General features: G+C 44.5%; 99 protein-coding genes (2 of these 99 only partly in view). 52 read left to right on the top strand and 47 right to left on the bottom strand.

Annotated elements, in window-relative coordinates:
* Positions 1-2,312, bottom strand: the 5' portion of a protein-coding gene (locus tag MUK70_RS26615) for a ribonucleoside-diphosphate reductase subunit alpha (protein ID WP_234606049.1). 133 nt of this gene lie to the left of the window's left edge; the window shows 2,312 of its 2,445 coding nt (coding positions 1-2,312); it begins with the start codon at positions 2,310-2,312; its stop codon lies beyond the left edge, outside the window.
* A gap of 449 nt (positions 2,313-2,761) precedes the next feature.
* Here MUK70_RS26615 and MUK70_RS26610 point away from each other — a divergent pair, with 449 nt between their 5' ends.
* The 8 genes from MUK70_RS26610 (at position 2,762) to MUK70_RS26575 (ending at position 9,674) form a co-directional block, all read left to right on the top strand.
* Complete coding sequence (locus MUK70_RS26610) at positions 2,762-3,673, top strand: TIM barrel protein (RefSeq protein ID WP_234657128.1); 912 nt, start codon at positions 2,762-2,764, stop codon at positions 3,671-3,673.
* Between the two features lie 130 nt (positions 3,674-3,803).
* The gene (locus tag MUK70_RS26605; protein ID WP_234605158.1) at positions 3,804-4,058 is read left to right on the top strand and encodes a type B 50S ribosomal protein L31; all 255 of its coding nucleotides are present in this window, start codon (positions 3,804-3,806) and stop codon (positions 4,056-4,058) included.
* A 148-nt stretch (positions 4,059-4,206) separates the two neighbouring features.
* Positions 4,207-5,403 (top strand): putative sugar nucleotidyl transferase, encoded by a 1,197-nt coding sequence (locus tag MUK70_RS26600; protein ID WP_234657129.1) that lies wholly within the window; start codon positions 4,207-4,209, stop codon positions 5,401-5,403.
* 33 nt (positions 5,404-5,436) lie between these two features.
* The gene (locus tag MUK70_RS26595; protein ID WP_234657130.1) at positions 5,437-6,555 is read left to right on the top strand and encodes a DNA polymerase III subunit; all 1,119 of its coding nucleotides are present in this window, start codon (positions 5,437-5,439) and stop codon (positions 6,553-6,555) included.
* Positions 6,552-7,022 (top strand): ATP-dependent zinc protease family protein, encoded by a 471-nt coding sequence (locus tag MUK70_RS26590; RefSeq protein WP_234605162.1) that lies wholly within the window; start codon positions 6,552-6,554, stop codon positions 7,020-7,022. The genes MUK70_RS26595 and MUK70_RS26590 overlap by 4 nt, the downstream gene beginning before the upstream one ends.
* Before the next feature lie 28 nt (positions 7,023-7,050).
* Positions 7,051-7,953: a 30S ribosomal protein S6--L-glutamate ligase gene (rimK, locus tag MUK70_RS26585; protein ID WP_234605165.1), complete on the top strand. Its 903-nt coding sequence runs from the start codon at positions 7,051-7,053 to the stop codon at positions 7,951-7,953.
* Between the two features lie 211 nt (positions 7,954-8,164).
* The gene (gene hemC, locus MUK70_RS26580; protein WP_234657131.1) at positions 8,165-9,097 is read left to right on the top strand and encodes a hydroxymethylbilane synthase; all 933 of its coding nucleotides are present in this window, start codon (positions 8,165-8,167) and stop codon (positions 9,095-9,097) included.
* Positions 9,098-9,179: 82 nt separating this feature from the next.
* Positions 9,180-9,674 (top strand): hypothetical protein, encoded by a 495-nt coding sequence (locus tag MUK70_RS26575; RefSeq protein WP_234657132.1) that lies wholly within the window; start codon positions 9,180-9,182, stop codon positions 9,672-9,674.
* A gap of 107 nt (positions 9,675-9,781) precedes the next feature.
* On the opposite strand, the gene MUK70_RS26570 is transcribed toward MUK70_RS26575, so the two are convergent.
* Positions 9,782-12,697: a TonB-dependent receptor gene (locus MUK70_RS26570; protein WP_234657133.1), complete on the bottom strand. Its 2,916-nt coding sequence runs from the start codon at positions 12,695-12,697 to the stop codon at positions 9,782-9,784.
* Between the two features lie 309 nt (positions 12,698-13,006).
* On the opposite strand from MUK70_RS26570, the gene MUK70_RS26565 reads away from it, so the two are divergent.
* On the top strand, positions 13,007-14,077 hold the full coding sequence (locus tag MUK70_RS26565) for a sensor histidine kinase (RefSeq protein WP_234657464.1): 1,071 nt from the start codon (positions 13,007-13,009) through the stop codon (positions 14,075-14,077).
* Positions 14,074-14,808, top strand: coding sequence for a LytR/AlgR family response regulator transcription factor (locus MUK70_RS26560; protein ID WP_234657134.1), 735 nt, complete (start codon positions 14,074-14,076; stop codon positions 14,806-14,808). Before MUK70_RS26565 ends, MUK70_RS26560 begins: the two co-directional genes overlap by 4 nt.
* 9 nt (positions 14,809-14,817) lie before the next feature.
* Here the strand turns inward: MUK70_RS26560 and uvrA are convergent, their stop codons facing one another.
* Complete coding sequence (uvrA, locus tag MUK70_RS26555) at positions 14,818-17,670, bottom strand: excinuclease ABC subunit UvrA (RefSeq protein WP_234657135.1); 2,853 nt, start codon at positions 17,668-17,670, stop codon at positions 14,818-14,820.
* Positions 17,671-17,882: 212 nt separating this feature from the next.
* Here uvrA and MUK70_RS26550 point away from each other — a divergent pair, with 212 nt between their 5' ends.
* Positions 17,883-18,047: a hypothetical protein gene (locus MUK70_RS26550; protein WP_234605176.1), complete on the top strand. Its 165-nt coding sequence runs from the start codon at positions 17,883-17,885 to the stop codon at positions 18,045-18,047.
* On the opposite strand, the gene MUK70_RS26545 is transcribed toward MUK70_RS26550, so the two are convergent.
* From MUK70_RS26545 to MUK70_RS26530, 4 genes are read right to left on the bottom strand one after another with little or no spacing between them, the layout of a single operon-like run.
* Positions 18,019-18,633, bottom strand: coding sequence for an IMPACT family protein (locus MUK70_RS26545; RefSeq protein WP_234657137.1), 615 nt, complete (start codon positions 18,631-18,633; stop codon positions 18,019-18,021). The two genes, MUK70_RS26550 and MUK70_RS26545, sit on opposite strands and share 29 nt — an antisense overlap.
* Positions 18,623-19,810 carry an MFS transporter gene (locus MUK70_RS26540; RefSeq protein ID WP_234657139.1) on the bottom strand — a complete coding sequence of 396 codons (1,188 nt, stop codon included), beginning with the start codon at positions 19,808-19,810 and terminating at the stop codon, positions 18,623-18,625. Before MUK70_RS26540 ends, MUK70_RS26545 begins: the two co-directional genes overlap by 11 nt.
* 51 nt (positions 19,811-19,861) lie before the next feature.
* Positions 19,862-20,032, bottom strand: a complete 171-nt coding sequence (locus MUK70_RS26535) for a hypothetical protein (protein WP_234657141.1) — start codon at positions 20,030-20,032, stop codon at positions 19,862-19,864.
* Between the two features lie 4 nt (positions 20,033-20,036).
* Positions 20,037-20,477 (bottom strand): DUF6934 family protein, encoded by a 441-nt coding sequence (locus MUK70_RS26530; protein ID WP_234657142.1) that lies wholly within the window; start codon positions 20,475-20,477, stop codon positions 20,037-20,039.
* 103 nt (positions 20,478-20,580) lie between these two features.
* On the opposite strand from MUK70_RS26530, the gene corA reads away from it, so the two are divergent.
* On the top strand, positions 20,581-21,525 hold the full coding sequence (corA, locus tag MUK70_RS26525; protein ID WP_234657143.1) for a magnesium/cobalt transporter CorA: 945 nt from the start codon (positions 20,581-20,583) through the stop codon (positions 21,523-21,525).
* Between the two features lie 3 nt (positions 21,526-21,528).
* On the opposite strand, the gene MUK70_RS26520 is transcribed toward corA, so the two are convergent.
* Together MUK70_RS26520 and MUK70_RS26515 are read right to left on the bottom strand one after the other, a co-directional pair.
* On the bottom strand, positions 21,529-22,356 hold the full coding sequence (locus tag MUK70_RS26520; protein ID WP_234657144.1) for an FkbM family methyltransferase: 828 nt from the start codon (positions 22,354-22,356) through the stop codon (positions 21,529-21,531).
* Positions 22,357-22,449: 93 nt separating this feature from the next.
* A complete protein-coding gene (locus MUK70_RS26515; RefSeq protein ID WP_234657145.1) occupies positions 22,450-23,334 on the bottom strand; it encodes a glycosyltransferase family protein in 885 nt (294 codons plus the stop codon).
* A 207-nt stretch (positions 23,335-23,541) separates the two neighbouring features.
* On the opposite strand from MUK70_RS26515, the gene MUK70_RS26510 reads away from it, so the two are divergent.
* The gene (locus MUK70_RS26510; protein ID WP_234605191.1) at positions 23,542-24,537 is read left to right on the top strand and encodes a ribonucleoside-diphosphate reductase small subunit; all 996 of its coding nucleotides are present in this window, start codon (positions 23,542-23,544) and stop codon (positions 24,535-24,537) included.
* A gap of 41 nt (positions 24,538-24,578) precedes the next feature.
* Here the strand turns inward: MUK70_RS26510 and MUK70_RS26505 are convergent, their stop codons facing one another.
* Positions 24,579-25,034, bottom strand: coding sequence for a regulatory protein RecX (locus MUK70_RS26505; protein WP_234657146.1), 456 nt, complete (start codon positions 25,032-25,034; stop codon positions 24,579-24,581).
* A gap of 120 nt (positions 25,035-25,154) precedes the next feature.
* On the opposite strand from MUK70_RS26505, the gene MUK70_RS26500 reads away from it, so the two are divergent.
* On the top strand, positions 25,155-25,970 hold the full coding sequence (locus tag MUK70_RS26500; RefSeq protein WP_234657147.1) for a metallophosphoesterase family protein: 816 nt from the start codon (positions 25,155-25,157) through the stop codon (positions 25,968-25,970).
* 1 nt (position 25,971) lies between these two features.
* Here MUK70_RS26500 and MUK70_RS26495 read toward each other — a convergent pair whose 3' ends face one another.
* The 5 genes from MUK70_RS26495 to tyrS form a co-directional block, all read right to left on the bottom strand.
* Positions 25,972-26,421, bottom strand: a complete 450-nt coding sequence (locus MUK70_RS26495; protein ID WP_234657148.1) for a type II toxin-antitoxin system VapC family toxin — start codon at positions 26,419-26,421, stop codon at positions 25,972-25,974.
* Positions 26,381-26,614 (bottom strand): hypothetical protein, encoded by a 234-nt coding sequence (locus tag MUK70_RS26490; RefSeq protein ID WP_234657149.1) that lies wholly within the window; start codon positions 26,612-26,614, stop codon positions 26,381-26,383. The genes MUK70_RS26495 and MUK70_RS26490 overlap by 41 nt, the downstream gene beginning before the upstream one ends.
* 344 nt (positions 26,615-26,958) lie before the next feature.
* Complete coding sequence (locus MUK70_RS26485) at positions 26,959-27,228, bottom strand: hypothetical protein (RefSeq protein ID WP_234657150.1); 270 nt, start codon at positions 27,226-27,228, stop codon at positions 26,959-26,961.
* Positions 27,229-27,292: 64 nt separating this feature from the next.
* Complete coding sequence (locus MUK70_RS26480) at positions 27,293-27,502, bottom strand: hypothetical protein (protein WP_234657152.1); 210 nt, start codon at positions 27,500-27,502, stop codon at positions 27,293-27,295.
* 165 nt (positions 27,503-27,667) lie between these two features.
* Positions 27,668-28,966, bottom strand: coding sequence for a tyrosine--tRNA ligase (gene tyrS / locus MUK70_RS26475; RefSeq protein WP_234657465.1), 1,299 nt, complete (start codon positions 28,964-28,966; stop codon positions 27,668-27,670).
* 11 nt (positions 28,967-28,977) lie between these two features.
* Here tyrS and MUK70_RS26470 point away from each other — a divergent pair, with 11 nt between their 5' ends.
* Positions 28,978-30,864: a discoidin domain-containing protein gene (locus MUK70_RS26470; protein ID WP_374759729.1), complete on the top strand. Its 1,887-nt coding sequence runs from the start codon at positions 28,978-28,980 to the stop codon at positions 30,862-30,864.
* Here MUK70_RS26470 and MUK70_RS26465 read toward each other — a convergent pair whose 3' ends face one another.
* Genes MUK70_RS26465 through MUK70_RS26455 form a run of 3 tightly spaced genes read right to left on the bottom strand, consistent with a single transcriptional unit; the run spans position 30,865 to position 33,300 of the window.
* Positions 30,865-31,458 (bottom strand): Uma2 family endonuclease, encoded by a 594-nt coding sequence (locus tag MUK70_RS26465; RefSeq protein WP_234657153.1) that lies wholly within the window; start codon positions 31,456-31,458, stop codon positions 30,865-30,867.
* Positions 31,459-31,513: 55 nt separating this feature from the next.
* Complete coding sequence (locus MUK70_RS26460; RefSeq protein ID WP_234657154.1) at positions 31,514-32,779, bottom strand: S-adenosylmethionine:tRNA ribosyltransferase-isomerase; 1,266 nt, start codon at positions 32,777-32,779, stop codon at positions 31,514-31,516.
* An 8-nt stretch (positions 32,780-32,787) separates the two neighbouring features.
* Positions 32,788-33,300 (bottom strand): hypothetical protein, encoded by a 513-nt coding sequence (locus tag MUK70_RS26455; RefSeq protein ID WP_234657155.1) that lies wholly within the window; start codon positions 33,298-33,300, stop codon positions 32,788-32,790.
* A gap of 418 nt (positions 33,301-33,718) precedes the next feature.
* Here MUK70_RS26455 and MUK70_RS26450 point away from each other — a divergent pair, with 418 nt between their 5' ends.
* From MUK70_RS26450 to MUK70_RS26430, 5 genes are all read left to right on the top strand, one after another.
* A complete protein-coding gene (locus MUK70_RS26450) occupies positions 33,719-33,883 on the top strand; it encodes a hypothetical protein (protein WP_234657156.1) in 165 nt (54 codons plus the stop codon).
* Between the two features lie 93 nt (positions 33,884-33,976).
* A complete protein-coding gene (locus tag MUK70_RS26445; protein ID WP_234657157.1) occupies positions 33,977-34,219 on the top strand; it encodes a DUF8507 family protein in 243 nt (80 codons plus the stop codon).
* On the top strand, positions 34,212-34,643 hold the full coding sequence (locus tag MUK70_RS26440; protein ID WP_234657158.1) for a putative toxin-antitoxin system toxin component, PIN family: 432 nt from the start codon (positions 34,212-34,214) through the stop codon (positions 34,641-34,643). Before MUK70_RS26445 ends, MUK70_RS26440 begins: the two co-directional genes overlap by 8 nt.
* Before the next feature lie 9 nt (positions 34,644-34,652).
* A complete protein-coding gene (locus MUK70_RS26435; RefSeq protein WP_234657159.1) occupies positions 34,653-35,213 on the top strand; it encodes a cob(I)yrinic acid a,c-diamide adenosyltransferase in 561 nt (186 codons plus the stop codon).
* Positions 35,214-35,325: 112 nt separating this feature from the next.
* On the top strand, positions 35,326-36,393 hold the full coding sequence (locus MUK70_RS26430; RefSeq protein WP_234657160.1) for a branched-chain amino acid aminotransferase: 1,068 nt from the start codon (positions 35,326-35,328) through the stop codon (positions 36,391-36,393).
* Between the two features lie 91 nt (positions 36,394-36,484).
* Here MUK70_RS26430 and MUK70_RS26425 read toward each other — a convergent pair whose 3' ends face one another.
* Complete coding sequence (locus MUK70_RS26425; RefSeq protein WP_234657161.1) at positions 36,485-37,369, bottom strand: AraC family transcriptional regulator; 885 nt, start codon at positions 37,367-37,369, stop codon at positions 36,485-36,487.
* Positions 37,370-37,613: 244 nt separating this feature from the next.
* Here MUK70_RS26425 and MUK70_RS26420 point away from each other — a divergent pair, with 244 nt between their 5' ends.
* The 5 genes from MUK70_RS26420 to MUK70_RS26400 all read left to right on the top strand — a co-directional run bounded on the left by MUK70_RS26420 (position 37,614) and on the right by MUK70_RS26400 (position 46,092).
* Positions 37,614-39,443, top strand: a complete 1,830-nt coding sequence (locus MUK70_RS26420) for a sodium:solute symporter family protein (protein ID WP_234657163.1) — start codon at positions 37,614-37,616, stop codon at positions 39,441-39,443.
* Between the two features lie 283 nt (positions 39,444-39,726).
* Positions 39,727-42,912 carry a SusC/RagA family TonB-linked outer membrane protein gene (locus tag MUK70_RS26415; protein WP_234657164.1) on the top strand — a complete coding sequence of 1,062 codons (3,186 nt, stop codon included), beginning with the start codon at positions 39,727-39,729 and terminating at the stop codon, positions 42,910-42,912.
* Between the two features lie 10 nt (positions 42,913-42,922).
* On the top strand, positions 42,923-44,497 hold the full coding sequence (locus MUK70_RS26410; protein ID WP_234657165.1) for a SusD/RagB family nutrient-binding outer membrane lipoprotein: 1,575 nt from the start codon (positions 42,923-42,925) through the stop codon (positions 44,495-44,497).
* Between the two features lie 109 nt (positions 44,498-44,606).
* Entirely contained in the window at positions 44,607-45,122 is a 516-nt protein-coding gene (locus MUK70_RS26405; RefSeq protein ID WP_234657166.1) for a cupin domain-containing protein, read from the top strand.
* 82 nt (positions 45,123-45,204) lie between these two features.
* Entirely contained in the window at positions 45,205-46,092 is an 888-nt protein-coding gene (locus MUK70_RS26400; RefSeq protein WP_234657167.1) for a DUF72 domain-containing protein, read from the top strand.
* Between the two features lie 45 nt (positions 46,093-46,137).
* Here MUK70_RS26400 and MUK70_RS26395 read toward each other — a convergent pair whose 3' ends face one another.
* Entirely contained in the window at positions 46,138-47,088 is a 951-nt protein-coding gene (locus tag MUK70_RS26395) for an MBL fold metallo-hydrolase (RefSeq protein ID WP_234657168.1), read from the bottom strand.
* Positions 47,089-47,136: 48 nt separating this feature from the next.
* Here MUK70_RS26395 and MUK70_RS26390 point away from each other — a divergent pair, with 48 nt between their 5' ends.
* Together MUK70_RS26390 and MUK70_RS26385 are read left to right on the top strand one after the other, a co-directional pair.
* Positions 47,137-48,621, top strand: a complete 1,485-nt coding sequence (locus tag MUK70_RS26390; protein ID WP_234657169.1) for a cryptochrome/photolyase family protein — start codon at positions 47,137-47,139, stop codon at positions 48,619-48,621.
* A gap of 57 nt (positions 48,622-48,678) precedes the next feature.
* Positions 48,679-49,122: a GNAT family N-acetyltransferase gene (locus MUK70_RS26385; RefSeq protein WP_234657170.1), complete on the top strand. Its 444-nt coding sequence runs from the start codon at positions 48,679-48,681 to the stop codon at positions 49,120-49,122.
* A gap of 11 nt (positions 49,123-49,133) precedes the next feature.
* Here MUK70_RS26385 and MUK70_RS26380 read toward each other — a convergent pair whose 3' ends face one another.
* Positions 49,134-49,505: a helix-turn-helix domain-containing protein gene (locus MUK70_RS26380; RefSeq protein ID WP_234657171.1), complete on the bottom strand. Its 372-nt coding sequence runs from the start codon at positions 49,503-49,505 to the stop codon at positions 49,134-49,136.
* A 6-nt stretch (positions 49,506-49,511) separates the two neighbouring features.
* Positions 49,512-49,814 carry a type II toxin-antitoxin system HigB family toxin gene (locus MUK70_RS26375; RefSeq protein WP_234657172.1) on the bottom strand — a complete coding sequence of 101 codons (303 nt, stop codon included), beginning with the start codon at positions 49,812-49,814 and terminating at the stop codon, positions 49,512-49,514.
* Between the two features lie 153 nt (positions 49,815-49,967).
* Here MUK70_RS26375 and MUK70_RS26370 point away from each other — a divergent pair, with 153 nt between their 5' ends.
* Positions 49,968-51,020 carry an AI-2E family transporter gene (locus MUK70_RS26370; RefSeq protein ID WP_234657467.1) on the top strand — a complete coding sequence of 351 codons (1,053 nt, stop codon included), beginning with the start codon at positions 49,968-49,970 and terminating at the stop codon, positions 51,018-51,020.
* Positions 51,021-51,057: 37 nt separating this feature from the next.
* Here the strand turns inward: MUK70_RS26370 and MUK70_RS26365 are convergent, their stop codons facing one another.
* The 4 genes from MUK70_RS26365 to pdxR form a co-directional block, all read right to left on the bottom strand.
* The gene (locus MUK70_RS26365; protein ID WP_234657173.1) at positions 51,058-52,359 is read right to left on the bottom strand and encodes an ABC1 kinase family protein; all 1,302 of its coding nucleotides are present in this window, start codon (positions 52,357-52,359) and stop codon (positions 51,058-51,060) included.
* A 2-nt stretch (positions 52,360-52,361) separates the two neighbouring features.
* Positions 52,362-53,048, bottom strand: coding sequence for a TetR family transcriptional regulator C-terminal domain-containing protein (locus MUK70_RS26360; protein WP_234657175.1), 687 nt, complete (start codon positions 53,046-53,048; stop codon positions 52,362-52,364).
* A gap of 132 nt (positions 53,049-53,180) precedes the next feature.
* On the bottom strand, positions 53,181-54,527 hold the full coding sequence (locus MUK70_RS26355; protein ID WP_445438796.1) for a D-arabinono-1,4-lactone oxidase: 1,347 nt from the start codon (positions 54,525-54,527) through the stop codon (positions 53,181-53,183).
* A 48-nt stretch (positions 54,528-54,575) separates the two neighbouring features.
* Positions 54,576-56,057, bottom strand: a complete 1,482-nt coding sequence (gene pdxR, locus MUK70_RS26350; RefSeq protein WP_234657179.1) for a MocR-like pyridoxine biosynthesis transcription factor PdxR — start codon at positions 56,055-56,057, stop codon at positions 54,576-54,578.
* Positions 56,058-56,146: 89 nt separating this feature from the next.
* Here pdxR and MUK70_RS26345 point away from each other — a divergent pair, with 89 nt between their 5' ends.
* Both MUK70_RS26345 and MUK70_RS26340 read left to right on the top strand, forming a co-directional pair.
* Positions 56,147-58,162, top strand: coding sequence for a TonB-dependent receptor plug domain-containing protein (locus tag MUK70_RS26345; protein ID WP_234657181.1), 2,016 nt, complete (start codon positions 56,147-56,149; stop codon positions 58,160-58,162).
* A 53-nt stretch (positions 58,163-58,215) separates the two neighbouring features.
* Positions 58,216-59,091, top strand: coding sequence for an alpha/beta fold hydrolase (locus MUK70_RS26340; RefSeq protein WP_234657182.1), 876 nt, complete (start codon positions 58,216-58,218; stop codon positions 59,089-59,091).
* On the opposite strand, the gene MUK70_RS26335 is transcribed toward MUK70_RS26340, so the two are convergent.
* From MUK70_RS26335 to MUK70_RS26315, 5 genes are all read right to left on the bottom strand, one after another.
* A complete protein-coding gene (locus MUK70_RS26335; protein WP_234657183.1) occupies positions 59,072-60,061 on the bottom strand; it encodes an NAD(P)H-quinone oxidoreductase in 990 nt (329 codons plus the stop codon). The genes MUK70_RS26340 and MUK70_RS26335 overlap by 20 nt on opposite strands.
* A 26-nt stretch (positions 60,062-60,087) precedes the next feature.
* Positions 60,088-60,456, bottom strand: a complete 369-nt coding sequence (locus MUK70_RS26330; RefSeq protein ID WP_234614966.1) for a YccF domain-containing protein — start codon at positions 60,454-60,456, stop codon at positions 60,088-60,090.
* Positions 60,457-60,472: 16 nt separating this feature from the next.
* Positions 60,473-61,081 carry a pseudouridine synthase gene (locus MUK70_RS26325; protein WP_234657184.1) on the bottom strand — a complete coding sequence of 203 codons (609 nt, stop codon included), beginning with the start codon at positions 61,079-61,081 and terminating at the stop codon, positions 60,473-60,475.
* An 11-nt stretch (positions 61,082-61,092) separates the two neighbouring features.
* A complete protein-coding gene (locus MUK70_RS26320) occupies positions 61,093-61,449 on the bottom strand; it encodes an endonuclease domain-containing protein (RefSeq protein WP_234657185.1) in 357 nt (118 codons plus the stop codon).
* A gap of 811 nt (positions 61,450-62,260) precedes the next feature.
* On the bottom strand, positions 62,261-63,337 hold the full coding sequence (locus tag MUK70_RS26315) for a DUF3500 domain-containing protein (RefSeq protein ID WP_234657186.1): 1,077 nt from the start codon (positions 63,335-63,337) through the stop codon (positions 62,261-62,263).
* Between the two features lie 160 nt (positions 63,338-63,497).
* Here MUK70_RS26315 and MUK70_RS26310 point away from each other — a divergent pair, with 160 nt between their 5' ends.
* The 5 genes from MUK70_RS26310 to MUK70_RS26290 all read left to right on the top strand — a co-directional run bounded on the left by MUK70_RS26310 (position 63,498) and on the right by MUK70_RS26290 (position 69,900).
* A complete protein-coding gene (locus tag MUK70_RS26310; protein ID WP_234657187.1) occupies positions 63,498-64,841 on the top strand; it encodes a deoxyguanosinetriphosphate triphosphohydrolase in 1,344 nt (447 codons plus the stop codon).
* Positions 64,842-64,946: 105 nt separating this feature from the next.
* A complete protein-coding gene (locus tag MUK70_RS26305) occupies positions 64,947-66,071 on the top strand; it encodes an FIST signal transduction protein (RefSeq protein WP_234657188.1) in 1,125 nt (374 codons plus the stop codon).
* 8 nt (positions 66,072-66,079) lie between these two features.
* On the top strand, positions 66,080-67,408 hold the full coding sequence (locus tag MUK70_RS26300; protein WP_234605264.1) for a sensor histidine kinase: 1,329 nt from the start codon (positions 66,080-66,082) through the stop codon (positions 67,406-67,408).
* 33 nt (positions 67,409-67,441) lie between these two features.
* Positions 67,442-67,873, top strand: a complete 432-nt coding sequence (locus tag MUK70_RS26295; protein ID WP_234605266.1) for a response regulator — start codon at positions 67,442-67,444, stop codon at positions 67,871-67,873.
* Positions 67,874-67,899: 26 nt separating this feature from the next.
* The gene (locus MUK70_RS26290) at positions 67,900-69,900 is read left to right on the top strand and encodes a hybrid sensor histidine kinase/response regulator (protein ID WP_234657190.1); all 2,001 of its coding nucleotides are present in this window, start codon (positions 67,900-67,902) and stop codon (positions 69,898-69,900) included.
* Here MUK70_RS26290 and MUK70_RS26285 read toward each other — a convergent pair.
* Together MUK70_RS26285 and MUK70_RS26280 are read right to left on the bottom strand one after the other, a co-directional pair.
* A complete protein-coding gene (locus MUK70_RS26285; RefSeq protein ID WP_234657192.1) occupies positions 69,893-72,118 on the bottom strand; it encodes a xanthine dehydrogenase family protein molybdopterin-binding subunit in 2,226 nt (741 codons plus the stop codon). The two genes, MUK70_RS26290 and MUK70_RS26285, sit on opposite strands and share 8 nt — an antisense overlap.
* A gap of 1 nt (position 72,119) precedes the next feature.
* Positions 72,120-72,590, bottom strand: coding sequence for a (2Fe-2S)-binding protein (locus MUK70_RS26280; protein WP_234657193.1), 471 nt, complete (start codon positions 72,588-72,590; stop codon positions 72,120-72,122).
* Between the two features lie 118 nt (positions 72,591-72,708).
* Between MUK70_RS26280 and MUK70_RS26275 the strand changes: the two genes are divergently transcribed.
* A complete protein-coding gene (locus MUK70_RS26275; RefSeq protein WP_234657194.1) occupies positions 72,709-73,626 on the top strand; it encodes an alpha/beta hydrolase in 918 nt (305 codons plus the stop codon).
* A 58-nt stretch (positions 73,627-73,684) separates the two neighbouring features.
* Here MUK70_RS26275 and MUK70_RS26270 read toward each other — a convergent pair whose 3' ends face one another.
* Positions 73,685-74,269, bottom strand: a complete 585-nt coding sequence (locus MUK70_RS26270) for a GNAT family N-acetyltransferase (protein WP_234657195.1) — start codon at positions 74,267-74,269, stop codon at positions 73,685-73,687.
* On the bottom strand, positions 74,269-74,427 hold the full coding sequence (locus MUK70_RS26265) for a hypothetical protein (RefSeq protein WP_234657196.1): 159 nt from the start codon (positions 74,425-74,427) through the stop codon (positions 74,269-74,271). The genes MUK70_RS26270 and MUK70_RS26265 overlap by 1 nt, the downstream gene beginning before the upstream one ends.
* Before the next feature lie 273 nt (positions 74,428-74,700).
* On the opposite strand from MUK70_RS26265, the gene MUK70_RS26260 reads away from it, so the two are divergent.
* Together MUK70_RS26260 and MUK70_RS26255 are read left to right on the top strand one after the other, a co-directional pair.
* The gene (locus MUK70_RS26260) at positions 74,701-74,910 is read left to right on the top strand and encodes a hypothetical protein (RefSeq protein WP_234605277.1); all 210 of its coding nucleotides are present in this window, start codon (positions 74,701-74,703) and stop codon (positions 74,908-74,910) included.
* A gap of 134 nt (positions 74,911-75,044) precedes the next feature.
* A complete protein-coding gene (locus MUK70_RS26255) occupies positions 75,045-75,335 on the top strand; it encodes a hypothetical protein (protein ID WP_234657197.1) in 291 nt (96 codons plus the stop codon).
* 274 nt (positions 75,336-75,609) lie between these two features.
* On the opposite strand, the gene pdeM is transcribed toward MUK70_RS26255, so the two are convergent.
* Positions 75,610-76,251: a ligase-associated DNA damage response endonuclease PdeM gene (gene pdeM / locus MUK70_RS26250; protein WP_234657198.1), complete on the bottom strand. Its 642-nt coding sequence runs from the start codon at positions 76,249-76,251 to the stop codon at positions 75,610-75,612.
* Positions 76,241-78,703: a ligase-associated DNA damage response DEXH box helicase gene (locus MUK70_RS26245; protein ID WP_234657199.1), complete on the bottom strand. Its 2,463-nt coding sequence runs from the start codon at positions 78,701-78,703 to the stop codon at positions 76,241-76,243. Before MUK70_RS26245 ends, pdeM begins: the two co-directional genes overlap by 11 nt.
* Positions 78,704-78,836: 133 nt before the next feature.
* Here MUK70_RS26245 and MUK70_RS26240 point away from each other — a divergent pair, with 133 nt between their 5' ends.
* Together MUK70_RS26240 and MUK70_RS26235 are read left to right on the top strand one after the other, a co-directional pair.
* The gene (locus MUK70_RS26240) at positions 78,837-79,052 is read left to right on the top strand and encodes a DUF2281 domain-containing protein (protein ID WP_234657200.1); all 216 of its coding nucleotides are present in this window, start codon (positions 78,837-78,839) and stop codon (positions 79,050-79,052) included.
* The gene (locus tag MUK70_RS26235) at positions 79,052-79,447 is read left to right on the top strand and encodes a type II toxin-antitoxin system VapC family toxin (protein ID WP_234657201.1); all 396 of its coding nucleotides are present in this window, start codon (positions 79,052-79,054) and stop codon (positions 79,445-79,447) included. Before MUK70_RS26240 ends, MUK70_RS26235 begins: the two co-directional genes overlap by 1 nt.
* 2 nt (positions 79,448-79,449) lie before the next feature.
* Here MUK70_RS26235 and MUK70_RS26230 read toward each other — a convergent pair whose 3' ends face one another.
* Together MUK70_RS26230 and MUK70_RS26225 are read right to left on the bottom strand one after the other, a co-directional pair.
* Entirely contained in the window at positions 79,450-81,048 is a 1,599-nt protein-coding gene (locus MUK70_RS26230; RefSeq protein WP_234657202.1) for an ATP-dependent DNA ligase, read from the bottom strand.
* On the bottom strand, positions 81,045-82,175 hold the full coding sequence (locus tag MUK70_RS26225) for a ligase-associated DNA damage response exonuclease (protein WP_234657203.1): 1,131 nt from the start codon (positions 82,173-82,175) through the stop codon (positions 81,045-81,047). Before MUK70_RS26225 ends, MUK70_RS26230 begins: the two co-directional genes overlap by 4 nt.
* A gap of 133 nt (positions 82,176-82,308) precedes the next feature.
* Here MUK70_RS26225 and MUK70_RS26220 point away from each other — a divergent pair, with 133 nt between their 5' ends.
* From MUK70_RS26220 to MUK70_RS26185, 8 genes are all read left to right on the top strand, one after another.
* On the top strand, positions 82,309-82,704 hold the full coding sequence (locus MUK70_RS26220; RefSeq protein WP_234657204.1) for a DUF5618 family protein: 396 nt from the start codon (positions 82,309-82,311) through the stop codon (positions 82,702-82,704).
* 25 nt (positions 82,705-82,729) lie between these two features.
* A complete protein-coding gene (locus tag MUK70_RS26215; RefSeq protein ID WP_234657205.1) occupies positions 82,730-83,920 on the top strand; it encodes an ABC transporter substrate-binding protein in 1,191 nt (396 codons plus the stop codon).
* On the top strand, positions 83,920-85,002 hold the full coding sequence (locus MUK70_RS26210; RefSeq protein ID WP_234657206.1) for a FecCD family ABC transporter permease: 1,083 nt from the start codon (positions 83,920-83,922) through the stop codon (positions 85,000-85,002). Before MUK70_RS26215 ends, MUK70_RS26210 begins: the two co-directional genes overlap by 1 nt.
* Positions 84,999-86,021 carry an ABC transporter ATP-binding protein gene (locus MUK70_RS26205; RefSeq protein ID WP_234657207.1) on the top strand — a complete coding sequence of 341 codons (1,023 nt, stop codon included), beginning with the start codon at positions 84,999-85,001 and terminating at the stop codon, positions 86,019-86,021. The genes MUK70_RS26210 and MUK70_RS26205 overlap by 4 nt, the downstream gene beginning before the upstream one ends.
* A gap of 94 nt (positions 86,022-86,115) precedes the next feature.
* Positions 86,116-88,098 (top strand): ArnT family glycosyltransferase, encoded by a 1,983-nt coding sequence (locus MUK70_RS26200; RefSeq protein WP_234657208.1) that lies wholly within the window; start codon positions 86,116-86,118, stop codon positions 88,096-88,098.
* Positions 88,099-88,142: 44 nt separating this feature from the next.
* Positions 88,143-88,556 carry a nuclear transport factor 2 family protein gene (locus MUK70_RS26195; protein WP_234657209.1) on the top strand — a complete coding sequence of 138 codons (414 nt, stop codon included), beginning with the start codon at positions 88,143-88,145 and terminating at the stop codon, positions 88,554-88,556.
* Entirely contained in the window at positions 88,549-89,151 is a 603-nt protein-coding gene (locus MUK70_RS26190) for a GNAT family N-acetyltransferase (protein WP_234657210.1), read from the top strand. Before MUK70_RS26195 ends, MUK70_RS26190 begins: the two co-directional genes overlap by 8 nt.
* Entirely contained in the window at positions 89,152-90,057 is a 906-nt protein-coding gene (locus tag MUK70_RS26185) for a carbon-nitrogen hydrolase family protein (protein WP_234657212.1), read from the top strand. It begins immediately after the preceding gene.
* A gap of 89 nt (positions 90,058-90,146) precedes the next feature.
* On the opposite strand, the gene MUK70_RS26180 is transcribed toward MUK70_RS26185, so the two are convergent.
* The 4 genes from MUK70_RS26180 to MUK70_RS26165 form a co-directional block, all read right to left on the bottom strand.
* Positions 90,147-91,913, bottom strand: coding sequence for a PQQ-dependent sugar dehydrogenase (locus MUK70_RS26180; protein ID WP_310590020.1), 1,767 nt, complete (start codon positions 91,911-91,913; stop codon positions 90,147-90,149).
* A gap of 2 nt (positions 91,914-91,915) precedes the next feature.
* Positions 91,916-93,172, bottom strand: coding sequence for an amidohydrolase/deacetylase family metallohydrolase (locus tag MUK70_RS26175; RefSeq protein ID WP_234657213.1), 1,257 nt, complete (start codon positions 93,170-93,172; stop codon positions 91,916-91,918).
* Between the two features lie 9 nt (positions 93,173-93,181).
* Positions 93,182-94,471 carry an amidohydrolase/deacetylase family metallohydrolase gene (locus MUK70_RS26170; RefSeq protein WP_234657214.1) on the bottom strand — a complete coding sequence of 430 codons (1,290 nt, stop codon included), beginning with the start codon at positions 94,469-94,471 and terminating at the stop codon, positions 93,182-93,184.
* Between the two features lie 160 nt (positions 94,472-94,631).
* Positions 94,632-95,384, bottom strand: coding sequence for a DKNYY domain-containing protein (locus MUK70_RS26165; RefSeq protein ID WP_234657215.1), 753 nt, complete (start codon positions 95,382-95,384; stop codon positions 94,632-94,634).
* Positions 95,385-95,597: 213 nt separating this feature from the next.
* On the opposite strand from MUK70_RS26165, the gene MUK70_RS26160 reads away from it, so the two are divergent.
* The 3 genes from MUK70_RS26160 to MUK70_RS26150 all read left to right on the top strand — a co-directional run bounded on the left by MUK70_RS26160 (position 95,598) and on the right by MUK70_RS26150 (position 102,089).
* The gene (locus MUK70_RS26160; protein WP_234657216.1) at positions 95,598-98,690 is read left to right on the top strand and encodes a sensor histidine kinase; all 3,093 of its coding nucleotides are present in this window, start codon (positions 95,598-95,600) and stop codon (positions 98,688-98,690) included.
* Positions 98,691-98,698: 8 nt separating this feature from the next.
* The gene (locus MUK70_RS26155; RefSeq protein WP_234657217.1) at positions 98,699-99,451 is read left to right on the top strand and encodes a LytR/AlgR family response regulator transcription factor; all 753 of its coding nucleotides are present in this window, start codon (positions 98,699-98,701) and stop codon (positions 99,449-99,451) included.
* A 121-nt stretch (positions 99,452-99,572) separates the two neighbouring features.
* A complete protein-coding gene (locus MUK70_RS26150) occupies positions 99,573-102,089 on the top strand; it encodes a phosphocholine-specific phospholipase C (protein ID WP_234657218.1) in 2,517 nt (838 codons plus the stop codon).
* Positions 102,090-102,092: 3 nt separating this feature from the next.
* Here MUK70_RS26150 and MUK70_RS26145 read toward each other — a convergent pair whose 3' ends face one another.
* Together MUK70_RS26145 and MUK70_RS26140 are read right to left on the bottom strand one after the other, a co-directional pair.
* The gene (locus MUK70_RS26145; protein ID WP_234657219.1) at positions 102,093-103,982 is read right to left on the bottom strand and encodes an ATP-binding protein; all 1,890 of its coding nucleotides are present in this window, start codon (positions 103,980-103,982) and stop codon (positions 102,093-102,095) included.
* Positions 103,983-104,174: 192 nt separating this feature from the next.
* Positions 104,175-104,513 carry a cupin domain-containing protein gene (locus MUK70_RS26140; RefSeq protein WP_234657220.1) on the bottom strand — a complete coding sequence of 113 codons (339 nt, stop codon included), beginning with the start codon at positions 104,511-104,513 and terminating at the stop codon, positions 104,175-104,177.
* Positions 104,514-104,724: 211 nt separating this feature from the next.
* Here MUK70_RS26140 and MUK70_RS26135 point away from each other — a divergent pair, with 211 nt between their 5' ends.
* Positions 104,725-105,150 (top strand): response regulator, encoded by a 426-nt coding sequence (locus MUK70_RS26135; RefSeq protein WP_234657222.1) that lies wholly within the window; start codon positions 104,725-104,727, stop codon positions 105,148-105,150.
* A gap of 75 nt (positions 105,151-105,225) precedes the next feature.
* Here MUK70_RS26135 and MUK70_RS26130 read toward each other — a convergent pair whose 3' ends face one another.
* Both MUK70_RS26130 and MUK70_RS26125 read right to left on the bottom strand, forming a co-directional pair.
* Positions 105,226-105,816, bottom strand: a complete 591-nt coding sequence (locus MUK70_RS26130) for a TetR/AcrR family transcriptional regulator (protein WP_234657223.1) — start codon at positions 105,814-105,816, stop codon at positions 105,226-105,228.
* An 89-nt stretch (positions 105,817-105,905) separates the two neighbouring features.
* Positions 105,906-105,956, bottom strand: partial view of a c-type cytochrome gene (locus MUK70_RS26125; RefSeq protein ID WP_234657225.1) — the final stretch only. Its footprint extends 975 nt past the window's final position; the window shows 51 of its 1,026 coding nt (coding positions 976-1,026); its start codon lies off the right edge, out of view — the gene reads right to left on this strand; the stop codon is at positions 105,906-105,908.

The raw sequence follows: 105,956 nt of genomic DNA, 5'->3' as shown, positions 1-105,956 counted from the left end.
ACAACTGTCGCAGGCTCGATCTGCGGCTCTGCTTGCTTGCTTAATGTGAATTGAACCGGATCAGAAGCTGCACGGGTGCGGAGATAGTACATTCCCGTTTTCAATCCTTTCTTCCATGCGTAGAAGTGCATTGAAGTCAACTTACCAAAATTCGCTTCTTCCATAAAGATGTTGAGCGATTGCGACTGGCAAATGAATGCACCGCGGTCAGCCGACATATCGAGCAGACTGCGCTGCTTAATTTCCCAAGCCGTTTTATACAGATCTTTAACGTTCTGCGGAATGTTTGGAATAGCCTGAACAGATCCGCTTGCTCGAACTAGGTTGTTTTTCATTTCCTCGTTCCAAAGTCCTAGCCTTACCAAGTCTTTGAGCAAATATTTATTTACCACAACAAACTCTCCCGAAAGAACCCTTCTTACATATATATTAGATGTGAATGGCTCGAAACATTCATTGTTACCCAAAATCTGGCTGGTAGAAGCCGTAGGCATCGGCGCTAGCAGCAACGAGTTGCGAACACCATGTTGAATAACTCCCTTTCTCAGTTTCTCCCAATCCCAGCGATTGCTTTCCGGTGTAACATTCCACATATCGAATTGAAAAATTCCTTGTGAAATAGGACTTCCGGCCCAAGTCTCATACGGACCAAGCTTTTCCGCCAGCTCCATAGAAGACTCCATTGCACCGAAATAAATGGTTTCGAAAATGTCCTTATTCAACTGACGTGCTTCATCCGAATCGAAAGGCATGCGCATCAGGCAGAATGCATCCGCTAATCCCTGCACACCGATTCCAATCGGGCGGTGCCTTTTGTTGCTTTTTTCTGCCTCAGGAACTGGATAGTAATTCAGGTCAATGATCTTATTCAGGTTGCGGGTGATCACTTTTGTGATCTCGTACAACTTCTGATGATCAAAACGCATGAAACCGTCTGGTCCTTGCTCGATGAATTTTGGCAATGCGATGGAAGCAAGATTACAAACCGCAACTTCATCCGGAGCAGTATATTCAATGATCTCGGTGCAAAGGTTTGAAGACTTAATCGTTCCCAGGTTTTTCTGGTTGGATTTGCTGTTTGCATGATCCTTATACAACATATAAGGAGTACCCGTCTCGATTTGCGATTCCATGATCGCGAACCAAAGATCTTGCGCCTTTATAGTTTTGCGCGCTTTGCCTTCCAGTTCATATCTCTCGTAAAGCTTCACGAAATCCTCGCTGTGCGTATCTGAAAGTCCAGGACATTCGTGCGGACAGAATAACGACCAGGTGTCATTCGCCTCCACACGTTTCATGAAAAGATCCGGAATCCACAATGCATAGAACAAATCCCTTGCGCGTTGCTCTTCTTTTCCGTGGTTTTTCTTCAAGTCAAGGAAATCAAATATGTCGGAATGCCAGGGCTCCATATATATAGCAAAAGAACCTTTACGCTTTCCACCTCCCTGATCCACATATCTTGCTGTATCATTAAATACGCGAAGCATGGGGACAATGCCATTCGATTGACCATTCGTTCCTTTAATATAAGTGCCCGTTGCGCGCACATCGTGAATGCTCAAACCAATCCCACCGGCAGATTGCGAAATCAATGCGCAATTCTTTAATGTATCGTAAATTCCATTAATGCTGTCTTCCTTCATCGTCAACAGGAAGCAAGATGACATTTGCGGTTTCGGCGTTCCTGCATTGAACAATGTTGGCGTTGCGTGTGTAAACCATTTTTCAGAAAGCAAATGATACGTTTCAATCGCAGCCTGAACATCTTCCTGGTGAATCCCGATCGCAACCCGCATCAGCATGTGTTGGGGTCTTTCTACGATTTTACCGTCAACCTTTAATAGGTAAGATTTTTCAAGGGTTTTGTAACCAAAATAATCATAGGCATAATCGCGGTCATATATAATGGTCGAATCTAAAAGAGACGCATTTTGACGGATAATTTCGTAAACTTCCTTGGCGATCAAGGAAGCATTTTCACCTGTTTTGCCATCAACATATGTGTAAAGTCGTTTCATGGTTGCTGAAAACGACTTCAATGTATTTTTATGAAGGTTCGAGATTGCAACACGGGCTGCTAGAATCGCATAGTCCGGGTGCTTGGTGGTCATGGATGCGGCTGTCTCAGCAGCAAGGTTATCCAGTTCCGCAGTGGTTACGCCGTCATAAATGCCGGAAACAACCTTTTTGGCGACCTCTATGGGTTGGATATAATTTGTATCAAGCCCATAGCTTAATTTCTCGATGCGCGCGGTGACCTTGTCGAACTTGACCGATTCTCGGCGACCGTCGCGTTTTATTACATACATTGACATGTTAATGTGTTGTTTTGAAGGAAGTTAGTGATGAATTTTACCCTGGACTTTCAATAGAAGTGAGACTTAAAATCTCCTGAAATAACACGAAAAATATTACAATCGCAATCAGTAATGTTGGCCGGTTTTTGGGTTTATAGGGATAATCCAAATTATTAAATTGTTAAGATTCTAGAAGCTAGGCAATTAAGAATTATTTGCATTAAAATGGAACCGCGAAATTTTTTACAAAAAATTAATATAAAAAATTTGTAAACTTTTTTTTAAAAATAATTTGGACAACTAAAATTTTTATCAATCAAAAATTTGAAAATCAGCTTGTTATAACGAATAATTTATTTATATATATTCTAAATAAGTGAACTTTAAGTTTAGGAAAGCGGCAAATCACATTATCAGTATCTACACAAGCTTCTCATAACACTGATCAAAACAAGGACATTATGACTAAGATTAACACTTCCCCATCGCGCAGAGATTTCATCAAAACCTCCACAGGAATTGTGACGGGGCTTGCAGCCGGACTTACCGTGCCTGAAATCGTGTTTGCTAAAAATACCGGGCCTGGATATGCCTTGCAACTTGGCGTTTTTGCAGCTTATGATAAGGCTGATTATTTGCGGGAGTCAGGGTGTACATATATAGAGGAGTCGGTTGGGAATTTTTTGATCCCGAAAGATGGCGATCCACAATACGCTAAAAACCTGCAACAGCTTCGGGATGAGAAGTTCCCGATCAAATCCTACGTCATCTTGCTGCCGGGAAGCTTGAAAACGCTCGGGCCGGATGCCAATCATGAAGCGATTTTGGAAAGAACGGACCTTGTTTTAAAGCGTGCGAAAGAATGTAAATCACAATATGTGGTTTTTGGAAGTGGAGCTTCCCGGATCATCCCGGAGGGCTTTGACCGGGAAAAAGCAAAAACACAACACATTGAGTTAACCAAGAAAATGGCGCCGCTGGCTGAAAAATATGGCGTAACAATTGCCGTAGAGCCATTGAATCGAGGAGAAACTAATTTTATAAATAGCTTAGCAGAGGGCGTTGAAATTGTGGATGCCGTAAAAAGCCCCAGAGTGAAGCTCTTGTGCGACATTTTCCACATGTTAAAGGAAGATGAGTCACCGGATGAAATTGTGAAATTTGGTAAGCACATTGTGCATTGCCACATTGCCGAGAAAGAAAACCGCACACCGCCAGGAGTAAAAGGCGACGATTTCAGGGCTTATCTAAGTGCATTGAAAAAGATCGGTTACAAAGGCGGATTATCCATTGAATGCTTCACTTATACGGATTTCGACAAAGAAGCGCGGAGAGGCGTGGAAGTGCTGAAACAGCAATTGAGTGAAGTTTAATCACTTACAGTTTCACAGATCAAAGTTTTATCAAAAAGATAGCCTTTCATTTCTTGGTTTAATAAATAAGAATTTTTACTTTTGCAATCCTTTTTGAGAATTGTATCGAAACACATAATACCATATATCAATGAAAAAAGACATTCATCCCAATTATAGAGACGTAGTTTTCTGGGATCTATCTAGCGATTTTAAATTCATTACGCGCTCTACTATAGAAACCAGCGAAAACATCACTTGGGAAGATGGCAAATCTTACCCGGTTTATAAAGTGGAGGTTTCTTCTCAGTCGCACCCTTTCTACACAGGTAAAAATGTACTTGTAGATACTGCCGGCCGTGTAGACAAGTTCAGAAAACGTTACGGAACGCAGAAAGAAGCTTAATTAGCACATTATTGATCGCAAGGTCATTAATCTCTTTTTATACCGAAATTAAAGAAGCAGTCTCTTGTAAAATGTACAAGAGACTGCTTCTTTTTTTGCCTAACAAAAAAAATGGGCGAACTTTGACCCCACATACTAGCATCAAAATATGCCTACCATTATTCTTTTTGACGATCCCGCAGTCCGACTTCAACTTTTACCATTTACATACACCCGACCGGTTTCGGCAATTCGTTGCGGAATCAGTAAAATTTCTGAAAAGTGGAGCCTGTGGCTTGATACCGCTGTATCGTACCAAACCTCTGACTATTTAGCAGCGGCATTTCCAGTGTTAACAGCTTCTGATAGCATTTATATCAATGGCGGCCTTTGCCCGGATGCTGGTCTTGTTGACGCAATCGAAAAACTGCCGGCACAATCAGCACTGATTTCTGGTGATGACGTACTTGCAATCAGAAGCAACGAGCTCTGGAAGCCTGATATGAGCATTTCGGCTTATGAGCGTCAACATTATTCCGGCTCGTTTACATTGATCCGAAACGTTTGGGACATATTTGCATTCAATGGTGAGCAGATCGAAATCGATTTTGCAAGAATAACAGCGAACAAAAATTCAGAGCCGCTTACCGATCCTTTTACACAGTGCTATAACCCTGAAAATATCTTCATTGAAAGTGGCGCCATAATAAAAGCCTCAATTCTGAATGCTGAAAAGGGGCCCATTTACATTGGAAAAAATGCATTGATCCAGGAAGGCTCAATGATTCAGGGGCCGTTTTCAATTGGAGAAGGCAGCGTGCTTGCGCAGGGAACAAAAATTCGCCCTAACACAACCGTTGGGCCGTTTAGCAAGCTGGGCGGCGAGGTAAGTAACTGTGTTATATTTGGTTATAGCAACAAGGGGCATGACGGTTATCTGGGAAATTCGGTGCTGGGCGAATGGTGTAATCTGGGCGCGAACACGAATAATTCGAATTTGAAGAATGACCATAGCAATGTGAAATTGCATAGTTACGTGACTAATGATCTGGCTGACACAGGTTTAAAGTTTTGCGGCTTGATGATGGGCGATTATTCCAAAGCCGGAATTTCAACCATGTTCAACACAGGCTCCGTCGTTGGCGTAAGTGTAAATGTATTCGGCGCAGGATTTCAGGCGAAGCATACGCCTTCATTTTCCTGGGGCGGTAATGCAGAAGGATTTTCAGAATATAGATTCGAAAAGGCGCTTCACGTGGCAAAAGACACTGTGAGCCGTCGCAATCTCACATTCGGAGAGCATGATGAACAGATTTTAAGATCTGTTTTTGAACAAACCCAACAGCAACGTGATCTGAAAATTTAGAACATTAATTCATTTTAGATAAAATCACCCACCGTGCTTTTCAGAGAAATACCGGGACTTGAACATATAAAATCAACGTTAAGGCGCTCGGTGAAGAACAGCCACTTGGCTCATGCACAGCTGTTTGATTCACCTGCTGGCGGTGGCGGCCTTGCATTGGCGCTTGCTTTCGCAACTTATATTAATTGTGAAAATAAAGGCGAAGAGGATGCTTGCGGCGTTTGTGCTTCCTGCGCAAAAATGGCCAAACTGATCCATCCCGATTTTCACTTCATTTTCCCCATTGCGACTTCCAAAAAGATCGACGGCAAAACCAGCGAAGCTTTTCTGGGTTTATGGCGTTCATTTTTGTTAGAAAATCCATACCGGGTTTTGCCAGAATGGCTTGATCACATTAGTGCTGAAAACAAGCAGGGCAACATTTCCGTGGAGGAAGCACGCGGCATTTTGAGAAAATTATCGGTGAAGGCTTATGAGGGAGAATACAAAATCCTCTTAATCTGGAAACCGGACATTATGAATGCGGCTTCCTCGAATGCGATATTGAAAATATTGGAAGAGCCGCCCGAAAAGACGCTTTTTTTACTCGTAAGTGACCAATCAGATAAGCTGTTAACAACCATCATTTCCCGGACGCAACGCATTACGGTTCCTGCGTTTTCAGATGAGGAAGTGCGCTATTTTTTGAAATTGCAACAGGTTAGTGACACCGCAGCCAAATCGATTGCTTATTTGTGTGATGGAAATTTGTCGGAAGCGTTGAAATTAGTCCAGGATGCAGAGGACGACCGTTCTGGCTGGTTTGCAGGCTGGATGCGTTCTTGCTATAAATATGACATTTCACATTTGGTAAAGCTGGCCGATAATTTCGATGTCATGAACAAGGAAAAGCAAAAAGGCCTGCTCGAATATGCATTAAGGCTTTTCCGCGACATGCTTATTTGGAGCCATGGCGCCGGAGAATTGCTGCGTGTTCCGGATGAAGAGCTTACATTTGTGCAAAACTTCTCGAAAGCAGTTAACTTTGATTCGCTTGAAAAAATGATCGAAGAGGTAAATCTGGCTTATTATCATATGGAACGGAATGTGCGCGCAAAAATGGTTTTTCTGGATCTGTCCTTGACAGTTGCTCATTTTTTCCAACGGCGATGAAGCAATCATTGGACATTATCGGTGCCACGGACATTGTTGATCTGCCCGATCTGGGCTGGTTTGATGTTCCGGTCCGCATTGATTCCGGGGCGACCACTTCGTCCATACATTGTTCTCGCGTCCGGCTGATTAAAGGAGGAGACCAGCCGCAATTGTGTTTTTATCTGGATGCAAAAAGAGGCGCACCACAACAATCCTTCACCGTCACCGACTTCAAAGAAACTATTGTACGAAATTCGTCGGGAAAAGAGGAGAAACGTTATGTGATCAAGACAAAGATTACAATCTTTGGCAAAAAAATACGAACAGAATTTTCACTCGCCAACCGGCGTAAAATGAGGTATCCAATCCTTTTAGGGCGCAAATTGCTGAAAAAGCGCTTTTTGGTGGATGTCTCGCAAAAAGACTTATCCGCTACAAAGCGTTCAAAGGCATCTCACCGTTCTCACGTCCGACACCAATCCTGAATTTCCCTACCTTCAATTTTAGTTATTTATGAAAATCGCCGTATTATCCACCAATCCCGACCTTTATTCAACTAAGCGTCTGGTGGAGGCAATTAAACAAAAAGGTCATCAAGCAGTGGTTATAGACCATGTGAAATGCTTTGTGATGATCGAAGGAGGCAAACCCACCATCATTTATAAAGGACAACCCATCACTGAAATCGACGCAGTCATTCCAAGGATTGGCACATCTGTGAATGCATTTGGCTGTGCTGTTGTGAGGCAGTTGGAATTAATGAAGGTGTTTACGACTGTTAAGTCGCAGGCAATTCTTCGTTCCCGTGACAAGCTACGAAGCATGCAAGTGCTGGCGAAATCGGGTGTGGACATTCCGAAAACGGTTTTTGCCAAAAACCCTGCACAGGTTAATGAGCTGATCCACATGGTAGGCGGCCCACCGGTGATCATTAAATTACTGGAAGGAACGCAAGGCGTCGGGGTGGTTTTGGCAGAAACAATCAAAGCCGCAAAATCCACTATTGAGGCTTTTTACGGATTAAAGGCCAATTTCTTGATACAGGAATACATTGCAGAATCGAAAGGAGCTGATATCCGTGCTTTTGTAATCGGCAACAAAGTCATCGCCGCCATGAAACGGCAAGGTCACGAAAGCGATTTCCGCTCTAACCTGCATCGAGGCGGCGAAGGACATTTGATCGAGCTTACCGCAGAGGAAGAACACACGGCCATTGCGGCAGCCAAAGCATTAGGCGTCAGAATCGCGGGAGTGGATCTTTTACAATCAGAAAGAGGCCCGCTGGTCATGGAAGTGAACTCTTCCCCCGGTCTGCGCGGAATTGAAAAAGTAAGTGGAATCGATATCGCTTCTTTGATTATAGCTTATATAGAAGATAAGATTGTTATGGACGAAGGGGATACGGTTGGGGTTTGAATCTTGCGTATTTTTGGCAAGCCTATGACAAAATTGATGCAAAGATGATAAGCTATGATCGCAAGTCGGAGATTCTGTCAGGAAGCGGAAATTGAGTTTAGCAATGATTAGAAAACTGAATGAAATCTTGCATATTCCAGCTGATATATTAATACAAGCTTACTAATTGATGAATATTTTGTCTCGAAGAGACATTCCAAGAAGGTAAACCATGCATATAAAAATAGGGACGCGCGGCAGCAAATTGGCTCTTTGGCAGGCGCATTATGTTGAGGAGCTGCTGAATGAGGGCGGCGTTGAGACGGAAGTTGTTATTATTGAAACAAAGGGTGATAAAATCCTGAACCGCGCTTTGTCCAAAATTGGCAGTAAGGGTGTTTTTACGCAGGAATTGGAAGATCAGTTACTGGATGGCAGCATTGACATTGCGGTTCACAGCGCGAAGGATCTGCAATCGCAGCTTGATGATGCTTTTGAACTTATTGCTTATACAGAACGCGAGAAAGCAAATGACGTTTTGGTAAGCCATAACAACGAGCTATCGCTTAAAAGTGGCGAAACTTTTATAGTGGGAACGTCCTCAACGCGCAGGATTGCTGTTTTAAGACATTTTTATCCGCACATTCAAACTGTTGACATGCGTGGAAATCTGCAAACGCGCCTGGGAAAGCTGAATGAAGGCCATTGCGATGCCTTGCTTCTTGCATACGCAGGCGTACACAGGATGAAGTATGACGACAAAATTGCTGAACATTTGTTGCTGGACGAATTTACGCCAGCAGTTGGGCAAGGAAGCGTTGCCATTGAATGTGCCGTAAACTTATGCGGCGAAAAGAAAGCAATGGTCAAAAGCTTAACTAACCACCCAGAAACAGAAACGTGCCTACTCGCAGAAAGAGCATTCCTGAAACGACTCCAAGGCGGATGCAGCATTCCGGTTTTTGGAATGGCCACATTAAAAGATGATCAAATTAACATTACGGGCGGCATTATCAGCCTGGATGGCAAAGAACTGATCAGAAGGACGGAAACAGGCTCAATCTCATTTCCAGAAGAGTTGGGAACGGCATTGGCAAACGAATTGCTCGAAGCTGGGGCTGATCGGATTTTAAGGGAGATTCGGGAACAAATTCCCGTTAAATAATCCAAGTCCAACGCTTATTCACTAGAATAGGAATGTGAAATGGAAGATTGATATCATCGCAACTAATTTAAAATAATTAGCGATGAAAACATTTCACTTACTTGGTTTGCTTTTAATGTTCGGCTTAATCTTTTCCTGCTCAAAAGAAAAATCTGATGGGCCGATTCCTAAGCCTAACTTGGAGAAAATTGTTGGCAAGTATCAATTACCTACGGAGGAATCAGTAAGACGAAACGAGAAACGTCTATGGACGATAAGCAAGGCCGATGATAGCCATGTTAAAATAGTAGAAGATCTAACGATCGATGCTGATGGTAAGAATCCCAAAATCACTAGTCGTATTTTTGATAACGTAACTGTGAAAGAATATGAATCTGGCATAACCTTTCTTAGGTTCGATGGCTTAGTGTTAAAAGATTCCGACTTTACAGTTAATGGACATAAAAATTATATAATATATGGAAATGGTAGTGTCCAACCAAATGTAATACACGCCACATTGCACGCTAAAGATTTGAATTCAGAAGATGTAATTCCATTTAGCAACGGATTATTGGAACTAATAAAACTTGATTAATGATTGAATCAAGCACCCACCAAAGAATATAGTGTACAACTCCAATTGAAAAAGGTGAAGCCCGAACAAACGTCCGGGCTTCGCCTTTTTCAATATCATCCAAAAACTTATTCTTTCTTAGTCGAATCCGCTGGAACCGTTGGCTTAACAGGAATTGCGGTCGAATCAGCTGGTAATGCCGGTTTTGCAGTTGAGTCGGCGGGAACAGCTGGTCTGGCTGTCGAGTCTGCTGGCATAGCCGGTCTTGCAGTCGGATCGCCTGGCATTGCTGGTCTCACGGTTGAATCTCTTATCATTGAATCTGGTCTCATACCTGACTGTACCGGCATTCCTTGTCTTGCTGGACTTGCTGTGCTATCTGCATTGACTGGTCGTGCTCCTTGTGGGCGACCACCTGCTGGTGCGGCACCTGGGGCGCCTGTTCTTGGAGATGGAACTGTGATGGCTGGTGCTGCACCTTGTACTGCTCCGCCTGACACGCCCGCATCCATTCCGCCGCCACCATCGCTTTTCTGATCGTCATTGTTAACCGATTTTCTTCTGCGTGTTTTTTGCTCGGTGAATGTCATTTTACCCAAACGGTAAGAGAAATTGACCCGAAAGCCTCTGTTGAACAGATAGTTTGTATTATTCTGTGTAAATGATGGTGTTTCAAGCTGCGTCTTCATTTTGAATGATGGAGCCAGGAAATTTTCCATTCCAAATCCAATGCTTCCGCGCTTGTTGGTAAAATCCTTCTTGATTCCCAGGTCATACATTCTGAATCCGGCTTGTGTTCCTTGAAGCTGAACATCGCGTCCTCTCATGAAACCACCCGCTTGCAATCCCCAGCCATTTTTAATGTTAAGGCTCGTTCTGAAACGTCCGCTTAATACAAAACCTGTGTTGGAAGCGGCCAATAAAGGATTGGGATTATTATTCGTAAGATCTGCGTAGTAAGCGTCAAAACCTCCTCCTACTTGCCATCTTTTAAAGAATGTCATGTTTCCAAACACATTCACCCCATAATTTTTCTTTGAACCAATGTTACCGTAAGTTGTCGTAATGATACCTTGGTCATTGGTTGTACGAATGCTTTCAATTGAACTATTGGTAAAACGTGCAAATGTCGAGACGTTTACGTAAAGTGAATTTTTGAAAAAGCTTGTTCCCAACTCAACCTGATCCGTCAATTCGGGACGGAGTTGCGGGTTACCCACAGTGATGTTCTGTGGGTTCGCCGCATTTACATTAGGGTTTAGGAATTGAATGCCTGGACGTTGAAGGCGACGGTTGTAACCCAACTTAATGGTTTGACCCTTGCCAAATGTTTGGGACAAATTAAGACTTGGCACCAGGTTGCTGTAAGCCGGAATGCTCAGGTCGCCCTGCTCACCCTGCGTTGCGTCAATGCTCGTATACTCGTAACGCGAGCCCGCCTTCACTGTAAATTTGCTTTTCGTTGTATATGTGTAGGAGAAATACCCCGCCGCAACATTCTGATCATAGTTCAGGCTGCTTGCTGCCTGTGGCGTGTCAATTGTATTGTAATAATCAAAATTACTTACCACCTGACGGAAAATGCCCTTCCCACCAAACTCAATCAACTGATTATCCTTCACCGGAGTCTGGTAATCCACCTGAATTGTGCTTTCCTGGTTGTGACTGGCGTTATTGTTTCCCTGCTGCCCCAGCAATTCCTGACGGATTGCATCATTGCTCAAAGAATAAATGTCCGCGTCAAAATCGTTAGTCCTGTTGTTACGGCTGAATTGCGTAGAAATGCTCAACTCCTGCTGAGGCTTGCTCAATGTTTTGATATAATCCACATTTACATCCCACGTTCCTGACAAGTCTTTTGTATTTACATCCCGGAAGCTATTGCGCGTTGTGCCGTCGCTTTGTGTGTTGAATGTTGACAAATCCTGCGAATTCCGCATGTTTCGCATCCCGTAACGAACACCTGCTGAAAGTGAGGTTTTGGAATCGATCTCGTAATCCCATCCAAAATTGTAAGAACCGAAAGCCATTTTGTTATCCGACTCAGTCATTTGGCGGATAGAGAATTTCTCAATTTTACCCACTTGCAGGTTTTCAGATTTACCAGGCATATTATAGTTAAACCGGCCAAAACCTCCCAAGCTGAAACCCATTTTACCAATTCTGTAATTTCCTCTTAGTCCCAGGTTTGAACCCCTGTTTCCTATGCCCGTATCCAGATTCAATGTTCCACCCTGGATCGTGCTCTTTTTTGTGACAATGTTAATGATCCCGGCTGAGCCTTCCGCGTCATATTTAGCTGATGGAGAAGTGATTACTTCAACAGATTTAATCATATCAGCAGGAATCTGCTTCAATGCGTCTGCTACGCTGGTTGCGATAATGGTCGAAGGTTTATTATTAATCAAAACCCGAACATTGGAACTCCCTCGTAGTGAAACATTTCCGTCCAAATCGACCGTTAACATCGGCACTTTCTTCATCACGTCCGAAGCGTCACCGCCCTTGCTGGTAATGTCTTTTTCATTATTATAAACAAGCCTGTCCACTTTCTCCTCGATCAATTGCGCCATTCCGACAACCTCAACCTCATTCAACTGAACCACATCTGCCGCAATGTTGACATTGCCCAGGTCAAGTTCTGTTTTACGGTCAATTTTAATGTCATTAAGGGTTTTGGTTTTATATCCGATGAAGGAAATCAAGATCTTGAAATTTCCCGACGCCACTTTAGTAAGCTCAAATGCGCCTTTTTCGTCAGTCGTCGTTCCGTCGATTGGATTATTGGTTTTCACATCAACAAGTGCAAGTGATGCAAATTCAACTGGTTTCTTGCTTGCCGAATCCACAAGGAATCCTTTGATTCGACCATTTCCTTTTGGCATATCTTCCGCAGTTCCCGGAATTACCGTCTGGCGCTGTGGGCGATCATTGCCGCCACCGCGATTTCCGCCGAATCCGCCACCTCCGGGGAATTGTGCTGAGGCAGCGAGGCTCAGCAGCGTTAGTAAAATAATAGGAGTAACTTTTTTTATCATGTCCATGGTTGTATTGCAAAAAATTTGTTCGATTTCAATTTCAAAGTAAATACCTTAATTCCACAATAATCCGGGCAATAGATGGAGAGGACACTTCCACCGATCAAAACCTGCTTTTAGCCGATAAGTCCCCTACGATCATTCTTGGAATAGTACACAATGGCCAAATGCGACGCCCAGGTTGCTTTATAGATAATTGGCGCTCATCAGTCGGTATTTGCTGGGTGTTAATCGATTGGAGTAGGCACTTTGAAATATTCCCCTTATGATTGTAATTGCAAGCTACGTTTGCTGCACTCACCTAATGAATACATGATGGACGCTAGTACCGCACGAAAATATCCTCCATTCTTTCTGCATCTTCTGGGATGGACCTTCCTGGCTCTGTTCCTAATGTGGCAGCCGCTTAGCTGGCAGATTCAGTTTCCGGTTACGTTTTGGGTTAAACAAGCCGTCCTTTTTACTTTGCTAATCGGCATTTTCTACCTTAATTACTACTTTTGGTTTCCAAAATTCCTTGCGAAGAATCGTTACAGCCGCTTTATATTGCTCAATCTGGTATCTGTCATTATGCTGGCTGTGGTCATTGAGCAGGTCAAAATTGCCATTAATCATGGTGAACAAATGGATCGCGCATTCAAAACTGCCCGTGAAGCAAACGGAGACAAAAAGCCGCAGGACAGACTGGATTATTTCTCACTCATGACTGCATTGCTGATAATCGGGATCAGCACCAGTGTGGCTGCGGTGAAAGATGTGCAGCGGGATAAGCAATACAGGGAGAATCTGGAAAAGGAAAAGATCAATTCCGAGTTGTCGTTTTTAAAAGCGCAGATCAATCCGCACTTCTTTTTTAATACATTAAATAACATATATGCACTGACAGTCATTGATGTAGAGGCGGCCAGAGAGGCGTTGCACAAGCTTTCTCGCATGATGCGTTACGTACTTTATGAAACGCAACACGGCACGGTTCTGCTAAGTCAGGAAATTGCTTTTGCTCAGGATTATATTCAATTAATGCAATTACGGCTTACCGATAAAGTAACCGTTCACCTCGATCCGCCAAGCCCGTTGCACGACGTGTCCATTGCGCCGATGCTGTTTTTGCCTTTTATAGAAAATGCGTTTAAACACGGTGTCAGCGCAGTGCAACCCAGCCGGATTGACATTCAGATCAGACAAGACAAGAATAAAATTTTTGTTGAGGTAAAAAACACATTGTTTACTGATAAAAGGGCGATTTTGGATGAAAGCAATGGCATAGGACTGGTAAACACGCAGCGTCGGCTCGACCTTTTATATCCAGGAAAATATCAGCTGGAAGTGAACGAGAACAAAGAAGAGAAAGAATTTGAAGTTCATTTGGAATTAGAAACTGCATGAGCGTATTAGAATGCATCGCAGTAGACGATGAACCATTGGCATTGGGACTTGTTTGCACATTTATTGAAAAAACACCGTTTCTGTCCCTTGCAGGCCGATATTCAAGCGCGGTGGAAGCATTACAAGCCCTCCACACGAAACAGATCGATGTCATTTTTTTAGATATTCAAATGCCCGATCTAACTGGCATTGAACTCGCCCGTGTGATTGACAAGTCGGACATGCGTGCACCGAGGATTATTTTTACAACAGCATTTAACCAATATGCGCTGGATGGGTTCCGCGTGGACGCACTTGACTATCTCCTAAAACCCTTTAATTACGAAGAATTCCTCCGAGCCGCTTCCAAAGCACAGGCTTATAATGAACTGGTTATCAAAGCATCAGCAGCCAATGTGCCTGAACAAAAGGAAGGTTATTTATTTTTAAAAGTTGAATATCAGCTCGTAAGAATTGCGTACGATGATATTCTTTACATGGAAGGACTGAAAGATTATGTGAAAGTGCATTTAAAAACGGATGCTAAACCCATTCTTTCACTAACGAGTTTAAAGGCTTTGGAAGAAAAACTTCCGGTTTCAAAATTCATGCGCGTTCACCGCTCGTTTATCGTGAATCTGGATAAAATCAGCGCTGTAACAAAAAATACCATCCAAATCGGCAGCATGACGATTCCCGTCAGCGACCAGCATAAGGATGGTTTTAATCAGTTTTTGAGCAAATGGATGTAGAAGGAAAGGCTATTTCAACTCTTCCTTCAAAAAATGTCCCGTGTAACTTCCCTTAACCTTCGAGACTTTCTCAGGCGTTCCCTCGGCAATGATCCGACCACCTTGCGCGCCGCCTTCAGGGCCCACGTCAATGACGTAATCTGCAACTTTAATTACGTCCAGATTATGCTCGATAATGAGGACTGTATTGCCTTTTTCAACCAATTTGTTCAAGACATTCAGTAAATGCTTGATATCCTGGAAATGCAAACCCGTTGTCGGCTCATCCAGAATGTATAACGTCTTGCCGGTGTCGCGTTTCGAAAGTTCCTCGGAAAGCTTAACGCGCTGCGCCTCGCCTCCTGAAAGTGTCGTGGCATGTTGACCTAATGTAATGTAACCCAAGCCCACATCATTCAATGTCTGCACTTTGCGCAAAATCCTGGGTTGGTTTTCAAAGAATTCCAATGCAGATTCCACTGTCATGTCCAGAATATCCGCAACCGATTTCCCTTTAAAACGCACTTCCAATGTTTCCCGGTTAAAGCGCTTGCCTTTGCAGGTTTCACAATTGATGTGCACATCCGGCAGGAAATCCATCTCAATCTTCTTCATTCCCGCGCCTTCGCAATCCTCGCAACGACCGCCTTTTACATTAAATGAGAAACGGCCAGGCTTGTAACCTCGAATCTTCGCTTCGGGTAATTCTGCAAAAAGTGCCCTAATGTCTGTAAATAAGTTCGTGTACGTCGCTGGATTTGAGCGCGGTGTCCGCCCAATAGGTGATTGGTCCACTTCAATAACCTTATCAATATTTTCTAAACCCTCGACTGATTTGTACGGCAGCGGTTCTCTTCTCGACTTATAAAAGAATTGATTCAATAACGGAAAGAGCGTTTCGTGGATCAGCGACGACTTCCCGCTCCCACTAACACCGGTAACGCAAACCATCGTCCCCAGCGGAAACGTCATGTTTACATTTTTGAGATTGTGACCTGTGCAGCCTTTGATTGAAATGGTTTTGCCCGTTCCCTTTCTGCGCTTCTTAGGCACATCAATGGCGGTTCTGCCACTCAAATATTCCGCAGTTAATGAGCCATTTTGGAGAAAAACTTCCGGCGTTCCGGCTCCTACAACATTGCCACCATGACGTCCGGCTCCCGGACCAATGTCTAAAATATAGTCCGAAGCAAGCATCATATCCTTATCATGCTCCACAACCAAAACTGTATTCCCAAGATCGCGCAAACTCTTCAAAGAATTGATAAGCCGCACATTATCACGCTGATGCAAACCAATGCTAGGCTCATCCATAATGTAAAGCACACCGGTAAGCTGCGTTCCGATCTGCGTTGCGAGCCTGATGCGCTGCGCTTCTCCACCTGAAAGCGTCCTTAATGCGCGATTCAATGTTAGATAATCGAGACCCACATCAAGTAAGAACCCAACTCTTTTTCGTATTTCTTTTAAAACTTCGTGACCAATGACACGCTGTTTTTCCTCCAATCTATCTTCCAGATTCACAAGCCAATCGGCCAGCACGCGAATGTCGCTGTTGGACAGATCCGCAATGTCTTTTTTATCAATCCTGAAATGCAGGGATTCCTTCCGCAGTCGCTTGCCGTCACATTCCGGACAGGTTTGAATGGTCATAAAATCCTTCAACCAATCCTGAATTTTATCGTTTCCGCTCTCTTGCTGACGTTTCAGAAAGTTAATAATTCCGTCAAATTTGGTTTCCCACTCCGTTCCAGGATATTTTTTGGAAGGAACAGGAACGGCGTCTTCACTTCCGTAAAGCACAAGTTTCATCGCTTCATCAGGGAATTTATCCAAGGGCGTGGCGAGGGTAACTTTAAAAGGTTTTAACAAAGCCTCCAATTGCTTGAAAATCCACGCTTCCCGATATTCGCCCATCGGCGCAATGCCGCCTTTGGTAATGCTTAATGATTTGTCCGGCATAATGGACTCTTCCGTGATTTCTTCAATCATTCCCAAACCCTGACAAGTCGGACACCAGCCGTAAGGTGAGTTGAAAGAGAATGCATTAGGCGCAGGGTCATCGTAACTTATGCCCGATTCCGGATCCATCAGGTTTTGAGAAAAATAGTAAGTTTCTCCTTTTTCATCCAAAACCATTAATGCGCCTTTCCCTTGCTTTATTGCCGTCGCAACGGACTGGCTCAACCGATATCGCGACTGCGGATCTTCCGATTCCTTTTTTGGAACAACACGATCGATAACGATCTCAATGTCATGGACTTTATAACGATCCAGCTGCATTTTCGCTACAATCTCCTGAACTTCGCCATCGACACGAACCTTATTATAACCAAGTCGTGCGATTTGAACAAAAAGCTCTCTGTAATGTCCCTTCCGGCCTTTCACAGCAGGCGCGAGTAAAATAATTTTCTGTCCTAAAAACTGTGTAAATAATTGATTAATGATCTGATCCTGCGATTGCTTGACCATTTTCCGGCCCGTGACATAGGAAAATGCCTCACCAGCGCGGGCGTAAAGCAACCTCAGAAAGTCATAAATTTCGGTAACTGTCCCAACCGTCGAGCGCGGATTCCGGGAGGTGGTTTTTTGTTCAATGCTGATAACGGGCGACAAACCGCTGATCTTGTCCACGTCCGGCCGCTCCATTTCACCAATAAAACCACGTGCATAGGAAGAAAAACTCTCCATATAACGGCGCTGACCTTCTGCGTAAATCGTGTCGAAAGCCAATGAAGATTTCCCGCTCCCGCTGATGCCTGTGACCACGACAAGCTTGTTGCGCGGAATGTTAACATCAATGTTTTTAAGGTTATGCTCGCGCGCACCTTCCACTTCAATCAAATCCTGGCCTTCAAGCTCAGTAGCATTCAAATGTTCCAAAATGATATTTTCGTTTGCGATAAGTTCAGTAAAACTGGTTATTGGATAACCCGAAAAACTCGCCCAGAGTTGCAAAGTTTCCCTACAACATTGCGGCTTGCGCGGACGGGCTGCTAAAATAGATAATAAGTAATGTTGCCTGCGTGTTCTTTGTTATTTTAGCAAAAATTTGCTGCCATCCGGCGTCAAATCCACATTAAAAAAACCAGATCATGAAAATCAACAACGAAAGTGAATACGAAAAAGCCTCGGAACGGGCGGACGAAATCTTTGGCGCAAAAAAAGGAACGCCGGAAGAAAAGGAGTTGCAGGAATTGCTGAAAGCAATAAAGGAGTATGACGATGACTTTATCCGGATGTTAAAAGCGAATGAGTAAGTCCCTCAATCTGCTCGCAACGCGCGATAAACCTCTCCGTGCTCGCCACACGAACTTCCGCAACCAATCGACATTCCATTTCAAAAACCTGCTCTCTAACAGGCAGTTCCATCTCCTTCACAATCCGCATGACATCATTCATTTGCGGATACGAAAAGTTGAGTTGATATAAATTGTAAAAATGCCGGATAACAATTTCCGAATGGCTTAAAGCATCCTCTGTCGCCAACTTATAAGCATTGATCAAGCCCGGAACACCAAGTAATGTTCCACCGAAATAACGCACCACAACGACCAGCAGATTTGTCACGTTTCGGGAATACAATGTGTTAAGGATCGGCCTGCCAGCGGTTCCCGACGGCTCGCCGTCATCGCTCATGCGGTAACTCATGCGATCCGCGCCCAGTCTGTAAGCATAGCAATGATGCACGGCTTTCGGATGCAGCTCTCGCAATGCTGCTAAATGGGCTTTTGCATCTGTTTCGCCCTCAATTGGGAAACTGTATGCCAGAAATTTGCTGCCTTTGTCTTTGAAAAAACCTTCTGCTGGCCCGGTGACGGTCTGGTAACTATCGTCAAATAACACGGGCGCGGCGTTTTTTAAATTGATAAATCAAGACTGTATAAATTAATGCGGCCAATGCAAAGCCGGCCATGACGAAGAAAACCAGCGGCAAATTCCCACGCTGATTTGCAAAAAGCTCAGCCGACAAAAAGGCTCCTAATCCAATGCCCGCTTCCAAAGAAATGAACATCGTAGCAATGGAACGCCCCCGGTTGTCATCCCGGCTCAAATCCACCGTCCAAGCTGAAAGCACCGGCGAAAGAATTCCCATCGACATGCCAAAAAATGCAGCGCCGACAAAAAACATCGGGACAGAATCCGCATAACCTGTTATGATCATCGCAATAATGAGCACAATGCAGCCTGCAATAGTCACGGGAATCCGGCCGTGCCTGTCCGAAATCTTTCCGGCAAAAAGCCTGATCAAAATCGAGAAAATAGTGAAAAACATGAAGTAGAAACCGCGGTTTTGTAATCCCAGATAGCCGCTAAAATCCGGCGTAACCGTCGCCACAGCACCGTATCCAAAATAGCAAAGAAATGTTACAAGCGCCGGACTAAAAACAGCAGGCTCAAAAATATCTCTTCTGGTAATTTGAAATGCTTTCAGCGAAAGACGCTCTTTCTTAACAAGCGTTTCCTTCATATTCAACAAGATCGCAATGGACAGAAACGCAAACAGCGAAGAAGTGTAAAACAATGCATTCAGGGAAAACGCCTCGCTAATCATGCTCCCCACCGCTGGCCCGAATGCAGAACCGACGCCCATACACATCCCATGCACGCCCATCGCCTCTCCGCGCCTGTTGGCAGGAACAATGTCGGCGACGTAAGCTGAGGTCCCGGTTGGTTTGAAGCCCGTAGAAAAGCCATGAACCAATCTCAGCAGCAAAAACGGCATCACCGTCGTAAATATTGGATACAAAAATCCGCAGGCAAAGCAGACGATCGAGCCGAATGCCATAACGGGAACACGACCAATTCGGTCGGTTAAGCGGCCACTGAATGGACGGGAAAGTCCGGCTGTTAATGTAAATAAACCGATGATTGCGCCTTTATATTCGGCACCGCCCATCTTGGTAAGATATCCCGGCAATTCGGGAATGAGCATGTTGAAGCTGGAAGAAAATAGAAACGAACTGAGGCCAAGTAACCAGAATTGCGTTGTGAAGATACTTGGAGAACTTGTACTTTGCATCCTACAAAAGTACAGATTTGATCTAAAAAGCGAGGAACGTTTGGTAAGTACTTATAATTTGTCGGGAATGCCAAGGATGCTTAGGTCCACGCCGGCGAGGGTCTTTCTGGCTTGCTCCATCTTTCTTTTAATGAAAGGTGAATCGTTGTGCATGCCACTTTTCAGATTAGGATCAATTGTTGCCTTCGGGCCGTCAAACAAAGGTTTCTTTTTTGTTTCCATGATATCAATTAGGTTTTTGTTTTACAATAAACGCATCAAAACTAAAATCTGTTTCATAAGGCATTATCTCATCATTAAATATACCATAAACAATCAACCTGTTTTCCCAATTGGGCTTTTCTCTTCTTAAAATGATTTGATACATCCTTGTTCGAGAAGTGGTGCTTCCCTGAAAGTAAACAGCTTTATTCTTATGGGTTTCAAGAAACTCAAGCAGAATCTGAATAATCGTTGCTAAAACCATATTCATATCCTTGTTGTCAGTTACCGCACGATCATCAATCGCATTTTCATCAGCCAAATCGCCAAAAGCAAAGTTGTATATGTCGTCAGATATCGGTAAGAATTCAGCCTTTTTACAAATGATACGCTTTTCCGATATACTTTTAAAGGTAAAAGAAAGATAATCCTCCGAGGCCAGGTAGGGATAATAGTGATGTCTCAAAATAGTGTGTGATTAATTATTAAATCTGCGTGCAATTTAACTTAAATCCTCATTTTTAGAAATCCGTTTTTGGTGGTTCCTGGTTTTTTCCCAATTTTAAAAAATGGTACGCATATTTTATAAAGAAGGTCGGTTGATCAAGCGCGAGAATGATATTCGTGAACTTGGCAAAGTTAAAAATTTGGTTTGGGTTGATTTGCAGTCGCCGAGTGCGGAGGAAGAGGAATGGGTGGAAAACAAATGCAATATCAGCTTTCAGACGCCCCAGGAAATCGTTGAAATTGAGAGCAGTTCGCGGTTTTTTGAACAAAATGACACGATTAACGCCAACTCCAACTTTCTGCGCATTGATCAGAATGGATATGAAATGTATCCCGTTTCTTTTATTTTATATCAAAATGTGCTCTTCACTTACCGCCGTGGCGACTCTAAAACCTTTGCCGATACGGTCAAGAAAATGAAGGTGAGCACGGAAAGCATTCAGAGCGGCGTGGATTTTATGTTGCTGTTGCTTGAAACGCGGATTGAGGCAGATGCAGATTCATTGGAAGGCATTTCGCGTGACATTTCTGCCATTAGCAAAGACCTTACACACGAACAAAAAGCCCGGCAAGAAGTCCTCATCCGCATTAGTGGTTTACAGGAAATTACAATGATGCTACGCGAAACGAGCATTGACAAACAGCGCGTTCTATCAGGAATTTTAAGAAGTCAGTATTTCCCCGAAGACAGGAAGGAACATTTGCGGATTATACTGAAAGACGTGAGTTCGCTATTGGAATACACCACTTTCAACTTCGAGCGCCTTGAATATCTGCAAAATACATTCATGGGTTTGATCAACATTGAACAAAGCCAGGTGATTAAGATCTTCACCGTCGTGACGATCATTTTCATGCCGCCGACGCTTATAGCGGGGATTTTCGGAATGAATTACGATCACATTCCAACCACTTCTGAACCCTGGGGCTTTTGGGGTTCACTCTTTTTGATGGTGTTTTCTTCGGCAGTTGTACTCTGGTTTTTCCGGCGAAAACGCTGGATATAATCCTCATTCAGTAGGGGTGGCGTAGAAGTTGAAGGTTTTCCACTTGTTCATATCACGTGGGCCTTCAATTTTGATGATTTTCGCGTGCTCGTTGAAATCGGAAAAGTAATGTAGCGTGTATCCAAATTCCGAAACAATGTGATACAGTTCTGCCCGCTCTTCGGTGGTCGCTTTTGGAAAACACTCAGCCACAAGCACAGGCTTAAACTGGCGAATCAGATCACCGATCGATCTAATCACTTCCATATCAGCGCCTTCCACATCTACTTTAATGAAAGAAAGCTTGGATAGCAGTGAAGCGTAATTGCTTTTCAGGAATTTTTCGAGGTTAATCCCTTTAATTTTTTCAGGAAGCTGAAACGCGCCCTGGTCTTCAACGATCTCATTAGAAATGCCTCCATTTCCAAACGACGCCTCTGACGAGCTGTAAAAAAATTCACCGTCTTCCTTCGTGATCGCGTAAGGCAGGGGGACGATGTTGGTTTTATCAATATTTAACGAAACATTCTTCTCTAAAATCTTGAAAACGTGGGGATTAGGATCAAAACCAATGGTTGTGCCGGTTTTGCCAGTTGCTAATGCCATTGGGACCGTGGTGTCACCAATATTGGTTCCAATGTCAATGCACAGACTTCCCTTTGGAATAAATTTTTTGAAAAAATTGACTTCTTCTTGCGTTATCACCTTTCGGTTTACCAACGGGTTTTTCCAGTTAGCAAATGAAATTTCACCTTCCTCAGCCAGCACAAATGTGTCTGTTTTATGAGGATATTCCTGAAATTGGCGACGCGCTTTCTTTCTGGCGAGAGAATTTTTAAAATACTCAAACATGTAACGAGGAATTTCGTGAGTCTCTGAAACTACAATATTAAGTATTTAAACGCGAAATTATGTTATCGTTTTAGAGTCATTTATGCCCCCATTTCATAATAATCGATAGTTTCTGAACTCAAAGAGCCGTTTGCCAGTCCGTTTTTCATACCAGTATAGCAATGCATCTTTGAGCTTAAACCGCTTTTTGGAAGTGTCCAGTTCGACCTTCCAGCTTTGCCGCGCAATACGTTCCTTCATCACAGCCGGATGCGTCTCTTCAAAGCGTTTTAATGAATCGAATTCTTCATAATTGAAAAAATCCTCAGATTCCAAAATCTTCTCCCAAGCCTCTCCTTCATTCCAAAAACGGCTTACATTCTTCATTTTGGTTTTCATCTGCGCCGGACTTTTTACCCAACCATAATGATAGACCGCAGCGCCGGAATGCATCACATTCAATTTCTGACTTCCGCGCCTGAAACCCTGCGCATCGCGATAGGCTGAAATCGGCTGGCCTTTCGGATTCTTCTCATTCCTTATAATGCGGATTTCACGCCTGTACCACTTTCGGCTGTCGCCGATATAGTCATAAGTGCCGTAAAAATGAACATAATCAAAGAGTAAAGCCTCGACCCGCTCATCATTTAAGTAAAGTTTGCAAGAATCAATAATTGCCTGGTGATACTTTTCATGCACTGCCTCGTCGCCTTGAATATAAAATGCCCAGTCTGAATCGGGCGAGATTTGTTTTAAAGCCTTGTCCGTCTCCACGGCCAGCACTTTTCCGCCCGCCCGCAGCGACATATCCCACTCCGATTCCACGATCCTTATTTTGTCTGAGGGGATGGCCCTAATCAATTCCAATGTGTCATCATCGCTATACCCGACGCTCACCAGCATTTCGTCCACCACAGGCAAAATAGACGTGATTGCCTCTACAATCGGGTAATCGTTTATGATCGCATTTCTGATAATAGTGAATCCGGAAATCTTCAATGTAAGCGCAATTTAAAGTGATGTGAGCCTGACAAAGTTAGCTTATTCGTCCTAAGAATATCCCTTAGATAAGAATTCAATTTGATCATTTTCTCCTTGAATTTCCGAATCAAAGCGTGTAGATTTGTTTTCTCCAGTCCGGCAAATCTGGCCCGGATCCATCAACAAATTATATATCTGTTCCTCGTAAAAAAATTTTAAATAATTATGTCACAAGAACTTACCAGGCAGGAGCCCCTGTTAGTAGAAGATCCTTTGCGGTTTGTGTTATTTCCGATCAAACATTCCGATATCTGGGAAATGTACAAACGCCACGAAGCGTCTTTCTGGACAGCCGAAGAGATCGATCTTTCGCAGGATATGAAAGACTGGGAGAACCTGAACGACGGAGAGAGACATTTCATTTCCCACGTGCTTGCATTCTTCGCGGCTTCTGACGGGATTGTGAATGAAAACCTGGCAGTCAATTTTCTTAGCGAAGTACAATATGCCGAAGCGAAATGCTTCTACGGTTTTCAGATCGCGATGGAAAACATTCACTCTGAGACGTATTCATTGCTGATCGACACATACATTAAAGATCCGTCAGAAAAAGATTATTTGTTAAGAGCCATCGACACCATTCCATGCGTGCAGAAAAAAGCAGAATGGGCGTTGAAATGGATCAACAGTCCGGTGTTCGCAGAAAGGATCATTGCATTTGCAGCCGTGGAAGGAATTTTCTTTTCAGGATCATTCTGCTCCATTTTCTGGCTCAAAAAACGCGGCTTAATGCCAGGACTTTCATTCTCAAATGAATTGATTTCCCGCGACGAAGGCTTGCACTGTGAATTTGCTTGCTTGCTTTATACAAGACACATTGTCAACCAGTTACCGCAAGAGCGCGTGATTGAGATTATGATGGATGCGGTTAAAATCGAAAAGGAATTTGTAAGCGAAGCATTACCCGTTTCCCTGATCGGCATGAATGCGGACCTGATGAACCAATACATTGAATACATCGCCGATTTCTGGCTGGAAAGATTAGGTTGCGAAAAACAATTCGGCTCCGCTAACCCATTCGATTTCATGGAGTTAATCTCACTTCCAGGAAAAACTAATTTCTTCGAAAAACGCGTTGGTGAATATCAAAAAGCCGGTGTGATGAGTGGTGTGAAGGATAAAGATTCTGGGCATAAGATTTCGTTTGACTCGGATTTTTAATTTACGGCGAAGACTTCCCAAGTCTTAAAGACTTGGGAAGTCTATTCCAACTCTTCAACAGTCTTCCAAATCAACTCACTCTCGTAACCCTTCCCTAGCGCAAACCTCACCAATTTCTGTTTCAGTTTAAAAGGATCATTTTCCGTTTTCACAAGCAGATTTCTCTTCTTCTCTAGAAGCGCCTTCAACCCTTCCACATACGCCTTATCCTCAATCTCCCCCATCCCTTTTTCAATGCTATACTGACTGAGTCCGCGGCGATTCAGCTCCTGCCTGATCTTCATCCGGCCCCAGTTTTTGATGCGAAATTTTCCTCCTGCATAGGTTTTCGCAAAGCGTTCTTCACTCAAATAATTCATCGAAATCAGCTCCGCAATGAGCTCGTCGGCTTCATCACCCCACACATTCCACTTTTTCAGGCGCTGTCTCACCTCATCTTGCGTCCTTTCCTGATAAGCACAATAAGACGCTGCTTTTTGCAGGATTAAGCGATCCATGAATTGAATTTTATATTAAATATTCTTAACAAGGTGCAAGAATAAAGAAAATATCATTCGCTAATAACTATTTTTGGAATAATATAACCACCCCAAAACGACCCAAACCTGAACGATCCAATGACATTCAAACGCCGCTCTTTCCTCAAACTTTTACCCGCGTTGCCAGCCCTTTCATTTATATCCAAACCGGAAGAAAGCAATGTGCCTCCCAGGATCTCGATGCGGTTTATCGTCGCTTCCGACGGACATTATGGACAGCCTGACACCGATTTCAAAACATTCCATACGGACTTGATCAGTTGGGTAAATCGCGAGAAAATGCAAAAAGGCGTCGATTTTCTATTCTTCAACGGCGACCTCATTCACGACGATCCGACATTGTTATATGATTTCAAAAATACGATCAGCAACGTCAGTGTGCCGTTTTATGTAAGTCGCGGAAATCACGATAAGGTTGGTTTGGACGTGTGGCAAAGCACTTGGGGCTATCCCACAAACCATAGTTTTGCAAAAGGTGAATATGCATTCGTCATCGGCGACACGTCCAACGAAAAAGGCGAATACGTGTGCCCGGATGCCAAGTGGCTCAAAAGCGAAATCGCCAAATACAGTGATAAAAAAGGAATTTTCGTGTTCCTGCACATCACGCCCGCCAAATGGACCGTCAACGGAATTGATTGCAAGGAAGTGATTGAGCTTTTTGAAAACACCCCCAACATCAAAGCCATCTTCAACGGCCACGACCACGACCAGGACAGTACAAAAATCTACGGAAAGAAGCCCTATTTCTTTGACGGGCACTTCGGTGGCAATTGGGGAACGACTTATAAAGGTTACCGGATTGTGGAAATTTATGAAGATCACACCTGGCAATCATATCAGTATAATCCTACCGCTGCGCCGGTTTTGAATAGTTTTACGGGGAAGTCGTGATCTATTGATCGATCCAATTTTGAAGCTGAATACCCGGCATATTCACAAAGTGTCGGGTGTTTCGCGTTACGAGGATTAAATTATGAACGACAGCCGTACATCCAATTAACAAATCAAAATCGTCAATTGGCTTTCCCATTCTTCGAAGATTCGTTTTCTGCCGAGCATATTCGTGCAAAACATCGCTAATCTGTAAAATTCTGCCTTTAAATATTCCTTGAAAGCTTTCAAATTGCTGCCGGTTCAACTGACGGCGATGTTCGGCGCTGTTTTCAACACCAAACAATAACTCTGCAATATTTACCTCGGACAGAAAACACGAGTCAATTCCAACTTCACCTATCTTTTGTTTAATACCGAAGTCGCTTTTAAGCGCATGAATACAAATATTGGTGTCCAGCAAAAAGTGATTAGAGTTCAACATCCCGTAAACTGGATCGTCTTGCACCATAAATCATTGCATTGAGCTCGTCGCCAGTTTCATCGCCTTCCCAAGATAGTTGGTTGAGCAATTGCAACTGTTCCTCTTTGCTAAGTAGCTTTTGATGCGACTCTCTGAATGGAACACCTAAGTTTTTTGCCAAATCCTTGATTTGCCCAAATTCGGTCTCGTCTTTTGTTTCTATCGTGATTGTGTGTAGCATAGATTTCTATTAAGTTGACAACAACATTTAAACAGCTGATTGGCTTTATAAATTCGGCCAAGTGATATGCTAATTGTTTTCCAATATAGCATTTCGCCAGATCAAATTCATGCAGAGTGAATGATCGGCATTACTCGTCTTTTTTTCGGTAAGGAATAAATCAGGAGGCTCCTGCTGGAGCCACGCTCGTTATATAACGTTATTGCTAGAAACAGGTTGTTCCTCCGGAACTTTGTTAATCGAAATCCCAGAGGGATTCCCTGTTTATAGACACAATTTGGATTAGCAATTTTGGCTCCGGCGGAGCCTCCTTGAAAGTTCAGACATGTAGAAACACATTCATTTTAGCATTTAACCATCATCTCACCCAATTCGGTTATCAATGTTACTACGCGCAGCTGATTTGCAATGTGCACGCGCATTTCCGGAGTTACATTGTCTAAGTCTTCGGCAAATAAAAAGGTTTCTACCAAGGTGTTTAGCGAGTTGACTATTTCTACACTGCTATCTCTTCGGAAAAACTCCTTAACAGTTTCGTGCTGCTGCATTAGCATTTGGGCCTCTGCTTCTGAAAGAGTATTTTGAGCATTTGCAGATTTTGCGTTGATAAACATTTGACATAGTGGATATAGTTGATAATTTATTTATGTTTTTCATACAAAATTTGGGCAAAAAATTTTACTTTTTATAAGTCACAGAAATATTGACCTCAAATCCGAATCGCTTCAAGATAGAAATCATCCTCTTCTGGGATATACCCTGTTTGTGAGTGAAATTGCGCCAAGCCATCACCAACTCACCCTTCTTTTCCTCAGGTGGCAAGTTTTTATAAATGTTTTCCAAAAACCAGGCAAATGCCTCTTCAATCGAATCAAATGACTTTGGCATTCAAAGATATTAATTGTGTATGAAAATCAGTCAAACCGAACATTAAATTTGTTTTAGGACTGGAAATCTAAACCTAATGCGGTTACTAAGACTTCCCAAGTCTTGAAGACTTGGGAAGTCTTTCTTACTTCAAAACCTCACCTTACCAACAGCTATTTCCCTATTCTAATCTTTTATCCTAACCAAATGATTCTTCTTCCCTTTCGAAACCAACAAAAACCGATCTTGCAGCAAACTAAAATCACTCAAAGCCTGCTCAGCAGAAGTTACTTTTATCTTATTAACACTTACCGCATTCTGCTGAATCGCTCTCCGGGCCTCACCTTTCGATGCGTAAATTTCAGATTTCGTAACAGTCGAGATTAAATCCGTAATGTTAGCAGCTTCACTCCATTCTTGCCTTGAAATCTCAGTTTGCGGCACGCCAGCGAAGATTGTGTCGAATTCATCGGCTTCGATGCTTTGCAAAGTTTCGAGCGTTGCTTTGCCGAAAAGCACTTCTGATGCTTTTAAAACGGTTTGATATGCGCGTTCCGAGTGAATGCGGATTGTAAGCTCGGATGCCAACGCTTTTTGCATGATCCGCAAATGCGGCTCGGCGGCGTGGCTTGTCTCTAATTCTTCGATTTCCTCTTTATTTTTGAAAGAAAAAACCCGCAAATAACGCGGCAAATCCTCATCGGACTGGTTGAGCCAGAATTGGTAAAATTCGTATGGAGACGTCTTTTCAGCGTCCAGCCAAATGTTTCCGCCTTCGCTTTTGCCGAATTTAGAACCATCTGATTTCGTCAAAAGCGGCGTTGTTAATGCATAGGCCTTGAAATAGCCTTCTTCGTCGCCTTCCTTGCGGCGGATGATCTCGGTTCCGGTTGTAATGTTGCCCCACTGATCGGAGCCGCCCATTTGCAAGCGGATATTTTTGTTTTTATATAAATGATAAAAATCGTAGCCTTGCAGCAATTGGTAAGAAAATTCAGTGAATGAAATGCCCGTTTCCAAACGCTTTTTAACCGAATCTTTGGACATCATGTAATTGACACTCAAAAACTTGCCTGCATCGCGTAGGAATTGCAGAAAGCCAATATCCTTGAACCAATCATAATTATTAACCATTTCGGCTGAATTCTCGCCGCAGTCAAAATCAAGGAATTGTTCCAATTGCTTGCGAATGCCTTCCTGATTGATCCGCAATGTGTCTTCATCCAAAAATGATCGTTCCGATGCTTTAAATGACGGATCACCGATCATCCCGGTTGCGCCGCCAATCAGTGCAAAAGGCTTATGGCCAGCGCGTTGGAAGTGAACCAAAAGCATGATTGTGGCCAGGTTACCAATGTGTAACGATGACGCTGTCGGATCAAAACCAATGTAGCCGGCCGTCATTTCTTTTTTCAGTTGCTCATGCGTTCCGGGCATCATATCATGAAGCATTCCGCGCCAGCGCAGTTCTTCAACAAAATCAATCGTCATTATGAATGGTGTTTCTTATTTCAAAATCGAAGCGCAAAGGTAAAGGTTATCAGTTTACCGGGAAAGCGCCTATTTTAGCATCATTAAAAGATTTTCCTGCATTCAAACCGCACATACTGATGATTAAATACATTTTACGAGCCATCTGCTGCACATTCTTTGTCGTCATTTCACACTTCTCAATTGCCCAAACGACCTTTTGTAATCCAATGGACATTGATTACAAATACAATTTTGAGCAATTGAATGAAAAAATAAGTTACCGGTCCGGCGCTGATCCGGTGATCATTAACCACAAAGTTTCGGGAAAAGGAAGTGATTATTACATGTTTGTGACGATTCAGGGCGGTTATTGGCATTCCAAAGACATGATCAACTGGAAATATCTGACCGCAAACCGCTGGCCTTTTGAAGATATGTGCGCCCCTGCCGCTGTCTCCGTGCGGGACACGCTTTTTTTGTTCCAATCCACTTTTGAATCGCGGCCGATCCTTTATTCTGTTGCGCCGGAAAAGGGAATTTGGGAATTTTATAACCGCTGGACGCCACGCTTGCCAAAAGATATTGGCCCCTGGGATCCAGCCATTTATCACGACCCTGACACGGACAGATGGTTCATGTATTGGGGCTCGTCCAATGTTTATCCGATTTTCGGCGCCGAGCTCGACCATAGCAAAAAACTGGCTTTCAAAGATCAATACAAAGCCATGTTTTGGTTAAATCAATACGAACACGGCTGGGAACGCTTCGGCCCAAACCATTCAGATCCCTTCAAACCATTCACGGAAGGTGCGTGGATGACCAAGCATAATGGGAAATATTACTTGCAATATGGCGCTCCCGGCACGGAATATAATGTTTATGCCAATGGCACTTACGTAGGCGATGATCCGCTTGGCCCATTCACTTACGCGCCTTACAACCCGGTTTCCTACAAGCCTGGCGGCTTCGCGACCGGGGCAGGGCATGGGAATACATTTCAGGATAATTACGGCAACTATTGGAACACCGGAACGTCCTGGATCGGCTACAATTGGGGAATGGAAAGAAGGATCGTCAGATATGCCGCTGGTTTTGACAAAGACGGACAAATGTTCGCTAACACTCGATTTGGTGATTTTCCACATAAAATGACTACCAAAAAATGGGAAGGAAAAGGCGATGAATTGTTTACAGGCTGGATGCTGCTTTCTTACAAAAAACCAGTTGTCGCATCCTCGGTTTTGGATACAATGTCCGCTATGAAGATCACCGACGAAAATCCAAGAACTTTTTGGGCAGCCAAACAAAATAAACCCGGCGAAACGCTGACCATTGATTTACAAAAAGAGCAGGAAATCAAAGCGATTCAGGTCGACTATTCCGATTATAAATCAGACATTTTCGATAACAAACCAGAGATCGTTTACACGCAATTCAAAATCCTGACTTCCGATGATGGTAAAAAGTGGGACGTTGTGAGCGACCTCACGCAGGAGCCGAAACGCGACCGCCCATGCGCCTACATTGAGCTAGCAAAGCCCGTAAAAGCACGTTACGTGCGTTATGAGCACATTTACGTCGCTTCACCAAATCTGGCAATTAGCGAATTCCGCGTTTTCGGAAACGGTTTTGGAAGGGCACCCCAGACGCCTGCAAACTTCTCGGCGGTTCGACAAAATGACACCAGGAATGCAGATCTGAAATGGGAAAAAGTGCCGGGAGTAATCGGCTACAATGTGCTATGGGGCATTGCACCGGATAAACTATATCAGACTTACCAGTTTTGGAACGATGAACCTAACGTATTCGAGTTAAGAGCTTTGAATGTTGGCGTCCCTTATTACTTTGCTATTGAGGCTTTTAATGAGAATGGGGTTTCGGCAATGAGTGAAGTTGTGGGGGTGAAGTAATTAGAGAGCCTCTTCGTCAGAAACGAAAACAATGTTTTCATAAATCGCCGAGAGTGTGATTTCGAAATTTAGGGAGTCGAACTTTATGATGTCACTTGGCTGATCGAATGATTGATTCATCCAGATGTTTTTTTGTTCTGTCCGAGTGTAGAGCTCTACGTAAAATTCGTTTTGCGAAACCAGCAAGTAATGTTCGAGGGACGGAATTGCTTTATACATTCTCAGTTTAAAGCCTTGATCATAAGTTGCCGAACTTTTTGATAAGACTTCAACTAATATACTCGGATACCTGACAATATACGTTCCATTTATATCCTCTTTGGCGCAGGCTACAATAACATCAGGATATGGATAAAAGAAATTTTGAACGGCTTCAACTTTTATATTTTCCGCAAAAACCCGGCATCCTCGTGGAACAAAAACTTTTTTCAGAAGTGAGCGAACATTATCCACAATGTCATTATGGTTCATAGTAGTTCCCGCCATAGCGAAAATCTCTCCATCGTAAAATTCGTGACGGATTTCGCTTTTTTCCTCCATTTCCAGGTATTCTCCGACAGTGTATTTTTGCTCTGAAATTTGTGCGTGTCCCATATTGGTTGATTTTCAAAACAAATTACATCAAAAATCGAGCATTTTCAAACTGAGCTCAATCCCTCCTCCACAGCAACGACGAATCTCCATAACTCAAAAACCGGTAATTATTCTCGAAGGCCTCGGCGTAAATGCGCTTCCAATCTTGCCCGGTAAGGGCGGCGACCAGGAGAATGAGCGTGGAGCCTGGTTGGTGGAAATTGGTTACCAATCCCTGGCAAAGGCGAAACTTGTAACCGGGAAAAATGAAGATTTCTGTTTCGCCGATGATATGATCGAGGTTATGGTCTTCCATGAAGGCTAATATTGAATGCAATGCTTCACTCGAAGATGGAAGATCCTCTTCTTTAAATGGATAAGGATATAATTTCTCAATAAAAAACTCAGTCGTTTCCCGACGGAAAAGCTTTACACCAAACCAATACAAACTTTCCAAAGACCGCAATGATGTTGTGCCGACGGGAACGATCGTCTCGAGATTTTCCAGCAGATCATTGATCAACTGCTTGGAAAAAACAACTTGCTCAGAATGCATCCGATGCTCGGTTACCGAGCTCACTTTGATGGGCTGAAATGTGCCTGCACCCACATGGAGCGTCAGAAAAGACTTTTTCACACCCTTTGATTCAAGCTTTTTGAAAACATCCTGCGTAAAATGCAAACCGGCGGTTGGCGCCGCAACCGCGCCGTCATGATGCGCGTAGACGGTTTGGTAAGTTTCAGAATCACGTGCTTCTGTTTCACGGTTCAGGTAAGGCGGCAATGGGATTTCGCCAAGTGCCTTTACAATGTCCAAAAACACGAAGTCGCCATCCCAAGTTAACCGAACCAGATTTTGGTCGTAATCTTCGTAATGAACGCTTAAACAAACTTGCTGACCATTAATTTCAATATTTGTGGTTAGCATGTCTGCTAGTTTCCAGCGTTTTTTATTCCCAATCATGCACTCCCAAACACACGAATGTCTGACCAGCATTGCATCATTAATCACACGCGTTGGAAGCTCAGGATGCAGCAGGAGAATTTCGATAACAGCCCCCGTCTCCTTTTTAAAATAAGCCCTGGCCGGAATTACTTTGGTATCATTAAATACAAGAAGCGCTTTGGAAGGCAGATTTTCCGGCAGATCCGTGAAGCGCCAATGCGCGATTTCACCGGATTTGTAGATCAGAAGCTTCGATTGATCCCGGTTTTCAAGCGGGTATTTCGCTATCCTTTCGTCGGGCAGATCATATGTATAGTCTTCCAAACGAATTAATTCTGCCGCCTTGAGCCACCCATCTTCAAAGTTTTTGCTGCCTTCGGATTCTCCTTCTTTCATTCCTTTATCTACAATTTATCCTCCGGAGCCGGTGTCCATAGAAGTCTGAGCGGCAAAAGGAAAACAATGATCATAAGTCCTAAACCAGTATAATACAGCCATGAAAAATCGAAGACATCGAGCTTATATTGCTGACTATTAATGGTCGCAAGGGCAAAAAGGCTCATTCCGATAATCGTATTAATGACCGCCACGAGGCAGTAAAGCCAGTTGATCAAATGCTCGCTCAATGCTTCACGGTGCTGCGCCCAAACTTTTTTATTCAGAATAGGCAAATGCAATGGATCCACTTTCGGAATATGGCGGGCAAGTCCGGTTATCAGCACATTATTGAGCAGAAACAGCGCCATCACAATGTAAAAAATGTGTTCTTTTTCAAGATATTTTTCTGCCAGACCATTGTCTGAGAAATCAACGGCAACCGTCTGCGGAAAAACCGAATAAGTCCATATCAGCGCTCCAATGACCAAAACCAACGACAGCCAGCGCCATACTTTTATAACAAATGTTGTAACTTTCATGAATCAGTAACCTTCAAGAGGTTTTATCGCCATAGTAAATTTGGCTGCAAAATTAGCTTCGGGAGTTTCTAAAACCTAATTGAAGAGGTTAATCGTTATAATGTTAACTTTGAAAAGTTAACCTTTCACTACACACTATATTTAACTTTATGAATCAATTTGAGTGGGATAGCCATAACATTAGGCATATCTTGGAAGACTATCCCGAAAGAGAAAATACGATCAGTGAAGTAGAGAGCATATTTGCTGATCGCTATCTAAATGGTGAAAGAAATTCCAAATCCTCGCGAGAAGCGATTTGCTGCCGTTGGTTTAAGCAACTTGGGAAGACTCAAAGTTGTTGTTTACACAGTAATTGGAGAAACAATACGCCCAATAACTTGTTGGCCGGCTAATAAACAAACTAAAAGAACTTACTATGAAAGAGCTAAAAACTAAAAAAGTCTCTGTAAGCAAAAGTGAACTTACAAAAGTAGAAATTAGGGAAATCGAAAAGTTGTTCTTAGACCCCAATACTAAAACTTATACACTGCAAGAAACAATCGAGCTTAGCCGCAATGAAAATATACACCAAAACCGGTGACAATTCAGGACCGGCTTTTTACGATTGGCTCGCACTTAGCTTCTGAATCGGATCAGGTGAAATCTTGATATATTTGAAATAAAATGAATTGCCATGAAAACAACTCATCACACAACAGGGCTTAATGCAATTCAGATCGGCCTGCTCAGAATGTTTGATCGTCAGATTCCGGATGAAGATGTTCTTGAAATCAAAAAGATCATCGTAAAACATCTTGGCAAAAAGCTGCTTGAAGAAGTGGATAACGTCGTTCAGAAAAAAGGCATTTCCGCTTCGGATTATGAAAGTCTGGATTCAGAAGATGTGAGATCCACTTCCGGTCCCGAGCATGAGTAAATTGAGCGTGGTGATTGATACAAATGTCTTGATAAAGACCATTAACCGAACAAATTTCGAATTCTTCATTTATCAGGCTTTTGAATCCGAGCTGTTTGAATGGGTAGTCAGCACAAGTATTCTGGATGAATATGAAGAGAAATTGATAGAATTTTACTCTCTGAAAACTGCCCAACTTGTCCTTGAAATTCTCTGCACTGCTAGCAATGTAGTCTTCTCAGAACCTCATTTTCGGTGGAACCTCATTGAAGATGATCCGGATGATAATAAGTTTTCCGACCTGGCTATCTCTTCCAATTCCACTTGTCTCGTTACTTTCGACAAACACTTTGATGTATTTAAGAACATTGAATTTCCCAGATTATCGGTTTTAAATCCCAAACAATTCCACGCATTCCTTGTGGAAAACGAAACACAACATTAACTTCTATAAATGAAAATATACACCAAAACCGGTGACAAAGGAACCACGTCCCTTATCGGAGGCACACGGTTGAGCAAGGCGCATGTGCGGATTGATGCTTATGGGACTGTGGATGAGCTGAATAGTTACATTGGTATGCTGCGCGACCAGCTTGTGAATGCGCATCGGCGGGACTTTTTGAAGGAAATTCAGGACCGGCTTTTTACGATTGGCTCGCATTTGGCTTCTGAATCGGATCAGGTGAAGCGGATTTTGCCGGATTTACTGGACGAGGATGTAATGTTGCTTGAAAAGGAAATGGATGTGATTGATTCGCAGATTCCGCCTTTACGGGCATTTGTCTTGCCGGGCGGGCATCAGTCGGTTTCTTTCGGGCATATCGCACGCACAGTTTGCCGTCGCGCGGAGCGTGCGGTAATCCATTTGCAGCAGGGAGAAGAGGTGGAGGAAATTGTCATTCGTTATCTGAATCGCCTGTCGGATTACTTGTTTATGCTTTGCCGCGCCATGACTTACGAGCTGGAAATTGAGGAAGTTACGTGGAAACCAAGGGTTGCTCCGAAAATTTAATTGTTATACTAAATATCTGTTGATTATTGATTTATTTTTTTAAATTGCGGGACTTAAGAAAGACGCAGAGCTTCCTTAAAAAACGATATCCGCAATTTAAATTTTAGGCATTATGACAGCCGACACGTTGCAAATAGAGGTTCAGCAAACAACAAATTCACGTTTGCAAGAGGTTGATTTTGACAATCTCGTTTTTGGCCGGAACATTTCCGACCACATGTTTATCGCCGAATATCGCGAAGGCCAGTGGCAAGACCTGCGCATCGTCCCTTATGGTGACCTTTCGCTAAGCCCTGCAACCGCTGCCCTGCATTACGGTCAGGCTATTTTTGAGGGCATGAAAGCCTACAAAAGCGCAGAAGGTGAAGTGCTTCTTTTCCGCGCCATTGACAACTGGAAACGACTGAATAAATCTGCGGAACGCCTTTGCATGCCAACGATTCCGGAAGAAATTTTCATGAGCGGGCTTACAGAATTGCTTCGCCAGGATGCTGACTGGGTGCCTTCACAAGAAGGATGCTCACTATATATTCGCCCTTATATGTTTGCTACGGACCCATATATCGGTGTAAAACCTTCTGATTCTTACTATTTTATCATATTCACAAGCCCGGTTGGCACTTATTATGCAAAACCGCCCCGTGTGAAAGTAGAAACGCATTTCATCCGTGCTGCCGAAGGTGGTGTAGGTGCAACTAAATGTGCCGGAAACTACGCTGGCTCATTGTATCCTGCAAAATTAGCCCAGCAAGAAGGTTACGATCAGCTGATCTGGACGGATGCACGGGAACATGCCTACATTGAAGAATCCGGAACAATGAACATTATGTTCATACTGGATGGTAAATTAGTGACACCTTACGTTTCTGAAACCACATTGGACGGCATTACCCGCAAAAGCATCGTTGCCATTGCGCAACATTGGGGCATTCCGGTGGAGGAACGCAGGGTAAGTGTGAAGGAAATTGTCGATGGCTTGAAAGACGGAAGTCTGGAAGCTGCATTTGGCGCTGGAACAGCTGTCGTGATATCTCCATTTGCATCTATCGCGTATGAAGGAGTTGACTACCCACTTCCTGAGATCAAAGAAGATTCATTTGTAAATAAAGTAAAACATTACTTAACTGACTTACGCACAGGCAAAGAGGAAGATACATTTGGCTGGATGCTGAAAGTATAGTTTTTTGAAGTTTGGCCAAAGCGTTCAAAGTAAAAAGTTCAGGGTATAAAGTCTAAACACTTTAAACTCTGAACTTTCTACTTTCAAACCGTCAGATAAAAGTCCTCGTTCCCGAATAATTGTCCCGGAATTCCTTAGGCGTGCAGCCATTTTTACTTTTGAAAATGCGGTTGAAATACGATAAATTATTGAACCCGCATTTATAAGCAATTTCCGAAATCGTGTTGGTCGTGTTAATCAGCGATCTTGACGCATGACCCAGCCGGATCTCATTCAAGCTTTCAATGAATGTTTTCCCCGTGCGTTTTTTAATAAACCGGCTGAAAGAAACCTCAGACATTCCGGCCAGCTTTGAAATACTTCCCAGATTGATCTCTTTGTCATAATTGTCGCGCATATGCGCAAACACTTTTTCAATCCTTCTGCTGTTGAAATTGACGTTTTCATCTGTAAATGTGCTGTTGGAAAGCGTCCGCATGTTTCTTGAAACGGACAAATCGTGCAGGATGGACATTAACTCAAGAATAGAATCAAACCCGCTTTTCTGAACGAGCGCAGTAAGTCGCGGCGTGATGCGATCGATCGTTTCTTTGGAAAAAGCAATCCCCTTGGCCGATTTCTCCAGCAATGAACGGACAAAAAACAGTTGGTTGCGTTTCAAAAACTTATCATCGAAAAGGTCCCGGTGAAACTGGACGGTAATTTCATGGACCTCGGGCACACCCTCATGCCATTTGTAGGCGTTGGTCAACCAGCCATGCGGTAGATTATTGCCGACCAACACCAGCTCAGCATCATCAATAACCTCCGTATGATCTCCAACAATCCTCTTCACGCCCTTCGCAGATAGCACCAGGTTCAATTCAAATTCGTCGTGGCTGTGTAAGGGGAAATCAAAAACGGTCTTTTTTCGGGCAAAGATTGTAAAGCAGTCATACTGGGTCAACGGGGTAATTTCGCGGTAAATTTCACTCATATATTAGTGCAGGTTTACATGTTAAGTTAAATATAACCATTTAATGTTAAAAATGTATTATATCAAAATAATAGAATCTCAAACAAATATGCACCTTCCAGTGCCAGTATATTTTGAACTATCTATTCGGTGCGGCTAGTAAATATGTTTTGAAAAGGGTTAAGCAGCGCAATGAAGATGGTAATCTGTCATTTGTATTTTAAATTCACCAAACCAAGCATACCATGGACGCCTGACCTTTTTCATGAAAATAAAACCGATTGATTTCCTTGTCATCATTGCTTACCTCGTGTTGGTAACTGTTATTGGGATCATCCTCAAAAAACAGGCTCAAAAAAGCAAAAACGACTACATGCTTGGTGGGAGATCAATGCCTTTCTGGATGCTCGGTATTTCCAATGCATCGGGAATGTTCGATATTTCCGGGACCGTCTGGATGGTTTCTATCATGTTTGTGTATGGCGTGAAAAGCATTTGGCTGCCCTGGCTGTGGCCCGTTTTCAACCAGATTTTCATGATGGTGTATTTGTCCGTCTGGCTGCGGCGGTCCAATGTTTCAACGGGTGCGGAATGGATGCTTACGCGGTTTGGGAACAAAAAAGATGCATTGCCATCGCACAAGGCCATCATCGCATTTGCCCTCCTGAGCTGTCTGGGTTTTATGGCATACGGGTTTATCGGGTTAGGGAAGTTTATCGAAATTTTCATTCCCTGGCATTTTGTACAGCCCTATTTATCTTTTAGAATCCCGTCGGACTATGCCGCTCATTTTTACGGTGTCATTTTCACATTGTTTACCGTATTTTATTCTCTGCTGGGAGGCATGAAAAGTATTGTCTGGGCCGATATGATCCATTATGCAATCATGGTTTTTGTGTCCGTAATCATTGCGGTCATAGCCATGATGGCACTGCATAATGCACAAGCGTTGCCCGTTCCCGTTGGCTGGAATAATATATTTTTCGGGAAAGAACTCAATCTCGACTGGAGCACACGCATTCCCGAAGTGAATGAAAAAATCAGGGCGAACGGATTTTCTCCTTTCGGCTATTTCTTCGCGCTGATGACGGCAAAAGGCATTTTGGCGAGCTTAGCAGGACCCATTCCCAGTTATGATATGCAAAAAATCCTCTCAGCAAAAACACCCCGCGAGGCTGCGCTTATGAGCATGATCGTAAATGTGGTGCTGCTGCCAACGCGTTATTTGCTCATCATCGGTGTCACGATTCTCGGATTGCTATTTTACAAGGACCTCAATATTTCCATTGCCGACAAAAAAGATTTTGAAAGAATCCTGCCGGCAGTGCTTAACACATATATTCCCCCGGGCTTGCTGGGCTTGGTGTTGGTTGGGCTAATGGGCGCGTTCATGGGAACCTTTGCAGGCACATTCAATGCGGCGCAGGCATATCTGGTGAATGATATTTACTTAAAATCATTTAATCCAAAGGCCAGCAACAAACAGATCTCGAGGATGAATTACTTGCTGGGGCTTGTCGTTGTGACAATTAGTATATTGCTTGGTTTCCTGGCAAAAGACGTCAACACCATTCTGCAATGGATCGTTTCTGCTTTGTTTGGCGGTTATATCGCTTCCAATGTTTTGAAATGGCATTGGTGGCGGTTTAATAGCAGTGGTTTTTTCTGGGGAATGTTGTCCGGGATCATTTGTGCATTAGCGGCTCCTTACATTTTCCAAGGCACCGTCCCGCTTTTTTATTTTCCGATAATTCTGGCCATTTCAACGGTTGGGGCAGTCGCAGGATCATTGCTTACACCTCCGACAGATTTTGAAACATTAAAAAACTTTTACAAAACAGTCAGACCATGGGGATTCTGGGGGCCGGTCTTAGCTGCTGTAAAAGCCGAAGATCCATTGTTCAGTCCCAACCAAAATTTCAAATGGGACATGTTCAATGTGCTGATTGGCATTGCGGCTCAAACTTCTATCACAGCTTTACCCGTTTTTCTGGTTTTACTAATGCCGACTCAAACAGTCATAGCAGCGATAATTCTGGCTGTTTCGACATTGATTCTATGGAAAACCTGGTATCAAAAATTACCTGACAACTGACTTAAGATCTATTAACGTATAGGCATAAACGACGTCAGGAATTACAATAAAATTTGTATCAAACCCTGTTTAGGCGATTCCAGTAACAACTCTTTGATAAACAAACGCTTACGAAATATTCCCGTAAAAAATTCTGATTCCCAAAGTTATCATACTGTTAAAAATGTGTTATTTTCAGATAAAAAATAACTATACGGGTATGCTCTTCACGGTGGTATATTTGAGCCGGATTTTACAGTCTAATGTTACCAATCGATTAACCTAATTCTAGAAAAGAAAGCGTATGAAAAAACATGTACTGAACATTGTGTTGGTACTGCTCTCCATGCTGGCCCTCGAAGGCTATGCACAGGAAATGACAGTATCCGGGAAAGTAAATGACGCATCCGGCGGAGAGATTGCCGGTGTGAACGTCGTGGTAAAGGGCACAACCCGTGGAACCACAACAAACGATAAAGGAGAATATTCTATCTCCGTTGAAAAAGGAAAAACATTGACATTCAGCTACATCGGCTATATCTCAAAAGAAGTCGTAGTGAATGCAAGTGTGCTGGACGTGAACCTGGCTGCCGAGGCAACTGCGCTGAATGAAGTTGTCGTTACGGCTCTTGGTATCAGCCGCGATAAGCGCGCGCTGGCCTATTCTATCACAGAAGTGAATGGTAATAACCTCACATCCGCGCGGGAAGCGAACCTGGGTAACGCACTGGCCGGACGCGTTGCCGGTGTGAACGTGAGCAAGATCGCAACAGGCCCTGCGGGTTCTTCCAGGGTTATTATCCGCGGTAACAAGTCGTTACAAGGCAATAATCAGCCACTATATGTTATCGATGGCATTCCGATGGACAACAACAACTTCGGACAAGCGGGCCTTTGGGGTGGATCTGATGAAGGCGACGGTCTTTCCAGTATCAACCCGGATGACATTGAATCCATCACAGTTTTGAAAGGTGCTAATGCAGCTGCTCTTTACGGTTCTCGTGCTGCAAATGGTGTTATCAACGTAATTACAAAACGCGGAACGAAGAGAAAAGGCGTTGGCATTGAGTTTGGCTCAAACTATGTTTTCGAGAAGCTGAATGACCTTTCTGATCTGCAAAAAACCTACGGAACAGGCTCTTATGTTGAGCGCGTGGCAACCAAGCCAGCTAACCAGAACCAGGCTTACGAATGGGGTGATGATTCATGGGGGCCTAAATTTGACAACAGCCAGGTAATTGGTTTTGATGGAAAAATGCGCCCTTACGCACATGCAGGCGATAATTTTTCGAGATATCTGAAAACGGGTCACGCATTCACCAACAACCTGGCATTTTCAGGAGGTAACGAAACCCAGAACTTTCGTGCATCTGTAACCAATTTGAAAAGCACATCGATCATTCCAAATTCTGGTTTTGACAGATTAAACCTTTCATTGTCAACCAATGCAAAATTTGGTAAAAAGCTGACATTGGATGCCAAAGTGCTCTATTCAGAGGAAAAAGCAAAAAACCGCCCGAATGTATCCGACTCCCCGGGTAACGCAATTCAGACACTTTGGAGAATTCCGGGAGACCAGAATGTGCTGGATTATTATGGCGATCCAAATAAGCCAGGCGCCATTCCAGCCGGAACAGACGAAGCGAGTCTGAGCCTTTGGGGCAAAAAAGTGGGTGAAGAATTCCAGCAGGCCAATAACAACTGGGGCCAGAACCCGTATTGGACCGCCTACCAGTTCATTAAGTCCGATCAGAAAAACAGGATCATCACCTCAGGTCAACTAAAATATCAGCTTACAGACTGGTTGTTTATTCAGGGACGTGTGGGAATGGATAAATATTCTCGCCGCGCGGAAGGCTTAACGCCGGAAGGAACTGGTTACCAACGTGGTGGCGCAAGAAACCTGGGTAACTGGGACGTTCAGGAGGTCAATGCTGAATACACGATTGGGATCACCAAAGAATTCGGCAAATTCGGCATCACCGCTTTCGGTGGTGGCAACAGAATGCGCAGGAAATATGAATACACCAATGTATATGGTAACGGATTCAATGTGGCGTTCTTCCCGGCTCTCAACAACCTCAAAGGAAAAACCTGGGATTATACGCCTGAGGAATCAGGGATCAACTCGCTGTTAGGATCTGCCGAGGTTTCGTACAACGGCTTTCTGTTTCTGACAGCAACAGCCAGAAATGACTGGTTCTCCGTGCTTAACCCTGAAACGAACAGCATTCTCTACCCATCCATTGGTAGCAGCTTTGTATTCTCGGATGCGATCAAAGGCTTGCCGGGATGGCTTTCTTATGGTAAAATCCGGGCGTCATGGGCACAGGTTGGTAATGTCACTATTGGCCCATATGCAACCAATCTGACTTATTCATTGAACGGGAATCCGCATTTGGGTTATCCAATGGCATCTTTTTCGTCTGCAATGGGCAACGGCGGAAACATACCAAACTCTATGCTGAAACCGCTGACTGTTACGGAAACGGAAATTGGTATCGACTTCCGTTTGTTCAACAACAAAATCGGTGTTGACTTTACTTACTATGATCAGCAAACAACGGATGATATCCTGAACGCAACAATTTCGCGGTCTTCCGGATTTGGTAGCACATCGGTTAACCTTGGAAAACTGCAAAACCGTGGGATTGAATTGTTGCTGACTGCAACGCCGCTTAAATCCAGCAGCGTAACCTGGGATTTGACTCTTAACCTGGCCAGAAACTCCAATAAGGTGAAATCACTGATCGATGGCGTGGACGAACTCGTTATGGATGAGCCCCGTACCAGGAACGCATATATCAAAAATATCGTCGGACAGCCATTCGGAATGATCACAGGACGCGTTCAGAAGTTGTCACCAGACGGACAACCTGTATTTCACAGCGATGGCCGCCCGGTTGGTTCTGCCGGATATGAGGTGATCGGAAATGGTATTGCCAAATTGACAGGAGGTCTTACCAATGCATTCAATTACAAAGGATTTGACCTTTCGTTCCTGGTTGACTTTAAAGTTGGCGGTGATATTCTCTCCGGAACCAACATGCGGCTTGATTCGTGGGGCGTAAGCAAGCGTTCGCTGCAAGGCCGTGAAGGTGAAGCTCCTTTGACCGTTACAGGTGTCACACAAGAAGGAACTGATTATAAGCCATTTACCAAAACACTTACTCCGCAAGAGGCTTACAACTATTGGGGATCTGTGGGTGGCGAAGCAGATGCTGTAACAACCATGTATTTGTACGATGCATCATTTGTAAAATTGAGACAACTTACATTAGGCTATTCATTTCCTAAAAAACTGCTGGAAAAAACACCCCTGCAAAACCTGACGCTTTCCTTCGTAGGACGTAACCTGGCGATCCTGTTCAAGAATATCGACAATGTTGACCCGGAATCGACTTATTCTAACGGAAACTCACAAGGTTTTGACTACTTCGGGTTTCCTTCCACACGCAGTTACGGTTTCAATTTGAGAGCAACATTTTAATTATCGAAAAATGAAAAATTTGAAAAAGTATATAAAATATGGCCTGGCGGTTGTCCTGGTGACGGGCTGCGACACCAAGCAATTGCATGACCTGAACATTAATCCCCAGGCATTGAATGAGGTGGATTTGAACTTTATCTTCACGTCTACCGAACTGGCCATCGCTTCCAACGGAACAACGGGCGATAACCGTTACATTGACTGGCGTACGAATATCGGCATGTTTGCCTATGCGATCCAGCAACTGGCTAATTCGGGCGGTGGAATTGCTCCTGGCGATAAGTATCAAAGCAATGCGGAAACGAATGCAGCGCCATTTGAATTCACTTACAATGACCAGTTGAAAAACGTTGCTGAGATCCTGAAACAGTCGGGTCCTGGTGGTTTTGCCGAGGGTAAATATAAAAATATGCGTGAAGCAGCACGGATTATTCGCGTATTCAGCTTTGCCAGGTTGACCGACATGTACGGCAACATTCCTTACTCAGAAGCGAATAAAGGCATTGAGGGGATCTTTTTCCCAAAATACGATACACAGGATGTTATCTACGCCGATCTGCTGAAAGAGCTTGACGAGGCGACCGCTGCATTGAGCACGTCAAATCCGGATGAAGGGTTCAAGTCTGCGGATTTTATTTACAATGGTGATATTACCAAATGGAAAAAATGGGGTTACTCGCTAATGCTTCGCCTGGCTTTGCGTATTTCCAATGTGGATGCTGCCAAAGCAGCAACATACGTTACCAAAGCAGCAGCGGGCGGTGTATTCAAAAGCAATGCAGATAATGTTTGGGTTAAAATGTCTGACGGACCTAATGAATGGACAAACCAAAATGGTATTTCAAGAGCATTCGACCCAGGTGATGGCGGCCAGCCCACTTACCTGAGCGCAACATTGATCAACTTCCTGAAAGGGACAAATCAAGGAGTGGCAACGGACGACGATCCGCGCTTGATGATCATCAGCGGCGGTATCAACGGAACAATTGTTGATCCAGTAAAACAAAAAGGAATGCCAAATGGCTACGATCAGGCCATGCTGGATAAGCTGGAAGGCAAGCAGGTCGATGTTGCGAAAACGTATTCCAGAATCAACTCAAAAATGCTGCAGGATTCTGATCCTTACATGATTATGAATTATGGCGAAGTGGAACTCCTGCTTGCAGAAGCGATCGAAAGAAAGATAGGCTCCGGAATTGCAGGCACGGCAAAATCACATTACGAGGCTGGTGTGAAAGCTTCCATGCAAATGTATACGCCATTCGATGCAACATTGACTGTGGCGGATGCGGCTGTTACGAAATATCTGACCACTTATCCATACGGCGTAACGAAACCTGCATTGGAAATGATAGGCGAACAAATGTGGGTGAACAAATTCTTTAACTGGTGGGAAGCATGGTCGGACTGGAGAAGAACCGGATATCCTAAACTAACGCCAACCAATTATCCCGGCAATGTTACCGGCGGCACCATTCCTGTGAGACTTCGTTACCCGACTAACGAAGTGGCTGGAAACCCTAATTATCAGACAGGCGCAACTTTGCCTGACGACTTCACTACCAAAGTGTGGTGGGACAAATAGTATAAATTAGTAGATATAATTCAAAAGGTGCCCTGAATATTTTGGGGCATCTTTTTGTTTTTTATCCTAATTTTGAAACCATCATCTGATTTTACCAACAGCCAACTTTATGATACAATCATTTACAGCAGCAGCCGAAAAGGATGTTGTTTTTGAAAAAGTCCAGCAGTTTATTGACGAACAGGGATTCACAGTTGTCAGTAAAGATCATTCCAGACCTTGGGGCGGCTTTTTTGTATTGGAAGAATCCGAAGCACCTAAATTCATATCTACATTTTTCCCGCATCTCTCCCTGGAAGACTTCGCAGGTTATGAGAAATTAAGCCCTAAAATATTGGTTGTAGCGCCTAACAAGCGTCTTTCGTGGCAATATCACCACCGCCGTGCTGAAATCTGGAAAGTGATTGGCGGCAGAGCCGGTATTGTGATCAGCGATACGGATGAAGAGACTGAGCTCCGCCAGTTGCCGATCGGAACAGTTGTGGATTTGAAAAAAGGTGAGCGTCACCGTTTGGTGGGCGTTGATGAATGGGGTTTCGTCGCCGAAATCTGGCAACATACCGATCCGTCAAATCCATCCGACGAAGATGACATCGTCCGCGTTCAAGACGATTTCGGAAGATAAATCATTTGAAATTTTCCCGTCTGTTTAAACAGACGGAAATTTCAAATAATAATACATATTAATTCATTTTAGACGTTCGACCATGAAATTCGGGAAAGTTGATAATCCAGAAGACATTGATTTTAAATTGCCAAACGATGCGACAGCTAATAAGAAATTATTGAAGGACGCAAAAAAGGGCAAGCCGAATATTTACATTGGTTGTGCTAAATGGAATAAGGCGGATCTCAAGAGCTTTTATCCGAAAGGAACAAAAGATGAGCTGGGTTACTATGCAACCCAGTTCAACAGCATTGAGCTGAATGCCACTTTTTACAACAACTTCCCCGTTGAAACGATCGAAAGCTGGTACAACAAAACGCCGGCTGAATTCCGGTTTTTTCCAAAGTTACATCAGGGAATAAGTCACTGGAAACGCTTAAAAGACGCAAAAGAGCCGACAGAAGTGTTTCTGGATGGCATTTCACATTTGCAGGAAAAGCTCGGAATGCTCTTTCTGCAAATGCCTGATAATTTCGGGCCTAAAAATTGGGATGTATTAAAAGCATATCTGGAAGAATGGCCGTCAGGCTTTCCATTAGCCTTGGAGCTGCGTCACACAGGCTGGTACGACGGCTCGTTTGACAGCGAAGAACTTTATGCGGTTTTAGAAAAAAATAACATTACCCACATCGTAACCGACTCAGCTGGTCGCCGCGACTTGCTGCACATGCGGCTGACAACGCCGACTGCATTTGTCCGCTACAATGGCGCAAATGTTGATTCGGACTACACCAGATTGGACGATTGGTTTGAAAGATTGAAATTGTGGGTGGAGGAAGGGATCGAAAACATTTACTTTTTCGTTCACCAAAACCACGAAGAAGCGTCCCCGCTGCTATCTGCCTACCTGATCGGGCAATTCAATGAAAAGCTGGGAACAGAGCTCAAAGTGCCCGCGCAACCGACACCTGCTCCTGCTAAAAAATAATGTTTCCAACTTCCAGGGCGAATGTAATTTTCGACCTGGAAGCTGTTATTTCAATTCAAATGCTTTGCCCTGTTCGGGAAAGATCAGATTTAATCGTAAAGTATTTTCTGCGGCTAGTTCGGCCTTGATTTTCTGGACATTATCACCACCTGACTTCATGTGCGTGACAACGACATTTAACCCTCTCAAACTTTCTGCACCGGCATTTTCTGCCAACACATTCAGCTCTTTCATAAACCATTTCGGAGTCAAATGGCCATACAACTGTCTGTCTTGCTGATTATTGGGATAAGAAACTTCTAAAAAGATCCCAGCGAGCTGCTTCGCCTTAACCAGCGGTGCAATTGCTTTCCAAACCGTTGCCATCTTATCCGACTTCTCCACTTCATCGGGCCCGGTATCGCCAAAATATAACACATAACTTTCCCCTTTCCGGATCAGAAAGGCGGTGCTTTCATACGGGCTGGAATGGCTCAGCCTGAATATTTTAACCACCATTTCCGTCTGCTCAACATTCACTTCCTGATCTTCGCCGAGCATTTTATAACTGTATTTTTTCAACGCCGGACTAGCCCCTTCATTGGCAAGGTTAGGCCAGCTCTGCCAATTGAAATAATGCTTTTTGAGCGTCTCAATGCAATATTCTGTGCCGTAAATATTCTTGGCAGTGTCTTCCACAGAGTTGATAACCATGCCTGAAAGATGGTCTAAATGCGGATGAGAGATCAGGTAGGCTTTGATATATTGTCGCAAAACGACATCAGCAGGAACTGGAAAAACCTTATTAGCCACAGCTTTTGCGATCCCGTTTGTAACTGTTCCTGCATCCAGGCAAACAAATGCATTTGATTTTACAGGTGCGACCATATAGGCCGACAAATTGCCATCCTCCCCTCCGCCTTTCACACCTAACGGAACGACGCGAAAACCGCCCTGCGCAATGCAAAAACTGATCGATAAGATAAATGCCGGAAGTGACGATATGAGGATTCGCATGATTTTAGTAAAGAAGTTAGCCGATAGTAATCGGCAATTGAAAGACAAATGAAGTCAATTACATTAATTTTTCCGCACCAGCTATTTGAGAAACATCCTGCGCTGGCGCCCGAACGGGAGGTGTTTCTGGTTGAAGAAGATTTATTTTTCAACCAATATTCATTTCACAAGCACAAGTTGGTTTTCCACCGCGCTGCCATGCAAGCCTATAAGTCGTATTTGGAAGGCGAAAAACTGAATGTGCATTACATTGAAGCGCAAAACGCACTGGCTGATGTAAGGAAGCTGGTTCCTATGCTGAAAAGTAAGGGCGTGGAGGAGATTCTCTATGCGGATGTCACGGATAACTGGCTTCAAAATAGACTCTCAACCGAAGCGAAAAAGAACCAGATCGAGCTTATTTCATTCGAAACGCCGATGTTTATCAATTCGAAAAAGGATTTGGAAATGTATTTCATGAATAAGAAAAGATATTTCCAGGCGGATTTCTACACGGCTCAGCGGAAAAAATATAAAATTCTTATCGACGAAGCAGGCGATCCAGAAGGCGGAAAGTGGAGCTTTGATATTGAAAATCGATTGAAATTTCCTAAAAAGCAAAAGCCGCCTGCGATCGAATTTCCAGCTGAAACTGATCATTACAGCGAAGCAAAAAGTTATGTTGAAAAACATTATTCAAACAATTATGGCAATGTTCCGGACACAATCCGGTTCCCTATAAGCTTCAAAGAAAGCGATGCCTGGCTGGATCAGTTTATGGCTAAACGCTTCGAAGAATTTGGGAAATACGAGGATGCAATGGTCATTTCAGAGCATTTTCTGCACCATAGCGTACTGACGCCCATGCTAAATACGGGCTTACTGACACCCAAAAAAGTCATTAACGAGACGCTGCGCTTCGCACGAAAACATGATATTCCACTCAATTCTGTCGAAGGTTTCGTCCGGCAGGTGATTGGCTGGCGCGAGTTCATTCACGGTGTTTACGAATTCAAAGGAAGCAAAGAACGGACGCGCAATTACTGGGGCTTTACCAGGAGGATTCCTGAGTCATTCTGGAACGGGACAACGGGCATTGAACCTGTCGATATCGTCATCAAAAAGGTGCTTGACATTGGTTATTGCCATCATATTGAGCGGTTGATGGTCATTGGAAACTTCATGCTATTATGTGAATTCGACCCGGACGACGTCTATCGCTGGTTTATGGAGCTTTTTATCGATGCTTACGATTGGGTGATGGTTCCTAATGTTTACGGCATGAGCCAGTTTGCTGACGGCGGCCTCATGGCAACCAAACCTTACATTAGCGGCAGTAATTACCTGATGAAAATGAGCGATTTCCCCAAAGGCGATTGGCAGCAAATATGGGACGGGTTGTTCTGGCGATTTATGGATAAAAACCGCCAATTTTTCCTGAAAAATCCGAGACTAGGCATGTTAATCAGGACATTCGACAATATGGACGAAACTAAGAAGCAAGCACATTTAAAGCACGCAAATGACTTTTTGAATAAGCTTGATAAACCATAAGCTGCTAGTCATGTGCTTATCGCCTAATTTCGCAATTCATATACCGAGACACCAACGATGATCAGAACAAACAGCGAAAATCCGGATTTCAAAAAGCTAACCGACCAGCTCGACGACGAACTTTGCGCTATTTACAACACCAATAAGGCTGATTACGAAGAATATAACCTCATCACGAATCTGCCAACTGTGATTTTGGCTTATGACAATGACACCGTAATAGGCTGCGGATGCTTCAAAATTTACGATGAAAACACAATCGAGTTGAAGCGCATGTTTGTAACTCCTGCATTCAGGGGCAAAGGCATCGCCTCTTCCATGGTCAGGAAATTAGAACATTGGGCAATAGAGCTCGGCTTCCGCAACGCGGTCCTGGAAACCGGAACCGGCCAGCCCGAAGCAATCGCCATGTATCACAAACTAGGCTACTTCAATTACGAAAAACCCGGCCTGAACCAGGAAATTGGTCACAGCGTGTTTATGCGGAAGCAGCTTGTTTAGAAATTTCCGACTTAAATATGGTGTAAAATAAAATCCGCAGGGATATTTAGCTCCGTATGCACTGCCTTTATGAAGGGAACATCCGGCCGCTGCTTTCCGCTCAGGATTAGCGACAGTTTTGCATTACTTACACCCAGTTTGGTAGCAAGATCCTTCTGTTTTAATTTCAGCTCATACATCCGCAACTCAATCATTCCCTGAAAAGTCCTTGGCGGCTCAACATAATAATGCTTTTTTTCATAAGACTGCGCCACGAGGGCCATTGTACGGAGTTTTTCTGATTCTTCCGAGGAGAGGTTAGCCTCCCCTTTATTCATTATGTCCAGTATCTCTTCCATGATACGGTCATATTCCCGTTCACTTTTTATCTCTTCAAGTTCCATGTTCTTCTATTTAAATTTGATAAGCGATGCGTCTATCAGGTCATATTCAGCGTGCGTACCAATAAAGAGAATATAAAGGGTTCTGACGTTAAAGTTTATGAGTGCTACCAGCCTGTATTTATTCCCTTTAATATTAAAAACATATCGGTCATTGCCAACCGAATCGACGGAATTAAAGACTTGCTTTACATCATGAAAATGAGCCCAATTCGATCGCTCCACAATCTTATACCAGCTCCCTAAAGCTTCTTCCGAATCGTGATGCTTTTTCCCAAATTCTCTTATAGCTTTATAGCTAAGTATTACCATTATATGATAGTGTGTTTCAAATCAAACTTACAAGAAAATTAATATTTTTAAAAATTATTTAGAAAATCTAAACTAAACACATTGTCTTTACCTATAACCCCCGCCCCGTTCCACCAAAAATTCACCTATTCCCTCCTGGCAATTGGCCTGGTCATGCTGGGGATTTACCTGGGGCAGGACATTATTGTCCCGCTGGCGATGGCTGGATTGATTGCAGTTTTGCTGAGGCCGGTGGAGGCTTGGTTTACCCGGATGGGGATGCATAAGGTGCTGGCAATCACGCTGGCGGTGCTCCTGGCGGTTGTGATTGTCTCAGGCGTCGCAATCCTGCTCTCGATGCAACTTTCGGATTTTTCGGATGAGTGGCCTAAGCTGAAACGCAACATTAATGAGTTTTATCGCGATGCGCGGCGGTGGATCCGGCGGGAATATAGCGTCAGTTATAGCAAGCAGGCCGAATATCTTAAAAACGCCCAGACGAAAACGCTCGAAAATTTCCAGGGTGCCGAGACGCTAGGCGTTGTCACAGGACCATTGGCAACATTGATCCTTATCCCTATTTACGCATTTCTACTCCTTTATTACCGGACCATGCTGCTGCATTTTATGGTCGTTCTCTTTGCGGAAGAGCATAAGCCGCGGGTGCTTGAAATTTTGGGAGAAATCAAATCCATCATTCAAAGTTACATGGTGGGCTTGCTTTTGGAAACGACGGTTGTTGCGGTGCTGAATTCCGTTGGATTACTGTTGCTTAATGTTCAATATGCGATGCTGCTGGGCATTATGGCTGCTATCCTTAACCTTATTCCCTACATTGGCGGACTTGTGGCAACGGCCCTGGCGGTAATGGTAACGTTCATTAGCCATCCCGATGCCCATACATTACTGGGCGTCGTAGGCGTATTTATTGCGGTTCAGTTTATTGACAACAACTTCCTGGTGCCGCTTATAGTGGGTTCCAAAGTGAAGATCAACGCATTGGCTTCAATCGTCGGCGTGCTTGTTGGCGGCGCATTGGCTGGTTTGTCAGGAATGTTCCTTTCGATTCCGGCGATCGCCATGCTGAAAGTGGTTTTTGATCGCATTGACGGGCTCAAACCGTGGGGGATTTTACTGGGTGATCAAACGCCTGAACAAGCAAATAATAACCTGTTCAGGCTTGTAAATAAGCGAAAGCCAAAAAAGAAAACCGACGAAGATGTTTAGTCCTTCGCCGGTTTGAAATAATTTAATAATCAATCAATCACAATGCTAATTGCTTCGTTTCAACAGTCGCTTTCAAATCGTGCAGCAGGCTGAAAAGCCCGAAGAATGTGCGGTTGATATAAATGAAATGTTTGGATCCACGGTTCACATTCATTTTCCGCAGCTCCTTATCATTCGCGTATTTCTCGCCCAATGCCGCCAGTTTCCCAAAAAATGCTTCATCTGAAAAATCGAATGTTTCAGACTGGAATGGCTGCGTTAGCAATCCAAGTATTTCTTTGAAAAGCTTCGAGAAATATATTGTCTCCTGTGGCGTATCCTTGCTCGAAAGAATTTCCAAAGCTTCCATTCTTGAATAGAAAATTTCAGGATCATTCAATTTCTCCGGCTCGGCCAACTCAAAATATGGTGTATAAAACGAATCCGGGATCTCTTTAATGCACCCAAAATCGATGGCGATCAAATTTCCCGCTTCATCAACAAGGAAATTGCCCGGATGCGGATCGGCGTGCACTTTTCTCAGTTGGTGAACCTGGAACATATAAAAATCCCAAAGCGCCTGCCCGATCTTGTTAGCCAAATGCTGATCTGTATTCATTTTAGTGAACTCAGACAAATGCTTGCCCGTCATCCAATCCATTGAAATCACCTTTTCGCAGGACAATTCAGGATAATATTTCGGAAAACGTAAGTTCGGGATATGTGCGCAAGCCTCGGCAATTTCCGTGCTCTGGGCTATTTCGAGAAAATAATTGGTTTCCTCGGTAAGCTTGGTTTCCACCTCTTTAAAATACTTATCCGAATCTTTCGCTTGAATGTTGAACATGCTCATGGCAATCGGTTTCACCATCGCCAGGTCAGAAGAAATGCTCTCTGCAACGCCCGGATACTGGATTTTAACGGCCAGATCTTTTCCATCTTTCGTCGCCTTATGCACTTGGCCAATGCTCGCAGCATTGATCGCATTGGCGTCGAAAGAATCGAAAAGATCCAACGGGGATTTGCCAAAATACTTTCTGAATGTCTTCACAACAAGCGGTGCAGACAGCGGAGGAACTGAAAATTGGGACAAAGAAAACTTCTCCACGTAAGCCTGCGGAAGGAAATTTTTCTCCATACTCAGCATCTGCGCCACTTTCAATGCACTGCCTTTCAGGTTTTTAAGTCCGTCGTAAATATCCTCAGCGTTGTTTGTATTCAAATTATCCCGCGCTGACTCGGGATTGGTGATCTTCTCACCGTAATATTTCAAATAGTTACCCCCGATTTTTACACCGGTCGAAATCAATCTGGTTGCACGCTGAATTTTCGAAGTAGGGATGCTGTCAATTGTTTCCATTCCTACTTCAACTTTTCTTTAATGAGAAATTTACCAAAATCAATCACACTTTCCAGGGGCGTGATATCAATGAGATCAAATGTTGCCCGGATTGATTTTTCGATGAAAAGATCTGTCTTTTCAAAGCCAATAGACTCGTCGTCAAGCCAGAATTTGAGCGTTATCATAAACTGGATCCACGCACCTTCTTCCAATGCATCCTGCTGCGCTTTGCGGACCCGCTCGCTTTTGGATTTGAGATAACCGTCGCTGATCTCGCTGATAAATGTTTTGAACTGGCTCCTGAAATCCTTCAACTTCATCAACCCGGCCAGGCGGTTTTTTTCACTTTTCAGATCAAAAACAGCATAACTCCTGTTGGCCGTAAGTATCTCAAAATAAGTGAAATAATAAGTCAGAAGCTTATCCCTGAAACCAAGCACAGCCATGTCATCGCTTTGGTTCATGAGCTCAACAGCGAGTCTGTGAAAGCTCACAAAAACGCTTTTTTCTATTGCTTCAATCGAAGAGAAATGTTTGTAAAATTCCTTTTCAACAATGCCATGACGCTTGCAGAACAAGTAAACCGATTCCGGCTTTTTGTTCTGTTCAAGGCAATCGTGCATATATAATTCTGTAATCTTATCGGATGTGATTTCCCGGGCTGCTGCAGGTTCTGCAATCGGAAGTTCCCTTAATTTTGCTGCCATTATTTTACTTGGTTTACAATGTATTAATCCACGCTTACAAAACGAATGTTGGTCAGCATAAAATATTCATAGCGGACTATTTAGCAACAAAAATAAGGGTCATAATCATTCACGAAACGGCTTATATTTTCCTCAACTTCTAGGAATATTCAGGTTAAGGAAGTCATTTCTGAATTTGCCATTCGGGTCCCATTCCTTTGCAAGCGCTTTAAATTCCTCCATTTTCACATAGCGTTTTGCAAGGAGATCGGGTGAAACGGAAAACAGTTTCCCCCAGTGCGGGCGCACATCATAAGGCGCCAATTCGCGCTCAATGATCGGCAGCAGCTTGCTAACCGCATCCCATTCCTGTTTCCAGGTAAAATGAATGGCCACAGAATCCTGCTTGTAGCAAGGGCTCAGCCAGAAATCATCCGCAGCAATAGTCCGGATTTCGGAAGTGAGCAAATGCGGGCCAACCTGACTTCCAAGTTTGGAGATAGCCATAATGGCGTCCACCGCGTTTTTTCTCGGCACAAAAAATTCCGATTGCAGCTCAACGCCGCTGCTGGGCGTAAATCCCATCTTAAAATGCGGCAAGCGTTCATACCAGGGGCCGGAAACGCCCATTTGCTCCGTGCAGTTTTCAGCAGAAAGTTCGGGAATCGGATGTAGGTTTTTGGTTGCCAGTTTAGCCCCAAAGAATTCTTTTTCAGCTTTCAGAGGCTTTCCATCCTCAATTTTTTGCTTAACCCAAACTTCCGTAATGTCCTGACTCTGCCAATTTGTAAACAAACTAACACTATATCCGCTCGATTCTATTTTTTCAAAATTATCCTTCAACTGATCCAGAGGCAGATTTTCGTAAACAAACTGTCCCATCATAAAAGTCGGCACCACATCCAGCGTCACTTTTGTAACCACACCCAAAGCGCCCAGATTCACAACGGCCGCATTAAATTTATCCCCATCATTTTTACGACTTAGTTGCATCACATCGCCAGCCGCGGTCACGATTTCCATCGCCGCAACTGCCGTAGCGAGATTTCCATTTTTATCCCCGGAGCCATGCGTAGCCGTAGCACAAGCGCCGGCAACCGAAATGTGCGGAAGCGACGCGAGATTATGCAGCGCAAAGCCTTTTTTATGCAAATACGGACTCAATTGACCGTATTTCATGCCCGAATTCACAGTCACCGTTTTATTTTTTTCATCCAAAACAATGTGTTCCTCCGCATTAACCAGCGAGATAAACTGATCCTTCGTGTCCGCAATGTTGTTGAAACAATGCCGTGTTCCGAGCACTTTCAGCTTGGGATATTTTTTGACAATTTCCTGAACCTGCCTCAAAGTCTTCGCCTGATCCAGGCGTTCGGTGCTGTATTCCAGGTTTCCGGCCCAGTTTTTCAGTTTATCGGCCTTTGCCCAGCCGGTTAATGGTGAAAATAATGGAGCTGTCATGAATGCTGTTGATAGTTTTATAAAAGTTCTCTTATTCATAAGTTTGGGAAGGAAAGCAAAGTGAAAACCGGAACGGATATGATTAAATCACAAATTAATTGAATAATTCAGGATTTCAACCGCCGTTCTGATTTCTCCGTCGTCCAGGTTCCCGAATCCGAGCCGCATCGCACTGAGCTGGCCGGTTTGGAAAAGCAATGTCTGGGGCAAATGCAGGTTTTGTTTCAAACAGGTTTTGCTAACCCGCATCAAATTAATGTCTTTTCGCCACTCCGTCCAGATTGCCAGCCCGCCGGGCGGTGTTTTAAAGTTCAAATATGCTTCAAAATGAGTGCGCAGCAATGTATCCAATAGATCGCGTCGCTGGTGATAAACCTTTTGCGCTTTCTTGATATGCCGCTGAATTTCACCTTCATCCAACAATTCCCCCAAAGCCTGCTCCATCATCAGATCGCCCTGCCGGTCGATGATCCTCCGGAATTTCCCGAGTTCGGTAATCAGATTTTGAGGCGCAACAATGTAGCCGGAACGTAATCCGGGCGCCAAAGCTTTGCAAAATGAGCCGATGTAAACCACCATTCCCGCCGGATCGGCGCTTGCCAGCGGCAAAACCGGACTGCTGTTGTAATGAAAATCATAGTCATGGTCATCCTCGAGAATGATGAAACCATATTGCACCGAAAGATTTAGCAATTCCATGCGCCGCTCCGCGCTAAGCGTCACAGTGGTTGGGTAATGATGGTGCGGCGTAATGTACAGCATTCGAATGCGCTTCGTCTCGCACAATTTTCGCACCGCCTCCACAGAAATGCCCTGCTCGTCGACCAGAACGGAAATAATGTTGGCCCCGGCCTGCTGAAAAATCATATTCGCCACATAGTAACTCAGGTTACCCACCACTACGTTATCGCCTTTTTTTAGAAGCAGCATAGATGCCAGATAAATGCCCATTTGTATTCCGCGCGTCGTGATAATATTCTCCTTTCCAATATGCAATCCCCGCGTATTGTTCAGATAATCAGCCAGTTTTGCTCTAAAAAAAGCATTGCCTTCAACGTGGGAATAGCTGAGTAATTTGCGGTTGTTATTTCTTCTTAAAACACTCGAATAGGCTTTTGCCAGCTTGTCCATTGGAGCCAGGCGCACGTCGGGAAGTCCGTCGGTGAATTCCAGCTCGGCTTTGGAAACGGACACAGGCCTGTCCAAAAGCATGCTTTCTTCAAATGCAAAACCTGCTTTTTGGGGATATTTAACCAAATAATCCGCATTGAAATGCAACGGGTTTGCGGAATGAGCCGGTGATTTTTGGGTAACAAATGTTCCTTTATTCGGCCTGAGTTCGATCCAGCCTTGTGCATCTAGCTCATTATAAGCCGCAACCACCGTTTTTCTGTGCACTTCCAGAATTCCCGCGAGCGAGCGGGTTCCCGGCAACCTTGCACCCGTATACAACACGCCGCGCTGGATCGCATTGATCATCTGACGCGAGATTTGCAGATAAACCGGCGTTATATTTTGCCGGTCAATGGTTACGATATTTTGGAATGGAATTTCAACCGGACTACTCATAAACTTAAAACCGGAGCATGTTAACAGTCCGGCAAGATAGTAAGTTTGTCCAAAATAAATTTGATTCTGATATCACAGCCATGATGACAATGCTACAATCTTCTTTTTTGATCTGGGTTTTGAAAAACCCGGCAAAGTTTGTTTTTCTGATTTTGAAAAACCCGGTGATTTGTTTTGCCTTGCTGTTGTGTACCCCGGTTTTTGCGCAGGATATTTCACTCGATCCTGTTACTGTAACCTCTTCACTTGTCGAAAAACGCGCTTCGCAAACTGGGCGGAACATTGCTGTCATTAAAGGTGAATATTTCCAAAACCTGCCCGTGCACAGTATTGATGATCTGCTTCGTTATGTGCCTGGTGTGGAAATTCAGGCGCGCGGCCCCATGGGCTCCCAAAGCGACATTGTGCTGCGCGGCGGAACATTTCAGCAAGTGCTGATCATCTTGGATGGATTAAGGCTCAATGATCCGAACACAGGCCATTTTAATGCCTATATCCCCATTTCTCCGTCCGAAATCGAGCGAATCGAAGTTTTAAAAGGTGCTTCCTCCGCGATTTATGGCTCCGATGCTGTGGGTGGTGTGATTCATGTTATTTCCAAAACATTTGCTGCGCGCTTACAGTCCGGAAATGAGGATGAAAGTACTATGGGAACGCTAAAAACGAGCATTAATGGTGCATTAACCGCCGGACAGTATGGTTTAAAAAATGCGAATGTGGGTGCATTTGTACAAAAGGACAAACTGGCGATTTCAGGCGGTTTTTTGTCAAATAATGCCTCAGGCGTTCAGCAGCGGGGAATTAAGGGATATTTTCATAACAACACGGCGTCCGTTTCTCTCAATTATGCGCTTTCTCCCAGCTTGAATGTGGCCGTACGGAGCGCCTATGATCATCGCGATTTTGCTGCGCAAAATTTTTATACAGCCCTCAAATCCGATACGGCGAGTGAGAAGGTGGAAACCTCCTGGAACCAGATTAAAATTGGTTACAAGACAGAAAAAACGGCCATTACGCTGGATGGAGGCTATAAATTTGTTCGAGACCAATATTTGTTCAATCCGCATTCTATTGCCAACAACAGCAAATCACAGTTGTGGCAAGGCTTGCTAACCTGGCAGCAAACATTCACGCAAAGCACGAACCTGATTGCGGGGCTTAACTATCAAAACCGGAACATTGCATCCAACGACCGCGGCGATCATGCCCTGAGCCAACTCGCGCCGTTTGTGTCCTTGGTTCAAAATATTGGAGCCAATTTCACCGTAACGCCTTCTGTAAGATTAGATTGGCGTGAAAGCATCGGTTCGGAAGTGGTGCCTCAGGTCAATTTATCTTACAAAAAAGACAACTGGCAATTTCGCGGCAGCGCGGGCAAAACCATCCGGGACGCAGACTTCACGGAGAGATTTAATAACTACAAAAAAGCATTGGTTACAGGCGGAAATGTAGGAAATCCTGCATTAAAGGCCGAGAAATCATTCAGTTATGAAGCCGGGGCAGACTGGTTTTTGACTAATAGCAACACAAATCAGCTCAAAATTTCAGGAACATTTTTTCAAAGACTTCAAAATGACCTGATCGATTACGTGTCAACGCCTTATGCCCAAATGCCTCGTAAGGAAAATCTAGCTCCTACGGGGACCTTTGGCTTAGCATTGAACATTGCGGAAGTGAATACAACTGGTTTCGAAATTGATTTTCAAACTGTTAACTCATTTTCAACTGATCAGAAATTGATTTTTAATGCAGGGTTAACCTGGCTGAAAAGCGAAAGCAGCAACTTAGAACCCTCCTTCTATGTGTCGTCCCACGCCAAGTTCCTGGGCAACTTTTCTGCCATTTATCAGGTTTCCGGCTTCTCGGTCAGTCTGAACGGTTTGTATAAAAACCGGGCAGAACGCGCGGCATCAGCCATCGAAGCGAACATTTCGAAAGATTATTTTTTATTAAACGCAAAGGCAGAATATGCTTTTTTAAATCGCAGCCTGGCTGTATTTGTGCAGGCCGACAATGCATTTGATGTTCAGTACAGTGATTTGCTTGGCTCCAAAATGCCGGGACGCTGGGCCATGGCCGGTTTGAGATTCAATTTTGTAAAATAGGCAATCTTTATTCTCTGCCAGCCCGTATATTCGAATAGCTTTCCGACATTATTATGCTTTCGAATATCAACATTCCCTGGATTTGCCTGACCATTTACCTAACGGTCCGCAGCGCCGAGATTTTCGGTCAGTCCACGATAAATGGTGCAAACCGACCGTTAGAAAAATCGTTTGCGGCAAATCAGGAGAATGATCATACTTTATCGGATGGAACGGCGACTACTCACGAACGATCTTCAACGCCAGACCCCGATAAAATGAATCTTTATTTTTTAAGCGGCTTGGGAGCCGACAAACGCGTTTTTAGCAAATTAGTATTGGACGAACGTTTTGCTGTTCACTATATAGATTGGATCAAGCCTGAGAAAAAAGAGACAATTGCACATTATGCAAGCAGGCTGGTAGCACAAATTGATACAACGCGGCCATTTCAGCTGGTTGGATTATCTTTTGGTGGCATCGTTGCCTCCGAACTTGCAAATATTGTGCATCCGGAGCAGATCGTAATCATTTCGAGCACGCCAACAGGCGTTCCGATCTCCAAATTTTATCAGGGATTAACCAAATTTCTGTTGCTCAGCCCATTCGCTGCCCCATTTTTGAAGTCGACAAATACATTTACTTACAAATTTTTCGGTGCAGACACGCCTGAGCTGAAAGCGCTGCTCAAATCCATTTTACATGACACCGACAGCAAATTCCTGAAATGGGCTTTGGTAAGAATGGGAACCTGGAAAAGAACGGATAACCTTGAAAATCTGTATCACATCCACGGCACAGCAGACAAGTTGATCCCGATCAAAATGGTGAAACCCGATGTCTCCATTGATGGCGCAGGACATTTGATGGTTTACGCGCAGGCCAAGCAGATTTCGGATATTTTAAACAAAAAACTGAGCGACAATTGGGTTAAGAATCCCAATCATTGATCAAAATAATCTTCCCGATATGCTCGCTCGTTTCCATCAATGCGTGTGCCTTGGATGCTTCTTGCATGGAAAATTGAGCTGCGATCACGGTTTGGAACTTTGCAGATTCGATGACCGGCCAGACATTCGTAAGGATTTCTTTTGTTAGCGCGGTTTTGAATTCGTTGCTTCTGTTGCGTAACGTGCTACCAGTGATTGTCAGCCGTTTTTTCATAATTAGTCCAAAATCCACTTCTGAGCCTTCGAGCTTGCTGCCTTTCATGGTGTTTATAAAAACCAGTCTGCCATCTTCCCGCAACAGTTTGATATTTTTTGGAATATAATCACCTCCTACCATGTCCAGAATCACGTCTACACCTTCATTTTTGAGCTTTTCTTCAAAGTCTTGGATTTTGTAATTGATACAAATATCTGCACCCAGAGCGACGCAAGCTTTACACTTTTCCTGTGAGCCAGCCGTCGCAAACACTTTTGCACCAAAAGCCTTCGCAAGCTGAATCGCCGTTATGCCTATCCCGCTCGTCCCGCCGTGGACGAGGAAATTTTCTCCGCTTTTCAAATTGCCCCGTTGAAATGCATTATGCCAAACGGTAAAAATGGTTTCAGGAAGAGACGCAGCCTGCACAAAATCGCAGCCATTGGGAACGGGCAGACAATGCCCGGCATGCGCAACGGCATATTCCGCATAACCGCCTCCCGCCAACAATGCACAAACGGCATCGCCTTTTTTCCAATCAGCAACATGATGTCCAACCTGTTCAATAATTCCGGCAACTTCCAACCCTGGAATATCCTGCGGCGCCCAAGTCGGCGGCGGATAATTTCCCTTGCGTTGGAAAACGTCGGGACGGTTGATCCCTGCGGCATAAACTTTGATCAGAACCTGGGCATCAGCCGGTTGTGGCGTTGGCCGCTCCTCCATTCGAAGCACTTCAGGGCCGCCAGGTTGCGAGATTACAATGGCTTTCATATTTTTACTGTCAGATGAGATAATGACTAGTAAATTTCTTTGCCAAACGGCGTGAAGGACAAGCTCATCAATTTAAAATGTTGCCGCGCAAAAGGGAGGCCAATGATGGTAATGGCGAGGATTACGCCAAAAACAAGGTGCGTGATAGCGATCCAGATCCCGCCCAGCACGATCCAGATAATGTTAAAAATAGTGGACAAACAGCCCGTATTCCCGGGAACATCCCGCACCTGCTGCCCGAAAGGAAACAGCGTAAGCAACCCGATTTTGAAACATTGAACGCCAAATGGAATGCCAATGATGGTCAGGCAGAGCGCAAACCCGACAATCATATATTCCAGGAAGACGATAAATCCGCCAAAAATGAGCCAGATAATGTTGCCTATTAAGTTCATGTCGGGATGATTTTAGTTATTTCCAGTTATCGATCTTCAATAACCTAAAAAATTCTTTCTCTTCAATCTCTTTTACACCACCGGCAACAAGGTCGCCCAGTTCCAGGTCCTCTATACTGGTTCTGATGAGTCGTTTGCAGCGATGACCAGCGGTCCGCACCATTTTCCGGATCTGGTGAAATTTCCCTTCTGTTAATGTGATTTCAAGCCAGGTGTTGGGCACTCCTTCCCAGCTTTCACTCGAATGCGGTGGTAATATCTCAGGCCTCGGAATAATTTCAACTTCGCAAGGAGCCGTCACATATTCAATGCCTCCTTTTATTTGTATACCAATGCCCGTTCTGAGCTTGTGCAGCGTTTTGTCACTCACATGATGCCCCACATTCACCCAATAAGTTCGCTTATGCGCAACCTCGCCCTGAAACAGCAGATTAGTAACTTTTTTATTAGTAGTAAGGATCAAAAGCCCCTCCGAATGCCCATCCAACCTGCCGATCGCATGAATACCCTCCGGAAAATCAAACGCCAAATCCCCCAGTAACCCCACATCATCAGGGCTAACGAACTGTGAAACCATGTTGGCTGGCTTGTTGATAATGAAGTAACGGTGCGTTGTTGGGGTCATCGAATGCTAAACTAATGTGGGATAAACTTATTAATTAAGTCAATCACATTTTCGATTTCATAGTATATTTCCTCATTTCGAAACCGGATTACCTTGATCTCAAACTCAGCAATCAATTCCGTACGCATTTGATCATATTCCTGATTCTCTTCCGAAAAATGAATTCCACCGTCCACTTCTATAACCAATTTCAATTCATGACAGTAGAAGTCTACTATAAAACGGTGAAGCGGATGCTGCCTTCGAAATTTGACTCCAAGTTGTTTGTTACTAAGCCTGGCCCAAAGTAGTTTTTCAGCGCGTGTTTCATTATCTCGTAATTGCCTGGCCCTTTCGAAAAGAAGCGGCGAAGCACCGTAGTGCATCATAGTGTGTATTTTTTAGTGTGTAGATATTTTAATGTGCTTGTGCCAATGCGCTATGCAAGTTTGCATGTCACTCCGGCCCCCGGCCCCTGAAGGGGAGAGCATGTTGCAAAAATAGTAATTGTTGTGTTAGCTGGTATGCGGTTTGCTGGTGCCCCCGGCCCCTAAAGGGGAGAGCTTGTTACCAACTAGCTGCGGCAAGTCCCTTTTAGGGGATTTAGGGGCAAAACTAGCTCCAATGCGCTATGCAAGTTTGCATTTCCACTCCTGCCCCCGGCCCCTAAAGGGGAAGAGCGTGTTACTAACTAGTAGTGGCAAGTCCCCTTTAGGGGATTTAGGGGTAAAACTAGCTCCAATGCGCTATGCAGGTTTGCATTTTCCACTCCTACCCCCAGCCCCTGAAGGGGAGGGCGTGTCACCAACAAGCAGCAACAAGTCCCCTTCAGGGGATTTAGGGGCAAAACCAGCTCCAATGCGCTATGCAAGTTTGCATCTCTCTCCTACCCCCGACCCCTAAAGGGGAGAGCATGTTAATAACAGGCAGCAACAAGTCCCCTTCAGGGGATTTAGGGGCAAAACTAGCTCCAATGCGCTATGCAAATTTGCATTTCTCTCCTACCCCCAGCCCCTGAAGGGGAGGGCGTGTTACCAACAAGCAGCAACAAGTCCCCTTCAGGGGATTTAGGGGCAAAACCAGCGCCAATGCGCTATGCAAGTTTACATCTCTCTCCTGCCCCCGGCCCCTAAAGGGGAGGGCATGTTACCAACAAGCAGCAACAAATCCCCTTCAGGGGATTTAGGGGCAAACAAGCACTCAATGCGCCTTCTCGTAATGCCTGCGCAACATATCCTCCCCAAAATCACTTTCCAAATCCCTGACAACCGAGTGAATATGATTTCCGCCGTTTTGGGTGTTGTCGAATTCGATGAGGAAGGTGGGGCCGTGGATGCGGTAGTAATGGCCATGGCCTGATCCGATGACGTTTTTCTGGTCTCCCATCCAGGCGAAATGTATTTTATCCAGGCCGCTTTTTTCGAGTTCAGCCCACTGCTGATTTTTTAATGTCACGTGGTAACGCTGCAAATAGGACATGATCAGCTTTTTGAAGGCTACCTTTTGCTCTGCGGTCATTTCTGCCATGGGGATGCCCTGCATTTTTTCCAAAGATGCCTTTCTGGAATTGGAAGTGAACATCTCGTTGGGTGCTGTGCTTCCTATGACGGCTTTTTCCAGCTGTTTTTCACTCAATGATTGTAATAATTCAAATGCGAAATCCTCTTCATTTTTCAAGATCCGCAAACCTTTTTGAGGCACATCCGCCTGTACATTGCCTGGATTACTGCCCATAAAACTGGGCGTGTAAGTGATTTTGCCTTTAATAGACGAAAAATGCAGCGACAAATGATGCCCTTCCATCCGCCAGCCCCAAGGATCACCGCCTGGCTCTCCAAAAACCAGAAAAGCAAAGTTTTCAGGATCGCGGTAAGTGTCGTTGGCGGGGCGTGTTTCAACAACCCTTAGCACGTTTTCCAGATCAATAATTTGCTCTGCTTTGGTATAACCTTCCTGGCTTAAAACCAGCCTGATCATATCCATAGCCACTTTTCGCTGTGCGGCGCTCATCGTTTTGAAGGTGATGCCCTTTCGTTTCCGGGGTGTGAAATTCCAATCGAAACGAGCCGGATCGTCGTAAGGCAACTTGGTTTCTGCCAATTGGTCTGGTGAAAGTGAGTTGAGGAACGTTGTGGCTGCAGCTGACATTTCTTTGGCCAGTTTTTCATCTTTTATATGCACTTTGGCAACATTGTATTCAGCAGCCAGGAAGTTATACAGGCTGCTGAATACGAGCACATTGAACACCCAAGCGATCATTATCAAGGACTTTTTCATATATATCTGATTTGAAAATTCATTGAATCCGTGTACGAATCAAAAGCGCCTTCACTAGCGAAACTACCAGTGCGTTGATTGGCCCTCGCAAAGGGAAACGCCTGTTATTCCTTAATTACGGGAAAGGGGTTAGTTTTGTCGGCAATTAAATTTTTGAATAATGAATTGGGAGAAATTACTTTCGGCAAAGCGGTGGGGCAGTGAGGACAAATACAATGCTGATCCGGCAGAGGCGCGGTCAGAATTCCAGCGTGATTACGACCGGCTGATTTTTTCCTCGCCATTCAGAAGATTGCAAAACAAAACACAGGTTTTCCCGCTTCCCGGCAGCGTTTTTGTACATAACAGGCTAACGCATAGTCTGGAAGTGGCCAGTGTGGGAAAGTCATTAGGAAGGATCTTTTATAACAAACTCAAAAAAGACGATCCCGGCGTTGACGACAAATTGCCGCTGATCAGTGAAATAGGGAACATTGTTTCGGCTGCTTGCCTGGCGCACGATCTGGGTAACCCGGCATTCGGACATTCGGGTGAGGCTGCAATCTCTCATTATTTTACCGATGATGCGGGGTTGAAATATCGCGACAAAGTCACCGAATCGCAATGGGCTGACTTGACGCATTTTGAAGGAAACGCAAATGCATTTCGCATTCTGACGCACCCTTACGCGGGCAAGGGTTACGGCAGTTTTGCGCTCACTTATTCCACGCTTGCCGCCATTGCCAAGTATCCTTGCGAATCCATTGCCGGGCATAACAAATCTAAAATTTACACCAAGAAATACGGGTTTTTCCAATCGGAGCAAGCTGGCTTTCAAAAAATTGCAGTGGACCTGGAATTGGATATGGTTTCAAATTCTCCGTTGGTTTACAAGCGGCACCCACTGGTATATCTGGTTGAGGCAGCGGATGATATTTGTTATAACATTATCGATCTGGAAGATGCACACCGGCTAAAAATATTGTCTTATGGCGAAGTTGAAAAATTACTTCTCAGGCTCTGCAATGATCCAAAAATGCCCGCCAGGCTTTCGGAGATCGATGACGAAGACGCAAAAATCAGTTTGTTAAGGGCCAAATCCATCAGCACGCTGATCTTCCAGTGCTCCGAATTATTTTACAATGAACAGGAAGCCATTCTCAGCGGCGATTTTAACTACGGTCTGGTTGACGCAATTCCTGAACCGTATCGATCTGTGATGAAGGACATCACTAAAATTTCAATCAATAAAATCTACAATTACTCGTCAGTTGTCCAGATTGAAGTGGCTGGCTATAAGGTTATGGGCGGCTTGCTTGAAGAATTTGTTCCTGCTTATCTTAACAATAATTCTCACTACTCACGGAAATTAGTGGATCTTATTCCCAAACAATTTATCACATCCCAAACAGACGATTACGCCAGAATTCAGACGGTTTTAGACTTCGTTTCCGGAATGACAGATCTATATGCGGTAGAACTTTTTAGAAAAATCAAGGGAATATCGTTCCCATCGCTGTCCTAGCGAATTTTGGCATTGTATATATGTTTGGCTGAATGTAAAATTAATTCGTCTGTCAAAAGTTTTCTGTAAATTGTTGAACAAATTCATGAGCCCGACCAATCATTTATGGAAATCAAACAATTGGTTTACACCAATGCCTCCTCTACCATTACATTTCCCTTTACACCGCAATTATTTTTCGTCTTTGGAAACCGGGAACTTCTTGAAAAAAGTGACGTAATCGCCCAACTGGCAACACTTTATCCCGACTCTCTCTTTTCCGGCTGTTCTACCGCAGGTGAAATCTCGAATGTTTCGGTGAAAGATAATACGATCATCATCACCGGGATCCGTTTTAACGATACGACTGTAAGCAGTTCAAAAGTCGCGCTGGAAGACATTCAGTTCAGCAGCATTGAAGCGGGTAAAAAACTCGTTTCCCAACTCCCGAAAGAAGGACTGAAACATGTTTTTGTGGTCTCCGATGGCCTCAAAGTAAATGGCACCGACCTTGTAAAAGGCATGGCCGAGGGACTTGGCTCGGAAGTTTCACTTACCGGCGGACTTGCCGGCGACGGATCACACTTTGCCCGAACGGTTATCATTGAACCGGATGGAAATATCGCCAGTGAAACCGTAGCAGCAATCGGATTTTACGGCGAAAATCTGGCAATCGGCTTTGGGTCACGCGGTGGCTGGGATAGCTTTGGCCTGGACAGGCGTGTGACACGATCCAGGGAAAATATTTTGTTTGAGATTGACGGCGAGCCTGCGCTCGATCTGTATAAATCATTCCTTGGCGACAAGGCCAAAGAGTTGCCTGCTTCCGGGTTACTATTTCCGCTCAGCATGCGGGATAGCGAAGATCGCGCTCCTGTTGTGCGGACCATCCTGGGCATTAATGAAGATGAAAAAAGTCTCACTTTCGCAGGCGACATTCCCGAGGGCTCATTTGTTCGCCTGATGAAGGCAAATAACGACAGGCTCATAAACGGCGCCGAAGAAGCCGCCCAAGCTGCTTCGGAAGGACTTGAAAACAGTCCCGAGTTTGCCATTCTGGTAAGTTGTGTAGGCAGGAAACTGGTGCTTAAACAAATGGTTGAAGAAGAAGTTGAATCTGTGTCCGATGTGCTCGGCAGTCCAGTTATCACCGGATTTTACTCCTATGGTGAGCTGGCGCCATTCAACCGTAACTCGCTGTGTGAGCTGCACAATCAAACAATGACTGTTACAACTTTCAGAGAATACTGACAATGAACATGCCTGAACTTACGGACGTCAATTATCACCGGTTGCTCAAACGTCAAATCCGGAAATCATTGCCGCCTGAACTTGCCGAACATCCTGATTTACAAGACTTTCTTTTATCTGTAAATCAAGCATATATTGAATATCAGGACGATCTGGGCCGCGTGGAGCTTATACTTGAACAAAGCTCCGGCGAGCTCTTCAAAGCCAACCGCGAACTAAGCCGCATTGCCGCCGAAAAAACCGAAGAAGCCGCATTAACCAATAAAAGGCTGGAAGAAGTGGTCAGCAGCATTACGGAGGTTTTGATGCAGCTGGATCAGAGTGGCAACATTATTTATATGAATAAAGCCTGGGAAACCATCACAGGCTACCCTGTAAATGAATGCATTAACCGCAATTGGAGGGATTTTTTTGCGGATTCCGAAGAGGAAATCAGTGAAATGCTGAATTCCGAACATCCCACGATTAATGCGACTATAAAGATTTTTACCTCACAAAGAAAAGAAATCTGGATAGGCGTTTCGCTTACAAGGCAATATCATGAAAACGTCCTTGCAGGCTACATTGGCACTTTTTCTGATGTTACCGAGCGTGTTTCCGCTGAAAAGAAACTAAAATCCTATATGCGCGACCTGGAACGCATTAATGCTGAACTGGACCAGTTTGCCTATGTTGTAAGCCACGATTTAAAAGCCCCTCTACGCGCGATCAACAACCTTTCTGAGTGGATTGAAGAGGATATCAGCCATTTGCTCGAAGGTGAGACGCTGGATCAGTTCAAATTGCTGCGCGGTCGCGTTCATCGCATGGAAAGCCTGATTAACGGCATTTTGTCCTATTCGAGAGCCGGGCGGATCAAGACCGTGAAGGAGTGCTTTGGGATCAATTCTCTTCTGGATGATATGCACGAAACGTTCAGCAGCAAAAAACCGGTCCGTTTTGTCTTCGACGGAAATAGGGCGATGGAGTTGGAAACGGAGAAAATTACATTGACCCAAATCCTCCAAAACCTGATTTCAAACGGCATCAAATACAATGATAAGCCTGAAATCGAAATTACGATTGGCTGGACGGAAGAAGAAAGCCAATACACGTTTTATGTCCGCGATAACGGGCCAGGCATCAGCCCCGAATTCCACGATCGCATTTTTGTTATTTTCCAAACATTGCAGGCACGTGACGAGATTGAGAGCACAGGTGTTGGACTGGCCATCGTTAAGAAAATTCTGGATGAGAAAGGCGGACTGATACGAATCGAATCCACGATGAAGGAAGGCACGAAATTCATTTTCACCTGGCCAAAAAGCGAAACCAAAGAATCAGAAATTTCCTTCTAAATAACCCTTATCCATAACTAGAATTTCACTCAAATGTCCCTCTTAAACCCAGTCCCCATGACCATATTATTGGTTGAAGACGATGAAGTAGATGTGATGAATGTAAAGCGCGCATTTAAGAAAAACAACATTTCCAACCCGCTTGTTGTTGCATCAAATGGCATTGAAGCACTAGAAGTGCTGCGTTCTGTTTCGCCTGAGAGGCCGCGACCAAGAATTGTGCTGTTGGATCTTAACATGCCCAGGATGGGTGGAATTGAGTTTCTGAAAGAGATTCGCCAGGATCCTGAATTGAGTTCATTATCGGTTTTTGTCATGACAACTTCGAATGAAGACAGCGATAAAATCGAGGCATTTAACCTGAATGTGGCTGGCTACATTCTGAAACCATTGTCAATGGACCGCTTCATTTCCGCCGTTTCCACGCTCAATAGTTACTGGACGCTCTGCGAATATCCCGGATAAAACAACAAACGCATATTCTCTCTCCTATGGCACCTTTAAGTATCCTTCTGGTTGAAGACGACGAGATTGACGCGATGAATCTTTTGCGCGCGATCAAAAAGTCTCAGGTTGAGATCGGAGAGGTCAAAATCTGCAAATATGCCGAGGACGCGCTGCTGACCCTGGATTCCTGGGTGCCTGGCTGCGTGTTCCTGGATTACCAGTTACCAAAAACGAGTGGTCTTGAATTACTGAAAAAGATCAAGGAAATGGTGCCGCAGCTGCCCGTCATCGTACTCACATCCCAAGGCGACGAGCGGATTGCCGTGGAAATGATGAAGGCGGGCGCAACCGATTATTATCCTAAATCAGAGATCAATGCAGAGAAGTTAACGAAAGCTTTTCACACCCTCGGGCAAATGCTTGAAGTGGAAAAAGGCAGGGAGGATGCGAGACAGGAATTAGCTGAAAAAGAAGAATTTATAAACAAAATCGCCCTCCTGTCACCGAACATAATCTATGTGATCGACATTGAGAAATGGACCAATATTTTTCATAACAAGCAAATCTGGAAAATACTCGGCTACTCCGAAGATGACATTGTTACCGACTCTAAAAACGAGTTGAAAAAGATCATTAACAACCAGGACCAGCTTACTTTCCGGCGACATTATCATTATATGCGGCATTATGTAAAGGACGAGGATGTGATTGAAAAGGAATTCAGGCTGAAACATAAGGACGACTCGGAAGTCTGGATCATCACGCGGGAAGTGCCGTTTAAGCGTAATGAGCAAGGAACGGTGCAAGAAGTGCTCGGCACGGCCATAGACATTACGAGCCGGAAACAAGCGGAACAGGAACTTATACAAGCCAAACGCGACGCCGAAGAAGCAACGCGTATCAAGTCGGATTTCCTTTCAACGATGAGCCACGAGATTCGCACGCCCATGAATGGAATCATTGGATTTACGGATATTTTGCTAAACAGCGATTTCAAAGGACAGGATAAGGAATATTTGAAAATGATCAAAAATTCCGCTGATAACCTGCTCGTTATTTTAAATGACATTCTTGATTTTTCTAAAATCGAAGCAGGCAAATTTGGGTTGGAAAGCTTCCAGTTTGACCTGAAAGAAAAGCTCGATGTACTGATCAGAACATTTGAAGTGAGGGCACGCGAAAAATCAATCAATCTGCTCTTTGAATGCGCAGATGACGTTCCGCAGATCTTACTGGGTGATGCATATCGTTTGAACCAGATTCTGATCAATCTGGTTGGCAATGCCATTAAGTTTACAGAGAATGGCTTTGTCAAGATCGCCGTTCAGCTCGAAAAAGATCACGGCACGAATGTAGACCTGAAAATCGATGTTTCCGACTCAGGAATAGGCATTTCCGAAGACAAACTAAACGACATTTTCGAAAGTTTTTCACAGGCACATCACAACAATGCCACAAAATATTTCGGAGGAACGGGCCTTGGCCTGAGCATTACCCGGAAAATTACCGAGTTGATGAATGGTACCATTTCCGCCAAAAGCAAACTGGGCGAAGGTGCCACTTTCAGTGTTGTGCTCAACTTTGGAAAAGGAGGAATGTCGTTAGAAGAAGAAGCGCAGGCGCCGGAGAATCTTTCGCTCAAAGGTTTCAGGATATTGGCCGCAGATGATGTCCCTGCTAACCAAATGATACTCAAACATTTATTAAATAGATGGGAAGCAGCGTTTACAATCTGTGGAAACGGGGGAGAAGTGCTGACCAGCTTGCACGAAGACGGTGATTATGACCTTATTTTGATGGACATTCAAATGCCCGTTATGGATGGCATCACGGCAATGAAGATCATCCGCAGCCAGTTTCCAAAATATGCACACATCCCTGTAATTGCCTTTACCGCCGACACTTTCGCCGAAAATGCCCCCGAACTTGAGTCATGCCATTTCAATGATTTCGTCACAAAACCATTTAAAGCAGACGAACTGATCCGCGTCATTTCGCGGCATCTCGCGCTGAATGTGACTGCCCGTCCCGTGGCGGTCAGCTGATTTTACTCCAATCGATTTTTTCAGGTGTAAGCGGAATTTCTCTTAACCTGCTTCCCGTCGCATCAAAAATAGCATTAGCAATCGCAGCTGAAACTGGCCCCTGTGCTGCTTCTCCCGCGCCGAGCGGTTCGAGTTCCAGCCTGTCTATAACAAACACTTCTGTATCAGGCACATCCTCAAAACGAAAGATCGGATATGTTTCCCAAGACTGGCTTTCCACACTATTAGCGCTGTAATTAACCTGCTCCAACATGGTCCAGCTAGCAGCCTGTATCATTCCTCCGGAAGTTTGATTGATAATGCCATCCGGATTGATCGCCTGCCCGGAATCAATCACGCCGGTTAACTTCATCAAACGGTAAGTTTTAGCAGCCCGATCCAGCTTTACTTCCGCCTTTACAGCGAAATAGGAAGCATTATTTTTATATTGAGCAAAAGCGAAACCCTTGCCTGCACCGGGTTCTTTTTTCAAATTCCAGCCTGCTTTTGTCACCAAAGTCATAATCACTTCCTTCGCACGATCGTCCTCCAAATGCTCCAACCGAAACTGAACAGGATCTTTCCCGGCTTTTACAGCCAGCTCATCCATGAAGGATTCCAGTGCGAAAATGCTCCCGTAAGCGCCAAGGCTTCGCAGTGCAGACGTCCGTAAAGGGCCTTTGTAATTGTGTAAGGCAACGTTTTTGGTTTCAAATGCATACAATGGCAGTGCATTGCGATAACTGCCTCCCGAAAATCCACCGCCTTCAAAAGCAAACGGTTTTTCAAGATGCCTTCCTGCAATCAGATGCCCTGCCTTTCCGCCCGGCCGCGAACTATGTGTATCAGACCAAATGTCTGTTTGCCAGGATATTACTTTACCCTCCGCATTCAACGACGCCTTGATTTTCAGCACCATTGCAGATCCATACGGCTCCCATTTGTGCTCATCTTCCCGCATCCATTGCACGCGAACCGGCTTTCCCGGCATTTGCAAAGCCAGTAACGCAGCGTCGCCGCCTACATCATCAGCACCATTGTGCCCATAACAACCCGCTCCCGGCATGCCGATCACCCTGATTTTTTCCAGCGGAATATTTACCAGATTGCTAACCGTACTTCGCAGCGGATAAACACCCTGCGTATGCGACCATATTGTCAACTGATCATCCTTCCAAAGCCCCACCGCGCAAGAAGGACCGATGGAGCCGTGCATTTGGTAAGGCCGTTTATATTCCGCTTCCAGCGTTATTGCGTTCTCCGAAACCGCTTTGTTTACATTTTTATCACCTTCCACTATTTCGCCATCACTGCCGTTTTTGACCATATCGGCATATAGCTGATCCTGTAATGGTGTCATGGGTTTGCTCTCCCACTTCGCCAGCTTTTTCATTTTTTCAAGTGCCTTCATACTCTCATATTCCTGGGAAGCGATCACAGCAGCGAAATTTCCATTGATCACAACCTTTAACACGCCAGGTAATTTTTGAATCAACTCCGTTTGAAGAGAAACGAGCCGGGCACTATAAACCGGCGGCCTCATCACCCGCGCATGCACCATATCCGGCAGGCGGAGATCCTGAATAAAGTGTGTCTTCGCTATCGCAATGTCATTGATATCCGATCTCTTGATTGACTTGCCAACCAGCTTATAATCAGCAGGTTTTTTTCGTTCAGATTTGCCAGAAACTTCGGTTTCCAGCCGTTTTCCCTTCACCAGATCTTTATATGCGATCGTTTTCTGGTTTTTGACTGACATTACAATTCCATTACGGACTGAAAGTTCCCCGACATTTGCACCCAATTCCTTCGCAGCCAATGCCAAAAGATACTTCCTGGCCTCAGCAGCAGCGTTTCTGATCGCGTTTCCGCTTCCTTCAATGGACCCGCTGCCGGCCGTATAGCGCTCGTCCTGCGTTTGTCCGGTGTCGGCAATGACAATCCGAACCTGCTTGATATCAATGTCCAATTCTTCGGCCGCCATTTGCATTAAGGCCGTCCGGATGCCCTGACCAAGCTCCATTTTGCCCGTTAACACAGTCAGAATTCCGTCTGCATCAAAACGAATCCACGAGTCAACCGCTTCGCGGTCAACGATTAATGTTTGCTCGGGCAAATAGCATTCATCCGGCTCAGTAGTAAATCCAAGTCCGGGAACGAGCGTAAAGCCCATTAATAAATAACCCGAACTCCGAAGAAATTCGCGCCTGCCGGATTTTATATCATCGAACTGCTTCATATCATTTATTCATTTTAGCCGCCGCTTTTTTCACCGCCTTTATTATCCGCGTATGCGTTCCGCAGCGGCACAAGTTCCGTTGCAAAGCCTGCCGAATTTCTCCGTCTGTCGGATTTTTGTTTTCTGTCAACAATGCTTTGGCCGAGATAATCATGCCATTAATGCAGTAGCCGCATTGCGCCGCCTGCTCTTCAATAAATGCCTCCTGAATGGGATCAAGCATATTGTTCCTGGCCAAACCTTCCAAAGTCGTCACCTCATAAACCGCTGCAGCAGCACCAGGAATCACACAGGAAGGCTGCGCTTTGCCATTCAGCAGCACCATGCAACTGCCGCAACGCTCAATTCCGCAGCCATATTTCGGGCCATTCAATTGGAGATTATTGCGTAAAAGATAAAGCAGCGGCATTTCCGGATCCGCCGTCACGCGGTGATTTTTGCCGTTCACTTTAATGTTAATCAGCTCAGCCATATCTCTTTCTTTATCGATCAGAATAATAAAATTAAGCGTGCACCATGATTTAACTACTTGTCTCTTAATCTTTCAACGTTCTTTCTACGTATGTGCTAGTGTATTAGAGACACCATTTATGAAAACAGAAGCCAGGATCACACTAATCGTTTTAATGATTTTATTGGGCGCATTTATGCTCACATTGTCAGGTTGTTCTTTCAAAAGAATAACGAAGTCAAAGAATATTGTTTACCAAAAAGCATATAAAACTTCCGCTGAACAGCAACTGAATGTGTTCACTCCCAAGAAACATTCCGAACCCAAGAATGTCCTGATTTTTGTTCATGGTGGCAATTGGAACTCAGGTAAAAAGTCGCAATACAGCATTATCGGAGGGCATTGGGCCAGGAAAGACGTCGTTACTGTTATCGTCGATTATCCATTGAGTCCGGCCGCTGATTATAAGGCAATGGCTATTTCCATTGCAAAATCTGTCAAATGGGTGAAAGAAAATATCAGCCAATATGGGGGCGATCCGGATAAAATTTTCCTGTCCGGCCACTCCGCAGGCGGCCACCTTGCTGCACTTGTAGCGCTTGACGACCATTATTTCAAAAACATCGGCCTGGAAAATCCACTTGCAGGCCTTATCCTCATTGATGCTGCCGGGTTGGATATGCACGGTTATTTGACCGAAGAGCAGTTTGAAAAAGGCAACACCTATCTCAGGACATTCTCGAGCGACTCCAAAACCTGGAAAGAAGCCACCCCACTCTATCATTTGCATCAAAATATGCCCCCAATGCTCATTTACCGCGGTGGAAAAACCTATCCCTCGATCCTGAAAAGCAACGAAAAATTCATCAATGCCCTGCACGCCTATGCCCCCGAAACGGATTATCGCATTCAGAAAAGCAAGAAACACGTCCCGATGATCACTCAGTTTTTCAATCCCTGGAATCGGAGATATGGTGAGATTTTGGAGTTTATGAAGGCGGCTGGGAGTAAAATGGATTTGCCGGAGGATAAACGAAATGCGGCGGTGGGTAAGTGACGGACCAAACAGTAAAATGAGACACATTTACTGTTAGGTGTCTTTTTGACTGCAAAGTTTAATTTGGTAACCTAGTTACCAGATCAATCAATGGTTTCAAATCAAAATACATCGTTCTGTAAGAGTGAATCGGTGGAATTTGCTCATCAGGGTTTACAAACATAAATCCTATCTTCTGATAAAAGCCTGAAATATCGTATCCATTGTCTTTATCGTAAAATGCATCAACTGTCATAAATCTGACGCCGACAAGTGGTGCGATTGTGAAAGCAGCATATTCCAGGGCCCATTCCACCATTCTTTTTCCCACTTTCGAAGCTCGTTCATCAGCGGCTAGTAAGCCAATTTTTATTGCTGGAAAGGTCGTGTATTTGATATCTTCCTCTTCCAGCAGCTTTTCAGTAGCTATCAGCCTGTCGGCAAGAAGCGTAATATATGCGGCAAGGCAATTTTCACAATGCACTACCCAACATCGACTAGTATGTGCATTCACTTCACGCAGAATGCGGCCTTTCTTCCAAAATGTTTGAAACTCGGGCCTTTTACAACGAAACCCCTGACCTAGCAGCGCTAAATCAGGGGTTAACTCGGAAACCATTTGTTCGGAGAAATTTACTCCATCAAATTTCTTAATCAACGGCATTACTTAGATATGTGTGTAGATCGACGGTCAACAATACGCTTAATGGTTTCCATCGCCTGCTCATTAGCAACATGCCCATCAGCTTTTATCGCCTTAAAAAGTTTTTTAGCCTCTCGACCAATAACTGGTTTAGTAACCGTGCTTGTTATGAATTTCATAGTGTTATAAATAATGACCTTAACAAATATAGGAACATACTGCGACTTTTAGTTTTCGAAAAAACAAACGGCAGGAATCAATAATTTAACGGAAAGGGGAGTTGTTGGTACGACTTAATGGAATGCATGCAAACTCTAAGCCTGGGTCCTTAATATTATGCGTTGTGGACTGTCGAAAAAGAGAACCCGGATTATTTCGAAACATCAATTTCTTAACTTTGAAAAATTCCTGCCAATGAATTTGTAGGAAACTCGAACTTTATTTATCTTCGCATGAGAAAATTCAACTCTATCCCGGAAGCTTTCGAGTGGTGGATTAAAAATATTTACCCTGCTTTACCGGCTGAGATAAAAAAGGGAAAGCCCGTCACAGCCTGGCGTGATTACACATATAACCAAGGCATTTCAGAAAAGAGAATGAGAGAGATTCTTATTGAGTTCGGTAATTTTAGGATTGAAACTGTGATCATTTATGAGCCGTGAATCGGCTTTTTATTTAAGCACCTCTGATCGGAAACTCGACAAACAACCAACGACAAAAAACCCGGAGCATTGCCACACAACAACGCCATCCGGGTTCAGTTCAATCAAGTTCACAATCAAACTTCATCAAAAATATGAACACACTAAAAAATTCAGCAAACAAAGAAATGAACGGTGGGAATGAAAAATTTATCGGTAATGAAGCTGCATTAATGCAGCAATTTGAGATTATAAAAGGGTTCTTTCAAACAGATAGCGGAAGCGAAATGATCGGCTCACTCCATGCAATGATTGAAAGCTTTTTATTTACAGAAAACCTGAGCCAGGTAACGCCTGAAATGCGGGAACATATTGTAAATCAGCTGCGCGTGGCGACATTGGTGGCGAAGCTAGAGAGTAGCTATAAGGGCTTGAAAGGAGGATGATTGCATATTATCGAATGTTTCTATGCCCGCCAAGGCGGCTCCATGCGGAGCCTGCATTTAAGAAATGTTGCATTGGCTAGAAACAGGTTGTTCCACTGGAACGCGTTTGGCTTGTGTCAACGTTATTTAAAACTAATTGAATTCAAAGCTTGACTACCGTCAGAAACCAATCCCGGAGGGATCTCCTGTTTCTAGAATGAGATTGTATCTGACAAGTAAGCTTCGGAGAAGCTGCCTGCGCCGTGGCAAATTCTCGCGAACACATATCCGAACCCTAACAAACCGAAAAAACCTTCGTCTCAGTAGTGATATAAATCTTCCGATCCTTTGCCAGATCCATTTGAAAACCGCCTGTAAAAACGCCGAAACTGGGGACGATGGCCTGGTGATTGTCGATTACAAAACATGGCAAACGTACGCTTTGGCGGCCCTTTCCATAGGTGGTAAAAACAGGGTGGACGTGACCGGCGAAGATGAATTTTTCGGAAATGGCTTCTACTTTTGGGTGGTGGGTGAAGATAAAGTCTCCTTCTTCGAAATCGTTCAAATGCACTTCCAGGTCCGCTTCCAGGAACAGACTTACTGGCAAAATATCGTGGTTACCGATCACGATCAGCATTTCGATGTAATGATGTGCCGTGCGCCAGGTTTTAAAAAGGTCCCATTCTGCATTGTATTGGGCATGAAAAAGGTCACCGAGAAAGATAATGCGGGTTGCGCCAGTGGCTTGAACAAGTTCGTTGAGTCTTTTGAAGTTGTTTTCAATGGCATTGGGCGGGACTGCAATTCCTTCTTTGCGGAAATGGGTGATCTTGCCTAAATGGAGGTCTCCGATCAATAAAGTCTGCGTTTCTTGCCAAAAAATGGCCCTTTGTGTGAGTAAAATGAAGTGGTTTTCTCTGATTTCAATCTGCATTACTATACTGTTTGAGCATTTTCTGGATCCGGTCGTCCAGCTTTTCCGACGTTAATTGCTCGCGCAACCGGTCCACCATGATAGGGAACGAAAAAGGCGTCGGCTTACGGGTTTGTTTAACAATAATTTTCTGATTTGCGATCCGGTCCAGCGCCTGACGCATCCGGACTTCCTCCAATTGATAGGTTAGAACTTCCTGATAAGACTGTTTGATGAGCAAATTATTGTCTTCATACTTGCTCATAACCGTAAACAGCAGTGAACTTGAAGCCTGTAACTGTCGCGTTTTCATATTTTTTCCGGGATACCCCTGAAACATTAAGCCCGAAATGGCGGCAACTTCCCTGAACTTCCGCTTTGCCATTTCCGTCGCATTCACGCTTTGATAAATGTCATCGACCAAATGTTTGGTTGAGAAAAGATCCGCTTCCGTCATCATTTTTTCGAAATCAACATATTGATCGCTTAACAATTCAAAACCGTAATCGTTCATAGCAACGGAAAACGTGATCGGCGTCAACTTGCTGATCCGGTAAGCGAGGATGATCGACATGCCTTCATGCACCAGGCGGCCTTCGAAAGGGAAAATGAATGTGTGATAACCTTCACGCGTTTCGCATTGCTCAATGAGGAGTTCGTCAATTTTGGGAATCATCGAACGGCTTGCCTGTAATTCGAGCAAAGGCTTCATTTTGGCCAATTCCAGCTCCTTATGCGGGTTTTCGATGGCGTCGGCCAGCCGTTCGCGAATGAATGTAGACAATTGTGAGGAAAGTGGCATTCTTCCACCAGCCCACCGGACCAGAAAGCCTTTCTTGCCCTCGGCCTTTTTAACGCTGACCGTCATTTCGTGGATTCTGACGAATTCAACTGTCATTCCGGCAAATGTGAAAACGTCGCCAGGCTTCATCCAGGTTACGAATGATTCTTCAACGGTTCCCAAATATTTCCCAGATTGCAATTTGACCTTAATGCCTGTTTCTGAAACGATTGTGCCCATACTCAATCGATGGCGCAATGCAACGCGACGGCTTGTGACTTTATAAATTCCATCAACGCGCTCCACTTTTTTATACTCATCATAAACCTGCAAAGACGAACTTCCGGTGGTAATGTATCCCAAAAGCCACTCCCACTCCTGCCTGTTCAGATATTGATAACCGTATGCATCACAAACTTCCTCAAACAATTGGGCTTCATCAAACCCCTCACCCACTGCCAAAGTCATCATCCATTGCGCCAGCACATCAAATGCATGTGCAACAGGCGGGCGATCTTCCAGCATGTTCTTTGCAACGCCTTCCCGCAACGAAACGGCCTCGATGAGTTCCAGCGCATTGGTAGGACAGAAAAAAATCTTGCTATCCACACCCGGCCTATGCCCGCTCCTGCCCGCGCGCTGAATAAACCGGGCGATGCTTTTTGGGCTGCCAACTTGTATAACTGTATCAACCGGCCTGAAATCAACACCCAAATCGAGGCTTGCCGTGCAGATAACCAGCTTTAATCGTTCATCATGCAGAGCCTCCTCCACCCAATCGCGAATTTCCCGGTCGAGCGACGCGTGGTGTAGAGCCATAATGCCTGCAAATTCAGGGTATTTTTCAATGATCGTTCTATACCAAATCTCCGTTCCCGAGCGTGTATTTGTGAAAAGCAATGTTGTTTTGCTCTGATTAACGATTTCAACTACCTGATCCACCAGCCGTGTTCCCATATAACCCGACCATGGCAATGTCTCCACTCTAGGTGGGATAATGCTTTCAACCAGGATTTTTTTATCAGTATTAGCCTTAATAACAGCGGATTTACCAACCGGAAACTTCATTCCCAGCAGCACATGTTTCGCCTCTTCCAGGTTTCCAATGGTCGCCGAAATCCCCCAGGTTTGCAGATCCGGTTTCAGGTTTCTTAACCTTGCCAGCGCAAGCTCAGTTTGTGTTCCGCGTTTGCTTCCCATGAGCTCATGCCATTCATCGACAACGACCGTATGGAGGTTTTTGAATGTTTCAGAACTGTTTTTTTGGGCAAATAAAATGTGCAGACTTTCGGGCGTAATGATCAGCGCATCAGGCATCTGTTTCTTCTGATCAATTCTATCCTTTGTATTGGTGTCGCCTGTGCGAATGCCCACCCGCCAAGTAAGGTTCATTTCCAGGGCAGCCGTTTCCATATTCCGGAACAAGTCTTTGGAAAGTGCGCGCAAGGGTGTGATCCAAAGGACTTGCAGGCCACGTTTCGGTTTAATCTCCTTGTTACTACGCTCATTGATATGCCGTATCAGGATCGGAACCCAAAGCGAATAAGTCTTTCCACTTCCTGTCGGGGCATTTACCAATCCACTTTTCCCCTCCATATAAGCCTCCGCAGCCTCCTTCTGAAAAGCCGCCCATTTCCATTTTTTGGATTTAAACCAATTTTCAGCGATGGTATGTCCGGGGGATTTAGTCAAGTTGGTTCTATAGATAAATGTTATGTCAATACTTAAAAACCCATTCCATGCTGATCCATTTTAAGGGTAAAAGCTAAATTATATTTAAATCTTATATTCTTGGTATATTTGTTATAACTCATACTATATCGATATGCTTAGGACAATCGAAGGAATATACGAAAACGGGAAAGTCATTTTCAAAGAAACTCCTCCCTTACAGAAGCGTGCAAAAGTGTTGATCACTTTTATAGATGAATCTGAACGCCCTATTTTGGAGAAGAAGCGCCCGCTCGGAACAATGAAGGGGACGATCAAAATGTCCGATGACTTCAACGACCCCATCGACGATTTGAAGGACTATATGTAATGGCATATTTACTGGATACCCACGTAGTGCTCTGGGCATTAGATGAGCAAAATCGCCTTTCAAATAAGTCAAAAGCAATCATTTCCGACCCGAATTCTTCATGCTTCGTAAGTGTAATTTCATTTTTTGAAATAGCTATTAAGAAGAAGATTGGAAAGTTGGAGCTGTCAAATTCTGTATCGGAATACATCCTGGAATTGGAACGAATTGGAATAATAATCTTACCAATTTCAAACGCCGCACTCGACAACTATGAAACAATCCCCTTAATGGTGGGCCACGGTGACCCTTTTGACCGTTTCATTCTTGCCACCGCATTGTCTGAAAACCTGACGGTCATATCCGCAGATGAAAAGTTTCAAGGTTATAAAAAAATTGTAGAAGTGCTTTGGTGAGCTCACTTATACATCTCCAAAATCCCCTTCAAAGCCTCCAAAGTATCCGCTTCCTCCGCCTTCTTATCCTTTCGCCAACGCAAAATTCTTGGAAACCTTACTGCAATGCCGGATTTGTGTCTCGATGACTCGTTGATGCCTTCAAAGCCTATTTCAAATACCAATTCAGGCTTTACAGTTCTCACGGGGCCAAATTTTTCAAGGACATTTCTTTTGATGAAGTAATCGACCTGGCCGATTTCAACGTCTGTCAAGCCGGAGTAGGCCTTTGCGAAAGGGACGAGTTTCCCATCTTCGCCCCAGACGGCGAATGTGTAGTCGGTAAAAAGCTCGGCGCGTCTTCCTGAGCCTTTTTGGGCATAAATTAAAACTGCGTCAACGCTTAACGGATCAATTTTCCATTTCCACCAATCGCCCTTTTTACGGCCTACTTGATAAGTGCTTTCTTTCCTTTTGATCATGAAACCTTCCGCGATATTTTGTCGGGATAATGTGTGTAACTCCCGCAAAACCGCCCATTCCTTGAAATCAATGAGCGGAGAAAGATTGAAGACGAATTGACCAGGCGCTTTTTGATGAATCAATTCCAACTCGGTCCGGCGCTGCTGCTGGGTTAAGCCTCTTATATCAATACCATCTACTTCCAAAATATCATAAGCAAGAAATGCAACCGGCGCTTCTTCGAGCACTTTTTTGGAAAGATTTTTTCGTCCAATGCGGGTTTGCAACACATTAAAAGGCATGGGCCTATCATCCATATAGCTCACAATTTCGCCGTCGAGAACCGTGCCGTTGGGCAAAACTTCACTTAGAAAATGCAACTCGGGGAATTTTTCCGTCGATAATTCTTCGCCACGCGTCCAGATAAAAAGCTCGTTATTCCGATAAATGATCTGTGATCTTATACCATCCCATTTCCATTCTGCAAACCAGTCTTCCGGATTTCCCAAACCGGAAACATCGCCCTCGATCGGATATGCCAGAAAAAACGGATATGGCCTCGAAGCATTGTCATTCTCGCCCTTATCCAGAATCAGCTGTTCAAAAGTCGTCCCGGCAGGCTCCCATTGGCCCATTACGCGGTGTGCTATTACATTTGAATCGGTTTCGGTCGCTTCGGCTAATGCACGCACGACCAATGTTTGCGAGACACCGATCCTGAAACTGCCCATCAATAACTTATTGAAAACAAATGTCTCGTGCTGAGATAACTGCATCCACGCTTGCAAAATATGATCGTGCTTTTCCTGGTCCGTCATGCCCGGAAGCAGCCCCAGATAGTAAAACCATTCAGTAAGCGACTTATCAGATCCTTCTATTTTGTTTCTTGGCAAAAGCAGCGAAATGGTTTCCCCCAAATCGCCCACACTATGATAACTTTCCTGAAAAAGCCACATAGGAATGCCCGCTTCCTCTGCTGCCCACTCCTTCACCATGGTTCGGTTCACCTTAAAAGAAGGTCTCCGGCCCGTGAAAAGCGTGAGTGCCCAAAGTTTGTCCTCATCGGATGCGGTCAGGAAATATTGTTTCATCAACTCCACCTTCGCATTCGTTTTGTTGGTGCGGTCGAGGTTCATGAAGAGTTCTGCAAATTGTTTCATACCCCTAAATCCCCTGAAGGGGACTTTTTTGTTGATGTCTTTGTATCTGCGATGACTTCGTCATCTAGTAATTCTTTGTGATTTTCATACGCCTTGGTTCCGGCGCTGATGTCTTGGACTACTTCCTCGTTTTCGTCTTCGTTGCCGTACATGGTGTGGACTTCGCCTGCTTCGATGCCGTTTTCGTTGAGATATCTTGCGTAAATGCTTGTGTATCCGTGGGTAACGTATACTTTTTCGGCGCCTGATTCTTTTACAGCAGTGTTCAGATCGGGCCAGTCGACGTGATCGCTTAACACAAAGCCCTGATCTACTGCGCGGCGGTTTTTGGCGCCGCGTAAGGCCATCCATCCTGAGCAATAACCCAAAGAGTAAGGCGCAAATTTCTTGATCCAGGTGCTGCTATCAACAGACGGCGGCGCGAGCACCAATGAGCCACGGAATAACTTGCGGTCGGTTTCCTTGGTTACCAATGTCAGTTCCGGCAAATCGAAACCTGCTTGTCTTAACCTCTCATTCAATGTATAAATAGCGCCGTGGGCATAAATAACTTTATCTTGCAACTCAATGTTTTTCAAAATCCGCTGCATTTTCCCCAGCGAATAACCCATGAGCACGCTTGCTTTGTCTTCGCTTTTATTCTGCCGCCACCAATTGTCGATTTCGCTCATTACCTCATGCTGCGGCTGCCACTTGTAAATGGGTAATCCAAATGTTGATTCCGTAATAAACACATTGCATTTAACTGGCTCAAAGGGCTTGGCGAAGTTGTCATTTTCCAGTTTATAGTCGCCGCTCGCCACCCAAACCTCTCCTTTATACTCAACCCGAACCTGCGCCGAACCGATGATATGCCCGGCAGGATGCAGTGAAAATGTGACACCATTGATCACAAATTTTTCGTAGTAATCAACCGTTTGCAACGAAATATCCTGCCCCAACCTCAGGCGTAAAATGGGCTCACTGTCTTTATGCGCCAGATAATGCTTGCTTCCCCACCGCGCATGATCGCTATGTGCGTGCGTGATGATCGCCCGGTCAACGGGAATCCACGGATCAATGTGCGCATCCGCAACGGCGCAGTATATACTTTTCCCTGTAAATTGTAAAAGAGATTGTGCTGGCATGGGTTGAAAAATATTAAAAGTGTGCCAATTGACATATCAGCTCACTTCACCACTCCCGGAAAATTAATGCTATTTTTGAGTGACTTTTTTTGGAAGCTGCGTCTAACAAAAAAACATAACACTATAATTACTTATGACAAGAAAAAATCAAGGCCCATCCCTCGCTCCTGCCGAAGAAGCTGCACGCTATTTAGAAAACGCCAGGACGATTCTGAGTGAAAAAGCCGGTAAAAAGGACGGCTTACACGCAGATGTAAAGTATGTAAAAATGGCCTCCGGAACTGCATATTCTGCCGCATTATTGATCCTGGATGAATTCTTAAAACAAAAAGAAGGGCTTAAATTTATCAAGCCTACAAGTATTGAAGATTACACTAGCCGGGTAAGGAAGTACGATAAAAAGTTAATGAGACTGTTGGTTGAAGTTTATGACGAGCTACATATTAATGGCTATTATCATGGCACTAAGTCTGTTACTACAGTTCAGCTAGGCCTTGATAACGTCAAGCAAATGCTTACCTACATTTAAACACATCGCCGCAAATTTTCATTGAATGAATCGCCAACGTTCCTCTCCAAATTCTACATTCCTTTTTTTATTCCTCTTCTCTCTTTTCCTTTTTTCAGGCTGTAATTCCGAAAAAAAGCAATCTCAAAAAGAAGCTTATGAAGTAGGGCAAAGTTCCTACACTGAACAAACCAAGATCGACCACGCGAAGGGCTTCACCATTACATATCACGACAACTACAAGATCGTAAGCATACTAAGCCCGTTTGAAAACATAACTGACACTGCAAAATACATTTTACTCGACAGAGGAACTGCGCGACCGAATGGTTTTGAAGACGCGCAGGTGATTGAAATTCCGTTAAGAAGCATCGTGGCGACCTCTTCCATGCACGTTGCACTGCTGGAATTTCTGAATTCAGAAAGCATTATTACCGGGCTAAGCAATCCTCAATATATTTATTCCGCAAAAGTTCAGGCGTCGATTACAGCTGGCAGAGTGGGGAACATTGGCAGAGATCAGGGCTTGAATGAGGAAAAGCTTGTGGAAATGCATCCGGATGTGGTAATGGCGATGGGCGGCCCAGGTGCCAAAGCGGATCAGTATCGCATTTTGGCACAAGCCGGAATCCCAGTTTTGATCAACTCAGAATGGGTTGAAAAGACGCCGTTGGCGCGTGCTGAGTGGGTTAAGCTCGTTGCGGCATTGGTTAACAAGGAAAAAGAGGTGAATGAAAAGTTTGCAAAAATAGAATCGGAATATGCGCGGTTAGTGAAGCTTGCAAGCAATGTTAAAGACAAACCTTCCATCATTTCCGGCCTCAACACGAAAGACGCCTGGTTTTTGCCGAATGGCGACAGCTATATGTCACAGTTTTTCAGGGATGCAGGTGGCGATTATCACTGGAATAAAATCAAGGCGACGGGCAGTTTGCCCCTAAATTTCGAATCGGTGTATCCCATTGCACTGCAAGCTGATGCCTGGCTGAATGTTGGGTTTGATAAAAACGATACGAAGGCAAATATTTTGGCGCAAGATCCGCGTTACAGCGATTTTAAAGCTTATAAATCGGGGCGAATGTTCAGCTACAATGGCCGCGTCAATGACCAGGGTGCCAATGATTTCTTTGAATCAGGAACCGTAAATCCGCATATTGTACTTTCTGATCTTATTAAAATATTACATCCGGAATTGTTGCCAGATCATCATTTGGTCTATTACAAACAGCTCAAATAATGGCAGAAACCTTCCCGAAAGAACCATCGCATAAATCACCCGCAGCCACGCACCGGCTGATCTTCGCTTGCCTGGTCGTGCTGGCGATCGTGTTTTTTATTTTGGATGTAATGCTTGGTTCGGTTCAGATTCCGTTTAAAGAAGTTTTCAAAATCATTTCTTTACACGAATCCGAGAACACAGCCTGGTTATTTATCATTGAAAAAATACGCATCCCAAAAGCCATAACCGCCATTCTGGTGGGCTGCGGGCTTTCTGTGAGCGGGTTACAAATGCAAACACTCTTTCGAAACCCGCTGGCAGGACCGTCTGAACTGGGCATTACTGCGGGAGCTGGATTGGGCGTGGCGGCCGTTATGCTTGCCGGAGGAAGCAGCGCGAGCATGTATGCGATCAGCAAGCTGGGTGTTTCGGGAAGCTGGCTGATCATCGCCATGGCTTCGCTAGGCTCTGCGCTCGTTTTATCACTCATCTTAGTAATTGCGGGAAGGATCCGGGACAATGTGATTTTGCTGATTGTCGGGGTGATGATCGGCACCATCACCTTATCCATTGTCAGCATCTGGCAATATTTCAGTCAGCCCGAACAGTTGCAGGAATACATCATGTGGACTTTCGGCTCGCTGGGCGGCGTTACGCAATATCATCTTTACGCACTTTCAGGCGTTGTCGCATTCGGCCTCTTACTGGCCTTTGTTTCCTCCAAAGCGCTGAATGCGCTTTTATTGGGAGAAAATTATGCAAGAAGCATGGGGCTGACCATTGCCAAAACTAGGTTAATAATCATGCTGAGCACAAGCCTGCTAACCGGGAGCATTACGGCATTTTGCGGTCCTATCGGGTTTGTGGGAATCGCCATTCCACATATCACCCGCTCATTGTTCGGCACTTCCGATCACAGAGTTTTGATTCCGGGATGCTGCTTAACCGGCATGGTGTTGCTGCTTTTATGTGATATCATTGCCCAGATGCCTGGCATGCAGACGGTCATTCCGATAAACGTGGTCACCTCTTTACTCGGCGCGCCGATCGTTATCTGGATCATTATCAGCCGTAATAACCTCCGTTCTTCATTCTCATGAGTGACGTAAAACCATTTCTGGAAACAAAGGATCTTTCAATTGGATATAAAACCAAGAGAACAGAGCGGGTCATTTCAACAAACCTGAACCTGACACTGGAGCCGGGGCAGCTTGTGTGCTTGCTGGGTTCCAATGGCTCAGGAAAATCAACATTAATGCGCACAATTGCTGGTTTGCAACCTGCTTTGGAAGGCGTTGTTTACATAGGTCAACAACCGCTGGCTAACCTGAAATCCGCTGACCTGGCTCAAAAACTCAGTCTGGTTTTGACGGAACGTATTGAAGCTGGAAACCTTACGGCGCTGGAAGTCATCACATTAGGACGTACACCTTACACCGGTTGGCTGGGTGCGTTAGGTGATGCTGATCATAAAAAGATTGATGAAGCTATTTCACTTACCAACGTTGAGAATTTAATTAACAGGAAAATCCACCAGCTCAGCGACGGTGAGAGACAAAAAGTAATGCTGGCCCGCGCCCTCGCACAAGATACGGAGCTAATCCTGCTCGATGAGCCGACAGCACATCTCGACTTGCCCAATCGCGTGGAAATGATGCGGTTGCTGCACGCACTGGCGCGACAAACTGGCAAAGCAATTTTACTAAGCACCCACGAACTAGACCTCGCATTGCAGGCAGCTGATATGCTGTGGCTTATGCAGCAGAATGGAGCACTTGTCACAGGAGTTCCGGAAGATCTCGTCCTGAACGGCGCCTTCGAATCGGCATTTGCAAAAAGTGGTTTTTTCTTTGATAAAAGCAGCGGCACATTTAATATTTATCAGGATGTACGCACGCATTCCATCAGCATTTTCGGCGATCCTATGTTAATTTTCTGGACAAAAAGAGCTTTACAGCGCGAAGGTTTTGGTATCACTGACGAAATCAACGCATTACTCAAAGTTCAGTGCGGTCAGCTCGAAGGAGCCGCGGTTTGGGAATTTATATCAAAGGAAAAAACGCTCAAATACTTCAACATTGCTGATTTGGTCTCGGGAGTAAAATCAGCCGCCAAATAATCAATGTGCCCGCCGGTGTCAAAACCTGTGTTATTCTGATCGAATTAGTTAGTTTTGAGCCGATAAATAAGCCAAAGCAGTTTACCCCCTTCACATGATCTTTCTAATTCCGCTGGCAATCTGGTTAGGCACGGCCGTTTGCTTCCTGGCATTTTATAACGGAAACCCGCAAGCATTTCGACGGTCCTTACTAACGGCCGCAATCGGGATATTTTTCTTTATAGCAACATCAACCGAGTTGCTTAGTCCTGCAAATCTGGTCAATACAATAGCTATAAAAGCTGCATGGACGATCCTAAACATTGCCCTAATGCTGCTTTTCAGGCTGCTGAGTAAGCGAGAAGATGTTTCAATGGTTCATATTTTAAAAGCCTGGCGTTCTTCCGGAAAGGCGTTTTTTAGAGAAACGGGCGGCCTTACCAATGCCGTTATGCTTTCCATTTTAGGACTTACATGCATCGTCGCGGTGGTTGCCACGCCTAATAATATGGATTCCATGGCCTATCATTTGAGCAGGCTCGGTTACTGGATCCAGAATGAAAACGTCGATCATTATGCGTCACACATCGAACGGTCGATTTCTTTCAGCCCATTTTCGGAGTATGTTCATTTACATTCATTTTTGTTATCGGGCAGCGAACGTGCGTTTCAATTGTTACAATGGAGCTGTCTGGTGGGCATATTGATGTACATTTCGTTACTGGTTGAAATGCTGTCCGGAAGCCGCGCCGCTATGCGGATGGCGCTGTGCTTTGGCGTCACATTGCCGATCGTCGTGCTCGAATCCATGACCACGCAAAATGACATTGTGGTCGCATTTTTCATTGTTGCCTGTGCATTTTATGCATTCGATTACGTGCGTCAAACGAAAAAGCTCTCCCTCATTTTGATCGCCGCTGCGGCCGCGCTGGGCATGATGACGAAAGGCACGTTTGCGTTTTTCGTCCTGCCGTTTGCAGCCTATATTTTCTTTTTCATGATCGCAAAACCATCTCAGTGGAAGCCCTTGGCCTTCCTGATAGGCGGTTCGGTCATTGTCATGCTGCTGCTCAATGGTCCGTTTTGGTACAGAACTTACCAGATCTACGAATCTCCGATCGGGACAGCGAACAAAGGGAACAAGAATGACATCTCCAATCCGGCCAATTTGCTTTCCTCCACAGCCAAGCATGTTTTCCTTCACCTGGGTTTCGTTTCGCCCGGGGATAGATATAACCGGTTCATGGCGAGCTCGCTGGAACGTTTTCACCAGGTTATTGGCATTCCCCTGAACTCACCTGGAACGGGTATGCCTTTTAAGATGAACAAGCTGAATTTTAACGAAGATTTCGCGCACAATTTCTTTGCAATGTGGCTGATTATCTTTTCGTTACCCATATTATTTTTTATAAAATTATCCAAAACTGCCCGCTGGTATACAGCGCTGGCTTTTCTGAGCTTTCTGCTTTTTTGTTTCTTCATCGGCTACCAGATTTATGGTTCAAGGCTCCATATTTCGTTCTTTTTACTGATTGCCCCCGCGATCGGAATCGTTTATGGCTCGCTAAAAGTCCGTGCTGTCCCTGTAATTTTGAGCCTGCTGTTGTGGTTTTTCGCATTGCCGTTTGCGGTGTTGAGCACAAGCCATCCATTACTGTCCACGAACTGGTTTTTTGAAGAGGTTTTTCCAAAAATCAACACTGCATTCAACCTGAACATTCACGTCGGCAAAGGAAATCTGAACCTGAAACAGCCGAGTATTTTATTCGCCGAACCTGAAAAAATTGTTTGGGGGGATTACACAGACCAGGCTTTGCGAATGCGCGCTTATGTGGACTCGATAGGGGCCAAAAATATTGGATTTAATTTCTTGGAATCCAGCCTGGATTATGCCTACCAATATGTTCTGAGAGCGCCGGACAGGCATTTCGAGCATGTCCTGGTGCGCAATCCCTCGCGGTCTTTGGAAAATAAAACCTTCATTCCCGACTGCATTATCGCCGAGCATTTCGCGGGTAACCAGATCAGCTATCACGGCCGCAGATATGAAAAAAAATGGAGTACTACCGGCACTTTTATCTATGTTCCGGTGAACTAGTTCTTCCTTCATTTTATTATCATTAAAAACATTAACATACTGACATGGCTTCTCTGGACATTGTACAAGCATATTATGCATGCTTTAATCATAAAAATTGGGACGGAATGCTTGCATTGCTGCACCCCGAAGTAAGGCACGAACCTAACCAGGGCGATGTGCGTGTGGGCATTGAAAAATTCACAGAATTTCTCGGCAATATGGACGAGTCTTATGAAGAAACGCTGACGGATATGGTGTTTTTTACGACGCCGGACGACTCCCGGGTTGCCGTTGAGTTCACAGTAAGGGGAATTTACAAAAAAGCGGAAGAAGGCATGCCTGAGGCGTATGGACAATCTTACAAACTTCCCGCGGCAGCATTTTTGGAATTAAAGAACGAAAAGATCTGCCGGGTTACCACTTATTACAATCTGCCGCTGTGGCTAGAACTGGTTTCCAAGTCCAGAAATGACTGATCAACTTACATTTGCCGCTTATCGGGGCGTTGAGATTGCTGCTGTAATAGAGGCATTAGGCGCACTGCGGATTACAGTTTTTCATGATTATCCTTATTTATATGAAGGTTCGCTGGATTATGAAAAGGATTATCTGCAAATCTACGTCCAGTCAGAGCGCGCCTTTCTATTCTCCGTTTTTGATGATGGCAAAATGGTGGGGGCAACAACCTGCATTCCTTTAACGGATGAAGCTGCGGAGGTTCGTAAACCGTTTGAAGACGCAGGCTTTGATATCAGCGCCATTTTTTATTTTGGCGAAAGCATTTTATTAACCAAATATCGCGGACTTGGCCTCGGCCACCGCTTTTTCGATGAGCGCGAAGCACATGCCAGGAGCTTTGGAAGCTTCGGGCTGAGCTGTTTTTGTTCAGTGGAAAGAGGCGACCATCATCCCGCAAAACCAGCAGATTACCGTCCCAATGATGCATTCTGGCTCAAACGTGGTTATGTGAAAGAACCGTCATTGCAAAGCATTATGGAATGGCCCGATATCGGTGAAATGTCTCCCTCGGCCAAACCAATGATTTTCTGGATCAAAACACTCGAAAACTAAATGCCTAAATCCGTTACCGTTGCCTCTGCTCAATACCCGATTACCCATCACGCAGATTTTGCGGCGTGGCACGAACACATGGAAAACTGGGTGAGCGATGCGGCGAACAAAGGTGCTGAACTTTTGCTTTTCCCTGAATACGGGGCAATGGAGCTGGTCAGCATTTTATCCCCTGAAATCCAGTGCGATATCCTGTTGCAAGTGGCAGCAATGGACTCTTTTAAAGAGTCGTTTTGTGACGTTTTTGTGAAGCTTGCAAGCAAATATAATGTTATCATCGTCGCTCCGAGCCTGCCTGTTGTTGCAGATGGAAAGCATTTAAACCGCGTCTTTGTTTTTTCACCCAAAGGCCTTGCGGGTTATCAGGACAAATTTTTCATGACCCGTTTTGAAAATGAAGATTGGGGCATCAAAAGTGCGCCTAAGGTCCTGACAATTTTTGAAGCGAGCTGGGGTAAATTTGGCATTCAGATCTGCTATGATGTCGAATTTGGAATAGGGTCTCAACTGCTTTGCCATGCAGGAGCGTCGCTGATCCTGGCACCAAGCTGCACAGAAACCATTCGCGGCGCTACACGCGTTCATGTAGGTGCGAGAGCGCGTGCATTGGAAAACCAGGCTTATGTAACTGTTTCTCAAACCGTTGGAAATGCTGAATGGTCTCCTGCCGTTGACATTAATTACGGATATGCGGCTTTTTATTCAACCCCGGACAGGGATTTACCGGAAGAGGGCATCATCGCATTCAAACCTCCTCAACAGGAAGGCTGGCTGGTTCAGGAGCTGGATTTCTCGCATATCGAAGAAGTAAGGCGCGATGGCCACGTTTTTAACTTCAACGATCAGCGAAGGATCATAACGGAGCTGTTTGGTGAAGCGGTAAACATTCAATATGCTCCGATCTAGGACTATTTCGATACATTATTCGCCATATAAGTAAGGAATAACACGGATTATTCCGGCGTAAAGTGATCAATAAGGATATCGGTGCCGAATTATTTTTTTAAAACCCTGTTCACTTCATCGACGGAAACGCGATCGGGCATGTTGCCGAACTGCTGCCTTACATAGGTCAGCAATTGCGCCATTTCTTCGGGTGACATAAAATCGTGCTTGGGCATAAGATCATTGTATGGCTTTCCGAGCACTTCTATGGGGCCTTCCAGCCCGTTTGCTACGGCGCGAATGAGCTTTCTTTTGTCCTCCGTAACCCATTCGGAATTGACTAATGGAGGAAAACGGCTGCCGTCTCCGAGTCCATTGGATTGGTGACAGGGAGTGCAGTATGTCCTGTAAATTTTCTCACCGGCTAGTTTTGTTTCCTTATCCAAATTGTCCTTCACCACATCCGGCGTCCTGATATTTCCCAGCAGCTTATGTTTCTCCATAGCAGCGAGTTGCGGTGTTCCGAATGATGGCTTATTACCCTTGAACATGACCCTCCAGATTTTCCCTTTCTTCGAATCTGTGATGTAAAGGGACCCGTCTGGGCCTTGTGCCAGCCCCATTGGCCGCGCTTTGGCGTCGCTCACATTAATGATGGGGTCCATGCCAGCGAAACCATCGGCAAAAACCTCCCATTTTTCTGAAAATTTACCATTGACCCAAGGCACAAAGCATACGAAAAAGCCCGCTTGCGGATATGGTGCACGATTTGTGGAGCCATGGAATGCGATAAATGCACCGTTTTTGTAACGCTCGGGAAACTGATTTCCAGTGTAAAACAAAATGTCGTTAGGCGCCCAATGCCCCGGAAACCCAATAATTGGATTTTGGTATTTGGCTCCTTCCCCCTCTTTTTTACTATCCCCTCCATATTCCGGGTTCAAAATTCTCTTGCCCTTCATCTGGTCGAAATAATAGTAAGGCCACCCCAGGTTTGTTCCTTGTGTCACTTTTACAAATTCGTCGGCCGGCAACACCGCACTTTGCCAGGACGAATAAATATCAGGAAAAAGCCGACGTAAGTTATCCCGCCCGTGCACCACTGCATACAGGTTTTGATCTGCATTGTTCCAGCGCATGCCTACAATACTTCGCAAACCAGTCGCAAAAAGGCTTCCGTCCGCCTGTGTCTGATTGAGCTTATCTGCACTGAATTTCCATATACCTCCATGTTTTTCAAGATCCGGGCAGGGAGTTAAACCTGTGGTGCCCGGCTTGCCGCCCGGCGAGTTGGCCACATCCTGGCAAGCATCCGAAGGCGCTCCGAATGGCACATACATGTTGCCCTTGTCATCGAAAGCCATGGGTTTGGTGATGTGCCAATGCGTGCCGTGCTCGTGATCGTCCTTTAAAATAACCTCTACGGTGCTGTCTGGCAGCAACTGGCCGGGAACCAGTTTGCTTCGGTAAACAAACAGTGAAGAGCTGAAATATAAATATCCCTTGCGGATCGTGATGCCGTTTGCAAGGCTGCTTTGATCCGGGTAATTGCCAAAATTTTTGATAATGTCGGCTCTCCCGTCTCGGTTTGTATCCCGCAGGGCTACGGTCCCGCCATGCTGGCCTTTTCCATAATAACGCAGCTTTACATAAATGTCGCCGTTTTCATTCACCACGATGTGTCGCGCCAGGCCGGTGCTGTCCGCCACGACAAGGGCTTCGAAACCTTCCGGCGTCGCCAGTCCGCCGTTATCCGGGTCGCCTTTTGGAAGCGGTTCTTGCTTTTGGGCGCCGGAGAAAAGCATTACAATAAGGCCGAAGCAAAAATAGCGTTGCGCAAGCGTCCGCTTTTGTTTATAAAAAAAGGATCTCATCATAGTCAAAAATCTGTTTTTCTAGCGCCCAGGCCATTTAAATCCCACACAATTTTCCCTTCCCTTACTGTCATTTCCACTTCCAGCTTTCGGGAACCGGATATTGTTTTTCCACCCGAATCCGTAAAGCCAAATGTGCCGTCCCTGATTTTGAAAATCGCCAGATCGGCTACATTACCCGCTTTTATGTTTCCTAATGACTCGTGGTTAATGGCCTTGGCAGCATTCCAGGTGGCGATTTGTACCACATCATGCAGCGACAAGCCCAGTGCCATGAATTTTGACATTACATTCGTCATATCTTTCATGGCCGAGTTCATGCTGAAACGGTGCAAATCGGTACCGAACGAATTGGGAGCAAATCCCTGCTTTACCGCAGGAGCTGCCTGATCAAACCAGAAGCCTGCCCCGCCGTGCCCTAAATCAAACAAAACACCTCGTTTTTTCGCTTCCAAAACAAATGGGCGGACTTTTCCATCATCGCCAATAATGGGCATCCGCTCTTTTATGTTTTCAAATGTATGCGTGATCATGTCACCCGGACTGAGCTTCTCCAACTGATCCTGAAAGGAATATTGAGGCAAATGACATTCTACAAAAAGTGGCTTTTCAACCTGCCTTGCGAGTTTTATTGCATTGTCAAAAGGTGTCCAGTCCGTTCCGTTATAATGTCCGATTTTAACGCCGACAATTGTTTCAGAGTATCTATTAATGATTCTCAAAGCGGAATCCGGGACCATATCCTCTATATTTTGCTCGTGTCCGTCACCCGTCATGCCGTCTCCCGCAATGTTGACAAAAGCCAGAATTCTTGTTTTAGACTGATCTATGACCTGCTTTTTAAACAAGGGAAAGCTTCGCCAGCCCGACGTCCCCGCATCCACAACGGTGGTAACCCCGGAACGAAACGTAAAATCATCAGGAGAGACGCTGTTAACGCCATTGGCAAAAGTTCCTGCATTAGGCCCCACAAAAACGTGGGTGTGCATATCAATGAAACCAGGTGTCACATACAAGCCTTTTGCCTGGATAATTTTCTCCGCAGCTTCATCGATTTTGACTGCTACTTTTGCGATAATGCCTTTACTGACAGCAACATCCATAACTTTATCAATGCCATTGGCCGGATCAATAACATGACCGCCTTTAATGAGCAGGTCGTATTTTTGACTGAAAACGCTACTGCTTAAAATCAGCAGAGCTGACAGGCAAAAATGAATTTTGCACGCATTAACCAGAGTGTATATATTCTTTAAAAACATCACCGTTCGCTATTTAGCCATCATTTCCGATTCCCAACCGGCAGCACTGATCCCATTGAGGTCCCACACAATCTTCCCGGCGCGAATGGTTAGTTCGGCTTCCAGTTTTCTATCGCCTTTTATTTTCAATTTGCGGGCGTCCAGAAATCCGAAATCACCTTTTCTTAAATTAAAAACTGCGACATCTGCTTCCGAACCCACCGATAATGTGCCAAGATCCGGACGCTTAATCACTTGTGCGGGGTTCCATGTTACGCGCAGAATGGCGTCGGGGAGCGTCATGCCCATGTTAAGAAATTTCGAAATCACATTATCCAGTCCCTTCATACCGCCGTTCATGCTGTCCGTATGCAAGTCTGTGCTGATCACATTGGGTTTAAATCCTTGCTGCATAGCCGGAATCGCCTGCCGCCAAGCAAATGCGCCGCCACCGTGCCCGACATCGAAAATCAGCCCGTTCTTCTGCGCTTCGAAAACAAATGGCTTGACTTTTCCATTTTCATCCACAACCGTTTCCCGGTTCGCAGGCCCGTGTGAGTACGTGTGTGTAAAAATGTCGCCCGGGCGAAGATATTCTTTGAACAATTTTTCAATGGACAATGGCGGCTGGTGTTCGCCGAAATCAACCATAACAGGCACATTGGCCAATTTCCCTGCCTCAACAGCGGCTTTTACCTGCGCATAGTCCCCCCAGTAATGCGCGGCTTTTACGCCTACGATTATTTTTGGAAAAAGCCTTTGGATCATATTGGCCGTCATGACCGGGTTCATATCCGAAAGGTCCTGTTCTTCGTAGCGGCTCGCCATACCCGTGCCCACAATGTTAAGCAATGCTAAAACACGCGTTTGCGCCTTGTCGATCGTTTGTGCTTTGAAAGTCCGGAAGTTGCGCCAGCCCGATGATCCGGCATCTACGACCGTGGTAATTCCGGCGCGAAAAGTGAAGCCGTCCGGTGGTAGGCTCGTGGATGCATTGGCAATATAGGCGTCGGGCGCAGTGCCTGCAAAAACGTGCACGTGCATATCAATAAGCCCCGGCGTGACGTAATAACCTTTCACATCAACCGTCTTTCTGGCTTCGGAAGCAGCAATGTTACTGGCTACCCGGACGATCTTTCCGCCGTCGATTGCGACGTCCATTATGGCGTCAATGTTGTTTTTGGGATCAATGACGTGCCCGCCTTTCAGCAGGATCTCAATCTCCTGGGCACTGGCAAAATAGGGGAAGAATAAAAACAGCAGGGAACACAGAAACCCGGCAACGCGTCCTGCGTTCTTTGCATGTGTGTAAGCCAGCATTTGTTAAGAGTTTAGATCTGAATCGTATTCATATACAAGTCAGTAAGGGTAAAATATTACTTCAAAAGATTTGAAACTTTGCACATATTTTACAAAAGAAAAGGCGCATTGCTGCGCCTTATGTGTATAGTCCCGTCCTTTGCCGGATTTGAAATAATGTTCAAAAATTCAACGCTTCATAAGTGGATGGCTCACAGTCGGTAAGGCGGTCACCGCGCCAGTAAACATGGTTCTGGTCGAGGCTGTAATATTGGTTGATCACCTGAAAGCTTCCCGGATCGGCCCCTTCCACTATTTTGAACGAAGCAGGCCCTAATAAGTAGACATGCGCCGCATCTCTGGAGTAACCATGCCGCAATGGCTCGAAAGATAGGACGTCCGGCTGATCAAACCGGACGCCGTTGACAAAAATGCTGTGCCCGTCTTTGAAATAAGTAAAGCCATCGACTTTGGCAAGCAATTGAAAATGAGGAGCATCATAAGAAATAACCCGATCAGCATAGTAGATACATTTGCTGTCTTTTGACAAATGCCTATCTATTTTAACAAAGTGATCGGGATCGTCTGAGACGATTTTATAAGCTGTGTAAATGTGATTGCAATCTTTGCCGCACGCATATCCGAGCACAACGAATGAGGATGGATCTGCGCCCGGAATGGCTTTCCCTTTATAATAAACAAACTTTTCGTCGATCGCATATTGCCTGATCGTCGGCAGTTTGGAAAATTTGTTATCCAATGTTTGAAATGATTTGACGTCAGCACCTGCAACCAGATCAAATGTGGGGCTTGCCAGACTTCCGCAATAATACACGTTGTTCTTTCTGACATGGTATCCCGGTTCACTGCAAAGTACATTTTTGAAGTTGGCATTCCTGGTAATGCGGGAGGCCAGGGCACTGATATTGATCATGACGAACGTTGGTTAGGATAGTTCCATTATTTTTCACGGCTAATTGCCTTTCTTGCAGTATTAAAGTTGGCTTTCCCGTTTTGAAATGTCAAAATCAAAGAGGGAACGGTAGGTATGGTCTATTTAACGGCAAACGGTAAGTATACCAGCCATCGTTAATCAACCACCTCACTTCATTTCGATCTTGTTTTAAAGAAATAATCCATTTCCAGCATGCGTCAACGATTCGCATTTTTACTTGCTTTCTGGTTAATCCCCGCCATGCTTTTTGGGCAAACAATCTTTCAAAATATCAAGTGGCAGGATGGCCTGAGCGCCAAACAAGTGCGATGTCTGTATAAAGACGATACGGGGTTTTTGTGGATCGGGACAAATAATGGTCTCAATCGCTACGACGGGGCCGTTGTCAAGCAATATAAGAATGGTACAAAACAGAAAAACCTGCTGATTAATGCAATTCACCCACTGGGCAAAGGTGACACATTGATTTTGGGATTATTGGATGGCATTATGCTGTTTAATGCCAGCTCAGGTTCTTTTTCAAAAGACAGCCGGTTTTCTGCTTTGGACAAAGAGACAGTTGTTACCATTAAACCGGACAATGCAGGGCGGCTTTGGATTGGCACTTCAAACCGGATCTATATTTACGAAAAGGGAAAGTTGAATCCGCTTTCTGTACTTGTCCCGACGGTGGCGAACATTTTCAGCCAGCCCGAATATTTCCTTTCGGGCATGGTTTGGGACACGACGCGAAACGGCTTCTGGATCTTAGGAAGCAAGCCCTGTTTTATCGACACCAAAAAAAGAACGATTTACCATAAGGACAACAATGTGCTCCATTCGCCCATTCTTGACCAGACTTACGTAAATGCGCTGGCCGTTGACAGCAAAGGTGATGTCTGGTATGGCTGCGACGATAACCTGACACTTAATTACTGGAATTTCAAAACGGGTTCGGTGCAGAGCTTTTATGAGCTCGATGGCAATAAGATCAGCGACGGGATCAATTTGTTGTTCATTGATCACAAAGACAGGCTGTGGATCTCGACATGGCTGTTTGCGGCTTATTTTAAGGAACGCGGGCAGAAGATCAAGAAGATTGAATATGACCAAAATCTTTCCTATTGCATTGGATATGGGCACTTTCGGGATGCCATTACGGATAAGGAAGGAAATGTTTGGCTGGGGACGATCAACGGCGTTAGCAAAAGTCAGTCGCAATATCCACTGCAGGCAATATATCAGCTGCCTAATTTTAAATTTTTCCTGGAGACTGGCTTTGCCCACGCGAATTCTATCACGGTGGATAAAAATCTCGTAATGGCCTGTAAAGAAGATGGAATCGTGGCGTATCATACGGATAACCGCACTTACCGGCGCTACGTTGTTACGGACGAAAATTTGCGCAGAAACCGCTTCGTCATGTGCACAAAGGCCAAAGATGCATGGTGGTTTGTGGGAGATGATGGCGTTCACATGCTGCCGAACGGAACGGATAAGCTGGTGCGATTTGAAGACATTAAGAAAGACACACCCAACCGTTACGCGAATTTCGTCTTTACCGACCATAAAGGAAATATATGGTTCCAGATCCTGGAAGATGCGATTTACAGACACGATCCGGTAACTAAGAAAACGACCCGTTATGACGGCACTGACAGCCGTTTTGGATTATTTTCGTTTAAGAGTTGCCCGAGTTCCGTACAATTGAGTAATAAGGATATCCTATTCTCATTACCCGGAAGTGGCTTGTTGCGCTTTGACTATCAGAAAGAACATTTCTCCATTTTGCCAGATAAAGGGCTGGCTAATGTACAGGTTTTGAAGATGGCAGAGGATAAAAAAGGCGATATATGGGCTGCCGTAAGTGGCAAAGGCTTGATCAAAATAGATCGCAACGGCACTCCGCTGGATAGCATTGACAGCAGAACGGGATTGTTTTACGACTATTTATCGAGCATTGCCATTGATTCGCGGGGAGCAGTTTGGGGATCGAGCAGAGAGGGGCTTATGTTTTTTAATCCGGATACACGCGCAGTGACAAAAGTGGAAATTGATCTTGGCAAAACATTACAGGATTATTACAACAACCTGACGTTCGCGAATGGTAAAATTTATGCTGTTATGCTGGACCATATATTGTTGATCGATCCGTTTAGCTTTGCCGGCATGCCGGTTAAAAAACCTCCGTTTATAACCTCTATTAAAGTTTTTGGACAGGAAAAGCTCGGTTTTGAGAAGGAAGGCATTTTGGAACTCGCGCCTAATGAAGATTTTATCACCTTTCAATACGCATCCCTAAGTCATCGCGATATTCCTGCATTGCAATATAGCTATCAACTGGAAAATGTTGATGAGAACTGGGTAAATGCAGGCAGGGCGATCACTGCCACTTACACGAATCTTTTACCCGGAAAATATCTTTTCAAAGTCCGGAGTACGGATGAATTTGGTAGATGGATGACCAACATTCAAAAGCTGCAAGTGATAGTAAAGCCAAACTGGTGGCAAACCTGGTGGTTCAGGTTGCTATGCCTGATCCTCGCGGGCAGCATCCTGTATTTTGCTTTCCAAGCGTACAGACAACGTAAGCAGCAGAAAGCGCAGAGTGAGCAAAAAGAGCTGATGTTGCTGAAAATCAGCAAGATGCTTGCTGAGAGCCAGCTCATGGCGTTAAGGGCGCAAATGAATCCGCACTTTATCTTCAATTGCCTCAATAGCATTCAGGAGTGCATCGTTTCCGGAAAATATTCGCAGGCGAGCGTGTATCTGAACAAATTTTCCAAGCTTTTCAGGATGGTGCTGCAGAACTCCGGGAAGGAAATGATTTCGATCTCTCAGGAGCGCCAGGTCCTGGAACTTTACCTGGAACTGGAAATGATGCGTTTTGAGGAAAGTTTTACGTACGAAATCCTCATGGATCCTGCTCTGGAAGATGAGGATATTGCGTTGCCTTCGATGCTTCTGCAACCATATGTGGAGAATGCGCTATGGCATGGATTACTTCATAAGGATGGCGAGCGCAAGCTGCTTATCGAGTTCAGACTGGTCAATGAGGACATTTTCCTTTGCCGGATCCAGGACAATGGCATTGGAAGGAAAAAATCTTTTGAATTAAAGGCCGAAAGTGTCAAATACAAACACCACGAATCACAAGGTTTAAGAATAACAAAAGACCGTATCGACCTGCTTAACAAACAAGGAAACCATGCATTGCTCACGATAAGTGACCTTTACGACGACCATGGTGCGGCCAGCGGAACCCTGATTGAAATTGAATTATCAACGTACCTCAACAATGTATAAGCAAGACAATGATAAAAGCGCTGATTATTGACGACGAGCCCAAAGCACGCACCGTGCTGAAATATTACATCGAAAGTTTTGTTGAGGAAATTACAGAAATCCGACAGGCTGAATCAGTAGAGCAGGCACTTGAAATTTTGCGTAATTACAACCCGGGGATCGTTTTTCTGGATGTGGAAATGCCCAAGCGAAACGGTTTTGACTTTTTGCGAGCACTGGTAAATCCCGCGTTTGAAGTGATTTTTACAACTGCCTATAATCAATATGCCGTTCAGGCGATCCGTTTCAGCGCGCTGGACTATCTGCTGAAACCAGTGGATCCTGATGAGCTGAGATTTGCCATGGACCGATATCTGAAAATTCAGAAGGTGGATGCTAAAAGCAATCTGATCCTGTATGATAATCTGGTCCACAACATTGGAAAAAGCGAAATCAAGGATTTCCGGCTTGCAGTCCCTTCAAAAGATGGCGTGCTGTTTCTTACATTGGAACAGATCATACGTATGCAGGGAGACGGTAACTACACATTTATCCACACCACGCACAAAAAACCGATCGTTACCAGCAAGACATTGAAGTATTTTGATGAAATGCTGGAAGAATTTGGTTTTATCCGAACGCACAAATCGCATTTGGTGAATCCCAAACACATTTCGCAGATGAGCCATGACCATGGATACATTGTGGTAAGCGATGGCACAGAGGTGGAAATATCGCGCAGGAAGAAGCTCGAAGTGATAAAACTCCTGAATGTCAGGTAAGTAGTATCCTGGTTTCCTAACGCAACATGCTTGATCACAAATTGTTAACAGTAATTTTTCTTGAAACACCCTTTTATTCGAGTTATTAGACTGATTTATTTCAACGGTAATTCGAAATTAGATGGATTCAAGAAGGGAATTTCTGAAAAAAGCGGCAATGCTATCAGGGGGTGCTGGTATGGCAGGACTTTTTCCTGAGTCGGTATTGAAGGCAATGGCCATCAACCCGGAACCGAATTCCACTTATCTGGATGCGGAACATGTTGTGATTTTAATGCAGGAAAACCGCTCTTTCGACCATTGTTACGGAAAATTGCAAGGCGTAAGAGGTTTCAACGATCCGCGTGCCATTGATTTACCCAATAAAAACAAAGTCTGGCTGCAAACAGATTCCAAAGGAGAAACCTACGCTCCATTCCGGCTGGACATGAAGGGCACCAAAGCGACCTGGATGCACGACCTGCCGCATTCGCGCGAGTCGCAAGTGGATGCCTACAATGGCGGAAAATATGATAAATGGCTGACTTCCAAGCGATCCACACGCAAAGAATATTCCGAAATGCCTCTGACTTTGGGGCATTATGACCGTGAAGACATTCCGTTTTATTATGCATTAGCTGATGCTTTTACGGTTTGTGATCAGAATTTCTGCTCGTCCATGACACCCACGCACCCGAACCGATATTATTTGTGGTCGGGCACGATCAGAGAAAAACCGAGCATGGACTCTCTGGCCGTAGTTCGGAACAGTTATTTTTCTTATAACAAGCCTGTCAAATGGAAAACGTTTCCTGAAAGGCTGGAAGAAGCTGGCGTTTCCTGGGCTTTTTACCAAAATGAGATTAGTGCTGTCATGCAATTTAATCCCAAGCAAGGTTCCTGGCTGGGCAACTTTGGCTGTAACCCGCTGGAACGTCACGCGCAGTATAATGTGAAATTTTCGAAAGAATATGTCCGGTTCATCCAACTCGAAAGTGAGAAAATCAGAAAGCAGCTGGCCGGACCAGATCCGACATTAACTGCTTCCACAGCGGAGGAAAAGGATAAGCTTGCCAAATCCAATGAGGGAAAGCGGGCGATGCTGGAAAAATACGAGACAGAAATTGCCTATTACACAGAAGAGAATTTCAAAAAACTATCCGTAATCGAGCAGGGAATTCATAAGCGTGCATTTGTGACAAATCAGAATGATCCTGATTACATGAGGCTTAGCTCGATCACTTATAATGATGGCGCAGAGAAAAGAACCGTTGACGTCCCTAAAAGCGATATATTTTACCAGTTCAGGAAAGATGTAAATGAAGGCAAGCTTCCTGCGGTTTCCTATTTGACGGCTCCGCAAAACTTCTCCGACCACCCATCGGCGCCCTGGTATGGGGCGTGGTTTGTGTCGGAAGCATTGGATATCCTTACCAAAAACCCGGAAGTCTGGAAGAAAACAATTTTCATACTTTGCTATGACGAAAATGACGGCTATTACGACCACATCCCGCCATTCTCAATCCCTAACCCGCTTAAAACCGACACCGGAAAAGTTTCGAAGGGCATTGACCTGGAAGCCGAATATGTAACGTTGGAACAGGATATGACGCAGGTGCCGAAGGCGAATGCACGTGAGGGAGCCATTGGACTGGGCTTTCGCGTTCCGCTGGTGATCGCTTCACCTTGGTCGAGAGGCGGAAAAGTGAATTCGCAGGTTTTTGATCACACTTCTATTTTGCAATTTTTGGAGGAATTTGCGAGTCATAAAGCAAAAAAAGAGGTGAAGGAAACCAACATTTCTGAATGGAGGAGAACGATTTGCGGCAACATCAGCACGGTCTTCCAGCCATATGACCCTTCCACTTATAAGAAACCGACGCCGGTTGATCGTGATGAAATCGTCACAACGATTCATAAGGCGCAATTCAAAGCGGCGCCGACCAATTTCAAAGCGCTTAATGATGCTGAAATTAGTGCAGTCAATAAAAATCCTCACACCTCCGCGAGCTTGCCCAAACAGGAGCCTGGCACACGAAAATCATGCGCAATTCCTTACGAGTTGCATGTTGCCGGGAAACTGGGCCCGGATAAGCAAACATTTGAAATCACATTTGAGGCAGGTAATAAGGTGTTTGGCGACAAATCAGCAGGGTCACCATTTATTGTTTATGCCATGAATGCTTATCAGAATGAGCCTATGAAAGTCTGGAACTATGCGGTTCGGGCGGGTGACAAACTCATGGATAGCTGGAAATTGCAGGAATTTGAGGGAGGCCGTTATCATTTGCGTGTTTACGGCCCGAATGGGTTTTTCAGGGAATTTGCGGGCAACGCGCAGGAACCTAATGTTCAGGTTGGCTGCAATTATGTTTTAGACAAAAAAGGAAAACCAACCGGTGATGTGCTGGTTGAAGTTGAAAACCACGAAAAATCGGTGCTGACCGTGAAAGTTGTTGATATGAGCTATGGCCAGGGACCAGTTGAAATAAAGGTGCCTTCTTCGGGAGCGCAGCGGACAACCATTGCGCTTGGCAAGAGCAACGGTTGGTATGATTTCAATGTAGAAATTGGGTCCGGTAACACGTTGAAAAGGTTTGCCGGCCATGTTGAAACCGGAAAAGAAAGCACAACCGACCCGCTTATGGCAAAAGCCTGACCGCTAAGCTTCTGTCTCGGAGTTTACTATGACGCTGCTGGGGAGCAGGATGTAGAATGTAGTAGTTACCCCGGCCTCGCTTTCGAACCAGATGCGTCCATGATGCGCTTCAATGATTTGCTTGCTAATGTACAAGCCGAGGCCGAATGGTTGTTCACCAGCCGTTCCGGCGCGTTTTGACGACGTAAACGGATCAAAAATTTTGTTCTCAAATTCTTTCGGAATGCCAAGACCATTATCCTTAACGGCAATCAAAATTCCGCCTGCCGTTTCCGAGGTGCTGACTTCTATCAAACCGCCTTTCGGACTAAATTTTACGGCATTGATCACCAGATTGCTAAGCACGCGGGAAAGCTTGTCGCTATCCGCCAGAATAGTCGCATGAACAGGGTTAAATAAAACCAGCTCCTGATTTTTTTCTTTTGCCCTAAAAATCAGAAGCTTAATCACTTGTTGCAGAAAAACAGGAAGGTCAATTTCCTCTTTGTTCAACTCCGATTCTTTCAGATCAAAATCCGTTACCAGCAGATCACCGATCATGGTCATGCAATTTTTACTTGACTCATTGATCAATTGAATCAATTCCTTCGTTTCCTGCGGATCTGTCTCGTAATCAATCATCATCGTACTCATTGCATTGATCGCGCCGATTGGATTTCTCAGATCGTGGGCAACGATTTTTATCACGCGCGCATAATTTTCATTCGTTGTTTCCAGCGCTTCCATCGTCGTTTCGAGCTGCCGGAACTGGATGCGCAACACTTCATTTGTGCGCTTTGTCATTAACCAGGTCCGCAGCAAAAACGCAATGCTCAGGATTGTAAGTGCGCATATGGCGACTGCCAGCCATAAAAACCGCTTGTTATAGGCCACCTTAACCTGCTCCGACCTCAATTCCTGGTCCTTCACCGCATACTCAATGTAATCGATGCCCGAAACTTTATCTATTTCAATCTGCTCTTCAACAAGCCGGATCAGTTTCTGCGCGTATTTGTAGGCTTGCGGTTTGTCATTCCGTTCTGTGTAAAAGTCATACATTTTCCTTGCTAAATCCCTGGAATATAAGCGGTAACCCTTCTGTTCAGCGAGCTGTAATGCCTGCTCGTAATAAGCAATTGCAGTATCCGGGAGAATGGGAAGATGCTGGTCGCCGAGGTTAATCAGTAAGTCCATACTGAAAAAATACAGCTCCATATCCAGACTTTTATTCAATGTCTGCTTTAACAATTGGATACCCTTTTCTCTCTTGTTGTCAGCCAGATAATCCGCAGCCTGCAACTGTTCGATCGCAAGTTGCATGCGCCTGTCCTTGTATTTCCTGGCAATGTCGCTCGCCCGTTGAATGTTTTTATCTCTTACAGCACCCTTAAATTCAGCGGGATAAGTCAACATGTAATTGTATATCGCAAGCGCCGTGATAGAGTCATGAGCAATGCGGTTCCCAATTTCCAGAGCCTGTTTGTAGTTGGCGATAGACTTCTGGTTTTTGCCTGTAACGGTGTAAACCATGGCAATGTTCATGAGGGTTTGAACAATGTTGGACGAATCACCGATTGCGACATATCTGTTGTAAGCATCATTATAATAGCGAAGCGCGAGCTGCACATTGCCTTTTATATCGAACACAATCCCCAGATTATTGGTCGCATCGGCAATCCCTTTCGCATAATCCAACCGCGTTGCAACCTCGCGCGCGCGAAGTGCATAGTAGAAAGTGCTGTCGGCATTTTGTTCGTAGAAGAGCAATGACATTTTATTAACAGCATCCACATAGCGAACGCTGTCCGTGATCTGCGGAAGTGATTGTTGCAACTTTCGGATCATCCCCACCTGGCCGGAGGCAGGCTTTATAACAAACATCGTGAACAGCGCGCAAACGATTATGAATCTCATTTCAGGGAATTTTTTGGCAAGCACGCATCCTATCAAATAAATATTACAAGATATACGCTTAAATGCAAACGAAAGAACGTTCACGAATATTAAAATCAGCTAAATTTGCTGGATTACGTGATTTCTTTGGCTCTAATTAATACGACGCGCGTTGTTCAAATTGCCCCGGCAAAGCGACTATTTTATGCTGATTCACAGCACATTCCGAACCGTTTCCATCCCTTCCAACTCAAATGTCAGATTTACGGATCTTCCGCCTTTCGGACTTGTTTTGTGCAGTACATTCCTGGGAATTGTGAAAAGCTGGCCGGGATGGAGTTCAATGGATTCACCTTCAAGATCTATCACTAGCACGCCTTCTAAGCACAGGAAGCTTTCGTCTGAATTGGGGTGATAATGCCAATAAAATGGCTCAGTCATTATGCTGATCCTGATAATGTGGTCATTGACCAGATTGAGCGGCACATTTGCATAGCTTCCTGCTACGGCCTTGCTAGTCTCATGTAAATCAATGCGCTGAAGTGATTCCATGCGTAATTAGTTTTTGAAATATTGATTAGCTGGTTGAAAGCAAAATTTGTAGCCGTATCAGCATATGCGCAAGCTTAACATTATTTTTTTGCATGTGTGCACACCTATGGCTGTATTAATTTATTTGTGGTGACAACGGTGAGGTTTGGTACGATTTTAATCCACAATGCTGTTATTGAAGGACTATTATATCAAATTTCGATTATGAACTATGGAGTTATATATCGTTGATGACAACTCGGATCATCAATTTCTGCTCTATAAATTGATTAAAGACCTGGATAAGCCTTATCTGGTAAAGTTTTTTGAAAGTGGCCGCTCACTTCATAAACATATGCAGCAATTAAGCCGGTCCGGACAAAGAGAAGGATTTCCCGACTTGCTCGTTTTGGATTACAATATGCCCGAAATGAATGGCATCGAATTGCTCAGATTATTACGGCAACCACCTCTGGCAAACTGCTCCCAGATCAATGACATTCCTATCATAATCATGACAAGTGATATTTCACCGCTTCAGATTCGGCAGTGCTATCAGGCTGGGGCAAATGCGGTTGTCTTTAAACCTCTGAATTTTTCTGTTCTTCGGAACACCTTTCAGTCAATCTGCAATTTCTGGATTGGGCAGCCGGAATAATTGTATGATACCTGAGCACGTGCATGTCCATTTTATAGAAAAGCCGTTGGCTCCACTTCCACAGTCCAAACAGCGTCAGCGCAGCGTTTCAAAATACTTTTTGAGTTCCTTTAAAAAGGGCAAATAAATCTTTTTGCTGTTCGCTAACTTGCCGAAGTTGCGAATTCCCCAGTAGCCCGACATCACAAACATTGTGACCTGCATCGAATTCACATCTGCACGTATAAAACCATTCTTCTTTCCTCTTTCAACCGATTCGGCCATTGTCTTTATCCATTGCTGGGTCAGCTCATCCAATGCATTGTTAAAATCGGTATTCCAGGGAGTCATCTCATGAGTCAGATTAGAAACCGGGCACCCGTATTCAACTTTAAGGAAGTCATTCTTCATGAGCAGATTATACACCAGTTTGTAAATGCCCTCTACGGGATCATTTTCGTTTAGCAAGGGATCTATAAATCCTTTTGTTAAAGAAGGCTTCATAAGCTCATTGATGATCGATATTCCCATTTCGTCTTTATTTTTGAAATGATAATAAAAAGCACCTTTGGTCACTTCGGTGGTGGCGATGATATCGTCTACACTCGTTGTCTGATAACCTTTGGCATAAATCAGATCAAACGCCTTTTCCAGAATCTTTAATCTCGTTGCCTCAGCCTTTTTCATGATATTTAAAAATCACCTACAGGTTTTTGATCTATTTATCGGAGAATTTCTCAATGCCATACCCGACAGCTCTCTAACGTTGATTTCCATCATTGATTTAGATGGCTGTCAAGACCTTTTATATACGTTTTCACCAGTTG

Source organism: Dyadobacter chenwenxiniae (assembly GCF_022869785.1).
GTDB classification, from domain to species: Bacteria; Bacteroidota; Bacteroidia; order Cytophagales; family Spirosomataceae; genus Dyadobacter; species Dyadobacter chenwenxiniae.
The sequence above is the reverse complement of the archived record's forward strand: the minus strand, read 5'-3'. Positions and strand labels throughout refer to the sequence as shown.

Coding starts and splice junctions, on each gene's coding strand:
- MUK70_RS26455 (WP_234657155.1), bottom strand. CDS start 33,300: ATGAAAGTTACAACATTTGTTATAAAAGTATGGCGCTGGCTGTCGTTG.
- MUK70_RS26220 (WP_234657204.1), top strand. CDS start 82,309: ATGACAAGAAAAAATCAAGGCCCATCCCTCGCTCCTGCCGAAGAAGCT.
- MUK70_RS26415 (WP_234657164.1), top strand. CDS start 39,727: ATGAAAAAACATGTACTGAACATTGTGTTGGTACTGCTCTCCATGCTG.
- MUK70_RS26400 (WP_234657167.1), top strand. CDS start 45,205: ATGAAATTCGGGAAAGTTGATAATCCAGAAGACATTGATTTTAAATTG.
- MUK70_RS26385 (WP_234657170.1), top strand. CDS start 48,679: ATGATCAGAACAAACAGCGAAAATCCGGATTTCAAAAAGCTAACCGAC.
- MUK70_RS26210 (WP_234657206.1), top strand. CDS start 83,920: ATGGCAGAAACCTTCCCGAAAGAACCATCGCATAAATCACCCGCAGCC.
- MUK70_RS26285 (WP_234657192.1), bottom strand. CDS start 72,118: ATGAAGCAGTTCGATGATATAAAATCCGGCAGGCGCGAATTTCTTCGG.
- MUK70_RS26485 (WP_234657150.1), bottom strand. CDS start 27,228: ATGTTTATCAACGCAAAATCTGCAAATGCTCAAAATACTCTTTCAGAA.
- MUK70_RS26365 (WP_234657173.1), bottom strand. CDS start 52,359: ATGGAAACAATTGACAGCATCCCTACTTCGAAAATTCAGCGTGCAACC.
- MUK70_RS26330 (WP_234614966.1), bottom strand. CDS start 60,456: ATGAACTTAATAGGCAACATTATCTGGCTCATTTTTGGCGGATTTATC.
- MUK70_RS26315 (WP_234657186.1), bottom strand. CDS start 63,337: ATGAAAAAGTCCTTGATAATGATCGCTTGGGTGTTCAATGTGCTCGTA.
- MUK70_RS26145 (WP_234657219.1), bottom strand. CDS start 103,982: ATGAGATTCATAATCGTTTGCGCGCTGTTCACGATGTTTGTTATAAAG.
- MUK70_RS26590 (WP_234605162.1), top strand. CDS start 6,552: ATGAAGCAATCATTGGACATTATCGGTGCCACGGACATTGTTGATCTG.
- corA (WP_234657143.1), top strand. CDS start 20,581: ATGGTACGCATATTTTATAAAGAAGGTCGGTTGATCAAGCGCGAGAAT.
- MUK70_RS26460 (WP_234657154.1), bottom strand. CDS start 32,779: ATGAAAGAAGGAGAATCCGAAGGCAGCAAAAACTTTGAAGATGGGTGG.
- MUK70_RS26600 (WP_234657129.1), top strand. CDS start 4,207: ATGCCTACCATTATTCTTTTTGACGATCCCGCAGTCCGACTTCAACTT.
- MUK70_RS26325 (WP_234657184.1), bottom strand. CDS start 61,081: ATGACCCCAACAACGCACCGTTACTTCATTATCAACAAGCCAGCCAAC.
- MUK70_RS26500 (WP_234657147.1), top strand. CDS start 25,155: ATGACATTCAAACGCCGCTCTTTCCTCAAACTTTTACCCGCGTTGCCA.
- rimK (WP_234605165.1), top strand. CDS start 7,051: ATGAAAATCGCCGTATTATCCACCAATCCCGACCTTTATTCAACTAAG.
- MUK70_RS26575 (WP_234657132.1), top strand. CDS start 9,180: ATGAAAACATTTCACTTACTTGGTTTGCTTTTAATGTTCGGCTTAATC.
- MUK70_RS26275 (WP_234657194.1), top strand. CDS start 72,709: ATGAAAACAGAAGCCAGGATCACACTAATCGTTTTAATGATTTTATTG.
- MUK70_RS26255 (WP_234657197.1), top strand. CDS start 75,045: ATGAACACACTAAAAAATTCAGCAAACAAAGAAATGAACGGTGGGAAT.
- MUK70_RS26540 (WP_234657139.1), bottom strand. CDS start 19,810: ATGCAAAGTACAAGTTCTCCAAGTATCTTCACAACGCAATTCTGGTTA.
- MUK70_RS26295 (WP_234605266.1), top strand. CDS start 67,442: ATGTCCCTCTTAAACCCAGTCCCCATGACCATATTATTGGTTGAAGAC.
- MUK70_RS26175 (WP_234657213.1), bottom strand. CDS start 93,172: ATGTTTTTAAAGAATATATACACTCTGGTTAATGCGTGCAAAATTCAT.
- MUK70_RS26490 (WP_234657149.1), bottom strand. CDS start 26,614: ATGCTACACACAATCACGATAGAAACAAAAGACGAGACCGAATTTGGG.
- MUK70_RS26140 (WP_234657220.1), bottom strand. CDS start 104,513: ATGGAATCACTTCAGCGCATTGATTTACATGAGACTAGCAAGGCCGTA.
- MUK70_RS26430 (WP_234657160.1), top strand. CDS start 35,326: ATGACAGCCGACACGTTGCAAATAGAGGTTCAGCAAACAACAAATTCA.
- MUK70_RS26420 (WP_234657163.1), top strand. CDS start 37,614: ATGAAAATAAAACCGATTGATTTCCTTGTCATCATTGCTTACCTCGTG.
- MUK70_RS26380 (WP_234657171.1), bottom strand. CDS start 49,505: ATGGAACTTGAAGAGATAAAAAGTGAACGGGAATATGACCGTATCATG.
- MUK70_RS26180 (WP_310590020.1), bottom strand. CDS start 91,913: ATGATGAGATCCTTTTTTTATAAACAAAAGCGGACGCTTGCGCAACGC.
- MUK70_RS26225 (WP_234657203.1), bottom strand. CDS start 82,175: ATGCCAGCACAATCTCTTTTACAATTTACAGGGAAAAGTATATACTGC.
- pdxR (WP_234657179.1), bottom strand. CDS start 56,057: ATGAGTAGTCCGGTTGAAATTCCATTCCAAAATATCGTAACCATTGAC.
- MUK70_RS26170 (WP_234657214.1), bottom strand. CDS start 94,471: ATGCTGGCTTACACACATGCAAAGAACGCAGGACGCGTTGCCGGGTTT.
- MUK70_RS26270 (WP_234657195.1), bottom strand. CDS start 74,269: ATGCCGTTGATTAAGAAATTTGATGGAGTAAATTTCTCCGAACAAATG.
- MUK70_RS26445 (WP_234657157.1), top strand. CDS start 33,977: ATGAAAACAACTCATCACACAACAGGGCTTAATGCAATTCAGATCGGC.
- MUK70_RS26290 (WP_234657190.1), top strand. CDS start 67,900: ATGGCACCTTTAAGTATCCTTCTGGTTGAAGACGACGAGATTGACGCG.
- MUK70_RS26480 (WP_234657152.1), bottom strand. CDS start 27,502: ATGCCAAAGTCATTTGATTCGATTGAAGAGGCATTTGCCTGGTTTTTG.
- MUK70_RS26265 (WP_234657196.1), bottom strand. CDS start 74,427: ATGAAATTCATAACAAGCACGGTTACTAAACCAGTTATTGGTCGAGAG.
- MUK70_RS26305 (WP_234657188.1), top strand. CDS start 64,947: ATGGAAATCAAACAATTGGTTTACACCAATGCCTCCTCTACCATTACA.
- MUK70_RS26570 (WP_234657133.1), bottom strand. CDS start 12,697: ATGGACATGATAAAAAAAGTTACTCCTATTATTTTACTAACGCTGCTG.
- MUK70_RS26425 (WP_234657161.1), bottom strand. CDS start 37,369: ATGAGTGAAATTTACCGCGAAATTACCCCGTTGACCCAGTATGACTGC.
- MUK70_RS26160 (WP_234657216.1), top strand. CDS start 95,598: ATGCGTCAACGATTCGCATTTTTACTTGCTTTCTGGTTAATCCCCGCC.
- pdeM (WP_234657198.1), bottom strand. CDS start 76,251: ATGCAGATTGAAATCAGAGAAAACCACTTCATTTTACTCACACAAAGG.
- MUK70_RS26605 (WP_234605158.1), top strand. CDS start 3,804: ATGAAAAAAGACATTCATCCCAATTATAGAGACGTAGTTTTCTGGGAT.
- MUK70_RS26205 (WP_234657207.1), top strand. CDS start 84,999: ATGAGTGACGTAAAACCATTTCTGGAAACAAAGGATCTTTCAATTGGA.
- MUK70_RS26200 (WP_234657208.1), top strand. CDS start 86,116: ATGATCTTTCTAATTCCGCTGGCAATCTGGTTAGGCACGGCCGTTTGC.
- MUK70_RS26185 (WP_234657212.1), top strand. CDS start 89,152: ATGCCTAAATCCGTTACCGTTGCCTCTGCTCAATACCCGATTACCCAT.
- MUK70_RS26335 (WP_234657183.1), bottom strand. CDS start 60,061: ATGAAAGCCATTGTAATCTCGCAACCTGGCGGCCCTGAAGTGCTTCGA.
- MUK70_RS26495 (WP_234657148.1), bottom strand. CDS start 26,421: ATGGTGCAAGACGATCCAGTTTACGGGATGTTGAACTCTAATCACTTT.
- MUK70_RS26280 (WP_234657193.1), bottom strand. CDS start 72,590: ATGGCTGAGCTGATTAACATTAAAGTGAACGGCAAAAATCACCGCGTG.
- MUK70_RS26375 (WP_234657172.1), bottom strand. CDS start 49,814: ATGGTAATACTTAGCTATAAAGCTATAAGAGAATTTGGGAAAAAGCAT.
- MUK70_RS26465 (WP_234657153.1), bottom strand. CDS start 31,458: ATGGGACACGCACAAATTTCAGAGCAAAAATACACTGTCGGAGAATAC.
- MUK70_RS26195 (WP_234657209.1), top strand. CDS start 88,143: ATGGCTTCTCTGGACATTGTACAAGCATATTATGCATGCTTTAATCAT.
- MUK70_RS26395 (WP_234657168.1), bottom strand. CDS start 47,088: ATGCGAATCCTCATATCGTCACTTCCGGCATTTATCTTATCGATCAGT.
- MUK70_RS26535 (WP_234657141.1), bottom strand. CDS start 20,032: ATGGAAACAAAAAAGAAACCTTTGTTTGACGGCCCGAAGGCAACAATT.
- MUK70_RS26440 (WP_234657158.1), top strand. CDS start 34,212: ATGAGTAAATTGAGCGTGGTGATTGATACAAATGTCTTGATAAAGACC.
- MUK70_RS26355 (WP_445438796.1), bottom strand. CDS start 54,527: ATGAATAAGAGAACTTTTATAAAACTATCAACAGCATTCATGACAGCT.
- MUK70_RS26135 (WP_234657222.1), top strand. CDS start 104,725: ATGGAGTTATATATCGTTGATGACAACTCGGATCATCAATTTCTGCTC.
- MUK70_RS26520 (WP_234657144.1), bottom strand. CDS start 22,356: ATGTTTGAGTATTTTAAAAATTCTCTCGCCAGAAAGAAAGCGCGTCGC.
- MUK70_RS26130 (WP_234657223.1), bottom strand. CDS start 105,816: ATGAAAAAGGCTGAGGCAACGAGATTAAAGATTCTGGAAAAGGCGTTT.
- MUK70_RS26165 (WP_234657215.1), bottom strand. CDS start 95,384: ATGATCAATATCAGTGCCCTGGCCTCCCGCATTACCAGGAATGCCAAC.
- MUK70_RS26435 (WP_234657159.1), top strand. CDS start 34,653: ATGAAAATATACACCAAAACCGGTGACAAAGGAACCACGTCCCTTATC.
- MUK70_RS26150 (WP_234657218.1), top strand. CDS start 99,573: ATGGATTCAAGAAGGGAATTTCTGAAAAAAGCGGCAATGCTATCAGGG.
- MUK70_RS26310 (WP_234657187.1), top strand. CDS start 63,498: ATGAATTGGGAGAAATTACTTTCGGCAAAGCGGTGGGGCAGTGAGGAC.
- MUK70_RS26450 (WP_234657156.1), top strand. CDS start 33,719: ATGAAAGAGCTAAAAACTAAAAAAGTCTCTGTAAGCAAAAGTGAACTT.
- MUK70_RS26230 (WP_234657202.1), bottom strand. CDS start 81,048: ATGAAACAATTTGCAGAACTCTTCATGAACCTCGACCGCACCAACAAA.
- MUK70_RS26215 (WP_234657205.1), top strand. CDS start 82,730: ATGAATCGCCAACGTTCCTCTCCAAATTCTACATTCCTTTTTTTATTC.
- MUK70_RS26340 (WP_234657182.1), top strand. CDS start 58,216: ATGCTTTCGAATATCAACATTCCCTGGATTTGCCTGACCATTTACCTA.
- MUK70_RS26345 (WP_234657181.1), top strand. CDS start 56,147: ATGCTACAATCTTCTTTTTTGATCTGGGTTTTGAAAAACCCGGCAAAG.
- MUK70_RS26300 (WP_234605264.1), top strand. CDS start 66,080: ATGCCTGAACTTACGGACGTCAATTATCACCGGTTGCTCAAACGTCAA.
- MUK70_RS26405 (WP_234657166.1), top strand. CDS start 44,607: ATGATACAATCATTTACAGCAGCAGCCGAAAAGGATGTTGTTTTTGAA.
- MUK70_RS26320 (WP_234657185.1), bottom strand. CDS start 61,449: ATGATGCACTACGGTGCTTCGCCGCTTCTTTTCGAAAGGGCCAGGCAA.
- MUK70_RS26155 (WP_234657217.1), top strand. CDS start 98,699: ATGATAAAAGCGCTGATTATTGACGACGAGCCCAAAGCACGCACCGTG.
- MUK70_RS26235 (WP_234657201.1), top strand. CDS start 79,052: ATGGCATATTTACTGGATACCCACGTAGTGCTCTGGGCATTAGATGAG.
- MUK70_RS26240 (WP_234657200.1), top strand. CDS start 78,837: ATGCTTAGGACAATCGAAGGAATATACGAAAACGGGAAAGTCATTTTC.
- MUK70_RS26390 (WP_234657169.1), top strand. CDS start 47,137: ATGAAGTCAATTACATTAATTTTTCCGCACCAGCTATTTGAGAAACAT.
- MUK70_RS26410 (WP_234657165.1), top strand. CDS start 42,923: ATGAAAAATTTGAAAAAGTATATAAAATATGGCCTGGCGGTTGTCCTG.
- MUK70_RS26360 (WP_234657175.1), bottom strand. CDS start 53,048: ATGGCAGCAAAATTAAGGGAACTTCCGATTGCAGAACCTGCAGCAGCC.
- MUK70_RS26610 (WP_234657128.1), top strand. CDS start 2,762: ATGACTAAGATTAACACTTCCCCATCGCGCAGAGATTTCATCAAAACC.
- MUK70_RS26560 (WP_234657134.1), top strand. CDS start 14,074: ATGAGCGTATTAGAATGCATCGCAGTAGACGATGAACCATTGGCATTG.
- MUK70_RS26370 (WP_234657467.1), top strand. CDS start 49,968: ATGCTGGGGATTTACCTGGGGCAGGACATTATTGTCCCGCTGGCGATG.
- MUK70_RS26260 (WP_234605277.1), top strand. CDS start 74,701: ATGAGAAAATTCAACTCTATCCCGGAAGCTTTCGAGTGGTGGATTAAA.
- MUK70_RS26565 (WP_234657464.1), top strand. CDS start 13,007: ATGGACGCTAGTACCGCACGAAAATATCCTCCATTCTTTCTGCATCTT.
- MUK70_RS26510 (WP_234605191.1), top strand. CDS start 23,542: ATGTCACAAGAACTTACCAGGCAGGAGCCCCTGTTAGTAGAAGATCCT.
- MUK70_RS26550 (WP_234605176.1), top strand. CDS start 17,883: ATGAAAATCAACAACGAAAGTGAATACGAAAAAGCCTCGGAACGGGCG.
- hemC (WP_234657131.1), top strand. CDS start 8,165: ATGCATATAAAAATAGGGACGCGCGGCAGCAAATTGGCTCTTTGGCAG.
- MUK70_RS26470 (WP_374759729.1), top strand. CDS start 28,978: ATGGTGTTTCTTATTTCAAAATCGAAGCGCAAAGGTAAAGGTTATCAG.
- MUK70_RS26190 (WP_234657210.1), top strand. CDS start 88,549: ATGACTGATCAACTTACATTTGCCGCTTATCGGGGCGTTGAGATTGCT.
- MUK70_RS26505 (WP_234657146.1), bottom strand. CDS start 25,034: ATGGATCGCTTAATCCTGCAAAAAGCAGCGTCTTATTGTGCTTATCAG.